The sequence below is a fragment of the Micromonospora sp. NPDC004704 genome, assembly GCF_053601675.1.
Genome location: NZ_JBSGCD010000004.1, coordinates 114087 through 228458, shown reverse-complemented (window position 1 = coordinate 228458; position 114372 = coordinate 114087). Strand labels below are relative to the sequence as shown.

The following is a 114372-nucleotide window of genomic DNA, read 5'->3' as shown; positions in this document are numbered from 1 at the left end:
ACAGTCGAGGGACTCGGTGTGGCTGGTGTTCACCTCCACGTCGTAGACGACACCCTGATGCACGGTCTCAGCCTGCGACGCCGCCATCCCGATCACCCGGTCACCTCGTGCGATCTCCCGGCCCGCCGCGATGTTCGGGGCACAGCGCACCCCGACCCACAGCACCTCAAGGCCCGCCAGGTGCGTCCGGGCACGCTCCTGGGAGGAGGCGCCGCCGAGGAACACGTCGTCGATGATGACGGGCGCCCCCGCTCTCGCCATCGCGGCGACGCCGACCATCCATGCCTGTTGCAGGTCGCCGAAGCCCCTGCCCAGGATGACCTCGCCCTGCTGCCCGAAGGTCACCATGGACGGTGGTAGCCGGTCGATCAGATCGTCGATGCCGAGGTCGATCCACGGGTACGGCAGGAGGTGCTTGAGGCAGCGGACGATCCCGGACTTGCCCGAGCTGGAACCGCCGTTCAGCACGATGACCTGCGTCGCCACTAGATCGGTTCACCTTCCCCAAGGATCCGCTCAACCCGCACAGACTGCCACATCTCCCGCTTCTCCCGGAGCCGCACGCGAAGTCTCGGCGTCGTGACAACAGCCGGGATGACCGCCGCGTGCCCGACGTCGGCGCGGTGCCGCACGCGCTACTTCGAGCGGGGCAGGCGCAGGCCGGACATGCCGCCGTCGACCGCTAGCGAGGTGCCGGTGGTGGCACGGGACAACGGGCTGGCCAGGTACGCGACCGCGCCGGCCACCTCCTCCGCGCGTACCAGCCGGCCGGTGGGCTGGCGGGCGGCGAGCCGTTCCTTCTCCCCCGCCGGATCGTCGGCCTTGGCCAGCAGCCGGCCGACCCACGGGGTGTCCACGGTGCCGGGCGCGACGCAGTTGACCCGGATGCCCTCGGTCACCAGGTCGGCGGCCATCGCCAGGGTGAGCGCGTGCACCGCACCCTTCGACGCGGAGTAGAGCGCCCGCTGGACCAGGCCGGCGGTGGCCGCGATCGAGGATGTGTTCACGATCGCCCCGTGCGAACTGCGACGCAGGTACGGCAGGGCCGCCCGGGTGGTCCGGACGATGCCGATCACGTTGACGTCGAGCACCCGCTGCCACTCGGCGTCGTCGTTCGCCTCGACGGTGCCGACCGCGCTGATCCCGGCGTTGTTGATCAGGATGTCGATCCCGCCGAACGCCTCGGCGACCCCGGCCATCGCCCGGTCCAACGAGTCGGAGTCGGCGACGTCGGCGACCTGCCCGAGGGTCGCCCCGCCCTGCTCCCCCGGGTTCAGGTCGAGTACCCCGACCCGCCCCCCGCCGGCCACGAACGCCTCCACGCACGCCTTGCCGATACCCGACCCGCCGCCGGTGACCACCGCGACCAGCCCGTCGAACTCGCCCACGTCAACTACCTTTCCTCGTACGTCTACCCGGGCCACTCAGGCGAGCCCGGTGAATCCCAGTTCGCGGTGCAGTTGCGCCACCGCCCCGGTGAAGGCGGCCCGGTCGAGGACCGCGCCGAGGTACCTGCCCTCGGCGACCGGCTCGGTGAAGAACCGGTCCGGCAGGGTGTCCGCGTCCAGCCCGAAACCGAGCCGTTGGTTGATCTCGCGTTGCAGGAGCAGCCGCCGCGCGCCGAGTGCCAGCACGTCTGGCCGTTCCCCGGTGACCGCCTCCACCAGGTCCTCGACCAGGTCCAGGGTGAGCGGTCGGGTGGGCGTCGCGGCGAACGTGCAGACACCGAGGGCGTCCAGCCCGCTCCACAACCGCAACAGCGCGGCGGTACGACCCACGTCCAGCTCGCCCCGGGGACGCGGCACGGTCGCACCGAGTCGGCGCAGCTCCGGATAGCTGTGCGGCAGCCCCTCCTCCGGGTCGAAGTCGAGGTCGTGTTCGACGATGTCGTAGCGAGGTCCGATCGGGGCGACCGCGTAACCGAGACCGAGGTTCGGTTGCACCCTCGGGTCGAACGGCGGCAGCTCCACGCCCTTGCTGGTCATCGCCGTCGCCGGATTGGCCCGCGCGGATCCCTCGCCGAGCGGGTGACCGCCGGCCGCGATCCGTTCGACCACCTCCGGCACCTCCCCCGCCGGTACGCCGGCCGCCGCGAGGGCGCCGCCGAGCGACACCGGGTCGAGCCCGAGTTGCAGGCAGCGGGCGTGCAGGGCCCACGGGTCGGTGGCGCCGAGGTTCGGCCCGAGCATCGCCAACGCCTCCTGGTGCAGCCCGGCTCCGGCGTACACCTTGATGCAGTCGGTCGGGCACCCCGGACAGGCGGCCACCCGGTCGGGTGCGGGCGCGGTGCCGACCCCGCCCCGGCTGACGGTGTCGGCGAAGTTGGCCACCGGGGCGTAACCGGGCTCGGCGTCCCAGACCCCGAAACCGGGCACGCCGTGCTGCCAGGCGGTCAGCGAGTTGCCGGGTTGTGCGGCGGCGTACCACTCGGAAAGGCGGCGCAGCGCCTGCGGGTCCGCGACCGGCACGGGATCCGGACCGGGTACGCAGACCACCGCCTTGACGTTCTTCGCCCCGAGGACCGCCCCCAGACCCAGCCGGGGCAGCGGGTGGTCCCGGCAGGTGACGATCGAGGCGTACCGGACGCCGTTCTCGCCGGCCGGTCCGATCACCGCCACCGCCGCTTTCTCGCCGTACCTGGCGAGCAGGGCGTCGGTGGCGGGACCGGTCTCCAGGCCCCACCACTCGCCGGCCGGTTCCAGCCGGGCCCGGCCCGCCTGCACCACCACGCAGACCGGCTCGGCGGCCCGCCCGTACAGCATCACCCCGGTGACCCCGGCGGCCCGCAGGCCGGCGGCGTACGGGCCCTCGGCCCGGGTCTCGGCGATCCCGCCCGACAGCGGGGACAACCCGATCGCGGCGCACCGGGCCAGCCCCGGCGCGGGCACCCCGGCCACGGTGCCGGCAACCAGGGCCAGCGGTGCGTGCGCCGGTTCGGTCGGGCCGGTGATCATGTGCCGGAGCAGCTCCAGCACGGCGACCGGCCCGCCGAAGCCGCCTGCCTCGCGGATCGGGAAGGTGTCGCCGGTGTCGAGTTCGACGTGGATCAGGACCACGCGGGCCCGTCCGGGTAGCGGTACTCGGCCAGCGTCTCCGGTCGCATCTGGGCCGAGAAACCCGGCAGGGTCGGTGCCCGGTACGCCCCGTCGACGATCACCACCGGATCGACGAAGTGCTCGTGCAGGTGGTCGACGTACTCGATCACCCGGTCGGTGAGGGAGCCGGAGACGGCGACGTAGTCGAACATGGACAGGTGCTGGACCAGCTCGCACAGCCCCACCCCACCGGCGTGCGGGCAGACCGGGCGGCCGAACTTCGCGGCCAGCAGCAGGATCGCGATGTTCTCGTTCACCCCGGCGACCCGACACGAGTCGATCTGTACGAAGTCGACCGCGTCGGCCTGGAGGAGTTGCTTGAACACGATCCGGTTCTGTACGTGCTCACCGGTCGCCACCCGGACCGGTCCCCCGTCCGGGGTGATGTGTGCCAGCCCGCGCCGGATCGCCGCGTGCCCGAGTACGTCGTCCGGGCTGGTCGGCTCCTCGATCCACCACGGGTCGTACGGGGCCAGGGCGGTCATCCAGTCGATCGCCTCGGCCACGTCCCACCGCTGGTTGGCGTCCACCGCGATCCTGATGTCCGGCCCGACGACCTCCCGGGCCAGGGCGAGCCGGCGCACGTCGTCCTCCCGGTTCCCGCCGACCTTCAACTTGATCTGCCGGTACCCGTCGGCGACCGCCTGCTTGGCCAGCCGGGTGAGCTTGCTGTCGTCGTACCCGAGCCAGCCCGGCGAGGTGGTGTACGCCGGATAGCCGCGCCGTTCCAGCTCGGCGATCCGCTCGGCCCGGCCGGGCAGGGCGGCCCGGAGGATCTCCAGCGCCTCGTCCGGGGTGAGCGCGTCGGTCAGGTAGCGCCAGTCGACCAGGTCGACGATCTGCTCCGGACTCAACTCGGCGAGCAGCCGCCAGACCGGCTTGCCGGCGACCTTGCCGGCCAGGTCCCAGGCGGCGTTGACCACGGCGGCGGTGGCCAGGTGGATGACGCCCTTCTCCGGGCCGAGCCAGCGCAGTTGCGAGTCGTGGGTGAGCCGCTTGGCGAACTCACCCAGGTCGTCGACGGACTGGCCGACGATGAACGGGACCAGCGCGTCGATCGCCGCCCGGCACACCTCGTTGCCGCGCCCGATGGTGAAGGTGAAGCCGTGGCCGTCGACACCCGCGTCGGTGTGCAGGACGACGTACGCGGCGGAGTAGTCGGGGTCGGGGTTCATCGCGTCCGAGCCGTCGAGTTCACGGGAGGTCGGGAAGCGGATGTCGTACGTGTCGACCCCCGTGATGATCACGCGGCGTCCTTCACGGCCGAACGCTGCCGCCCGAGCCTGTCGATCTCGACCTCGACCACGTCACCGTCGGCCAGGTACGGGAACCGCCCGGACAGCGCGACGCCCTCGGGGGTACCGGTGCTGATCAGGTCACCCGGGTCCAGCACGGTGTACTGGGACAGGTGCCAGACCAGGTACGCCACGTCGAAGATCATGTCGGCGGTGACGGAGTCCTGCCGGGGCTCGCCGTTGACCCAGGAGCGCAGCGAGAGCTTGCCCGGGTCGCCCACCTCGTCCGGCGTGACCAGGTACGGCCCGAGCGGGTTGAACGTCTCGCAGGACTTGCCCTTGGACCACTGCCCACCGGAGACGGCGAACTGGAAGTCCCGCTCGGAGATGTCGTTGGCGAGGGTGTACCCGGCGATGTGAGCCAGCGCCTCCTGCGGCGACTCCAGGTAGCGGGCGGTCCTGCCGATCACGACGGCCAGTTCCACCTCCCAGTCGGTCTTGGTCGACCCGCGCGGTACGAGCACGTCGTCGTACGGTCCGACGAGCGTGTTCGGCGCCTTGTAGAACACGACCGGGTGCTCCGGGCTCGCCGCCCCGGACTCGGCGGCGTGTGCCGCGTAGTTCAGCCCGACGCAGAGCACCACACCCGGCCGGGCGATCGGCGCGCCGATCCGCAGCCCGGTGATGTCGATCTCCGGCAGCCCGGTCACGTCGGTCACCCCGCCGGTGGCCAGGAACGCGCCGTCGATGTCCCCCGTGATGCCGGACAGCTCGAAGTAGCGACCGTCCGTATGGGCCACCGGGCGCTCCGCGCCGAACGGACCCACCCGCATGTACTTCATTCGATCTCCAACTTGTAGGTGCTGATCGCCGTGGTGGCGAAGATGGCGTCCGGAGTGCCGCCGAGGATCTGCTCCAGCGCGTCGCGTACCTGGGTGTAGGTGGCGGCCAGTTCGCAGACCGGCCAGTCCGAGCCGAACATGAGCCGGTCCGGCCCGAACAGCTCGACCGCGCTCGCCACGAACGGGCGCAGGTCCTCGACCGTCCAACCTGCCGGGTCTGCCTCGGTGACGAGGCCGGAGAGCTTCGCCACCACGTTGGGGCAGGCGGCGACGGGTGCGGCCAGGGTGCGCCACTGGTCCAGACCGGCGGCGCCGGCCGCGATCCGGGGCTTGCCGAGGTGGTCGAGGACAAAACGGGAGTCCGGCAGTGCGGCGGCGGCCCGCGCCACTGCCGGCAACTGCTCGACCCGTACCACCAGCTCGTTGACCAGGCCGGCGGCGGCGATCGTACGGAGTCCGGCCCGTACCTCCGGCCGGTCCAGGTAGTCGTCGTCGGGCTGGCCCTGCACCTGGTCGCGGATCCCGACGAGCAGGTCCCCGCCGTCACCGGCCCGGTGTCCGGCGAGGGTGCCGGCGAGCGCCGGATCGGTCAGTGACGCCCAGCCGACCACCCCGGCGATCTCCTCGGTGGCGGCGGCGGTGGCCAGGAACTGGGTCGTCTCGGCGGCGTCCCCGAGGCCCGCCTCGACGAGTACGGTCCGGTCCACTCCGGCCGCCCGCAGGTTGCGCCGGAGGTCCTCCACCCCGTAGTCGCGCCGGATCCGGGTCAGTGCCGGGTCGGCCAGCCAGGCGTAGTCGGCGGTCCAGAGGTGCTGGTGCGAGTCGACGATCACGGCGTCGGCACCTCCTCCGGGAGCAGCCCGGAGTCCTTCAGGTCACGCCAGAGCTGACCGGGGATCGGGTGGTCGAACATCTCCGCCGCGTCGGTCACCTCGTCCGCCGACCGGGCGCCGAGCACGACGCTGGCGACCGCCGGGTGGCCGAGCGGGAACTGGACCGCGGCGGCCCGCAGCGGCACCCCGTGCTTGGCGCAGACGTCTCCGATGGCCAGTGCCCGGTCCAGCAGTTCGGCCGGCGCGGGCAGGTAGTCGTAGGTGGCGCCGGGTTTCGGGTCGGCGAGCAGGCCCGAGTTGTAGACCCCGCCGGCGATCACCGAGACGCCCCGGTCGGCGCAGAGCGGAAGCAGTTCGGCCAGGCCGGACTGGTCGAGCAGGGTGTACCGGCCGGCGAGCAGGACCGTGTCGAGGTGACCGGTGCGGACGAAGTCGGCGAGCATGTCGGCCTGGTTCATGCCGACCGACACCGCACCGATCCGACCCTCTTCGCGCAACGCCACCAGCGCCGGCAGGGCGCCGGCCAGCGCGTCGGCGTAGTGGTCGTCGGGGTCGTGGATGTGCAGCACGTCGGCTCGGTCCAGGCCGAGCCGGTCCAGGCTCTCGGCGTACGACCGGCGGGTGCCGTCGGCGCTGAAGTCCCAGGTCGGGGTCAGGTCGACCGGCTCGGCCCAGATCTCGTCGTTGTGGTCGACGGCCGGCTCGCTGCGGTGCCGGCCACCGCCGCGCGGCTGCTCCGGACCCGGCACCAGGATCCGGCCGACCTTGGTGGAGAGGGCGAACTCGGCCCGGGGCTTGCCGGACAGGACCGCGCCGGCCCGCTGCTCGGAGAGCCCGGCGCCGTAGAGCGGTGCCGTGTCGAAGTACCGGAAGCCCAGCTCCCAGGCCCGTTCCAGGGTGTCGGACGCCTGCTGCGCACCGACCGCCCGGTACAGGCCGCCGAGTGGGGCGAGGCCGAGGCCGAGGCGGGTCACCTCGACTCCGGTGCTGCCCAGTCGGGTCCGTTCAAATGGGTTCACGCGGCTGACTCCCCTGCTGCATCGGGCCGGTCCGGGCCGGTTCCCGTCTGCTCCCGGGCCGGTCCAGCGTGGATCATCCGGATGATCGCCTGACTCATCCGGCCGTAGTCGTGGTCGTTGGCGAGTTCACCACGAACGGTGAAATCGTTCATCACCGCGACCCGGTCCGCCAGCGTCACGATCTCCGGCAGGTCGGAGGAGATGAGCAACAGGGCCATGCCGGCGCCGGCCAGTTCGGCGATCAGCTCGTGGAAGGCGGCCTTGGTGCGTACGTCGATGCCGACGGTGGGCTCGTCCACGACCAGGATCTCGCACTGGGCGGCGAGCCACTTGGCCAGGCTGACCTTCTGCTGGTTGCCGCCGGAGAGCTGGCCGGCGAACTGGCGCGGGGAGGCGGCCCTGATTCCGAGACGTTCGGTGTACTCGGCCACCACCTGCCGTTCGGCGGGCTCGGTGACCAGCCCGGCGCGGGCGATCCGACGCCAGATCGTCACCCCGATGTTGCGGGTGATGGGCTGGTCGAGGAAGACCCCCTCCTCCTTCCGGTTCTCCGTCACGTACCCGATCTTGTAGCGGTGCAGCGCCTCGCCGACCGTACGGATGCGTACCGGCTTGCCGTGCACCTCGACCGTGCCGGCGGTGATCCGGTCCAGGCCGAGCAGGGCCTTGGCCAGTTCGCTGCGGCCGGCGCCGACCAGCCCGTACAGTCCGAGGATCTCGCCGGGACGGACGGCGAGCGAGATGTCGCGGTGCCCACCGGCGGTGCTGACCCCGGTCAGCCGCAGTGCCGGCGGGGTCTGCGGGTCGACGTCGCGCCCGGCCAGCGTGACCGACGCGTACGCCCGACCCACCATCAGGTCCACCACCTGGTCCTGGCTGTACGACGACAGCGGCTCGGCCTCGGCCACGCTGTGCCCGTCGCGGAGCACGGTGACCGTGTCCGCGACGGCGAACACCTCCTCCAGCTTGTGGCTGACCAGCACCACCGCCTGCCCGCTGTCCCGGAGTTTGCGGACGATGGCGTAGAGCCGGTCGGCCTCGTCGCCGGTCAGCGAGGCGGTCGGCTCGTCGAGCAGCAGGACCTTGCTGTCGAGGCTGAGTGCCTTGGCGATCTCGACCAGTTGCCCGTGCGCCACGGAGAGGTCGGCGACCGGGGTGTCCGGGTCCAGGTCCAGGTCGAGCAGGTCGAGGCAGCGGCGCGCCTCGGCCCGCATCCGGGCCTTGTCCACCACACCGAAGCGACGCGGCAGGTGGTGCAGCACGATGTTCTCCGCGATGGAGAACGCCGGGATCAGGTTCCGTTCCTGGTGCACCACCCCGATCCCGGCCCGCTGGGCGTCCAGCGGTCCGGTGAGCTGGAGTTCCTTCCCGTCGAGTACGATCCTGCCCCCGTCGGGGCGGTACACCCCGGTCAGCAGCTTGACCATGGTGCTCTTGCCGGCGCCGTTCTCCCCCAGCAGCGCGTGTACGCTGCCCGCCGCCAGCCGCAGGGTCGCGCCGTCCAGCGCGCGTACCCCCGGGAACGTCTTGACCAGGCCCTCGGCCGTGAGCATCACGACGACCTCCGCAACAGCTTCTGCCGGACGGTGCCGAGCAGCACCGCTCCGAGGACAACCGCGCCGACGATCAGGTCGATCCAGCGACGGTTGATGTCGAACTGGGCCTGCAACACGTCCACCAGCCGGACCAGGAACGCGGCCAGGCAGGTCCCGGCGACGCTGACCGCCCCGCCGGTGAGCGCCACCCCGCCGATGATCGGCGCGGCGAAGCTGGGCAGCAGGAGGTCGTCGCCGATGCTCGAGTTGACCGAGCCGGACGAGGCGACCGTGATGACCGCGGCGACCCCGGCGAGCAGCCCGGACAGGGCGTGCGCGATCACGATCGACCGGTCGTTGGAGATCCCGGACAGCCGGGCGGCGAACGGGCTCCCGCCGCTGGCGAGCAACTGCCGCCCGGTGACCGTACGGGCGAAGAAGAAGGCGACCAGGGCGGCGACCCCGAGCGCGACCAGGAACACCACCGGCAGCCCGAGCACCGAGGCGCGGCCGAACTCGCGCAGCCCCTCCGAGTAGCCCTGGTAGGTGTCGGGGCCGTTCACCCCGTACCGGAGCCCCTCGATGATGGTCATGGTGGCCAGCGTGACGATGAAGCCGTTGATCCGGGTGAAGACCACCAGCGCCCCGTTGACCACACCGGCGATCAGGCCGACCGCGAGCGCGACCAGGACCGCGAGCGGCGCGGGCAGACCCGCCTCGACCATCGCCCAGGCGGCGACCATGGCACAGAAGCCGGTGAGCGCGCCGACGGACAGGTTCATCTGGCCGATCGCCAGGACCACCATCTGGGAGAGCCCGATGACGATCGGCACGGCCAGGAACCGGAAGAACGCGCCGAGGGTGCCGGCGGAGAGCAGGTTGCCGCCGGTGGCGATGGCCAGGGCGACGAACCCGACCAGGGCTATCACGGCGAGGGTGAACTCGGGCCGCCGGGCGACCGAGCCCCACCGTGAGGTCTTCTCCTCGTAGAGCACGCTCATGCCCGCACCCCCCTGCGTTCGGCGAGCACGTGGCGTACCCGGTCCAGTGAGAGCGCGACCAGCAGCACCAGCCCGATGTAGAGCTTGAGCTGGTCGAGCTGGAACTGAAGCAGGTTCAGTCCCTTGTAGATGACCTGGGTGAGGGTGGCGCCGAGGACCGTACCCAGGATGCTGACCGCACCGCCGGCGAGCAGCGTGCCGCCGAGGACCGGGCCGAGGAACGACGGGAGCAGGAACTGGTCGCCGATGCTGGCGGAGAAGGCGCCGTTGTTGGCCGCCAGCAGGAAGCCGGCGAGCCCGGCGAGCAGGCCGGACAGGGCGTGCGCCTGCACCACCCGGTTCTTCGTCGGGATGCCGGACAACTCGGCCGCCTTGGCGTTCGCGCCGGTCATCAGGATCTCCCGACCGAGCCGGGCGTACCGGAACAGCAGCCCGACCGCGAGGGCGGCGACCAGCGCGAACGGTACGACCAGCGGCACGTTCGGCCCGCACACGTTGCCCATGCAGTAGTCGGCGAAGGTGTCGTTGCGCAGCGAGGTCATGCCCGCCGGCTGACTGCCGAAGGCGACCCCGTCGGTGAACCGGGTGTAGAGGATCGTGATCAGGCCGATCATGGCGAAGTCGAGGGCCAGGGTGACCACGAACGAGTTCACCCCGGTACGCGAGATGATCAGCCCGGCGAGCGCCCCGAGCAGGGTGCCGACGGCCAGTCCGATCACCAGCCCGACCGGCAGCGGTACGCCCAGCCGGTCGTACGCGAGCCCCATCGCGAAAGCGCTCATCGCCGCCATCCGGCCGACGGCCATGTTCATGTGCCCGAGCGAGAGCACCATGAGCTGGGCCAGCCCGACGACGGCGTAGACGCTGATGTCGGCCTGTAGCGGCACCAGGGTCAGCGCGGTGTTGAGGAACGCCGGCCGCAGCACGCTGAAGAGCACGACCAGCGCGATCAGCAGGACGACCAGGCCGAGGCGCGGGTTGGCCCAGAGCGGGATTCCCGGCGGCTTGCGAGGCGCCGGAGGCTCGGCCGCCGACGGCGCCTCCGGTGCGACCGTGGTGGTCTGATCACTCACTGGACTCTCCGGTTGTCGATCGCGTCGCGGTCCCAGTCGATGCCGAGTCCGGCGGTGGTCGGGGGCAGGGCGTGCCCGTCGACGACGTCGATCTCGCGCCCGGTGATCGCGCGCAGTTGCGGGATGTGTTCCAGGTAGCCGCTGTTGGGCACCGCGCAGCAGAGGCTGACGTGCAGTTCCATCAGGAAGTGCGGGCAGACCGTGACGTTGTACGCCTCGGCCAGGTGGGCCACCTTCAGCCACGGGGTGATGCCGCCGATCCGGGCCACGTCGACCTGGACGATGCCGGCGGCTCCCCGGTGCAGGTAGTCGCGGAACTGGCCGATCGAGTACATCGACTCGCCGACCGCGACCGGGATCGAGGTGGCCTCGGCCAGCGCCCGGTGCCCGGACACGTCGTCGGCGGGCAGGGGTTCCTCGAACCAGTACGGGTCGGACGCCTCCAGCAGCCGGGCCCGCCGGATCGCCTCGGCGGCGGTGAGCGACTGGTTGGCGTCGAGCATCAGGTCGAAGTCGGGGCCGACCTCGGCGCGGACCGCGGCGAGCCGCTCGGCGTCCTGCACCGGGGACCGGCCGATCTTGAGCTTCGCACCGGGCCAGCCGGCCGCCTGGCTGGCCCGCGCCCCGGCGATCAGCTCGTCGGTGCTCAGGTGCAGCCACCCGCCCTCGGTGTCGTAGAGCGGGATGCGGTCCTTGGCACCGCCGGCCAGCACCCAGAGCGGTTCGTCCGCGTCGCGGCACCGCCAGTCCCAGAGGGCGGTGTCGACGGCGGCGAGGGCGAGCGAGGTGATCGCGCCGACCGTGGTGGCGCGGGTGGCGGCGAAGAGGTCCCGCCACACCGCCTCGACCCGCCGGGGGTCCGCGCCGACCAGTCGGGGCACCAGGTAGTCGCGCAGCAGCGCGAGGACCGCGGTGCCGCCGGTCCCGATCGTGTACGCGTAACCGGTGCCGGTCCCACCGTCGTCGGTGCGGATCTCGACGAAGATGGTCTCCTGTTTGAGGAACGACTGGACGGCGTCGGTGCGTACGGTCTCGACCTCGAGGTCGACGAGGTACGCCTCGGCGTGGGTGATCGCGGGCAACGAGGCTCCTTCGAGGGGTGGCGAACGCGCCGGTTTCCGGGGTGGGGCGCGTTCGACTACCGGGCCGGCCAGCGGTCACCGCTGACCGGCCGGGTCGACTACTGGCAGGTCAGGTACTGGCTGTCGAACGCCTTCTTCAGCTCGTCCGTCTTGGCCTGCCGGTCGGTCTCGTAGTTGTCCACGTTGGCCTTCGTGACCACGAAGGACCCGGAGTCGATGACCACGCCGGGCGTGCTGACCGTGCAGCCGCCGGAGAGCTTGGTCAGCGCGTACGACCCGACGGACGCCTGCCCGACCGGGTTCTGGAGCACGGTGCCGGCGACGGAGCCGTCCCGGATCCCGGCCAGGATGGTCTGGTCGTCGTCGATCGCGATCACCTTGATCGGCAGCTTGGCCTGCTTGACGCCCTCGGCGGAGGCGACCGCCGGGTTGTAGGCGGTGTTGACGATGCCCTGGATCTGGGTGCCCTTGGCGGCGAGCAGGTCGGCGACGGCCTTCTGCGCGCTCTGCAGGTCCTTGTCCACGTCGGTCACGGTCTGCACGAGCTTGACCTTGCCGCCGGTCTCGTCGACCGCCTTCTGCACGCCGGCCATCCGGCGCTGGGTGTTGGAGTCGACCTTGTTGCCGGTGAGGTGGACCAGGTTGCCCTGGCCGCCGATCGCCTCGACCGCGGCCTGTCCGGCCTTGTACGCGGCGAGTTCGACGTCGGTGGAGAGGCAGAAGTCGGCCTTGTTGACGTCTCCGGCGGGGCAGGAGGCGAGCGAGGCGACGGCGAAGCCCTGGCCCTTGAGGTCCTCGAAGGTGGCGTTGATGTTCTCCGGGGCCACCCCGAAGATGCCGAACGCGTTGTAGCCCTGGGCGGCCAGCGCCTTGAGCACGTCGTTCTGCTTGGTCTGGTCCCAGCCTGAGGTCTCGTTGAACGCGACGTCGGCGACCCCGAGGTCGGTCTTGACCTTCGCGGCCGTTTCCTTCCACGGCTGGAAGTACGGGTGGGCCCCGCCCGACACGAGGGCGATCTTCACCTGGTCGGCCGCCCGCGTGGTCGCGCCGGCCGCCTCGTTCTCACTTTTCTTGGTGCATCCGGCGGTGGCCAGGGTGCCGAGCACCAGGATGGCAGCCGCGGCGCCGAGCCGAGTCAACGGGCTCCGATTCATGACCGCACCTTTCGCGCATATCGTGGATCCTATAGGATGTATCATGGATGTTTAGTCGATCACACTCGCTCGCGTCAAGGCTTAACCTCGAAGAAACATGCCGTCGTTACAAAGGCGTGTCGGGCCGAGCGCGGCGGCACCGCAGGAGGAGACGGATGGTCAACCAGCAGCCGGTCCGTCCGCTACGCCGGTCGACCCTCGGCGAGGACGTGTACGAGACGCTCAAGGTTCTGGTGCTGGAGCACACGCTGACCCCCGGCGACCGGATCAACATCGACGCGCTCGCCCGTGACCTGGCCGTCTCCCCCACCCCGATCCGCGAGGCGCTGGCCCGACTCGAAGCCGACGGGCTGGTCCGCAAGCGTCCCCTGGTCGGTTACACGGTGAGCCCGTTGCTGACCCGGGCCGAGTTCACCCACATGTTCGAGATGCGCTCGCTGCTGGAAACCGCCGCCGCCCGGTACGCCGCCGAACGCGCGAGTGACCAGCTCCGGGCGGCGATCTGCGCCGAGGCCGCCACCACGGTCGGCACCGACGACGGCGACCCGGAGGGCTGGCACTGGCACGCCGCGTTCACCACCCTCGACGCCCGGTTCCACGAGCTGGTCGCCACCGCCGCCGGCAACCCGTTGCTCGCCGACGGGATCGCCCGGTTGCACGCCCACCTGCACCTGCACCGCCGCTACTTCCCGTACGCGGAGACCGGCACCACCGGTGCGGAGCACCAGCGGATCGCCGACGCGATCCGGGCGGGTACGCCCGACGCCGCCGAGGCGGCCATGCGGGACCACCTCGATCGGGCCCGGGACCGCCACCTGCCCGCCTTCGAGTAGCCCGTCCCTACTGGACTTTCGGCGGGTGTCCGAACGGGACCCGATCGATCACGCACGATAAGGCCATCGTCACTGGGCTATCCTCGTCATCTACGAGGTTCATCGCCCGGGCGGGAGACACCGATGGTCAATGCTCCGGTGCACCACGCGGACAGGCCGACCGGGCCGACCGCACTGGTCCCCCTGCCCGCCCGACAGACCCTGACCGAGGACGTCTACCAGGCGATCAAGCGGCTCATCATGGACCACGTGATCCCGCCCCGGGGCCGGCTCAGCATCGACCAGCTCGCCCGTGACCTGCGGGTCTCCTCGACCCCGATCCGGGAGGCACTGGTCCGGCTGGAATCCGAGGGGCTCGCCGCGAAGGAACCGCTGCGGGGATACTCGGTCACCCCGATCCTCACCCCGGCCCAGGTCGACGACCTGTTCGAGTTCCGCGGCCTGATCGAGCCCTGGGCCGCCGCCCGCGCGGCACAGCGGCGCGACGAGGCCGGGCTGTCCCGGCTACGCGCCGAAGTGGACTCGGTCAGCACGTTGCCGGCCGGCGAGAGCTACGCCGACTACCAGGACCTCGCCGGACACGACGACCGGTTCCACCGCCAGATCGCCGAACTCGCCGGCAACCACCAGCTCCTGCGGGCGTTCGCGCGTACGCACTGCCACCTGCACCTGTTCCGCCGCCGCTACACCGCCCCGCTGGGCAGCGCGACGGTGGCCGAACACCGGGACATCGCGGCGGCCGTCGCGCAGGGCGATCCGGATGGTGCGTACGCGGCGATGGAAGCGCACCTGGAGCGGGCCCGGCAGCGGCTGACCTGAACGCGCGGACGCCGGGCCGGGAGGCGGATCCTGCCGCGTCCCACCCGGTGTCCACGAACCCGTCCCTCCCGGTCCCACGTCCAGGAGGGACGGTGTCGGTCAGCTCGACATCACCCGCTGGTGCAGGGCGGTCACCACCGACCGGGCGGAGACGAACGCCCCGTGCTGCCACGCGGTCTCGTGGCTCAGCCAGTCACCGGCGAAGTAGACCCGCCCGGCCGGCTGGAGCAGCAGGTTGTATCCGGCGGTGCCGTGCGGCGGCGAGGTCCAGGCACCCTCCAGGTAGCGGGTCCGGTCCCAGGCGTGCGAGAAGGAGGTGGCCAGCTCGCTGCGGTACTTCTCCCCGTGGATCTTCACCCCCTGGGCCACCGCCCGTGCCTCACGCTCGGCCGGCGTCAGCGCGCTGTACGTCCGCGCGTTCGCGCCGGTGTTGTAGTAACCGACGATCAGGCCCCGCTTGCCGTGGAAGCCGTACGACGGGTACCAGATGTGCGACAGGTCGAGGTCGGTCTCGGTGATCCCGCCGTAGATCCGCTCGTCCGTCTCCCACCAGCGGCTGCGGTACTCCAGGCCGATCTTGCCGGAGGCGGTGACCGGGAAGCTGGCCAACGCCGCCGTCACGTTGGTGCCGAGGTTGTGCGGCACCCGCGCCATCAGGTTCGGCGGCAGCGTCCCCACGCAGTAGTCGGCCCGGATCGACTTCTCGTGCCGGCCCTGGCGGTAGGTCACCTCCACCTCGTGTCCCCGGTTGGTCACCCCGGTGACCTCGGCGCCGAGCCGGATCCGGTGGTTGCCGACCGCCCGGCTGAGCGCCTTCGGGATCGCGTCCATCCCGTCGACCGGCTGGAACATCAGCATCGCCTGGTCGTAACCGAGTTCGAAGGAGAAGTACCGTCCGACGTTGCTGGCGAACACGTCCGACAGCGGCGGCGGGGCACCGAGCAGGGTCCCGGCGTCGTTGCCGGCCCCCGGATAGGCCGCGTACCCGCGCCGGCTGGTCCCGGTGTACGCGAACCCGCTGGTACGCCCACCGATCGCACCGAAACTCTGCAGGAACGACAGCAGGCGGGTCTTGTCCTCGGCGGTGAGCCGGGCGTCCAGTGCCCCCTGGTCGGTCGCCTTGGCGAGCAGTTCGGAGACGTAGCCGTACACGTCGGCTTTGGCGGTGCGGTAGCGCTGGGCCGAGGTCATCCCGGTCGCCTCGTTGTAGATCCGGGCGTCGGCGTTGGCGTTGGTGAACACCTCGATCGGCACCCCGAGTTCGCGGCAGTAGTCCAGGGTGACCATCCACTGCGCCAACCGGCCCGGCCCGGCGTTGAAGTAGGTCCCGGCGGAGAACTTCGCCTTCTGGGTGTGCCCGTCCAGGTCGGTTTCGGAATCGCCGCCGCGGATGGTCCGGTTGCGCCCGCCGGCGACACCGCGCGCCTCCAGGATCGTGCAGTCGTACCCGGCCTTGCCCAGCTCGTACGCGGTGGCCAGGCCGGCGATGCCGCCGCCGAGGATGACCACGCGCGCGGCACCGCGGCCGGTCAGGTGGAAGTCGGATCGCTCGGGTGCGCGGAACGCGGGCGCGGCCGACGCGGCGGTCGGCGCGAGTCCCAGGGCGCCCATGGTCGCGAGCATCGCGCCCGCTCCGCCGCTGGCACCGACTGCCCGCAGAAAGCCGCGCCGGTTCAGGGCGGGTTGCGTGTGGTGGCTCATACGTCCCCCTTTATCAAGATCCGTGGGACGCCGAGTCTCTGTGCCGACTGTTACCGGCGAAGCGAAATGATGTTGCCGCCACATTTCGTTGATCTTCGATGTATGTATGCCGTCGCCGATCGATGGACGCGGGCCACCGGCTCGACGGACAGGGGCCGTCGTGGGATGCCGTGCTGGTGACGGAGGTGAGCCGGCTCGGGGTCAGCCGGTGACGCGTACGTGGTCGTCCGGGCCGCCCTGGGCCCGCATCGCGGCGACCAGGTCCGCCCGCGCCCGGGCCACCCGGGACCGGATGGTGCCGACCGGGCAGTCGCAGACCTCGGCCGCCTCGGCGTAGCTCAGCCCGGCGACCTGGGTGGCGACGAACGCCTCCCGCCGGTCGCGCGGCAGCGTACGGAGCAACTGGTCGAGCACGACTTCCTCTTCGAAGCCGGACCCGTGACCGGCCCTGGCTGCGTCGGCCGCCCCCTGCCAGTCGGCCAGCTCGGCGGTGCGCGGGCGGCGGACCAGTGCCCGGATGTGGTCGGCCGCCACCCGGCGGGCGATCGCCAGCAGCCAGGTACGCGCGGACGACCTCGCCGCGAACCGGGGCAGCGCCCGCATCGCCCGCAGGTACGTCTCCTGGGTGAGGTCCTCGGCGTCGGCGTGCCCGATCAGGTGCGTGACGAAACGATGCACGTCATGCTGGGTGGCCCGGATGAAGGCACCCGCCGCGGTCCGGTCGCCGGCCTTCGCGGCCAACGCCCAGCGCGTGATCTCGTCGTCGTCGGACCCGGTCGCAGGCATGTTGGAAGGTTAACCTGTGCCACCCCGGTTAGGGTTGCGGCAGCTCCATGGGAACTCGACGGATCCGGGGACCGACAATATGGGTGTGGGGTGTGAACAGTACCGGGAGACGCTCTCGGCGTGGCTGGACGGCGAGGATGATCCCGCCGAGCGGCCCGCCCTGGAGGCGCACCTCGGAGAATGTCAGGAATGCCAGTCTTGGGTTGATTCTGCCGCTTCGGTGACCCGACTGGCCCGAACCAGCCTGGTCGGCACGATGCCCGTACTCGACGAGCGGGTGCTCGCGGCGGCACCCGGTCCGGGCCGGCTCCGGGTGGCCATCACGCTGCGGATCCTGCTCGGCGTACTCGGTGGGGTGCAGTTCGTCCTCGGTGCGGCGCAGATCGCCGGCATCGCGGGCACCCAGCACCTGCACAACCTCGCCGGGACCACCGTCCCGCCGAACCACCTGTGGCACGAGTCCGCCGCCTGGAACGTGGCGATCGGCGCCGGCTTCGGCTGGATCGCGCTGCGCCGTACCCGGCCGGTGGGGATCCTGCCCACGCTGACCGCCTTCGTCGCCGTACTCACCCTGCTCTCCGCGAACGACATGATCGTCGGACGGGTGGACCTCAGCCGGATCCTCAGCCACGGCTTCATCCTGGCCGGCTACGTGATCATCCTCGTCCTGACCCGGCCGGCGCTCGATCCCGGCGAGCCACCGCAGCGGCGCCAGCCCGGCCCGTCGCGCTGGCGGGCCAGCTTCGACGCCGACGAGGTCGCCGCCCCCGTCCCACCGCTGCGCCTGGTCCGCAACCACCCCGGCCCGGCCCACGCCCGCCACGACGACCACCGCGCCGCCTGAGGAACTACCCCACCGCGCCCGCCACGACGACCCCGCGCCGCCTGACGGGTTACCCGCCGCGGCCCTCCCGGCGGGCGGCCTCGGCCAGGAAGTTGTTGTAGCGGGCCAACTCGTCCTCCTCACCGTTGGCCTGCGCCCGGTCGGCGGCCCGGTCGAGCCGGGCCTGCTCCCGCTCGTCCGCCCGGATCCACTGCCGTACCAGCAGGATCATCACGATCGCGGCCGGCACCTCACCGAACGACCAGGCGATGCCGGCACCGAGATGCTGGTCGGACAGGAGCGACCCGGCCCAGTCCGGATGGACAGCGTCGTACCAGTCGGGGGCGATGACCGTGGTCGACTGCATCAGGATCACGCCCAGGAACGCGTGGAAGATCATCGCCGCGAAGTGGATGATCACGAGCAGCGGCTGTGGCAGCGGCCGACGCCCGGGGTCGATGCCGATCAGCACCCAGAACAGCAGGTAGCCGACCAGTACGAAGTGGGTGAGCATTGCCAGGTGCCCGAGGTGGTAACGCATCAGGGTGCCGAGCAGCCCGCTGAAGTACAGGCCGTAGAGGCTGGCGACGTAGAGGCCGAGGGCGACCAGCGGATGGGTCAGCACCCGCAGGACCCGGCTGTGGATCAGGATCAGCAGCCACTCCCGGGCCCCGCGCACCTGCGGATCGGTCGGCCGACGCAGCGCCCGCAGGGCGAGCGTGAGCGGTGCCCCGCCCACCAGCAGGATCGGCACCGCCATGGAGAGCACCATGTGCTGGACCATGTGCACGCTGAACAGCAGGTACGCGTAGCGCGCGACGCCGAGGTTCGTGATCGCGGCGAGCAGCAGCATCCCGGCCACCCAGCTACCGGTACGCGACCAGGGCCAGTGGTGCCCGTCGCGGCGCAGCCGACGTACGCCGGCCAGGTAGGCGGCGATGCCGAACGCCGTCACCGCCAGGAAGAACATGTCCGGCAGCACCTCGCCGAGCATCCGGGCGGCGGTGGGTGCCGGCGGCATGCCGAAGCCGAGCAGTTCCACCAGCGGATCCGGGCCGACCGGGTTCACCGGTTCCGGGGTCGGGCTGCGGGACAGAGCCACCGCCAGGCCGAAGGTGGCCGCGAAGACGACCAGTTCCCCGGCGGCCAGCCGACCGAACGCCCACCCCGCCCCGGCTCTCAGGGCCGGCAGCGTACGGGCCCGGTGCACGGCGCCGATCCCGCCCAGCACCAGCAGCGCGGCGATCTTCGCGAGGACCAGCCCGCCGTAGCTGGAGTGCCAGAGCTGCCCCCAGTCGCCCAGCCGCACCCAAGCGTTGGTCAGCCCGCTGGCCGCCACCACCACGAAGCAGGCCAGGGCGAGCCGGCTGTAGCGGGCCGCCGCGTCGGGCAGCAGCCGGCTGCGCCGGAGCATGAGCAGCCCGACCAGTCCACCGACCCACACCGAGGCGGCGAGTACGTGCAGGGCGAGGCTGGTCACCGCGAGCTGGTGGTTGCCGGCACCGGCGGCGTGCCCGGTGAACGCCGGCGGCAGCACCGCGACCAGCGCCAGTACGGCCGTCGTCGCGGCCAGGGCCCGGGACACCCCAACCCGGGTCAGTACGGCCAGCAGCAGCGCCAGCCCGGCCTGCAACGCCAGTGCCCGGCCCTGGCTGATCGAGGTGGCGAAGCTGAACACGGTCGCCGAACGCAGCCGGTCGACCGGCTGGCCGAGCAGGTCGGAGACGGTCAGCACCAGCATGGTCGTCGCCGTCACCGCCCAGCCGACAGCCCACCCGGTCGCCCGGCGCAGCAGCAGGTAGCCGCGCGGCGAGACGCTGGACCCGTCGCCGGGCAGCAGGAACGCCGCGGTGACCAGCAGGCCGACGGTCACGGTGGCCAGCCCGTCCAGGGCAACCCGGACGATCGGCATCGCCCACCGGGTGACCGGTCCGGGATCGGGCAGGCCGGTGATGACGGTGCTGTGCAGCCCGCCGCCGTACCGCAGTGCCAGCAGCAGCACGGCCAGCGCCGCCGCACCGACCGACACCGGCAACCACCACAGCCGACCGCCACGGACCGGCGAGGAGATGACGGGGGGACCGGGCACGGACGCGCCGTTGCCGCTCATCGGGTGGTACCGGTCGGTCGGCGTCGGCGTACCCGGATCAAGCCGGCGGCGACGGCGGCCAGGGTGACCGCGCCGGCCACCCACCACCACAGCGGGGTCGAACCGCCGGTCGTTGCGACCGGCGCCGCCGCCCGCACCGGCTCGGCCGGCGGGGCCGGCTCCTGGCCGGGCGGGAGCGCGACGGTGAACCGGAACTCGCCCTCGATCGGATGCCCGTCCGCGGAGATGGCCCGCCACGCCACCCGGTAGTCACCCGATCGCAGGGGGTGCACCGGTTGGCTCATCCGGTGGTCCACCACCCGCGCCGGCCCGTCGCCGTAGCCGGTGTGGTCCGCACCCTCGACCAGGACCGTGCTCAGGTCGGCCCGGACGACCTCGTTGAAGGTCAGGGTCACCGCCGGCAGCTGACCGGTCACGGTCGTCCCGTCGGCCGGGTCGGTCCCGAGCAGTCGGGAGTGCGCCCAGGCCGGGGTGGTGAGGACCGGGAGACCGGCGAGCAGTACGGCCAGACCGGCCCCGGCCAGCATCGCCGCCCGGATCACGACCCGTCGGCCCACCGGCAACCCGGACCACGCCACCGCCAACCGACCGTGCACCACCACCGACCCCACTTCCACCGCCCGCGAATCCGGGTAGGTGGTCGTGCCGGCGTGCCGGGGAGTTCCCGGACACCGGTGCGGGCCGCGTCACACCAGGCGAAACGCCCTCAGGTGGGTCAGGGGAACTCGACGATGTGCATCGCGGCCTCCTCGGCCGACGCGCCGCCACCGTCGATCCCGACGTCGCTGCCGACGGACTCACCCTCGAGATCCGGTCCGAGTCCCTGGTCCGGCGCGACCAGCCGGCCTGCGCGCAGGTCGCCGACCTCGTTGGCGTCGAGGAACTCGTCGGCCTCGCGGGACAGCGCGTCCTCGTCGACGTCGGTCAGAAGGGCGGGGCGTTCCCACGGGGTCGCCTGCTCCGGAACCTCCTGGGCGATCCGCTGGTCGAGGGACTCGCCGATGCTGGCCTCCTCGGCGGTCACGCCGAAGGCGGTCGAGCCCCGGTAGTTCTCCGGCGGGGAGTAGCCCTCGTCGAGGGCGTCGTCGAGCCCGCGGTCCTCCAGCGTGTCGTCCGCCGACAGTTGGCCCTCGTCGTGGGGGAACCAGACGTCCGTCTCGGCCGATCCGTCAGGGGTGGTCATGTCGAATCTCCTCGCTGCCCGTGGCCGGCACCCATGCCCGCCGTGGGCGAGCCTAGCCACCGCCGGTACGGACCGCAGCCGGGCAGCCCGGGGGTACGGTCAGCGGGCGCCACCCGGTAGGTCGAGGATCACATGGAACGCCTCCCAAACCCGGGCCGCCAAACGCGTCGTCACGTAAGCGTTGTCGAGCGCCAGCTCAGCTGTTTCCACCCATGATCATCACCGTGGTGGTCGCGGCCAGCGCGATCTCCAGTTCGGCCAGCGCGTCGCGTACCGCCCGGTCCGCCCACTGCGGCTCGCCGAACGCGGCGAGCCGCCGCTTCACCTCCTCCGGCGGGTGGCCCGGGAAGGCCGAGGCGATCAGTCCGGTGCCGCAGACCAACGACCAGAGCGCATGGGTACGCGGGTCGGGCGGGGAGGTGGCGTCCAGGGCCAGTCCGAGCCGGCGACGGGCGTCGAGTTCGGGTGCGGGTTCATCCGTCGAGGTCGACGGGTACCGGGAGGTCGGGAAGACCCACAGCACCCGCTCCTCCGTACGCCGAAGCAGGCCGCGCTCGACCAACCGGTCCAGCACCGCCTCGCGCAGACCCGCCCGCAACCGGTCCACCCACTCCTGCGCGGAACCCTCCGTACGGGCCGAGGCGATCTCGGCCAGTCCCCGGTCGACAACCGGGTCACCGGTCGGCGTCGGGTCGACCACCCGCAACCGGCCCTCGACCGGGGTGACCCGACCGGCGACCGCCAACTCGACCAGCACCCCGCCGGCCAGCCCGTAGTCCAGCCAGGACGAGTCCGGGGCGGGCGACCCGTCCTCCCCGTAGGCCAGCAGGAGCAGTTCCTCGGCCAGATTGATGTCCATCCCGCCGATGGTAGGAACACCCCGCACGTCAGACGTCCGGCCAGCCGGCGGTTCCACGCCGACGCAGGTACAGGGCCACGGTGGCCACCTGGCTCCCGATGACCAGTGCGACCGCGAACGGTACGAAGGACCGCCACGGCTCCGGCAGCCACGTTCCGAGCAGCCAGACGCCGGGCACCACGCAGACGACGACGGTGATCGCGTACGCGAAGAAGGCGCGCAACCGGTGGCCACGCCGCACCTGGTCGAGACCGTTGGCGGCCGCGGCGGCGGCCAGACCGACGAATTCGTTGATCCCGAAGATGTCCGCCACCACCAGGATCAGCACTCCGAGCAGGACACCCACCAGCGAGGAGTGGGCGGCGGCCCGAAGTGCGTCCGGTAGTGGCCCGTCCGGTAGCCCCGGCTCGTGGTCGTAGACGAGCGCACCCCTGCTGTCGTACACCCAGCGGTGGGGCGACTCGGTCGCCCGACCCGGATCGGACGGCCCGGGGGCATCCACGCTCATGCGTCCAGTGTGGACAAGGATCGCCAGGTGCGACACGCCCGGTCGTACCACCGCTTCTCACGCGATCAACGACGGACCGGTACCCGGGTTACGGCGATCCCGGTGCCCGCGCCGACAGGACGGTTCCGGCTGGCCGTTCGGGTACCGCCCGCCCCCTATTGCGGAAAATGGGCGAGCATTCCGAGCAGCGAGTCCGGAGAACGACGAGTCGAGGAAGTCGAGCCTCCGGAGGGTGCAGACAATCGTCGGATCACGCTGATTCGGCTCGGACCGGCGGCCGAATCGGCGCCGGCCGTGGCATTGCGTATTGGAGCGTTTCCGCGCGGTGGTGGCCACCGCCGGTCCCGATCGAAGTGATCACGCTCACGTCACCAGAGCCCCTCGGTGTGCGCTCGGCGGTGCGCCGCAGGCGTGCACGGCGGTCGGGTGTACGAGTGGACCGAAGTCGGGGCGGGGCGCCTGGCAACGAAAAGAGGGTATGTCCATCAATGGACATACCCTCTTACCTGGTGGGCGATGCTGGTATCGAACCAGCGACCTCTTCGGTGTGAACGAAGCGCTCTCCCACTGAGCTAATCGCCCTCAGCGCGCATGACTGTACCTGATCCGGTCGGCACCGCGCATCTTCGGGGTCAGTGCGTCGCGAGGTAGTGCAGCGCCCCGGCGACGAGGTCGATACCGAGGCTGAGTTTCAGCGACAGCCAGACGACAACGCTGACGAAGACCAGGCCGAACGCGCCGAGCAGGAGACGTACGGGCCAGGACTGTCGGGTGGCCCAGCGGGTCCAGGCCTGGACGTTGCGCCGGGTGAAGGTGAGCAGGCGGCGGGCCCAGTGGTATTCGACCGCCCAGACGCCCAGGCCGGCGATCACCAGGAGCCAGCCCGGTCCGGGCAGCGGGATGAGTGCCAGGCCGACGAGCACCACGATCGCTCCGACCACCGCCACGATGACCTTGAGCGCGATCCGGCCGGTCGGGTTGGCCCGGATGATCTCCAGGGTGGTCTGGACCCGCTGGCGGAACCCCGTCGGCGGCTGTTCCCGCTCGGCCAACAGGGAGTCACCATCGGCCGGCCGAGGCTGGCTCTCGTAGGCGACGCGCTCGTCGTCGGGCACGTGGTTCCTCCGCTCCTCGACCACCAGTGTCCCCCATGCTCGACCGGGATCCTCGTGGTCGCCGTCACTGGTTTATTGCTCCATTGAGGAGCATTTCATGACCAATTCGCCCCCCAGTGTCGGCCCGGCCCGTCACTCAACAGGACGACTGGACGTTACCGGAGTGAGTCGACGTGTGAACCACCCGACGCCGGGTGGGATCAAAGACCTGGGTAGAACTGGACATCCTACCTAAATTTTCGATTTCGAGCGGCGTTTGGGGACCCTCTTCCCACTACTGGGTGAGATCAGCGTATGGCGGAGCGTAACCAGGTTCATCACCTGAGGATGGGAAAAGCGGGGCACGTACGCCCCGCAGCGGTGCCGGGGGGAGAACGTCCATGAGTGTCATCCGACCGACGACAGTCGAGGTCGAGACGTCGTTAAGGCTCGTCGCACCTGATGCCACCGCGCTGCCGGTGCGTGCCAGTCTGCGCTACGACCCAGCCGACCCGTACGCGGTTCATGTCCTGTTTCATGCCGAATCTGCCGGCGGCGAAGCGGTCAGTTGGTCCTTCGCCCGAGAGCTACTCGTCACCGGGCTCGACGAGCCCGCCGGAATTGGCGATGTCCGGGTCTGGCCGTGGGCCACACCTCGGGGGGACTTCGTCGCGCTCGCCCTTTCTTCACCAGATGGGAATGCCCTGTTTGAGGTGCCTCGCAGCGTTCTGGTCAGGTTCCTCCGGCGGACCTACGTGGTCGTGCCCCGGGGCCGGGAGAGCGAGCACCTCGACGTCGACGCCGCGGTCAACCGGCTCCTCGCCGGTCGCTGAGTCACGGCCCGGACAAACAGCGGCGCCGCGCGGACCTGCCGAGTCCGCGCGGCGTCGAACCGTCCCGATCGGGTACGCCCGGTGCGTGGCGACCCAGCCATGGGTGGTGAGCCCACGGGTCGACCGGTCAGCCGTGGGTGGTGATCCCACCGTCGACCGGGATGACCGCCCCGGTCAGGTACGCACCCGCCCGCGACGCCAGGTAGATCGCCGCACCGGCCATGTCGTCCGGTCGACCGATCCGGCCCAGCGGGACCTGGTGCTCGATCGCCGCCCGGGTATTCGGGTCATCCAACGCGAAAGCCATCATCTTGCTCTCGAACGGGCCGGGGGCGATGGCGTTCACCGTGATGTGCTCGGGGGCCAACTGGTGCGCCAGGCTCCGGGTCAGCATGTGCACCGCCGCCTTCGTCGCCGAGTAGGCGTACACCTCCATCGAGGGCACCCGGATGCCGTCGATCGACCCGATGTTGATGACGCGGGCCGGGTCCTCGACCGTCGCCGCTCCCCGTAGCGCCGGCAGCAGCGCGGTGGTGAGCGTGAACACCGCCTTGACGTTGACCGCCCAGAGCTTGTCGAACGCGCTCTCCGGGTACGCCTCCAGCGGCGCACCCCAGGTCGCCCCGGCGTTGTTCACCAGTACGTCGAGCGCGGGCACCCGCGCCGCCACCGCCTCGGCGAGCCGGAGCGCTCCGTCCGCGCTGGAGAGGTCCGCCGGGATCGACTCACAGGTGCCGAAGTCGGAGAGGCGCCGCGCCACCTCGTTGCAGACGTCGGCCCGACGGGAGGAGACGATCACGCGCGCCCCGGCCTCGACGAAGCCCTGGGCGATCATCAGCCCGATCCCCCGGGACCCGCCGGTGACCAGGACCGTCTTCCCCTCGACCGCGAACAACCCCGGCATGCGCACCTCTTCCAGGAATCGCCGTTTGTCACTCTTGTGACATCCCTAACCCATCCGATACTGTTCGGTAACTTAGTCGCGGTGCCGCCACCGGGGCAACCCCTCCGGACCCGTCCGTCCCTCGGGTCCGACCGTGCCCCGGTGGTGCCACCGCGCCCCTGACAACCTGCGACTCAGCCCAGACCCGTCAGGGCTCCGTGCCGGCGATCCGGACCCCGTCGAGATGGACGGTGACCCGGGGATTCGCGGCGTAACCGGGGGCCGCCGGCACCCAACTGTGGTCGTTCGTCTCGGTGAACGCCGCCCAGTCTGCCCGGCTCAGCCGGAGCTTGACCGGCCCGGTCCCGGCACCGACCGCCAGCGTGCCGGCCTCCGGCGGGAAACCCACCTCCAGGTAACCGTCCGCCCCGCTACGCGCCACCGCCAGCGGCACCACCCGACGGCTGACCTTCGCGCAGCCGATCTCGGCCCAGTCGCACCACACGTTGATCGGGGCGGTCCCGCCCTCCCGGGTGAACCAGTAGCGCAGCGTCAGCCGGGAGAGCGGCACCGGGACGGCGCCGACGTTGTCGAGCAGCAGGACCGGCTTGAGCTGGTTGTCGGTCGGCGCCCAGTCCACGTTACGGTGCCGTACGGACAGGGCGGGCAGGACGGCCGGCGGCGGCTTCTCGACCACGAACAGGGTCACCGAGTCGGCCGGGAAGGTGTGGTTGAGCACACCCGAGGGCGCGCCCGCGTACGGCGGCGGGACCAGGATCGGCTGGTCCGGCAGCCGCACGATCGAGGTCGGGTCGGTGGAGGCGTACCGGTGGACCTGGACGTGCGGGGCCGTCCGGCCGCGCAGCGAGACCGCGCTCGTCTGTTCGACCCCGCTCTTGTTGACCACCATCACGGTCAGCGCGCCGTCGGTGGAACGCTCGGCCGCGTACACCGAGAGGCGTTCCCGGTCGGCGCTGCCGGCCCGCACCGCGATGTCGCCGAACCGGCCGCCGGCACCGTCGTAGTTGCGGTACATCCGGAACGCGTACGCGCCGGGCTGGTTGGCGGACGGCGGTGCCCAGAGGGTGGCCAGGTCGAGCCCCTCCCGGCCGAAGATGCCGAGGATGTCGGCCTGGGTCAGGGCGCCGTTGATGTGGTCCAGGGCGCCCCAGTTGTACTCGGTGATCGCGGTCTTCGTGCCGGGATAGTTCGCCGCGACGAGTTCCCGCATCCGGGGCACCAGCCGTACCTGGGTGTTGATCCAGCTCTCATCCAGGTAGGACGGATCCCAGAGCGCGCGGGTGGAACGCAGCCGCAGCGCGTTGGTCGCCGGGTCGGAGCCGTTGCCGAACGCCACCCCGGACGCCTGCGGGTAGAAGTGCATGTCGAAGTAGTCCAGCACCCGCAGGTCCTGCTCGTCCTCGTACCGCTTCATCTGTTGCAGGTACCAGGTGGTGAACGGCAGTCCGTCGCGCGCCGCCCGGTCCGGTGGGTCGGCCCAGCACCCGGTACGCCCACAGGTCTCCTGGTCCAGGCCCGAGTAGTCCCACGAACTCCACCCCCAGCCGACCGGGCCGAGGGTGGCCGCACCGGGATCGGCCGCCTTCACCGCCGCCCCGATCTCGTACGCCCGGTCCCGCAGCTCGACCGAACCGGCCCCGAGCGGGTGAACGTCGCGATGGGTGGAATGCCAGATGTCCGGCTCGTTGTCGAGGTTGTAGAACCCGACCCCACCCTCGGCGGCGGTGCCGTATTTGCTGGTCAGATGCCCGATCCAGTCGCGTATGTAGGCACCACCGGCCGGGACGCTGGTGTCGAGCGGATCGTTGCCGGTGACCGGGGTCCCGTCCGGCCGCACCCCGTTGCCGCAGTCCGGCCGCCACTCGTCGGTACGCTGCTGCGCCCCGTACTTCGCCACGGAGAAACCGCAGGAGCCGTCGCGGGCCTTCGGCACCCAGCCGATCAGCGGCACGGTCAGGATGGTGTCGCTGCCGGTCCGCCGGTCCTGCTCGACGAACCGGTCGGTGGTGGACCCGTCGGGCAGCGCGTCGGGGTCCTCGTTCGCCTCGGCGATGTTCTCGAAGAACCAGTCCGACGCCCGGTTGCTGGTGTCGTGGCGGTAGTGGTAGCGGGTGGTCGCGTTGCCGCCCCACCGGCGTACCGGCAGGTCAAGCTCGTCGGCGAGGGCCTCGTCGGCGAAGTTCATGCCGTAGATGTGCGGGCTGATCGGCTGCCGGTCGGCGGCGAGGTCGATCTCAAGTGCCGGCCCGGCGGCGTTCGTCCCGGCCCTCGGTGTATCGGACCGGGCGGCGGCCGACGCGGATCCGGCGGGTAGCAGACCGGCGGTGGTGGTGAGCAGGGTGACAACCAGCAGGCCTGCGGTGCGGGCGCGCGGGGCGGGCCGACCGGGGACGGCGAGCGGGATGGATCGGTGGCGCATGGGCGGACTCCCGGAGACTCCGGCGCCCGTACGGGCGCGGGCGGACGGTGGAGGTGATGGGGTGCGGCGACAGCCATCGCCCCACGGGCGTGCTCCCGCCGCGCTCGTCCAGCCCGGACTGCGGTCACGTTACCGATCCGCGACCGGACCAGTCAACGATCAACGTCGATGGCTGCTGCCGTCGGCCGTTTGGTCCGGGCTGGGCGCGGGTACCCCGCGACTGCCCGGGCTCCAGGAGGATGAGAACCATGACCGACGCGGTAAGCCTGATCCAGTCCGACCACCGGGTCCTGGAGAAACTGCTCCACCAACTTCGGGACCCCGATGTCGACCGGGTGGCGGTGGTGGACGAGGTCGCGGCCCGGCTGACCGCCCACCGGAGCGCCACCGAGCAGGTGTATCCCCTGCTGGCCGGGGCGACGAAGCCGGCCGAGGCGGCAGCGGGACCGGCGCCCGCGATCCCGGACCTCGGCCCGGCGCAGGAGCGGCTGGACGCGCTGCGGTCCTGTGACCCGGACAGCGAGCGGTTCGAGGAGGCGTCGAAGGAGTTCGCCGATGCCGTCACCCACCACATCCAGGTGGAGGAGACGGACGTGTTGCCGGAGTTCGCGGTCGACGACGACCCGGCGCTGCTGGAGCGCGCGGGCGCCACCTTCGAGACCGAGCGGGTCCGCGAACTGAAGGTGTACGGCATCGACGACCCGACGCCCGGTCAGTAATCACCACCGCCGCCGGGGCCGGCACCGGCCCACCGTCCGGTGGGTCCCGCCAGCCGGCTCGGTGCCGGTCCCATCCGGTCACCCCGCGCAAATCGATCAGTCACGCCTCGGCGTGCGCAGATGCGCGGCGGTTGAGCTGCGGCTACCGTCAGGCGGATGGTCCGTTTCGGTCAGACTTCCCCCGACACGGCCGGGTCCGCTTTCGTACCGGGGGCGGGCATCGGCACCACGACGCTGCGCGAGTTGTCGGTCGATCCCGGGCGGAGACGGCCGGTGCTGCTCGATCACCACGTCCTGATCCTGGTGACCGTCGGGCACGGAACGTACGAGGTCGACTTCCGTACGTACCAGTGCCGGCCCGGCACGCTGATCCTGGTCCGGCCGGGGCAACTGATCCGCGCCGACGGCCCGACCGGGCTGGACGCGGTGGTGATCTGCTGGACGGGTGACGTGCTGGCCCGGATCGCCTCCGACGGGACCACCGGACATCCGTTCGGCACCACCCACTGGCAGCTCGCCGGGGAGGACCAGGACGCGGTGATCAACGAGGTGAGCCAGCTCGTGGTCGACTGTCAGCGGCACGGCGGTGGTCCCCTCGCCGCCGAACTGCTCCGCCACCAGCTCGCCGTGCTGCTGCTCCGGCTCGCCCTGCTCCCCGACCAGGAGGCCGGGGTCGACGCACCGGCGGCGAACGCGGAGACGACCGGCACCTACCGTCGGCTGCGCCGGGAGATCGAGGAGCACTACCGGACCAGCCGACGGGTGGAGGACTACGCCGCCAGGTTGGGCTGCTCGGTGCGTACGCTGACCCGCGCCTGCCTGGCGGCGACCGGGCGCAGCGCGAAGCAGCTCGTCGACGACCGGGTGGCGTTGCAGGCCCGGCGGCTGCTGGCGGCGACCGAGGAGCCGATCGCCGACGTCGGGCGGACACTCGGCTTTCCCGAGCCGACCAACTTCGGCCGGTTCTTCCAGCGCGAGGTCGGCCAGAGTCCCGGTACGTTCCGAGCCGGCCTCGACCGCGGCAGCCAAACCGGTGGCAGCCCGCTCGACGGCCCGTCGCACGGCAGCCCCCTCGGCGGCGGCCCAACCGACGGCGGTCCGATCGGCGGCAGCTCCATCGGTGAGCGGCAGCGGGCCGCCGGCACGGGCGGCGGAATCGGCCCCGGCCCCGGCGCCGATGGCGGTGGCGGTGGCGGGCCGGGCGACGGGATCGGCGCCGGGCAGCCGGGCCAGCAGCGGGTGCCGGGGCAGCGGCCGGTGACATCCGGACCCCTGGTCGGAACGCCGCCCCACGCGTCCGTGCGCACTTAGCGCGAGCCTGTTGCCTGTTCAACAGCGTCCGCAGGCATGATGGTGTCGTGCAAATCTCAGCGCGCGGCGACTACGCGGTCCGGGCGGCACTGAGTCTCGCCTCGGCGTACCCGTCGCTGATGTCGGCCCAGGCCATCGCCCAGCAGCAGGACATGCCGCGCAAGTTCCTCGAGGCGGTGCTGGCCGACCTGCGCCGGGCCGGCATCGTCCGGGCGCAGCGCGGCGCGGAGGGCGGGTACACCCTGGCCAGCCCGCCCCGCGAGGTCAGCGTCGGGACGATCCTGCGCGCCGTCGACGGTCCCCTCGCCGGCGTACGCGGGCTGCGCCCCGAGGAGACCCAGTACGACGGCGCCGCCGAGAACCTGCCCCGGCTCTGGGTCGCGGTGCGGGCGGCCGTACGCGACGTGGTCGACGAGGTGAGCCTGGCCGAGCTGGTCAGCGGACGGATGCCCGCCCACGTACGGAAGCTGACCACTCGCCCGGACGCCTGGCAGCCGCGCTAGTCCAACCGGCGGTTCTGCCCGGTCAGGCGGACAGGCGCACCGCGCGACGGGCCGGTACGGCGGGCCGGGTGCCGAACAGCCGGGCGGCGTACGCGAGTGCCACCGCCCTCGGCCGGGCGACGAGCGTGTCCGGGACCAGCAGCGGCGGGTCCACCACCGAGGCACCCAGGGCGGTCAGCCACTCGGCAAGCTGCCGGTGGGTCTCGTGGGTGCCCCGCGGCTCGGGTGCGGTCACCACCGGCACCGCGCCGATCCCGAGCAGGCCCTCCGCGGGCAGGGCCTCACCGAGCAGCTTGAGTACGCCCGCGTAGCCGCCCTGTCTGGTCGGGGTCGCGACGACCAGCAGGCTGGCCCGGCAGACCAGGTCGACGGCGCGGGTGACCTCGACGCTGTCCGGGGTGAGCAGGTGTGGGGCCAGCCAGGCGAGATCGACGGTGACCGGCGCCGGTTGGGCGAGATGGGCGGCGATCGCGGCGCTGACCCGTTCGGCCAGGTCCAGGGTGGATGAGTGGGGACGCGGATCGCCGGACACGGTGACGATCATGGTGTCACTCCTCGGCGCAACTGGGCCGGCTCACCCGACGGAACGGGCGGCGGCCGGAATCCACAACGGATCGGGGAACGGGTCGGTCGGACATCGGTGGCCGGCGACCCGGGGAGGGAGCGACCGTCACCGGTGGTTGTGCGGCGCGTGCTGCGAAGCAGCGCGACAACGGGCGGTGACTGCCGGATGGATAATCGGGACCCGGCAAGCGGACATGGCCGTGGGAAATGGGATTGACAGGCTCGGCCCACCCTTGCCTCCCCCCATGCTGCCGCTGCACCAGGAGCCGGTCAACCCCCATCCACCATTCGGGACTTTTGCCCGGCTACCTGATCGACCTGCGGCGTCATGGCCAGAACAACTCCTTAAATCCCATGTGGTAAGTAGGATTATTCATTGACGTTCTTCGTCCTCGGGCGGGTTCCTGGCCAGTATCGCCTCCGTCCGATGAGGACAACGGGAGGTTTGCCGGACCGTCGCCGGGGGAACCTTCGATCCGTCCCCCCGACACCGACTGTTTTCACGAAGGGAGCACGGCCATGGGTCTGATGTTCCGTAAGCGCAAGAAGTTCGGCCCACTGATCCTGAACTTCACCGAGAACGGCTTTTCCTCCTGGAGCATCAAGATCGGCCGCTGGTCGTGGAACTCCAAGGCCCGCGCACACCGCGTCGACCTGCCCGGACCACTGTCCTGGAAGCAGGACAAGCGCTGACCGAGGAATCGGGTGAGGGGCCGGCCGACCAGCCGGCCCCTCACCGTATCCGGGGTACGGATGCCCTGCGGTCGATCGCTGTGGCCGGGTCCGGCCCGGTCAACCGTCCACCGACGGCTGATCCGGCACGGGTACAACCGCCTCGACCAGCACGTCACCGCCGAGCCGCCCGGACGAGGGGTCGCGGCTGACCAGGCCGGTGGCGAGCAGTCCCACCAGAGCCCGGTTGGCGTCCTCCGCCCGGTAGATGCTCCGCGTCATCGTGAACAGGCGCAGCTCGCCGACCGTACCGGGGCCGATCGTGGTGAGCCGGTCCAACAGCCGCGAGGCGAGCGGGTCCGGGGACGGGTTCGGCGTGAGGTCCACCGCCTCACCAGGTCCATGCGGATCCCGGTAGCTCACCCCGATGCCGTGGCCCACCGTCCAGATCCCGTCCTTGAACGCCTCCAGCCGCTTGCCGGACGAGGTGCCGAACACCACCAGCCGGGGCTCCCGCTCCGGCGCAGCGACCAGCTCCACCTCTGTGACCAGGTCGAACCCGGCCTCCGGCACCGTCGCGCGATGGTCGGATCCGGCGCGGGCACCGTCACCGAGCACCAGAAGCAGCTCAGCCGGTCGCCCGGCGGCCAGGGCTGCGAGGGTGGCCGGAGACGGTGCCGGGCCGTGGCTCGCGTCCAGCACCGCCAGGACCGGGGCGCCGGCCGCGCCGGCCGCCTTGAGCACCACCGCCAGCCGGTCGAGCCCACCGGGTACGGCGTACACGCTCACCTCGGCGGGCAGTCCGCTCTGGTCGACGCCGAGCCCCGGGTCGCCCGGCGACGCGGCGAGGACCACCGCCGCCAGTCGACGCCCCCGCAACGAGTCGGTCAGGCCGGTGAAGACCCGCAGGACCGACTCGACCGTACCGGTGTCCGCGCCGGTGTAGGCGTACACGAGGGTGGCCCGGCGGCCCCGTTGCAGGGCGCCCGGGGCCCACTCGGCGACCTGACGAACGAGCAGGTCACGGATGACGGCGGCGATCGGATCGGGAACCATCCTGCGGTTCTACCGTGCCACCCGCGGCGGTGTCACATCCGCCCCGCCCCGGGCGACCGGCCGAACCCGTCAGACCGGTACGGAGATCCCGACGCCGCCGCGCGTCTGCCCGCCGTACCGCTGCTTCTCGCGGTCGAGGTCGAGCCGGCCGATGCGCTTGCGCGCCGCGATCGCCGCGTCGTCGAGCTGGTCGGCCGGGACCAGCCAGACCACCTCGAACTCGAGTCCGTCGGGGTCGTGGGCGTAGAGGCTCTTGGTGGTGCCGTGGTCGGAGCTGCCGGAGAGCGCGCCCGCCTCGCTCAGCCGCAGCGCGGTGGCCGAGAGTTCGTCCAGGGTGTCGACCTCCCAGGCGAGGTGGTAGAGCCCGACCGTGCTCCGACCGGCGGCGGACGGGCCGGCACCGGCGCCCAGCTCGAACAGCCCGAGGTCGTGGTCGTTGGTGGAGCCCGGCGCCTGGAGGAACGCGGCCCCGGCGAAGTTGTCCGGCGTCATCGCGACCTGCCGGAAGCCGAGCACGTCACGGTAGAAGGCGACGCTCCGGGCAAGATCGCTGACGAAGAGTACGGCGTGGTTGAGCCGGTGGATACCCATACGACCAACGGTACCGCGAGATAGTTGAGCGTTCAACCACCAGGGTTATGCTCTGCATCATGACCCGGTGGCTCGATCCCGAAGAACAGCGCACCTGGCGGACCTTCCTCGCCGCCACCCAGGCGCTGATGGAGACCCTCGACCGGGAGTTGCAACACGACGCCGGCATGCCGCACGCCTACTACGTGATCCTGGTGCACCTCTCCGAGGCACCCGACCGCCGGCTGCGGATGAGCGAACTCGCCGAGGCGGCCGGTTCGTCGCGCAGCCGGCTCTCGCACGCCGTCGGGCGACTCGAACAGTCCGGCTGGGTACGGCGCGAGGACTGCCCCACCGACCGGCGCGGCCAGCTCGCCGTCCTCACCGACCAGGGCTTCGCCGCGCTGGCGGCAGCCGCACCCGGCCACGTCGAGGGCGTACGCCGGCACCTGTTCGACCCGCTCAGCCCAGCACAGATCGACCAACTGCGGCGGATCAGCGAAGCATTGGTCGACCATCTCGACCCGAAACGTCCGGCATCATGACCAAACTGCCCCCCATCGGCCCCTTGTACTGAACGTTGCTGGACCAGCACGATGGGACGTGTCTCCCGGCTTCGGCGATCTCACCCCTCAGGCGCAACAGCTCGTGGCCTCCGGCGATCTGGCCGGGGCTCAGGAACTGCTCGGTGCCGCCCTCAACAGCGCCGATCCCAGCCCGGCGAACGCCTCACCGGAACTCACCGAGGCGGCCGGGCTCCAGGCAAGGGTGCTGGTCGCCCTCGGCGAACCGCACTCCGCACGGGGCTGGGCCTCGTTCGCGTACGCCGCCGCCGACCGGCTCTACGGCCCCTCCGACCAGCGTACGGTCGCCAGCGCGGCCACCCTGGCGGCGGTCCTGCACCGGGTCGGCAGCCACGAACGGGCGGCCCGGCTCTACCGTGACGTGATCATCGAGCTGACCGCGAACGACGGTCCGGAATCCCTGCGGGTGCTCGCCGCCCACGCCGACCTCGCCACAGTGGAGTACGCCCAGGGCGAGTGCCAGCTCGCGCGCAACCGGCTCGAGGACGCCTGGGAACTGCACCGCGAGGTGTACGGCGACGGTCACCTCAGCGGGATCAGGATGCTCGCCCGGCTCGGCGCGATGCAGCGCGACTGCGGGCACTTCACCGAGGCGCACGAGCACCTGGCCCTGGCCCGGGAACTGTGTCGCGAGCACCTGCCCGCCGACCATCCGCTCGCCGCCCAGGTGGCGGCACTCGCCCGAGCGGCGGCGAATCCCGACCACAGCTGCCACGACGGTCAGTCGGCCGAGTCCGCCGATCCGGACGAGCCGGGCAATCGCACGGCCGGACCGAACGCCGGCTACCCGACCCAGGCCCACAGCCCCGCGCCCCCGCCCGACAGTTACACCGCCCAGGACCGCTACACCGCGCACGACCGCTATGCCGCCCCGGACCGCAATCCGTCCCCGACCGGCGCGTACCCGGCCGCGACCGGCGGATATCCACCCGCGGCCGAGACCTACCCGGTTCCCCCCGACACCTACCCGGCCGACGCCGACACCTACGCCGCCCCGGCGGACGTTTCCGCCGTGGACGCATACGGGGCACCAACCGACAGCCCTCCGGCGCACGCCGAGCCGGCGCCCTCGCTCCCCCCGCCCCGGATGCCGCCACCGCGCGTGCCGCCGCCCCGGCAACCGGCCGACCACGGGCCGTTCGGTCCCGGCGCGTCCTCGGCCGACACCGTCTACCCAGCGGCCGACGACCGCGCGACGGACCGGGACAACCAGTGGTGGCCTCCCGACCGGGCCAAGTCCGACCCGGCGGACGAGCCCGTCGACGGACCGGACGACCAGCGGGCCGGCTGGACGTCCACCGGCCGGACGGGTTGGCGGACCGAACACCCCGCCGACCAGGACAACGACTCCTGGGCCCGCGAACCGACCGGCACCGACTGGGACCACGCACCGACCGGGTCCGGTTGGGACCACGCACCGACCGGCGCCGCCTGGAACCACGGCACCCCCGGTGGCGGATCGTCCCCGCTGCCGCCCGCCGTTCCCGGCATGACGGCCGACCCCGACAGCGGCCGGGACCCGTTCCGCGAGGCCGGTGGGGGCACCGGGACCAGGCACCTGCCGGAACGTCGGACGCAGGCAAAACTGCCGGTCCGGATCTACCAGCCACCGCGCCGGCCGCTGCGGCGAACCCTGCCGGTCATCCTCGCCGGCCTGGTGGTGGTCCTGCTCGGCACGGTCGCGGTGGTCGCCGGGTTCGCGTTGACCGGTGACTCCGATCCGGAACCGACCGGCCCCACCGGGCCGACGCCGAGCGGCCCGGCCGCGGGCACGACACCCGAGGCAACCGCCCCCGGCCCGGTCGCGGCACCACAGGTCTCCCCCGGTGCGCCGCCGACCGCTCTGGCCATCCGGGACAGCCGGGACAGTGTGAGCCTGACCTGGATCTATCCGCCGGGTGCCGAGGGTCCGGTGGTGGTGTCGGCCGGACGGACCGGCCAGGAACCGCGGGCCATCTACGAGTTGGCGCCGGGGACCACCAACTTCATCGTCTACTCGCTGAACCGGAACACCGACTACTGCTTCACCGTGGCCGTCGTCTACTCGGTGGACCTGGTGGGCCGGACCAAGCCGGTCTGCACCAACCGGTCGAGCTGATCCCGGTCGGCCGGGCCGCTGCCAGTCGGAGAATCGGGCTGCCGCTGCCAGTCGGAGAGTCGGGCTGCCGCTGTCAGTCGGGCGGTCGGGCTGCCGCCGGTAGCCGTACCTCGACCCGGAGACCGGGGCCCGAGCCGGGACGGGTGCCGGCGACCTCCGCGCCCGCGTCGGCCAGCCGGACCGTGCCACCCTGGCGGCGTACCAGCTCGCGGACGATGGCCAGGCCCAGGCCGGCTCCGCCGCCGTCGCGGGCCCGGGCGTCGTCCAGCCGGGTGAACCGGTCGAACACCCGATCCCGGTCAGCGGCGGGGATGCCCGGACCGTCGTCGCTGACGGTCACCAGGTGCCAGCCCCGATCGTCGCGCTGCTGCGGAACCACGGTCACCACCACCTCGCCCGCCGCGTGGCGTACCGCGTTGTCGAGGAGGTTGGCCAGGACCCGGTCCAACGCGTCCGGCTCACCCTCCGTCCATGCGTCCCCGGCCGTCGGTACGACCCGCACCGGCGGCGACGCATACCGCTGGACCACGCCGTCGACCAACTCCACCAGCTCGATCGGCCCACTCGACCGGCGCTGCCGGGGTATTCCGTCGTCGGCCCGCGCCAGCAGCAGCAGGTCGTCCACGAGCCGGCTCAGCCGTTTGGTGTCGGCAAGCAGGTCGTCGGCGACCGCCGGCCAGTCCGTACGGTCGCCGAGGTGCTGCGCCACCTCCAACTGCGTACGCATGTTCGCCAGTGGGCTGCGCAACTCGTGGGCGGCGTCGGCGACGAAGGCCCGCTGACGTACCCGGGCCGACTCCATCCGGTCGAGCATGCCGTTGAGGGTGACCGCCAACCGGTGGATCTCGTCCCGTGACGCCGGTACGGGCAACTGCCCCGGACGGGCACCTCCGGTGATCTCCTCCGCCCCGGCCCGGAGCGCCTCCACCGGACGGAGGGTGGCACCGATCACCCGCCAGGCGACCACCGCGAGCAGGACCAGCAGCAGCGGGAACCCGACCAGGAGGATGCTGCGCACCATCTTCACGCTCTGCGTGACATCGGTCATCGACTTCGCCACGAGTACGGTCTGCGGGTCCTCGGGCGGCCCAGCGGGCACCGCGACCACGCGCACCGGGCCGGTCAGGCCGATCTGCCGGCCGGGGATGTAGACCCCGGACCGGTCATGGGTACGGGCGAGCTGCTCCCGGTTGAGCATCGGCACCAGGCGATCGGCGTCGATGCTGGCGGCCCGAATCCGCAACCGCTCGTCGATCACCTGCACGCGTACCTCCCCTCCGGCGACCGGAAGCGGATCGGGCAGGGCGTTCTCGGCGGCCAGCATGGCGACCGCGTCGGCGGTCTTGAACGCCTCGGTGTCGACGGTGCGTTGCAGGGCCCAGCCCAGTGCCCCGACCAGCAGCGCCCCGCCGACGAACAGGCCGGCGGCGAGTCCCGCCACCCCGATCACCATCAGCCGGGTACGCAGTCTCAGCCGGAGAAAGGGTGCCTCCCCGTCCCGTTTCGTACCGGACGAGACCCTTGCCGACCGGGGGCGCAGGGCGACGCGGAGACTCATTGGTTCAGCCGGTAACCGGCACCACGGATGGTCTGCAGGCGGTCGCGGCCGATCTTGCGGCGCAGGTAGCCGACGTAGACCTCGACCGCGTTCGGCGCGGTCTCCAGGCTGGCGTCCCAGACGTGGTCCAGCAGCTCGGTCTTGGAGACCACCTGCCCGGCCCGGCGCAGCAGGTACTCCAGCAGCCCGTACTCGCGGGCGGTCAGGTCGACCTCCACGCCGTCGCGGGTCACCCGCCGCCTGGCCGGATCGAGGCTGAGGTCCCCGGCGGTCAGCACCGCCGGGCGCTGCGGCGCGCCCCGACGCAGCAGGGCCCGCAGCCGGGCCAGCAACACGACGTACGAGAAGGGTTTGGTGAGGTAGTCGTCCGCCCCGCAGTCCAGCCCGTCGGCCTGGTCGTACTCGCCGTCCTTGGCGGAGAGCATCAGCACCGGCAGCCACTGCTCCTCGGCCCGTAGCTGCCGTACCACCCGGTAGCCGGAGAGTCCGGGGAGCATCACGTCGAGGATCATCGCGTCGTAGCCACCGTGCCGGGCGAGGTCGAGACCGGTCCGTCCGTCGCCGGCCACGTCGACCGCGAACCCCTCGGCCTGCAGACCCCGCTGCAAAGCAGCGGCGAGCCTCGCCTCGTCCTCCACCACCAGCAACCGCACCCGCCAAGGGTGCCACCGTGACCGGGGCGGAGCACACCACTTCTCAGCCGGACCACAGCACCGACAGGGCACCATGGGAGCAGGAGGTGCTACAGATGTCAGTTTTCACGAACCGCCCGGCGCTGCGCTGGGTGGTACCGCTCGCCGCCGCGGCGGTGGTCGTCGGCGGCGGCGCCGCGATCGGCACACTGAGCGCGAACGCCGAGCCGGCCCTGCCGCCGCGCAGCGCCGCCCAGCTTCTGGTCGACCTGCAGACCGCCCAGGTGGAGGGCTTCTCCGGCACGGTGGTGCAGCGGGCCGACCTGGGCCTGCCCGCGCTGCCGGGCCTCGGTGGTTCCGGCAGCGCCGACCTGGCCGCGCTCGCCTCGGGTACGCACACCCTGCGGGTCTGGTACGCCGGCCCCGACAAGACCAGGGTGGCGTTGCTCGGCACCCTCGGTGAGAGCGACTTCATCCGCAACGGCGCCGACGTGTGGAACTGGCGCAGTCAGGGCAACGAGGCCACCCACTACCGGCTGCCCGCCTCGGTGGACACCGACGATTCCGCCCCGACCGGGCTGCCGTCGACTCCCCAGGAGGCGGCCGACCAGGCGTTGGCGGCGATCGATCCGAGCACCCGGGTGACGGTGGGCCGGTCCGCGACCATCGCCGGGCGGGACGCGTACGAGCTGGTGCTCCAGCCTCGGGACGAGGCGTCCCTGGTCGGTCAGGTACGGATCGCCATCGACGCCAAGGAACACCTGCCGCTGAGGTTCGAGCTGTTCGCCGAGGGCACCGAGGAGGCCGCCTTCGAGGTGGCCTTCACCCAGGTCGACTTCAACCGGCCGGGCGACAGCCAGTTCACCTTCAACCCGCCGCCGGGCGCCAAGGTGACCGAGGCCAACGGCGACAAGCGCGCCACGGACAAGCCGCACGGCGCCGGCACCGGCACCGACGCGGACAAGGCGAACGCACCGACCACGGTCGGCAAGGGTTGGACCACCGTGGTGGTCGGCCGGGTGCCGGCCGAGCTGGCCGCGGGGCAACTCCCGGCGGGCGCGCAGGGCGGTGGCCCGCAGTCCTTCGATTCGGCGGACCTGCTGGGCAACCTGCTCGACGCGTTCCCGAAGCAGAGCGGCGACTGGGGCAGCGGTCGGCTGTTCAGCACTCGGCTGGTCAACGTACTGCTTCTGGACGACGGCCGGGTACTGGCCGGTGCGGTCACCCCGCAACGGCTGTACGAGGTGGCCGGGGGCCTGCGCTGACCGGACCGCCAAACTGATCGGAGCATCCGCCGGTCGGTGTCGCCCACGGGCGATGCCGGCCGGCGGAACTCGTCAGTGGTCGAACCAACGGCGGGCCGGAGCGGGAGGGCTCCGGCGGCGGAGTCGATAATGGTTTCGGCGATCAGCCGGAACGCGGCACCGACCGATAGGACCATGGTCGGAGTACGTGTTACCGCGCTATGTTCGTCATTCGAACACGAAAAAAGAACGGCAAAAGAATGCCGTTCTCAATGCATCTTAGCTAATGGGGAGAAGGTTTGTCAAGGTACTCCGAAACCTCGGATGACCAGCACGCCGACGAGATCGGCCACGAGCAGGATTACGTCTCCATGCTCTACGGCCGCCTCGACCGGCTGCGCGACCGGGCCGCACAACGCCTGGCCGGACAGCTGCGCAGCGTCGGCGGCACGCAGCAGGCCCGCTCCCAACGGGACAGCACCATCGCCATGTACGCCGAACAGGTCGAGCAGTACGGCGCGGTGGAGGATGGTCTCTGCTTCGGGCGGCTCGACGTCGACGAGGGTCCGCCGCGCTACATCGGCCGGATCGGCGTCTTCGACGAGGACGGCGGGTACGAGCCACTCCTGATCGACTGGCGGGCACCGGTCGCCCGGTCGTTCTACCTCGCCACCGCCGCCTCACCGGACGGGGTACGGCGGCGCCGGCACATCCGTACCCGGTTCCGGAAGGTGACCGGGATCAACGACGAGGTGCTCGACCTCGCCGCAGCCCGGAAGACCGAGCACGAGGGGCTGACCGGTGAGGCCGCCCTGCTGGCCGCCGTCAACGCCAGCCGCACGGGCAGGATGGGCGACATCGTCCAGACCATCCAGGCCGAGCAGGACCGGGTGATCCGGGCCGACCTGGCCGGGGTGCTGGTCGTGCAGGGTGGACCGGGCACCGGCAAGACCGCCGTGGCGCTGCACCGGGCGGCGTACCTGCTCTACACGCACCGGCAGCAGCTCTCCACCCGTGGCGTGCTGGTGGTCGGCCCGAACGCCACCTTCCTGCGGTACATCTCGCAGGTCCTGCCGACGCTGGCCGAGACCGGCGTGCTCCTGCGTACGGTGGGCGAGCTCTTCCCCGGCGTCACCGCGACCCGGGCCGAGTCACCGGTCGTGGCCGAGATCAAGGGTCGGCCGGTGATGACCGAGCTGCTCGCCGCCGCGATCCGTGACCGGCAGGAGGCGCCCGAGGACGGCATGGACGTGGTGGTCGAGCGGGACACCCTGCGCCTGGACCGGCAGACCGTGCTCGCGGCACGGGAGCGGGCCCGGCGTTCCGGCCGCCCACACAACCTGGCCCAGCCGCTCTTCGACCTCGAGATCATCCACGCGCTGGCCCACCAGGTCGCCGAGCGGATCGGGGCCGACCCGCTCGGCGGGGACAACCTCCTCGAAGAGGCCGACCTCGCCGAGATCCGGCGCGAGCTGCGCGAGGAATCCGGGGTGCAGGACGCGCTGGCCCAACTCTGGCCGGTGCTCACCCCGCAGCAGCTCCTGTCCGACCTGCTCGGGTCCGCCGAACGGATCGCCACCGCCGGGGCGGACCTGATCGGGGCCGGGCTGACCGGTGCGGAGCTGGACCTGCTGCACCGGGACCCGACCGGCGGGTTCACCCCGGCCGACGTGCCGCTGCTGGACGAGTGCGCCGAGCTGCTCGGCGAGGACGACCGGTCCGCGCAGGCGCTGGTCGAGCGGGAACGCCAGCAACTGATCGAGTACGCCGAGGGTGCGCTCGAGATCGCCCTCGGCTCCCGGTCGATCGACACCGAGGACGAGGCGGAGGGCGGCGAGATCCTCGGCGTGACGGACCTGCTCGGCGCGGACCGGCTGGCCGAGCGACAGGAGACCGGTGACCGGCTCACCACCGCCCAGCGGGCCGCGGCCGACCGGAAGTGGGCCTTCGGGCACATCATCGTCGACGAAGCTCAGGAACTCTCCCCGATGGCCTGGCGGCTGCTCATGCGCCGCTGCCCGAGCCGTTCGATGACGGTGGTCGGGGACGTGGCCCAGACCGGCGCCCTGGGCGGCGCCGCCTCGTGGCGGCAGGCGCTGGGGCCGTACGTGGCGGACCGGTGGCGGATCCGGGAACTGAGCGTCAGCTACCGCACCCCGGCCGAGATCATGGCGGTCGCCGGCCGGGTCCTGGCCGAGATCGACCCGACCCTGGAGCCGCCCCGGGCGGTACGCAGCACCGGCGTACCGCCGTGGGACGTCCGGGTGGAGCCCACCGACCTGGCCGCTCGCCTGGTCGAGTGCACCCTCGCCGAGGCGGGTGCGGTCGACGACGGCCGGCTCGGCGTGATCGTGCCCGAGGGCCTGGCCGCCGAACTGGGCCGGGTCATCACGGACGCGGTGCCGGAGGCGGCCATCGGCGAGCACCCCGAGCTGGAGAGCCGGGTGGTGGTGCTGACCGTTCCCCAGGCCAAGGGCCTGGAGTTCGACTCCGTACTGGTGGTGGAGCCGGACCGGATCGTGGCCGAGTCACCGCGCGGGTTCAGCGACCTCTACGTCGCGCTCACCCGCGCCACCCAGCGGCTCGGTGTACTGCGCACCACCGGGGCAGGTCTCACCGGTCGGTGAAGTTCCCCACCTGACTGCCGTCGCTCGACTGGTCGCTGGTCGAACCGCCGGCCGGGGTACTCATCCCGCCGGTGGTCGCGTCACCGGTGGTGGTCGGTGCCACCTTGCCCTTGCCCCGTGGCGGGCCGGTCCGGCGAACACTCGCCGGGCCGGCGGTGCCGCCGGTGGTGGTCACCATGCCCCGTGGTGTCCGGGTCGGGCCACCATCGCGCCAGACGCCGGTATCCGCCTTCGCGTCCGCCGGGTCGTCGACGTCCCGTGACTGAGCCTCCCGCCGTTCGTCGCCCGGCAGGGTCACCTCGTCCGTAGCGGCTGGCCCGTACTCGCCCCGACCGACCCGATCCTCGGCCCGTCGGGTCGATTGTCGTTTCTCGTCGTCTCCGCGCACGTTCACACCACCTCAATGGGAAGCCATCCGTACCGGTTGCCTGCCCGTGCGGCGGCCCGCTAAACGGTTCCCGACCCGCCCCTGAGCTGGGACGAAGCCAATCGGAGTCGGCCGTTTGCCGGAAAGTGCGCCGGGTAGCCAGGTGGTGCCGCCCTCACCTCGGGCCGATCGGTTCGTGGCCGAGGGAGCGTTCGGAAAGCCTCATCGAATCCTGAGGAGGAAAAGATGAGTACGCAGACTCCGTCCAGGTCGCAACGACCGATGTCGGACCAGCCCACGATGAACCGGCCCATGTCGGACCAGCAGCACATGCAGGGGTACGACATGGACATGTCGGATCGGCACGCCGGTTACGACCAGCCTGTGGGGCGACGTGGTGGCAAGCCGGGTAGCGAGACCAAGCCCGCCTTCCTCACCACCGAGTTCTACGTCTTTCTGGCAGCCGTCGGTGGCGTGATCGCCGCCTCGGTAATCATCGGCAACGACAACGCGGGCCTCGATGTGTTCCGCGCTGACCGGGCCTGGTTCTTCATCGCCCTGCTGAGCATCGGTTACATGCTCAGCCGGGGTATCGCGAAGGCCGGCAGCTCGTGGCGTCGCGGTGGCAACCGCTAACCACGAGGGCGCCTTCGGGCGTGACCGGAAACGGTCCACTCCCTGAGCATCACGGTGCCGCGGTCGTCAGGTTCTCCCTGGCGACCGCGGCATCCGCACGTCTACTTCTCGAACCGGCTCCGGCTGCCCGAAGCGGCACCGACTACTCCTCGAAGTCGCCGCCACCGTCGTCGCCGCCGAACGCGTCCTCCAGCATCTCGCCCGCGAGCAGGCCGCCGCCGAAGCCGAGCGCGGCACCGGCGACAGCGCCGCCCATCCCGCCGTGACCACCGCGACCGCCGTGGTAGCCGTGGCCGCCCTGCTTGGCCCGACTGCCGTAACCGGAGATCGTCTCGTTCAGCCAGGCGTCGACCTGACGGGTCCAGTCGACCGCCTCGGCACCGGCATGCTGTACGGAGTAGCGGCCGAAGCTGTCGTGGCCACCGGTGAAGAACCCGCCCCGCTTGTCACACTCGATGATCACGTCGACGCTGTACTGGTTGGTCACGAAGGTGAGCTCGACCTCGCGTACGACGTGCGCGTACTGCGGGGCGGCGAAGAACTCGATCTCCTGGTAGAACGGGAGCGTCTGCTGGACCCCACGGATGTGACCGCGTTCCAGGTCGGCACCCTTGAACCGGAACCCGAGCTGGTTGAACGCCCCGAGGATCCGCTCGTGCACCGGCAGGGGGTGCACCGACACCTGGTCGAGGTCACCCTTGTCCACCGCGCGGGCGATCGCCAGCTCGGTCCGGAGTCCCATGGTCATGCCGTGCAGGCGCTGACCGTAGACGTCGGTGATCGGGGTCTCCCACGGCACCGGGAGCTGGAACGGGATGCTGAGCTGCTGACCGGCGGCGAGTTGGAGCGCCCCGGTGACCGGCAGCCGGTGGAACTCCATCGTGCCGGCGTACTCGTTGTCGCCGGACTCCATCTCGACCCGGGTGACCAGGGCGAGGCTGATGTGTTCGATATTGGCCGCGGCGTCCCCACCGCGGAGGTTGACCTGGCCGTCGAGCACCAGACCGGGCCGGGTGTTCGGGTTGGACAACACCGTGTCCACGCTCGGACCACCAACACCGAGGGCGCTTAACATCTTCTTGAAGACCATGGGCTTTGACACCATCCACCGTGGATCGACGTACGACGTACTACACGGTAGTTGTCGTCCCTGTGAGATCGCTGAGAGCAGCCGGATCGTCACCTGTACGTGTCCGGACGTGAAAATCCGTCATCGAAGGACCGGCCTGGCACCGGGCCGCACCGGCGTCGGACGCGCGTGGTCAGCCGAGCGTGAGGTCGACGGTGGCGGTCTGGCCGACGGTCACCGTGGCGGTCTGCGGCGCGGCGTGGCCGGAGACGGCCGCGCCGGCCGTGGGCTGGGCCCGGAACTCGTACCGGCCGGGTTCGAGGGTCCAGTGGAAGACGCCCTTGTCATCGCTGACCACCACCAGTTCGGGAATCGCCCTGGCCGGGTCGTCCAGCGACTTCGGGGCGACCGCGACACCGGCGACGGGTGAGCCGTCGGCGGCGAGGACGCGGCCAGTGACCGTACCCCGGTTGGTGGCGCGGCCGGAGTCGGCCGCCGGGTCGGACGCGGAGAGCGGTGAGTCGCCACCCGGCCCGCCAGCCGAGCCGGGCGCGTTGCCGGGTTGGGCGCAGGCCGAGAGTACGGCGACCGCGAAGACCGCCGAGACGAGTACGCGAGCATGAGTTGACCGCATTGGTAGCTCCTTATGATGATCTGAACCATATGACGTACGCGCGGCCACTCCGGTTCCGTCGCGATGACAGTCAGTGAGCGAACAGCCGGATGGGCCGGAGGATGGTTCCCCCGGCCCACCCATCTGATCGGTCAGGCAGCCTTCCAGGCCTGCAGGTTGTTGAACCGCGCCTCGGTGATGCGGGTTCCGTGGTTGTACGTGTTGTGCGGGTACCCGATGTGTGGGAACCCGTACGCGTGGATCCCCATCGAGCAGTAGCCGGTGCACCACGAGCTGCCCGCCGCCCGGAGCTGGTAGATCGGGCTGCCGCTCATGCCACCGGTGGTGTCGTTGCTGTAGAAGATCTGGTTCGCCTGGCTCACCGCGACCGTGCGGGCCACCGAGTCGCCCCGCCACTGCTGGCCGAAGGGCTTCTCACCCGGGTAGCCGTTGATCAGGGTGCTGGCACCGGCGAGACTCGCCGCCTGCCACCAGTACCCGAACCAGCCGGTGCTGTAGCCGATGGTGCAGTTGAGCTTGATCGCACCGTAGTCGTACGCCTCGTCGCCGCTGACCGTCCAGCCGGTGACCGAGTAGAGCTGACGCACCGAGCACGATCCGTACGGCGCCGAGGCACCGTTGCGGGCCGGCCAGATGGTGAGCTGTCCGGTGTACCACGAACCGCCGCTGCCGCCGGTGTGTACGCAGTGCCCGGCGGTGGCCACGATGTCGGGGCCGTACAACCAGCCGGTGCAGTGCGCGCCACCGCTCCGCGTGATCATGACGACGGCACGGGCCGGGAACGACGTGGTCGGGTTGATCCGGATCCGGTTGTCCGGACCGAAGATCGACTCCGTACCGAGGGCGGTGGTCGAGGAGCCACTCGGCGCGGTCAGGTTCGCGCCGACCATCTTGCCGGTGCCGGCGAAGCCGGAAACGCCGCCGATCGCGGCCCGGCTCGGCACCGACATACGCGAACCGTCGCTGGCCACCGGTGTGTCGGGACGGACCGAGGCCCGTTCCGCGCTCGCCGGGGCGGTGGCGACGGTCAGACCGGTGGCCATGATGGTCACGATGACCGTCATCCCGCGCACCCAGGTTCGACCGAGCCCTTTTCTTGTGTTCATTCGGGAACTCCCTTTCCCTCACGTACCCGGCTCTAATGAGCACGGCGATATTCGGCCCCGGACCACACGGGCCCGGCCGGATATTCGAACTGATAACGGCGATGATCCGCGGCAGACGCCTGCGGGCCATGCCGAATGCCGGTCGTCAACCGGTTGCCGGTTCAGGCTCCCCGGACAATCTCGACTCGGCACCCCCTTGCGGTGGGCCACTACTCCCACCTGCTGATATCGCTCACTGTAGAGCGACGATTACAGAGAAGGAAGGGAGCCGCGACGGCTTTACCGGGATATACCGTGTCAGATCCGCGACAAGGAGTTAAATCCCATCGGTACGGTAGAAGTCGCTCTGCCGCCCGGAATTCGACGAGAGGTGATCATTCACGTTCGCTCCCCCACTGAGCTGCGCGTACCACGCCGGGCGCAGATCCCGGCGGGACCCGCCGTACGGGTCACCGGGCCGAATGGGGAGAGCACCGAACCGGGTCGTGCCCATTCCGCCGCGCCCGTATCCGATGCAATGAACACGACAACACGCAACCCAATTATCGTCGCCTTTCGGGTGGGTCCGAGGAATGCGCCCACCCGTCCCCCAGTGCAGCGATTGCCGGTATGCGAAGGCGACGATCGCCCATACCCGCAAAGAGCCGGGAACCCGACGGAAAGGCCGGTGGCCGGACCCGGGAATGGGTCCGGCCACCGGTGACGGGACCCCGGTCCACCGATCGGTCCCGATGTCGCGCCACCCGAACGGGTCAGCGCTGGTGCAGGTGGGTCAACTCGCCGTACAGCGCAGGGTCGGCACGCTGTTGATGCCGTTCCACGTACCGATGAAGCCGAAGCTCGTCCCGGCACCCGCGCCGAGGCTGCCGTTGTAGCCCACGTTCCGCGCGGTCACCGCCGAACCGCTGCTGGTGACCGTGGCGTTCCAGGACTGGCTGACGGTCTGCCCGTTGCCGAAGGTCCAGTTCACCGTCCAGCCGCTGATCGCCGCACCGCCGGCGGTCACCCGTACGTCGCCCTGGAAACCGCCCTGCCACTGTCCCGTGACCGTGTACGTCGCGGTGCAGGTACGCGTACCCGCGGGCGGGGTGGTCACCGGCGGGGTGGTCGGCGGGGTGGTCGGCGGGCGGGTCGTGGGCGGAGTGGTCGGGGGCGTGGTCGGCGGGCGGGTGGTGGGCGTGGTCGGCGGGGTGGTCGGGTTGCCGCTGTAGACGCTCGCCTCGCGGGAGGTCTGCCGGATCCCGTTCGCGCCGTTGAAGATCCGCTGCCCCCATGAGGTCAGGCTGTTGGCGTCGAAGTTCGTGACCATGTCCAGGTATTCGACGCCGCCTCCGTTCCCGCTCCATGACCAGCCGATGTACCCGATCCCGTTGGCCTGGGTGTAGGACATGATCGTGTCCTCGTCCGGGTTGCCGTCGGAGTGGTTGTGGCCGAACTCGCCGACCACGATCGGCAGGTTGGCGCTGCGGAACCGGCCGAGATAGTCGGTGATCTCGGCGGCGGTGTCGAAGACGCCGTACATGTGGACGCTGAAGACCGTGTTGCGGTCCGGGTCGCTGTTGAACACCGACTGCGCGTTGTCGCGCATGATGAACTGCCAGTCCTGACCCCAGTGCGGGGCATCCACCATGATCGTGTGATCGAACCCGGCGTTGCGCAGCCGGGTGATCGCGTTGCGGGTCGCCGTCGGCCAGGTCGCGCTGACGCTGGCGTTGTTGCCGAACGGCTCGTTGCCGATGTTCAGGATGACGTAGCGCTCCTGGCCGGCGAGCGCACTCTGGATGCTGATCCAGTAGCTGACCGCCTGGTCGAGGGTGATCGCCGCACCCTCCTCGCCGTACCCGGTGGTGTCGTGCACCTCCAGTACGCAGATCAGCCGGTTCTGCTTGCAGGTGTTGATCACGCTGGAGACGTCGCTGGCGGTGTTCTGCGTCCAGCGGGCGCCGGAACTCAGCACCACCCGTACGGTGTTCGCGCCGAGCGCCTTGATGCTGGCGAATGAACCGGTTTGGCTGGGGTACCAGGTGTGCGCGTGGCTGACCCCGCGCATCACGAACGGATTGCCGTTGGCGTCGAGCAACTGTCCGCCGCTGACCGTGAAGCCGGCGGCGGCGTGCGCCGGCTGGATGAACGCGAGTACGGAGACGAGGACAGCGAGCAGCGCCGCAACGGCGACGGAGACACGTGTTTTCATGGCCTACCTCAGGAAGAGCCCCGAAACGGGGAGGGGACGTGAGGGTTCGGCAACTGCTGCCCGGCAGCTGCCACCCGGCTTCCTGCGGCGCACGGATCAGAGTAGGGCCATGTATCGATGAACGCAACCGGTTAAGTTGAGGGGGTCCCGTCGTCGCCTCGGCGACAACCGGACCCCCTCCACTGCCGACGTCACCAGGTGGTGGGCTTGCCCGGGGTGTAGATCCAGGTCTGGAAGAAGGCGTTCAGCCGTTGACCGGAGATCCGCTCGGCCAGCCGGACGAAGTCGGCGGTGCCGACCGTGCCGTCACGGTTCGCCGCGTACCAGGTGCGGAGGAGGGCGAAGAAGGCCCGGTCGCCGATCTTCTCCCGCAGCGCCTGGAGCGTCATCGCGCCCTTGGTGTAGACCGAACCGGCGAACAGGTTGTCCGCGCCCGGGTCGCCCGGCGGCGGGTTCCAGATCCCGGAGGTGTCCGGACGGGCGTAGTACGTGTCGAACCGGGCCGCCGCCGTGGTGCCGCCGGTGTGCTCGGTCCAGAGCCACTCCGCGTACGTGGCGAAGCCCTCGTTGAGCCAGATCTCCTGCCAGCGCTCGGGGCTCACGCTGTTGCCGAACCACTGGTGGGCCAGCTCGTGTGCGACCGTACCCTCGGACGGCGGGCCGGAGTAGATCGGCCGGGTCTGGGTCTCCAGGGCGTACCCGGCGTCCTCGTCGTCGTCGACGATCGCACCGAACGAGGTGAACGGGTAACGCCCGAACAGCTCGTTGAAGTACGCGATCATCTCCGGCGTACGCGCCAGGCCGGCCGCGGCGTCCGGTCCCAGGTCCCGGTCGATCGCGTCGATGATCGGCAGCCCCTTGGGGCCGGTGCTGCGCCGCAGCTCGTAGTCGCCGACCGCGGCGGTGGAGAGGTAACTCGCCATCTGGTCGGTGGCCCGCCAGGTGAAGGTGGTCCACCCGCCCCTGGTCCGCTGGCTGACCAACTCGCCGTTGGCCACCGCCGTCTTGCCCTCCGGCACGGTGATCCGGAAGTCGTAACTGGCCTTGTCGGTGGGGTGGTCGTTGACCGGGTACCAGGTCGACGCCCCCTCCGGCTCGTTGGCGACGAAGGCGCCGTCCGGGGTGGAGACCCAACCGTAGAGCGCGCCCTCGTTGTCGGTCGGCTGGCCGGTCGTACCGTCGTAACGGATCACGACCGTGAACCGCTCGCCGGAGGAGAGGCCGTGCCGGGGTGAGATCCGCAGTTCCTGACCGTCCCGGTCGAAGCGCGCCGACCTCCCGTCGACGGTGACCGAGCGGACGTCGAATCCGCGCAGGTCAAGGTTGAACCGGTCGAGCCGGTCGGTGGCCCGTGCCTCGATCGTCGCCACCCCGGAGAACGCCCGGGTGGCCGGCTGGTACCGGATCTCGAGTCCATAGTGTCGTACGTCGTAACCGCCGTTGCCGGCGAGCGGGAAGTAGCCGTCCCCGGCCCCGGGTGCGCCGACCCTGCTCCTGCCGGCACTGGCCGGCACGCCCGTGACGGTGAGGGTGAGGGTCGCCGCTGCGACGACCGCCGTGATCCGTCGAATCATGTGCATAGCGCGTCACGCTAGTGCCGGTGTTCCGGCCGGGGAAGACACCGGGCCGGACGGTACGGACGTAAGCCGTTGCGCGATCGGCGGACCCGGGCGTCCGGGCGGCCCGACGGTCGCCCGTCCAACCCGCCCGGACGCCGTCATCCCCACCACAGGATGTCGCGCCAGCCGGACTCTTAACCGGTTAAGCCAGGTACGCTACCCGCCACACCGAAAGATAGTCAAGCTCATCACTATCTCGTCGTTCCGTCGTCTCTTCGGTCGATCCGGTGCCGGCCTCCGCCCCGGCCCGGTCCCCGGTCAATCCGATTCCGGTCCCGGCCCCGATCCGGCGTCCAGTCGATCCGATCCCGGTGCCGGCCCCCGCCCCGGCCCGGCCCGGTAGAGGTCGCGCAGCAGTGCGATCTCCGCTCCGTGGTGGAGCATCTCGCGGTTGATGTGCAGCACGAGCGCGGCGAGCGGGTACTCGGCGAACGGTCCCTCGGCGGGACCGCACGGCCGGGCCAGACCCTCCTCGCCCAACCCCCGCACCCCGTCCACCCAGCGGCCGTACGCCTCGTCGAGTTGCTGGAGCGCCTCCTTTGCCGTGCCCGCGTACGCGAACGAGTCGTAGCCCACCTGAGGGCCCCCGAAATGCGAGGCGGTACGGGTGCCGAGCACGCTCGCGATCACGTGCCCCAGTCGCCAGGCGATCGTGGTGACCGGGGCCGGGTCGGGCTCGGGATAGGCGAAGTCGAGGAGATGCTCGCCCGTGCCGAACGCCTGCGCCGTACGGCTCTCGCCTCGTCGACGGACACTCCAGCAACCGGCCACCGGCTCCCAGAGATATTCGAGGTCGCTGAGGCCGTCGAGCCGGGGCCGGAGCTGGTTGCGCCAGTGCCAGTCGAGCTGGTCCAGCAGTTCGCGGTTCCAGTCGATGTTCATGGCCACAGATTACGGACTGAGCTGGACATTCACGTCCCGCCGGCCCCCGACACCGGGGCGATTCGGGCCCGACGACGACTCACGCCCGCTTGCGGAAACCCAGTGCGACGAAGACCTGTCGGGTGGTCACCTTCACCGGACCGAACACGTCCTCACGGACCCACCGGAGCGCCGGCAGGACCCCTCCCGACCACACCCGACCGACCGCTCGCCCGACCGGTACGGCGGTGTGCCGCCACAGCCAGCGCACCGCGAGCCCGATCGGACGCAGCAGGAACCGGTACAGGGCCCGCACCACCGCCCCGCACAGCCACCAGCCGAACCCCATCCCGGCCCGGAGCAGCCGTCCCAGGTAGAGCACGACCAGCCCGACCGGGCGCAGCATGCGGGCGAGTTGACCCGCCGACCAACGCAGCGCACGACCGACCGGGACCACACCGTGGCGCCACAACCAGCGCACCGCCAGCCCGAACGGACGCAGCAGGAACCGGTACAGGGCCCGCACCACCACCCCGCACAGCCACCAGCCGAACCGGGCACCGGATGCCACCACCCGGCCGATCCACACCACGGCCGCCCCGAGCAGGCGCAGCACGGCGGCGAGCCGGGCCAGCAACCAGCCGGCGGCCGCCGCGAGCATCCGTACGACCGCCCGGGTGGGCGGGGCGAGGAGTCGGTGCAACCAGGTCAGCGGCACCAGGACCAGGTAACGGACGAGCCAGGTCAGCGGCAACCACAGCAGGTAGCGCGCCACCCAGACCAGCGGCAGCCACACCAGGTGCCGGGCCGCCCAGGCGAGCCCCCGCGCGGCCCAGAGCAACGGCAGCCAGACCAGCTGGCGGGCGGCCCAGCCCAGGCCGCGAGCGGCCCAGACCAGGGGCAGCCAGACCAGGTGTCGGGCCGCCCAGACCAGTGGGCGCCAGAGCAGCCGGTCGACGGCCCGCCCCACGGGACGGATCAGGTAACGGTCCAGCAGCCGGCCGGTCAGCCGGACCGCCTCCCAGAGCAGGCCCAGCGGCACGATCACGAGCGCGGCGAGCACGCGTACCGGTAGTTGGATCCACCTGGGCACGTCCGGCTCGAGCGGCGGGGCCGCCGGCCGGATCCCGCCGTCCACCTCTGGCCCGATCACCTGGTCGACAGTAGTGTCCGGGGACCACCGGCCGGTCCCCGGACCGATGCGGTCAGGCCGGCGCCGGCGCCGGGTCCGGAATCTGGCCGGCTCGGGCGATCACGTGATCGATCATCCCGTACGACTTCGCCTGCTCGGCCGTGAACCAGCGGTCCCGGTCGGAGTCACGGGTGATCTCCTCGACCGTACGGCCGGTGTGTCGGGCCAGCAGCTCGTGCGTGGTCTTCTTGACGTGGAGCATGTTCTCCGCCTGGATGGCGATGTCGGCGGCGGTGCCACCGATGCCGCCGGAGAGCTGGTGCATCATCACCTGCGCGTGCGGCAGCGCGTAGCGTTTACCCGCCGTGCCGGCACAGAGCAGGAACTGCGCCATCGAACCGGCCAGCCCCAGGGCGATCGTGGCGACGTCGTTCGGGACGAACTGCATCGTGTCGTAGACCGCCATGCCGGCGCTGATCGAGCCGCCCGGCGAGTTGATGTAGAGCTTGATGTCCCGCCCCGGATCAGCGGCCGACAGCAGCAGTATCTGCGCGCTGATCCGGTTCGCGGAGTCGTCGTCGACCTCAGTACCGAGGAAGATGATCCGTTCCTGCAGCAACCGGTCGTAGACCTGATCGCCGAACGAGGCCTGCGCCTCGGCGCGCATCCACACCCTGTGCCCGTTCATAGATCCCGCCTCCTGCCCGGCCGGCGGGCGAGGTGCTCGCCCGGATAACCGACTCGTGCAGCCTCCCCCGGCGGCGCGGGCGCAGGGAACGGTTTCTGCTGTCGGGAGATCCGCTGACAGCGCAAGAGACGTCGCCTGCCCGGCCGGCACGCGGCGGACCGACCGGGCGGGCGGGCTCGATCCGGGACAGATCATCGCGTACCTGTTCGAGCAGGTCGGCGAGGTGCAGCCCGAGGGCGCGGCAGATCGCGGCCAGCACCTCGGAGGAGGGCTCCTTGCGGCCCCGCTCGACCTCGGAGAGGTACGGCACCGAGACGCCCGCCATCCGGGCGACGTCGCGCAGGGTCCGTCCCTGGCGCAGCCGTACCCGGCGCAGCACCGAGCCGATCAGGCGGCGCAGCAGCGGGGGCGGTGTGGGACCGGTGGCGGCCGGCGAGGGCCCGACCGTGGCCGCGACGCGGCTGGCCGGGACCCGCGCCACCCGGGGCGGGGCCGGGCCGGTGCTGGCGGACGGGACGGTCTGCTCCGGGCCGATCCTCATGCCGCCACTCTATCCAGCACGGCGGGTTCCGGCTTGCTCGCCGGGTCGTCCTGTTCGAGGTCCGCGTTCGGGCGTACCACCAGGTAGAGCAGGCCGACCCAGAGCACGGTGAGCAGGATGGCACCGGCGAAGTCGCTCGGGTGGTGCATGCCCCGGTAGATCCGGGAGAGCGCGACGCCGAGCGGCATCACCACCGCGGCGACCACGGTCAGCCAGCGCCACCACCGGTCCGTACGCGGCATCACGAGTATCGCGATCGCCGCGTAGAGACACATGGTGGCGGCGATGTGCCCGGACGGGAACGACGCGGTCGGCATCGGGCCGTCGAGGTTCTCCACCGCCGGACGGGGCCGGTCGACCGCCCGGGCGGTGGTCAGGAAGAGCGACAGTTCCCCGAACATGGTCAGCACGACGAACAGCACCGGTCGCCAGCGACGCCAGACGGCGAGGATCAGCGGACAGAAGATCAACGAGACGAGGAGGATGGCGTGCGTGTCCCCGGCCTTGCTCCAGCCGTAGCTGACCGAGTCGAGAGTGGCCGTACGGTGCTCCTCGAACCAGCGCGGCACCTCGGTGTCCAGCCACGCCACGAACGTGCCGTCGGCGTAGTAGCTGACCAGCATGCCGAAGCCGTACAGGGCGGCGAACACCAGCACCCACCCGGTCACCAGCTCGGCGGAGCCGGCCCAGGGGTGCGGCAGCATCCGTTCCTCGGCGGGCGCCGGCCGCAGGTCCTGCCGGGCCTCCGGCTCCAGCCCCTCGGTGAGCTCCGGGACCGGGCGGCCCCGCTCGCGCCGCCAGAGCCGGAAGGCGTACCCGGTGACGACCAGCCAGGCCAGCCCGAGCAGCCAACCACCGAGTACGTCGGTGACGAAGTGCACGCCGAGCGCGATCCGGGTCAGCCCGATGGCGAACACCAGTACGGCCACGAACGCGATCGCCGGGCGCCGCCACCGGGGCCGGATGGCCGGCAGGAACACCAGCAGCAGGGCCCCGTACGCGACCAGCGAACCGAGCGCGTGTCCGCTGGGGAAGCTGTTGCCCACTCCCGCCGCCACCGGTACGTCGACCACCGGCCGCAGGCGCCCGACCAGTGCCTTGAGCGACGGGTCCAGGGCCAGCGCACCGGCCCCGGTGACCAGGAGGTAGCCGGCCAACCGGCCCTGCCGGCGGATCAGCAGCCCGACCACCGCGACCGTGACCAGCCAGACCATGATCGGTCGACCGCCCAGGTCGGTGATCGCCCGGAGCACCGTGACCAGCGGGCCGTGCGCGGAGACCAGCTCGTTGAACCAGGCCGCCACCCCACCGTCGATCCGGCGCAACGGTCCCCACTCGACCCGGACCAGGGTCAGCAGCAGGGCGAATCCCGCCCCGGTGCCGACGATGAACACGAGGCCGGCCAGGCTCCGTTCGGTAAACTGGCCACCCGGTCGCCGCAGTATGTCCTTGACCGCGCTCACACCCGCACCTCCTCGATGCCTGGCGTGCCGATACCCGATGGGGTCGCGCGGTACACCCGGGACTCAGGGTGAATGCGGCGCCGGATCGGTGTGGTCGTCCACGGTGGCGTCGTGCTCGCCCGTACGCGCGACCGGCACGGTCGGGTCCGTACGGGGCTGCCAGCGGTCCGGCTCGGCCGGCTCCGGCACCCCGATCCGCAGTGCCTCCAGTTGGGCGCTGAAGGCCAGGCCGCCGAGGAGCGCGATCCCGGTGAGGTTGGCCCAGAGCAGCAGCGCCATCATCCCGGCGAGCGCGCCGTACGTCTCCCCGAACCCGTCGCTGAGACTCACGTACGTGGCCAGCAGGACGCTCGCCAGCCACCAGAGGGCGGTGGCGAGCGTGGCGCCGAACAGCAGCCAGGACACGCTCGGCTGGTGGCGGCGCGGGGCGTACCGGAACAGCACCGCCACGGCGAGCACGGTCAGGCCGAGGCTCAACGGCCAGCGGAGCACGTTCCAGGTCGTGTGCGCGACCTCGCCCCAGGCGTAGTAGCGCTGCACCGAGTCGCCGAGCGGTCCGCCGCCGACCAGGATGAGGAACCCGAACAGCGCCGGTACGCCGGCACCGAGCGCCAGCAGGACCGCACGGAAGTACTTGCGGAGCGCGGGCCGGTCCCGCTCCACCCCGTAGATCCGGTTCGCGCCCCGCTCGACCTGCGCCATCGTGGTGGTCAGGGCGAACAGGCCGGTGATCAGTCCGAGGGCCAGGGCGAGTTCGCCGGCGTCCTCGGTCCGCTCGGTGTCGACCAGCAACTCCTCGACCATGGCGTCGCTCTGGCCGGGCGTGAGGGCGACCACGGTGTCGGCGACCACCCGCCCGCCGTCCTCCACCCCGAGGTCGCTGATCAGGCCGGTGAGCGCGATCAGGAACGGGACCACCGCCAGGCAGAGTTGCAGGGCGGTGGCCCGGGAGTGGCTGAAGCCGTCGCCGTACCGGAACCGGATGAACGCGTCCCGGAGCAGGTGCCAGCCGCCGTACCGGCGCAGGGTGTGCCAGGCGTCGTCGGCGGAGAGCTGGTCGTCCGCCATCAGCCGGGTCTCCGGGACGATGCGGGTGCTACTCACCGTGGACTCGTTCCACCCGGCGCGCCCCCCGCTCGGTCACCGAATCGGCGTCCACCGCCAGGTCCGGCGCCTCGGCCGGTCGCGGTACGCACAACCAGAGCGCCTTGGGCCGGATGTGCGCCCGCAGCGCCTTGTCGGGTGTGATCAGGTCGCCGTCGAGCTGTCTCGGTTGCGGGCGGTTGCTGGTGATCTGCACCCGTTGGCAGCGGAAGACCTCCATCCGGGGTACCCGCTTGTGCCGGTTGATCACTCCCCAGAGCAGTTGGGCCCACTGCCCGATCGTGCGCGGGGTGAGGATGGCGACGTCGAGGTAGCCGTCGTCGGGTTCGGCGTCGGCCAGCAGGCGTACGCCGCCCTGGAGGCGCCCGACGTTGGCCACGAGCACGGTCCGTGCCCGGCGGCGCAGCGGTGGCTTGTTGTCGATCCGGATGGACACCCGCATCGGCCGGTCGCGCAGGTGGCGTACGGCCCCGACCAGGTACGCCGGCCAGCCGATCCGGGCCTTGGTCGTCTCGGAGGTGGCGGCGAGCATCTGCGCGTCGAAGCCCATTCCGGCCATCACGGTGAAGACCTGGTTGTCGACCACGCCGACGTCGAGCAGCCGGCGGCCCCGCTCGATCGCCACCTCGATGCCGGCGGCCACGTCGCCGGAGAGCCCGAGGTTCGCGGCGAGCAGGTTGCCGGTGCCCACCGGCAGCACCGCCATCGCGACTTCGGTGCCGACCAGCGCGTTCACGCAGGACAGGATGGTGCCGTCGCCACCGCAGACGAAGACCACCTCGACCCCGGCCTCGATCGCCCGCTGGGCCTGTCCCCGGCCGGGGTCCTCCACCGTGGTCTCGTACCAGAGCGGTTCGGGCCAGCCGGCGTCGGCGAGCGCGCCGGTGACGGTGGTGCGCAACTCTGCGGCGTCGACCTTGGTCGGGTTCACCACGACTGCGGAGCGTAGGCCGCCATCACTGCTGGTATCGCTTCGCTGGCTCACGGGCGTCAGTGTGCAGGAAGTCGCGAAGCCGAGCGACCCGGCGGGCCGTGACGTACCCCGCATCGATATGACGTTGGCGAACGGGCCGGCGTGGGTACGCCGGCCCGTTCGTGGTCTTGCCGCTGCTTAGCCGAGCACGAGGCTCAGCCCGTACGCGGAGAGGATCTCCCGGACCGGCTGGAAGTAGGTCGTGCCGCCGCTGGAGCAGTTGCCCGAGCCACCGGAGGTGACGCCCTGGGCCTGGTTGCCGCTGAGCCACGAGCCGCCCGAGTCACCCGGCTCGGCGCAGGCGTTGGTACGGGTCAGGCCGCCGACCGAACCCTGCGAGTAGCGCACGGTCTGGTTCTTCGCCTGGACGGTGCCGCAGCGCCACCCGGTGGTGGAGCCCGACCGGCAGATGGAGGCGCCGACGGCCGACTCGGTCGAGCCGCGTACGGCGACGGTGGTGCTGCCGCTGTACCGGTTCACCACACCGCGCGGGACCCAGTTGGAGTTGGTCCGGATGAACGAGTAGTCGTTGCCGGGGAACGAGGAGCCGGCGAAGCTGCCCGCGGCGACCCGGTTCGAACCCTGGACGGCCTGTCCGGTGGTGCCGCAGTGTCCGGCCGAGACGAAGCCGCCGTTCACCGAGAAGCCGATCGAGCAGCGCCCGCCGCCGATGTAGTACGCGTCCCCGCCCCGGATGTCGTAGAGCGTCTTCGGGGCCTCGGCCGCGACGGCGATCCGGACCGAGCCGGCCGGCGCACCGCTGGTGGCGGCGAAGCTGCTGGCGGCCGCGAGACCGTCCGCGGTGGCCTCGACGACCACGGTGTTGCTGGTGACGTCGACGTACCAGCCGGTGACGGCCTTCGGCGCGGCGTTGCCCTTCGCGTCGAGGGTGTCCTTGATCGCCGTCAGGGCCGACTCGCTGCGGGCGACGACCTTCGGCTGCGCACCGGCGGCGCGTACCCGCTCGGCGGACGCGGCGTCGGTGACCGCGACGACAACCTGGCTGCCCTCGGCGAGCCAGGCGCCGCCGAAGCTGCCGCCGAGGGTGCCGCGCAGCGACTCCTCGGCCTTGGCGGCCCGGTCGTCAGCGGCGAGCCGCGCCTGCACCTGCCCGGCGGTGAGGCCGAGGTCGCGCTGCATGGCGCTGAGGATCTCCGCGGAGACGGCCGGCGCCGCCTCGCTGGTGGGCTTGGCCGAGGCCGCTTGCGGCAGCGTGGCCAGCATGCCGGCCGCGAGCAGGATTGCCGCTGCGACAGACGAGGATCTGTGCTGCATTGACGGTCCCTTCGATTGGGGGTATCAGGAACGCTGCGCACGCTCCGGCCGGATCCCGGTCCGGTGCGGCAACGCGCCGTCAGTGCGCCTCACGCTAGCCCCAATCGATTGATGCAAATACATATCCTCTATGTCATACCTTGCAGTCGGTAGGCCGTCGACCGTCACATCCGGGCCGGTCCGCGCCGGGCCCGGCAGGGACCGGCGCCGGCACGTCGGGCGTACGTCAGGCAGCCGCGCCGAGGGAGTGGATCACGCGGCGGCGCAGCTCGGCGAGGTCCAGTCGGGCCCGGGTGAGGATCATCGCGGCCAGCCCCTCCCCCTCGCGCAGCAGGCCGAGCAGGATGTGTTCGGGGCCGATGGTGTCGTGCCGCAGGCGCAACGACTCGCGCAGCGCCAGCTCCATCACCTTGGCCGCCCGAGGGGAGAGCCGGGTCGCCGGCCGGCGCCCGCCGAACAGCCGCCTTCGCCCGGGCGGCAGCGGTGCTTCCAGCGCCCCCTCACCGAACGTCCCCTCGACACTGGCCCGGACCGCGTCCAGGTCGATGCCGATCGAGCGCAACGCCTCGGCGTCACTCTCACCGAGTTCCCGCCGCTGCATGCCGGCGACCTCCGCCCGTACCCGGTCGGGGTCGACCCCGGCGTCGCGCAGCAGCGCGGCCACCGGCCCGTTGTTGTCGTCCAGCAGGCCGAGCAGCAGGTGCTCGGTGCCGACGAAGTCGTGCCGCAGCCGGCGCCGCTCGGCCTGCGCGGCGACCACGACCTGCCGGGACTGTGCGGTTAACCGGTGCCACATCAGGACTCTCCCCGGGTCGGTGCCGGCGCTCGGCCGGCGTGCTTCTTGTGGACTCCCTGCCGACTGATCTCGAGGGCGTCGGCGATCTCCTGCCAGGACCAACCCTGGCGCCGGGCGTTGTCGACCTGGACGATCTCCAGTCGTTCCAGCAGCCGGCGGAGGGCGAGCACCGCCCGCAACCCGACCCGGGGGTCGGTACTGCCGGCCGCCGCCGCGAGATCCGTTGCCTGACTCATGGTGTCAACCTAGGTTGACACCATGACGTTGTCAACCCCGGTTGACGCAACCGGCCCCGGCACCGCTGTGGTCGTTTCCGGCGCGAGGGACCGGGAGCGGTCCCGTCGAGACAGCGGAAGACCCCGCTAGGCAAGGTCGTCAAGAACCGGGTGCATCTCGACGTCCGGGTCGGCACCGGGCTCGTGGGCGAGGAACGCCTGGCCGCACTCGAGGCCGAGTGCGCACGACTGATCCCGCTCGGCGCGGTACGCGTACGACTGCTGACCGCCGACGGCGACAACGAGTCGTGCCTCGTGATGCAGGACGTCGAGGGCAACGAGTGCTGCCTCGACTGAGCCGCCGCACCCTCGACCGAGTCGCCGCGCCCGACCTACCGAACCCGGTCCGCCGGCTCGGAGCCGCCACTACTGTCAGTACCGGAGACAGACGCTGCGAGCCAGCCCGCCACCCGGTGCCGGCGACCGGCCCGGAGGTGACGACGATGAGCCTGCCCGCGAACGCGCCGGTCGTGGTCGGGGTGGACGACTCCGTACAGGGGATGACGGCGGTGCGGCTGGCCGCCCACGAGGCTGCGGCACACCAACGGACGTTACGGATCGTGCACGCCTTCAACTGGGTGGCCGACCCGTCGACGCCGCTCGAGGGAGAGCTTCGCGGGCCCGCCGACCGGCTCCTCAACGAGGCCGCCCGCGCCGCGACGGAGGCCGAGCCCGAACTCCGGCTCTCCTGCGCGCTGATCGAGGGACCGGCGCTCACCACCCTGCTGCGGGAGTCGGGCAGCGCCGCGATGATGGTCCTGGGCGACGGGGGGCTCTCCGGCCAGACCGCCGTACCGATCGACGCACTGTCGGTGCAGGTCGCCGCCCGCGCCGGATGCAGTGTGCTGGTCGTACGCGAGAGTTCCCCACCACCGGGGCCGGTGCTGGTCGGCATCGACTGCGGCGCCGGTACGACAAACGCCCTCGGCTTCGCGTTCGACTCCGCCTCCTGGCGCGACACCGAACTGATCGCACTGCGGATCTGGGAGGCGGACGACCCGTCGGAGGAGCCGGACCCGTCGGTGGCCGAGGAACTCGACGGGGCGCTGGAACCCTGGCGGCAGAAGTACCCGGACGTACGGGTCGTCCCCCGGGTCCGCAGCGGGGACTCGAAGCAGATCCTGCTCGGCGAGTCGCACGCGGCCGAGGTCGTGGTGGTGAGCATGCGCGGGGAACAACCCTCGCGCAGCATGCTCGGGGCGCTCAGCCAGACCCTGCTCTACCACTCCCCCGCCCCGGTGGTCATCGTCCGGACCGCCCACGAGCTGTACGTGCAGGCCTGAGCGTCCCCGCTCGGGGGACATCCACCGATCCGGCTGCGCGAGGACCCGGCAGGCGGCAGGCTCAGACCGATGGACACCGCGCTGGATCCGCACGCCCCGCTCACCGACGACGAGCTGCGTCGGCTGAACGCGTACTGGCGGGCGGCGAACTACCTGACCGTTGGCCAGATCTACCTGATGACCAACCCGCTGCTGCGGGAGCCGCTGACCCCGGACCAGATCAAGCCCCGGCTGCTCGGCCACTGGGGCACCAGCCCCGGACTGAACCTGATCTACGCGCACCTGAACCGGACCATCGTCCGGCGCCGACTGCCGATGATCTTCGTGACCGGGCCGGGACACGGCGGCCCGGCGGTCGTGGCGAACACCTGGCTGGAGGGGACGTACAGCGAGCGGTACCCGTCGGTGGACCGGGACGAGGCCGGGATGGAACGGCTGTTCCGCCAGTTCTCCTTCCCCGGCGGCATCCCCAGCCACGTCTCCGCCGAGGTGCCGGGCTCGATCCACGAGGGCGGCGAACTCGGCTACTCCCTGATGCACAGCTACGGCGCCGCGTTCGACAATCCCGACCTGATAGTGGCCTGCGTGATCGGCGACGGCGAGGCGGAGACCGGGCCGCTCGCCGGGAGCTGGCTGTCGAACGTCTTCCTCAACCCGGCCAGGGACGGGGCCGTACTGCCGATCCTGCACCTCAACGGGTACAAGATCGGCAACCCGGCGATCCTCGACCGGATCCCCCAGCAGGACCTGCTCTCCGTGCTGCACGGTTACGGCTACCGCCCGTACGTGGTGGCCGGTGACGATCCGGACCGGGTGCACCGGGAACTCGCCGGGACCCTGGACCGGGCCCTGGACGAGATCGCCACCATCCAGGGCCGGGCCAGGAGCACCGGCGTGGTCGAACGTCCCCGCTGGCCGATGATCGTGCTCCGTACGCCCAAGGGTTGGACCGGGCCGCGCGAGGTCGACGGACGCCGGGTCGAGGGGACCTTCCGCGCCCACCAGGTCCCGCTGGCCGGGGTACGGGACAACCCGGAGCACCTGGCCCAATTGGAGCGGTGGCTGCGCGGCTACCGCCCCGAGGAGCTGTTCGACGCCACCGGTTCACCCGTACCCGAGGTGTGCGCCCTGGTGCCCGAGGGCGACCTGCGGATGAGCGCGAACCCGCGTACCAATGGCGGCGAGGTGCTGCGCGACCTGGTCCTGCCCGACTACCGCGAGTACGGCGTGGCCGTGCCGGAGCCCGGCGCCACCGCGGCCGGCGCGACCACCCCGACCGGGCGGTGGCTGCGCGACGTGATCGTGGCCAACCCGGACCGGTTCCGCCTCTTCGGCCCGGACGAGGTGGCCTCCAACAAGCTGGACGCGGTCTTCGAGGTCACCGACCGGGTTTTCGTCGCCGACCGGGAGCCCGGCGACGACCACCTCTCCCCCGACGGGCGGGTGATGGAGGTGCTCTCCGAACACCTCTGCGAGGGCTGGCTGGAGGGTTACCTGCTCACCGGCCGGCACGGCGTCTTCACCAGCTACGAGGCGTTCATCCACATCGTCGACTCGATGGTGAACCAGCACGCGAAGTGGCTCAAGACGACCAGTGACATCCCCTGGCGCCGGCCGCTGGCATCGCTGAACTACCTGCTCTCCAGCCATGTCTGGCGGCAGGACCACAACGGCTTCTCGCACCAGGATCCGGGGTTCATCGACCACGTGGTGAACAAGAAGGCCGAGGTGGTCCGGGTCTACCTGCCCCCGGACGCGAACACCCTGCTGTCCATCATGGACCACTGCCTGCGCAGCCGGCACTACATCAACGTGGTGGTCGCCGGGAAGCAGCCCAGCCCGAACTGGCTGTCGATGGACGAGGCGGTCCTGCACTGCCAACGCGGGCTGGGGATCTGGGGCTGGGCCAGCACCGACGAGGGGTCCGAGCCGGACGTGGTGCTGGCCTGCGCCGGTGACGTACCGACCCTGGAGACGCTGGCCGCCGCCGACCTGCTCCGGCGGCACCTGCCCGACCTGCGGGTACGGGTGGTGAACGTGGTCGACCTGATGCGCCTGCAGTCCGAGGTCGCCCATCCGCACGGCCTGCCCGACGCCCAGTTCGACACCATCTTCACCCGGAACAAGCCGGTGATCTTCGCGTACCACGGTTATCCGGCGCTGATCCACCGGCTGACCTACCGCCGGGCGAACCACGACAACCTGCACGTACGCGGCTATCAGGAGGAGGGGACCACCACCACGCCGTTCGACATGGTGATGCTCAACCAGCTCGACCGGTTCCACCTGGTGGTCGACGTGATCGACCGGGTACCCGGCCTCTCCGCCCGAGCGGCGCACCTGCGCCAGTCCATGATCGACGCCCGGCAGGAGTGCCGGGACTACACCCGCCGCTACGGCGAGGACGCCCCACGGGTGGCCGAGTGGCGCTGGATCGGCACCCGCGGTTGACCCCGGCACCGCGAACTGAGGCAGACATGACCGACAGACCGATCCTGGTGGGCTACGACGCCTCCGAGGGGGCCCGACTCGCGCTCGCCTGGGCGCTGGACGAGGCCGCCCGGACCGGCACGTCGGTCCTGCTGGCGTACGCCTTCGAGTGGATGACCGCCGCGACCTGGATCGGTCCCGGCCCCGGCCCCGGCACCTGGCCGGACGAGACGACCCGGCGGGCGGTCGGGGAGGTGGTCTCCGCCGCGGTCACCGAGGCCACCGACGCCCACCCGGGCCTGACCGTACGGGGCGAGGTGCTCGACACCCCGGCCGGGATCGGACTGGCGCAGTGGTCCGCCGACGCGGCGCTGGTGGTGCTGGGCAGCCGTGGGCACGGTGGCTTCAGCGGCCTGCTCGCCGGCTCGACCACCATCTCGGTCAGCGCCCACGCGCACTGCCCGGTCGTGGTGGTGCGCCCCTTGCCCGACGCCGGTCCGGGTGCCGAACCCGGACGGAGGCGGATCGTGGTCGGGGCGGACGGTTCGCCGTACGCCCGGCTCGCACTCGGCTGGGCGGTCGAGCGGGCGGTGAGCCGTGCCGCCCCGCTGCACGCGATCCGGGCCTGGGCCGAGCCGAGGGCACCCTGGCGTCCGGCCGACCTGGATCCGGCCGAGGTCACCCGGACCGAGCTGAACGCGCTGGACGAGGAGCTGGCCGGCTGGCGGGACCGGTACCCGGATCTGCCGATCACCGGCGAGGTGGTGACCGGTCACCCGACCGAAGTGCTGGTCGAGGCGAGCCGGCAGGCTCAACTGGTGGTGGTCGGCACCCGCGGTCACGGCGGTTTCCGGGGGCTGGTGCTCGGCTCGGTCAGCCAGCAACTGCTGCACCACGCGGAGTCCCCGGTCGCGGTGATCCGCGAGCTTCCGCCGGACACCGCCCGATAGCCCCTCGTCCGCGAATCAGTCGGCCGCGAATCAGTCGGCCGTTTCGAGCAGGGTGCCGGTGACCCGTGCCCGGGGTCCGAGGGCCCGCCCGCCGGGCGGGACGTCGTCCAGCACGGTGGCTCCCGCTCCGATCTTCGCGCCCCGCCCGATCACGATCGGTCCGAGTACGGTCGCACCCGCGCCCAGCGTCACCTCGTCACCGATGACCGGCTCACCGCTGTGGTCCCGGCGCCCGATCGTCACCTGGTGGTACGCGTTCACGTCCCGCCCGAGGCGGGCGTCACGGTGGAACACCAGCCCGTACGGGTGGAACAGGCGCAGTCCCGGGCCGCAGTTCAGCTCCCGGGGGAGGTCGCTGTTCGTACCGAGGCGGATGACCAGCAGGTTCAACACCTTGTACGGCACCGTCCAGCACCTGCGCGTGAGGGTACGGCGGGCGACCGTCCACTGCCCGAAGCGGAAGACCGCGAGCACGAGCCGTACCAACGGGTCCCGGTTCCGCCGAAAGTCCTGCCGGAGGGTATCGAACATGATGCAGAGCGTAAGACCCGTAGCCGGGAGGCCCCTAGCCGAACGGCCCAGGGCAATCGGTCAGAAATGCGACAAGCTAGGACCGGTACCGCCGTCTAGCCGAGCAGGCCCGGCCCACGGTAGAGCAGGGCGTGCAGGCGCGCGTACTCCTCGTGGGTGCCGATGGCGACCCGGCGCGCGGGGTGATCGAGGTAGTGCCGGATCGCGCCGGCCATGAACTCCGGGGAGACCCCGTACCGGTCGAACCAGACCGTTGCCCGCCGGCGCCGCAGAAGGCTCGTCGAGTCCCGCCGCTGCACCCGCAGGACGAGCCGGTTGTTGTGACGGCGTCCCTTCAGCCGGCCGGACGGCACCTCCGCCCACGGCAACTCCGTACCCCCGAACGGTCCGGGCAGGAACAGTCCGTCCCGTCGCAGTTCCAGGTCGGCGCCGCGACGGATCTCCAGCAGCACCATCGCGATGGCCACGACCATGCCCGTCACGGCGGTCAGCGTGACGATCCTGGCGAACCAGGTGACCCAACCGTTCCCGTCCAGATCGTCGTGCGAGATCCAGAGTTGGATCGTCGGCAGGCCGGCGAAGAGCAGCCAGGCCCGGTCGGTCCGCCACCACGCGCGGGCGGGCGCGGTCAGGACCGGCGGTCCCCCGGGGGTGGGCGGGGCGAAACCGGTGACCGCTCGGACGGACTCGTCCCGGCCGTTCAACCACAGCAGGAGTAACTGGGCAGCGAGGATGACCAGGACGCCGGCGAGGTAGACCGGCCCCCCGTGTCCGGTGTCCCGAAGCCGGCTGACACCGAGCAGCCAGGCGACGAGGAACGCGACGTATCCGAAAAGGACGGCGTACTGCACCGCACGGGACGGCCTCGGGGTCGGCGGCTGCACGGTCACGATGGGTGGGTTCTGCCGATGACATGCACGCCGGCAGGGTAGCCAGGGTCCGCCACGAAACCCTCGGCCGCGGCGGCTCCGGGACGAGTGGGACTCAGAGCGCGCGGCGCAGCCACTCCTCGACCCCGGCCACGTGCACGGTGGCCCAGGACCGGGCCAGCTCCGGCTGGCGGGAGGCGATCGCGTCGAGGATGGCGGCGTGCTGCTCGCGGGTACGGGCGACCGCGCTCTCCTGGGTGAGGCCCCTCCAGATCCGGGCCCGGGTGGTGGGGCCGGAGAGGCTGTCGATCAGCGAACAGAGCACGTCGTTGCCGGCACCGGCGGCGATCTGCCGGTGGAATTCGAGGTCGTTGGCGACCAGTGCGTCGATGGTCGGCTCACCGCCCAGTCCGTCGAGCAGCGTACGCAGCTTGGCGATGCCCTCCTCGGTCATCCGCTGGGCGGCCATCGCGGCGGCGGCGGGTTCCAGGATCCGGCGTACCTCCAGGAACTGGAGCACGGTGTCGTCGCGGTGGAAGTCGACCACGAAGCTCATCGCGTCGAGCAGCAGACCGGGGTCGAGGCTGGTCACATAGGTGCCGTCGCCCTGCCGTACGTCCAGGACGCGGATCACCGACAGCGCCTTGACGGCCTCGCGCAGCGAGTTGCGGGACAGCCCGAGCCGGTCGGCCAGATCGGCCTCCTTGGGCAGCCGGTCACCGGGGCGCAGTTCGCCGGAGACGATCATTTCCTTGATCTTGTGGATCGCTTCGTCGGTGAGCGCCATGCTCGTTCCCCTCCGGCCCGCGCGGTCAGTCAGCTCACAGGCTCGCAGTGCGGCGCCACCGGAGTCGGCGAGCCCGCACCGCCCGGCGTGGCGGCGACGCTGCACCCGGCGCGCCACGCCGACCGCCCGGTGCGGTGCGACTCATCCGGCTCTCGGGCACCCAACAGCCGTGATACATCCGATGTCTACCAGCCTCTTGAACGCTTTCACAACCACGGTGGGTAAGTGAGCCGACAAACCCCGTGTTCCCGGGCCGGTCACCGACCGGGTTCGAGGGGGCGACATCCGATGGATACGCAGGTGAGGCGGTCGCTGACCGAACCCCGGACCGGCTCACCCCGGCCGGAGGTACTGTGCAGCCATGCCCGGCTCCGCCTCCGCCGCCCTCGACTCCGCCGCGGTCCCCTACGAGGTGATCCGGCACGGACCGGTGGGCAGCGTGGCCGAGGCCGCCGCCGCGCTGGGCATGGAGGTCGGGGACATCGTGAAGACGATCGTGATCCGCCGGGGCGACAACGACTACGTTTTTGTCCTCGTACCGGGTGACCGGGTCATCTCCTGGCCCAGGCTGCGGGCGTTGCTGGGCGTCAACCGGCTCTCCCTGCCAGACGCGGACACGGCCAAGGACGCGACCGGGTACGAGCGCGGCACCATCACCCCGTTCGGTTCCACCACCGCGTGGCCGGTTGTCGCCGACGAGCGGGTACGCGGGCGCCGGATCACCCTCGGCGCCGGCGAGCGGGGCGTCGCGATCGCCCTGGCCGCCGACGAGGCACTGCGTACCCTGGCCGCCACCGTCGCCGACGTGACCGACCCCGAACCGCCCCGCTAGCCGGGAGGGTCGCACCCCGACCGGACGGTCCCGGGATCGGAAAGTCGCGTCCGGGCGGCACCTGGTCGGGGCTGGGCAGGCTGGCCGGGAACGGCCCGGTGCGGTTCCGGGGGCGGGCGTGTGCCCGGACCGCCCGGAACCGCCCTGGATCATGCCGTGCAGCTCACCCCGTAACACTGGCCGACCTGGCTGTTCCCGCTGGCCCGGTTGCCGCCGCCGTCGGTGTTGCCGGGAGCGGCGTAGATCCCCCAGCCGCTGTTGTTCCGGGCGATGTTGCGCCGGACCGTGTTGCCGGCATTGTCGACCACGATGCCGTTGCCGTTGTTGGCGTTGGCGGTGTTCCCGTCGAGTACGTTGCCCGCCGTCTCGGCACCACCGGTGACGAAGACACCGGCACCGTTGTTGGTGTTGGCGGTGTTGGTCAGCAACCGGTTGGCCGAGGAGTTCTGGAGTTCGACACCGCTGCCCAGTTGGGCGTTGGCGGTGTTGGACTGGAGCACGTTGCCGTTCGATCCGATCAGCTCGATCCCGCTGGCGTTGGGCGCGGTGACGTTCAGGTTGTTTCCCCGTACGGTGTTGCGCTGCGCCAGGTCGAGCAGGATCCCGGCGTCACCGCTACCGGAGACCCGGTTGTTGACCACCTGGTTGTCGTCCGAGGTGCCGAGCAGGATCCCGGCGTCACCGCTGCCGGTGACGGTGTTGCCGTCGACGGTGTTCAGATTGGAGCCGGTCAGGGCGATCACCGCGTCCCCGCTGCCGGTGAGGGTGTTGGACCGCAGCGTGACCCGTTGCGACCCGACCACCTCGATCCCCCGGTCGCTGCTGTCGATCACCTGGTTGGTCTCGACCGTGTTGCTGGCCGAGTTCTCGACGTAGATGCCGTCCCGGTTGTCCCGTACGGTGTTGCCGCGCACGATGTTGCCGGTCGAACCGCCGAGCACGGCAACCCCGCGCTGCGACTGGAACTCCAGCAGGTTCCCGATGACCCGGTTGTTGGTGTCGGCGTTGACCAGTTCCACCCCGGCGACCTCGTTGTGCCGGGCGGTGATCGCGGTGACCAGGTTCTGGGTGGTGCCAGGGTTGAGCTGGACCCCGTGGTCGAACCCGCTGATGGTGCCGTTGCGGATGGTCACCCCGTCGAAGCCGCCGTTGCGTACGCCCACACCGAGCCCGACGCCGTCGATGCTCCGGCCGTTGAGGTTGAGGACGATGTTGTGGGCCCCGATGACCAGTCCGTCTCCGGGGCAGTCGACAAGGTTCGCGGTGACCGTCGTACTGACGGTGACCACCGCGCCGCAGCTCGGCGCCGCCTGCGCCGGTCCTGCGGAAAGGACGAGCACGACCGGGGCCGCAACCAGCCCGCCGAGTACCACGCCCAGCGCCCGCCGTATTGCGCGAATTTCTGACATGATGTGCCGCCTCCAGGTATTCCTGCCGGAACACGTCGCCCGCAACACCCGCTGCCGGGGTGCGACGTGAATAGCTGGAAATCTAGGTAGCGGAACAATTCCAAGTCAATGCGACGCCGATGAGAGCTGTCTTATCCGGGCCGTACGAGTATTCATGGCGAATGACCCACAGAATAGTGCTCTTCGGCGGATTCGCGCATTATAAAAGCGCCTTCACAAACCGTGGGCGGGTCGCGACACCTGCCGCGGCCCGCCCGTCGGGTGCCGACCCACCCTCAGTGCTCCACCCAGCCGTGGCGCTGAGCGAGCACGGTCAGACCCTGTCGCACCTGCACAATCTGCGCCCCGGTCAACGTCGGTACGGCTTCGAGCAGCAACTCCGTCACCTCGTGCCGGAAGCCGGCCGACGTGAGTACGTCACACATGCCGTCGTCGTCAGAGCGCTCCGTCCCGCCCGCGATCACACCGGACAGCGTTCCGTTGCCGGCGGGGGTTCCACTACGTTCCGTTTTGAGAATGCGGACCGCGAGGGCCTTCATCCCCCGATCGCTCTCCACCGCGTCGAACTCCACTGGTACGCCCGGCACAAACGCGTATTTCCCGTCACCCAGGACATTCGCGTGTACGAAGACGTCCTCGCCGCCACCGTCCGGCGTGATGAATCCGTATCCACGCGCCTCGTCGAACCTGATGAACCTACCTCTGACCACCGTGCCCAACCTCGCCTCTACCGTCACCGACAACTCCGCGACAACACACACCGCCCAAACATCATAAGGTCACCACCCGATTCCGGAGCGGCGCAAGCGGCGTACGGATTGCGGGATGCGGGACCGCAACGATCGGGGACCGGAACGATGCGGGACCGGAACAGAGCCGGCCGCCCGGGTACCTCCTATGACCCGACGGCCGGGACTCCCGGCCGCCGAACCGCCCCCGACTCCCCCACGCCGACCCCGGACTCCTCCGACACCGGCGCCGTGGACGAGACCGGGGCGTCGGCCGGACCCGGAGCGTCGGACGGGGCGGCGGTGTCGGGCAGGGCAGCGATGTCGGGCGGGGCGGCGGTGTCGGGCGGGGCGGCGGTGTCGGGCGGGGCGGCGGTGTCGGGCGGGGCGGCGGCGAGCTGCCGGATGCCTCGGTGGGCAAAGAGCAGCGGAATGATGCCGAAGACCCCGAACGAGATGTCGATGAGCTGCCACCACCAGGGAATGCCCCGGACCGGGCCGGCGATCAGCGCCAGCGGGACGATCGCGACGCAGGAGATCATGCCGAAGTGGACCACCCAGACGTTGCGCACCGGGTCGCGGTACGGGCCCCAGAACGCGATCGCGATGACCAGGTGGGCGAAGGCCAGCCAGTCCGTTCCGTACGCGAGGAAGGGGAACTCGTCGTTGGTGGCGACGATGCCCCGGTGCACGTGGTCGATCCACTCGACCAGCACCGGCAGGTGTTCCGGTGCCGGCGACCAGTCGGCGTGCAGCAGTCGGACCAGCAGGCGACTCTCCGCTTCGAGGGGAAACGCGGTGACGCCACTGACAACCAGGCCGATGAGAAACACCACCAGCCAGACACGTACGCGGGTAAGGGTGCTCACGAACCGTCAGCGTAGTTAGTCGCGGGTGGACCGGGCGCCGTCCGGCGAGCACCCTCACACAAGATTCACACCATGCACCCAGTTTACTTCCCTCGGATCCGGGGCAGATGGTGGCGTACTGCCGCGTACCTCCGGGAGAGGCCGGGGCGGGGGACTTTTGTCGAGGCAGACAGGGGCTTCTGCTGGGATCGACGGAAGTTAGTTGGTCTTGGGTCTATCTTTCGTGTTGCCCACGGATTAAGGTTCTGTTTCAGCCAGAGCCACTCCAGAGCCCCTGCATGGGACCCACAAAAACGTTTCAGCGGCGCATCGGCGGCGCCACTGTCCCACCCCCGACTCCCGCATCGTCGCCGCGGCCCAGGTCGCGAGGAAGGTAGCGAGACATGGACAAGACAGCCTCCAGCCGCCCGCGAACGCTCCCCTGGCCCGCTGCGGCCAGTTGATCCGGTAGGACGGTGGCCAGGCGGCCCCGTCCACGTACCCGGAACCTCGGCCACACGAACGGGCCGAGCCCACGATCCTCCGCCGTACAGGCGGGTGGCGGGACCGGTGCACCACGACCGGCCCGGACAGCAGGAAACGTGGATCGTCGTGTCGGCGCGCGCGACCACCCGGTAGCGGACAGCACCCGGCGTCACCGGTCGGCAGCCGATGGCGGGTCCTGCGAGATCGCGCACCATCCAGACGGATGCGGCGCCACACCCCACCGTGACAACCAGACCACCACACCGGACCCGTGCGCGTCCGGTGTCGACGGGTGCCGCCGCATGCCCGCTCCACACCCCCGGAGGAACATATGACAAGACCCCTGCGCCGGTGGCTTGCCGCCATGGCCGGCGCCACCATCGTGCTTCCCGGCCTGGTGGCCGTACCGGCCTCGGCCGCGCCCGATCGGGGCGCCGCCGAGGAACGCCTGGTCACCGAGGAGAACGGACCGGCGGCGCTGCGCTCCGAGGCCCGCGCCCCGGAGGACTACCGGGTGCTCGTCTTCACCAAGACCGCCGGTACGCGCCGACCGTCCATCACCGACGGTGTCCGTACGATCCAGTCGTTGGCCGCGGCGAACGGGTTCACCGTCACGGTCACCCAGGACGGGGCCGCGTTCACCTCGGAGAACCTGGCCGACTACCGTGCCGTGGTCTTCCTCAACACCACCGGCAACGTGCTCAATCCCGGCCAGGAGGCCGCGTTCGAGTCGTACGTCAAGGCCGGCGGCGGTTACGTCGGCGTGCACGCGGCCGCCGAGACCGAGCCGGACTGGGCGTTCTACCAGAACCTGGTCGGCGCCAAGGCGTCCGGTGTGGCCAGCACCGAGCCGGGTGTCGTCGAGGTCGCCGACCGGGTGCACCCGGCCACCGAGGCGACGCCGCAGACGTTGACCCTCACCGAGGAGTGGTACAACTTCACCACCAACGTACGGGGCTCGTCGCACGTGCTCGCCACCGCGCAGGAGAAGAGCTTCGCGGGCGGCACGATGGGCTTCGACCACCCGGTGAGCTGGTGCAAGGACTACCAGGGCGGGCGTTCCTTCTACACCGGGCTCGGCCACTCGATCGAGACCTACCGGGTCGGTGGCTTCAAGAAGCACCTGCTCGGCGGCATCCAGTGGGCGGCCGGCGTGGTCGAGGGCGACTGCGGGGCGACCGTACTCGGCAACTACGAGAAGGTCACCCTCAACGACGAGCCGGGCGAGCCGATGTCCCTGTCGGTCCTCCCCGACGGCCGGGTGCTGCACAACACCCGTGGCGGCGAGATCCGGCTGTACGACCCGGCGACGGGTGCCAGCCCGGTCATCACCACCGTCCCGGTGTACCAGCACGACGAGGACGGGTTGCAGACGATCTCGATCGCACCCGACTTCGCCACCAGCAAGTGGGTCTACATCTACTACTCGCCGCCGCTGAACACCCCGCTGGACAACCCGGCGACCCCGGGTGTCAACGAGGGCGACGCCCCGGCGACGAGCACGGACCCGACGGTCTGGAACGCGTTCAAGGGGTACAACCAGCTCTCCCGGGTGAAGTTCGTCGACGGACCGACCCCTCGGCTGGACATGTCGACCGAGCAGCAGATCATCCGGGTCGACACCGACCGGGGCATCTGCTGCCACGTCGCCGGCAAGGTGAAGTTCGACGGCAAGGGTCTGGTCTACCTGATCACCGGTGACGACACCAACGCCAGCGGCTCGGACGGCTTCGTCCCGATCAACGAGTCCCCCACCCAGGGACCGGGCTACGACGCCCAGCGCTCGGCCGGTAACACCAACGACCTGCGCGGCAAGGTGCTGCGGCTCAAGGTCAAGGAGAACGGGACGTACAGCATCCCGACCGGGAACCTGTTCCCGGAGAACACCGACTACGACAACAAGACCCGTCCGGAGATCTTCCTGATGGGCCTGCGGAACCCGTTCCGGTTCGACGTGGACAGCAACGGCTTCGTGTACGTCGGTGACTACTCGCCGGACTCGCGTACCCCGAGTGCGACCCGTGGTCCGGAGGGCACCGGCCGGTGGTTCGCCACCAACAAGGCGGCCAACTACGGCTGGCCGTACTGCTACTCGCCGAGCCTGCCGTACATCGACTACGACTTCGTCACCCGTACGTCCGGTGAGCCGTTCAACTGCGGCGCCCCGGTGAACAACTCGCCCCGCAACACCGGCCGTACGGTCCTGCCGGCGGTGGCGCAGCCCCAGTTCTGGTACACCTACGAGGCCCGGACCACCTGCGCCGGTGCGTACCTGCAGACCCCGCCCGCGACCTGCGACTTCCAGTGGCCGGTCATCGGCACCGGTGGCGTCGGCCCGCACGGCGGACCGATCTACAAGTACAACTCGGAGAGCACCTCGGAGACCAAGTTCCCGGAGTACTACAACAACAGCGTGGTGTTCGGGGAGTTCACCCGGGACAAGCTGTTCATGATGCGCACCAACGGCAGCGGTCAGCTGACCGGGGTGGAGGCGTTCCTGCCCAACGTCATCTTCGACAACCCGATGGAGATGGAGTTCGGGCCGGACGGCAACCTCTACGTGCTGGAGTACGGCGACGGCTTCTTCCGGGCCAACCCGGACGCCCAGCTCTCCATGATCCGGTACGTGAAGGGCACCCGTTCCCCGGTCGCCGCGCTGTCGGCGAACCCGACGTCCGGCCAGGCCCCGCTGCCGGTGCAGTTCTCCAGCGCCGGTTCGTCCGACCCGGACCCGGGTGAGTCGATCTCCTTTGCCTGGGACTTCGACAGCAACGGCACGGTCGACTCGGCCGACCCGAACCCGACGTACACGTACACCGCCAACGGGGTGTACAACGCCAAGCTGACGGTTACCGACTCCAGCGGCAAGACGGCGGTGCTGACCAGGGAAATCGTGGTCGGCAACACCGCGCCGACGGTCACGGTGACGGTGCCGGCAGGCGGTACGTTCTTCAACTGGGGTGACACGGTGCCGTTCACGGTCGCCGTCACCGACTCCGAGGACGGGACGGTCGACTGCAGCCGGGTCACGGTCTCGTTCGTACTCGGTCACGACACCCACGGCCACGGCGAGACCGAGACCAGTGGGTGCACCGGCACCCTGCCCACCCCCGCCGACGGTGCCGACCACGCCGGTGGTTACCTCTACGGCGGGATCAGCGCCACGTACACCGACCTCGGCGCCAACGGCCAGCCGGCGCTGACCACGGTCGGTCAGGCGATCATCCAGGTACGGCGGCAGCAGGCCGAGCACGCCCAGGTCCAGCAGGGCGTGACGATCGCCGCCAGCACCGACACCGGTGGTGGTTCACAGGTCGGCGGGATCGATGCCGGCGACCACATCGCGTTCGAGCCGATCAACTTCGACGGCGTGAACACGGTGACCCTGCGCTACTCGGGTGGATCGGCCACCACGGTCGGCACCCCGCGTGCCAACGTGGAACTCCGGGTCGGTTCGCCGACCGGGGCGGTTGTCGCCACTGCCGTACTCAACGCCACCAGCGGCAACGGTGCCTACGCGAGTCAGGCCATTCCGGTGACCTACCCCGCCGGGCCCCAGCGCCTCTACCTGGTGTTCACCCCGGTTACCGGTGGCCCGACCACGGGTCTGGTCAACCTCAACTGGGTCGAGTTCGGAAGCACCACCCCGTAACCGAGTTCGCGCACCTGTAGAGAATGAGTGGCTTTCCGTACCCGGAGAGCCACTCATTCTCTGTTCGACGCGTCGGCGCGGTCAGGCGTACTGCGGGGTGTCGACCCGGGTGGGTGCGACGGCGTTGCCGGCGAAGTCGTTGTCCTGGAAGTCGGCCGAGCCTCGGGTGCCGTCACCGGTGACCCAGAGGCCGTGGGTCTGCGACTTGTACCGCTGGGTGTCCCAGACCCGGTTGTTGCGCAGGGTGAGGTCCGAGGTGGCGGCAGCCAGGGTGATCCCGGCCCGGTTCGGGGGTGTGTCGGGCAGCCGGTAGGTGGCGCCGGCTGGTGGCGTACCCCCGGCCCAGGCCGTGGTGGCACCGGGCCGGACCGGTGCGAGCACGAGTTCGGTGGCGGTGTTGGTGGCGACCATCGCGATCCAGTTACCTACCGTCACCATTTTGCCCCGGTGCCCGTCCGGGAACCAGTTCGCGCCGTCGTCCCGCACGGCCGTACGCGTGTAGCTGACCCGGTCCCCCGAGCCACCGGCGGCACCGGCCTCCCGCCGGCCGTTGTCCCGGATGCGGTTGTTCACGATCGCGCCGTCGAGCAGACCGGCGTCGACCCGTACGCCGTCCAGGCCGTTCTCCCAGATCTCGTTGCCGTCGATCACGACCTCGTGGGCCGGGATGGAGTCCTCGGCCAGGTTGTGCTCCCGGTAGCCGTAGCGGCCGTTGCGGCTGATCCGGTTGCCGCGCACGATGTAGCGGCCGGGGGTGTTGCCGATGCTCAGCCCGTCCAGGATGTTCGCGTCGATAATGCAGTCCGCGACGATCCCGCCCCGGCCGGCGATCCCGCAGGTGCCCTGGGCCGAGACGTCGAACCCGGCCTCGTGGTTACCGATCATGGTGCACCCGTTGACCACCAGACCGTCCGCGCCCCAGTCGGAGATGCCGAACCGGTTGTCCTCGGCATGGCAGGCGGTGATCCGGATGCCGCGCGGGGGCGGCCACATCTTCTGCTGAAGTTCGAGGAAGATGCCGTTGGTCCCGTTGCCGACGGCGGTGCAGGTGGAGACGGTGAGTCGTTCGCTCGCCCCCCACCCGCCGATCCCGATGCCGATGCCGGCGCCGCCCATCTGCTCCCCGGTGTCGAGCCGACCGCAGCGCAGTGCGACCACACCCTGCACCACCGTGTCCTGGAGGAAGTCGCAGCCGAGACCGGTGGCGGCGGTGTCGTGGATGAAGAGATCGCGGAACCGGCCGCGCATCACGTACTGGAGGCCGAGGCCCTTGGCCAGGTAGTCGTAGCGGGCCAACTGCACACCGGAACCGTCGATCTCGAAGCTCGCGAACGTGCAGTCGGCGATGTGGTTCTCCCGGCTCGCCCCGTGCTGTACGGCGGTGAAGTAGGCCAGCGGCACCGGGTCGACCCGGTTCCCCTCGTTGCTGAGTACGAATTTCGTGGCGCCGATCCCGTCCCCGACCAGGGAGATTCCGCTGCGCCACACGGTGCCGGTGTCCCGGATCGAGTAGACGCCCGGCGGGCAGTGGATCGTCCTGGCCAGCCCGTCGGCCGCGTACGCCGTACCGAGCCGGTCGACCAGCGCCTGTAACGCCGGCTGGTCGTTGGTGACCCCGTCCCCCACCAAGCCATGATCACGGGCGTTGCAGACCAGATCCTCAGGCACCGACACGCCCGTCCCCCCTCCGTCGCCCGGAGATCGGTCGATTCCCGTTCCCCGCCGAACCTAACGCTCCCCGCCCACCCCACTCCCCTCCCTCCCTCCCTCCCTCCCAAGATCCCCACTCTTGTAGAGAACGAGTGGTTACTGCGCCCCGGATAGGCACTCTTTCTCTACAAGAGTGGGCGCAGCCTCGGTGGGGGGTGGGGGGTCAGCGGAGGGCGGCGGGGGTTTGGGGGGTGGGGCGGAGGTGGCCGGGGTGGAAGGCGGGGGCAATGGTGCGGGTCGGCTCGGCGGGTAGCGGCGGCAGGCCGAGCAGGTTGGTGATCGCGGAGACCGCCAGGACGCTGGCCCGGCCGTCGCCGAACGGGAGCGAGCGCCCGGCGGTGCAGCGTACGGTCAGTTCCTGCGTGGCGGCGGCGACGAGCCGTTCCGGGTCGGTGCCGACCAGGGTGCCGTGGCCGGAGTCGATGATCTCGGGACGTTCCGTGGTGTCCCGGGCGACCAGGACCGGTACGCCGAGCGTGCCGGCCTCCTCCTGCAACCCGCCCGAGTCGGTGATCACCAGGTCGGCCACGCTCAGCAGGCCGATCATCTCGGGGTAGACCAGCGGCGGCGTCAGCCGGATGCCGGGGGTGTGCCCGAGTTGCGCGGTCATCGCCGCGCCGAGCGTCGGGTTCGGATGGGTCACCATGACCAGTTGGACGTCCGGGAAGCGGCGAGCAAGGAAACGCAGCCCGGAGCAGACGCCGAAGACGCCACCGCCCCAGTTCTCCCGCCGGTGCAGCGTCACGACGACCACCCGGCGGGTCGGGTCGATCCACTCGGGCGGCTGGGCGAGTTGGTGGTCGAGCAGGTGGTGCAGCGCGTCGACCACGGTGCTCCCGGTGACCACTATCCGGTCGTCCGGGACTCCCTCGTCGAGCAGGTGCTGGCGGGCGGTCGGGGTGGGTGCCAGGTTGAGGGCCGCGATCCGGGACAGCATCGAGCGGTTCGCCTCCTCCGGGAAGGGCCGGTCCGGGTCGTGCGTACGCAGACCGGCCTGGAGGTGCACCACGGGGATGCGCTGCCAGAAGGCGACCATCCCGGCGACCAGTGCGCTGAGGGTGTCCCCCTGGACCACGACCGCGGCGGGGCGGCGTATCGCGAGCACCCCGTCGGTCGCGGTGAGCAGCGCGGCGGCGAGTTCGGCGAGCGACCCGGTCCGGCGTACGGGTTCCAAGGTGACCTGGACGGCGAGGTCGAACGGCGCCAGCGCCTCCGCCACCCGTCCGGGGTGCTGCCCGGTGTCGACCACCGTGACCGTGACGCGGGTGTCCAGCCGCACCCGGCGTACCAGTGGGGCGGCCTTCACCGCCTCCGACCTGGTGCCGAGCAGCACGACGACCTCGTACGTGGCCGAGTCTTCAGCCCGCACGTCGTGGTCCGTACATCAGAGACACCCCTTGACAGTTAGTCGTGACGCCGATGTCACGTTAACCAGCCAAACGGACGTTTGCCGCGAAAACGACTAAACCAGGTACGGTCGCTAGGCGGGGCTATCCGGTGAGGCCGACGTCGCGGGCGAGCAGGGCCGCCTGGACGCGGTCGGCGACCCCGAGCTTGGCCAGCACCGCCGAGACCTGGTTGCGGATCGTCTTCTCGCTCAGCCCGAACCGGCGGGCGATCCGGGCGTTGCCCTCACCGGCCGCCAGGTACCGCAGGATGTCCCGCTCGCGCGGGGTGAGCTGGTCGAACGGCGCGGGCAGCTCGACCGGCTGGCGGCGCAGGGTGGTCAGCACCTGCGGCCCGATCCGGGGACCGAGCACCAGACCACCGCCGGCGACCGTACGCAGCGCGTGCAGGATGGTGTCCGGATCGGTGTCCTTCAGGACGTAACCACGGGCGCCGGCCCGCAACGCGCGGTTCACCACGTCCTCGTCGTCGGCCATGGTGAGCATCAGGACGTGCACATCGGGTCGACTCTGGATGATCCGGGCGGTGGCGTCCACCCCGTCACCGTCGGGCAGCGCGACGTCCATCGCGACCACCCCGACCCCTTCGGTCACCGCGGCGACCAGCGCCTCGGCGCACGAGGCCGCCTCCACCACACCCTCGACCCAGGGCTCGTCCTCGAGCATGGTGCGCAGCCCACGGCGTACCACCGGATGGTCGTCCACGATCAACACGCGTACCCGATCGGACATGACTCGCCGCCTCACTCACCCAGCGACCGGGCGGCCGGTTCCGGCCCGACGGCACCGCCGGGCTCGACCGGGTCACCGGGACCAACCTGTTGTACGGCAACCGTACCGGTCGCGTCGGGCGCGAACTCGGCACAGGGCAGCCGGACCCGGACCCGCGTCCCGTGCGGCGACACCTCGGAGATCTCGCAGTCCCCGCCCAGTTCGGCGGCGCGTTCCCGCATCGACTCCACACCAACTCCACCGGGCCGGGGACCGGCGAAGCCGATCCCGTCGTCGACCACCTCGACGACGAGCTGGTGGTCCCGGCGTACGGTCACCTCGCAGGCGCTCGCACCGGCGTGCCGGGCCACGTTCGCCAGCGCCTCCGACACCACCCGATACGCCGCCACCTCGACCGCTGCGGAGAGTCCGCGCAGGTCGTGTTCCACGCTCAGCCGCACCGACAACTGTGGACCGTCGAAACGCTCGCACTCGACCCGGAGCGCCGACTCCAGCCCCCGGTCGAGCGCCGCCGGCCGCAACTGGTCGACGAGTTGCCGTACCTCCTGGGTACAGGTGCGCAGATCGTCGGCGAGCCCGTCGAGGACCCGGCCGAGCCGGTCCTGCCCGTCGGCCATCTTCCGGGCCGCCCGTACCTGCATCGACATGCCGGCGAAGGTCGGGCCGAGCCCGTCGTGCAGGTCCCGGCGCAGTCGCCGCCGCTCCTCCTCGCGAGCCATCACCAGGCGTTCCCGGGAATCCTGGAGGTCACGGATGAGCCGGGCGGTGGCCGTGGCGACCGAGGCGTGCAGCGCCACGTCGCTGAGCAGCCGGCGCTCGACCGGGGTGAACCGGCTGCCGGAGCGGCGGTGGGCCACGATCAGGCTCCCCACCCGCTCGCCGTGGGTGAGCATGTCGAACCTCTCCACCGAGGTCGTCGCCCGGCCGTGTTCCGCGTGCAGTCTCGGCCCGTCCGCCCCGTCGACCTCGACCGCGACGTACGGCACCTGCAACGAGCGCGCGATGGTGCCGGTCAGCAGCGGCAGGACCGCATCCGGCTGGACGGTCCGCTCCAGCAGGTCACCCAGCCGCGCAAGCACCGCGTACGGGTCGTCCCGGTCGCCGTAGAGCAGCCGGTTAACCCCGCGCTGCACCCGGTGCCGCAACGGTTCGAAGGTCACCGCGATCAGGCCGGTCGCGACGAGCGAGGCGTTGGAGGTGCTGCCGCGCAGCAGGATGTCGCGCAGCAGGGTGACGATGGCCACGAAGCCCGCGATCACCAGCAGGCTCATCACCAGCCACACCAGGGTCCGGTTGATCACCTGCTCGAGCCCGTACAGGCGGTAGCGCAGCACGGCGAGGGTCATCGCGGCCGGGATGGCGATCACCATCAGGACCCAGGCCCCGGCCAGGTTGATCCCGTCGAGCAGCAGCCCGAGCAGGAAGAGGACTCCGGCAGCGAGCAGGCAGGCCAGTTGCTGGCGGACCTCCCCGACCGACCGGCGCCACCGTTGTACGAGCGACACCAGCACCGCCACCAGCCCGAGCAGGCCGACCCCGATCGACAGCAACGCGATCCGTACGAGCAGTTGGGCCCGTTCGGTCGCGGCCGGCTCACCGGAGAAGAGCAGGTTGCGGGGATCGTCGAGGGCGGCCACGGCGAGCGCCCCGGTGGTGAGCGCGGTCGACGCCACGATCGCCGCCGCGACCACCCGCCAACGCGGGCCGGGCAGCCTTCCGTCCGGGAAGTACAGCAGCGCCAGGAAGATCAGGCCGTACGGCGGCCACCACAGCCACTGGACCAGCCAGGCCAGCGGCAACCAGGAGAGCCAGCTCAGTGCCAGGACCGCGACGGCGGCGGTGAGTCCGGCCGCGAACATCAACCGCCCGACCGGGTGGCCGGGCACGCCGGCCAGCACCAGGCCGCCCAGCGCGGTGAACGACGCGGCGATCACCGCGGTCATCGCGGTCGGCCCACCCGGTGCCGGCTGGAACCACTGCCCCACCACCACGAGTACGGCGATCACCACCGCCGCGGCGGCGAGCACACGGCGGCGGTTGATCATTGGTGCTGCGGTCGACATCAAGTAGGGCCTCCCCGGGTGCCGGCGGTTGGTCAGGCCCAGCCGGCGGCGTGCATGGCGTTGTGCAGGAAATTGCCCTTGTTGCCGTGCATGTGCCACGGCAGCGCCTCGATCGCGTCCTGCAACGTGCCGCCGGTGGGCGCGGGCATCTCGTCGACCAGTTGCTCGACACTGATCCGGAACCGGTCGGTGAACTCGGGGTGGTCCTTCAGGTACCGCTCCACGTGCTCGAAGACCGCCTGGAGCCGCCGCTGGAGCTCGTCCGGATCGGCCGGCTCGGCGCTCGGTTGCAGGTCCGCCAGCCGCCAGTCGACCCCGAAGTACGGGGCCAGGCGCCGGCCGTCGGTGTGGAAGAACTCGACCGCGCCCCCGAACCGGTCACCCTGCTCCGGCTCGGCCAGCACCGCGGCGAGGTCGGCGTAGAGATGGGCGAAGGTGTTGTCGGCGGCGAGCAGCAGAATCTGCTGGTCGGTATCGGTGGGGACCTCTGGCATGGAGACTCCTCGATTCGATGGTCGAAGGTGGACCGGTGACCGCCCGTACGGACAGCGCGCCGGCTCGCCGGAGCGTAGGCGAGACAACGTCCACTCGGGATCGTCGTTGAGGTCCGAGCCTCGTTGCCGAACGCCCGGTCACCATCGTCGCGCGGATGATGTCCCGTGGACCCGGGCGATCCGCCCGATCGGCGGGACAAAGCGCCGCTCGTACGAGGACCTTCGAATCGCCCCGGCCCTGACCGTGGTCACCCTGCCGGGGGAAGCGGCTACTTCCCGCCGTCGGGGGCGGGGCCGAAGCCGGTGACGCCGCCGTCGACGGGTACGAGGTAGTCGTACACGGCTCGGGCGAGCTGGCGTACGGTCTGCGCGCCGGTGGCCTCCGGGCCGGAGGTGACGAAGGCGACCGCCACCTCGGAGTGCGGGATGAGCAGGTAACCGACGTCGTGCGAGGCGTCCGGCAGCTCGCCGGTCTTGTGCGCGACCGGTACGCCCGGCGGCAGTGCGGCCGGGATCTTCGTGTTGATGGTCTGCTCCAGCATGAACGAGATCATCAGCGCCCGGGACGCGGGCGAGAGGATGTTCCCGTCCCAGACCGCGCCGAGCAGGGACACGACGTCGTCGGCGGTGAGGTAGTTCTCCTCGCCGCGCGCGGCTGCCGCGGTGTCGAGCATCCGGCGGTTGAGGGCGGTCTGCTTCAGCAGCATCGTGTCGATCAGCGCGTTCACCCGGACGAACCCGTTGAGGTGATTGATCAGTACGTTCGCCGCCGTGTTATCGCTGTAGATGATCATGTACCGGGCGAGCCGGTACAGCGTCACCACCTGCGGGAACGTCTCGTGCTGCAACTCACCGGAGCCGCCGACCACGTCCTCGGGCCGGACCAGCACACCGTCGGACAACGACTCCCACCCGCAGTCGACCTCACGCAGCAGTTCCGCGAGGATCCACAGCTTGATGACACTCGCCGCCTTCGGGCGGAAGGTCCCGTTCACCTCGATCTGCTGGTCGCCGTACCGGCCGGAGAGGTCGCGTACGGCCACACCGGTCGGGTTGGGCGAGGCGGCGACGATCTCCCGCAGTTGCTCGGTGAGCGGCAACAGCTCCGCACCGCGTCGCCGGTCGACGGGCGGCTGCGGGTTGGTCACCACCTCCCCGGTCAGCACCACGGGTTCCAGGTCGGGGCGATGGATCTCGACGGCTCCCTCGGCCCGACCGCGCAACGGCACCCGGTAGACGTACGTGATGCCGTTGACCGTCACCCGTCCGGTGGCGACCCCGTCGGTCACCACCATCCCCTGGTCCAACACCCGGCCGGTGTCGCCGTCGCAGCCCCGGTACCGGACGATGCGTTCGGCCGCGTCGACCGCGAAGATGGCGTTCTCGGTGGCGAGCCAGGCCAGCTCGGCTCGCGGCGGCAACGGGTCGGCGTGGTCGGCGGACCAGGGGTCACGACCATCGGCGGGCCCGGTGTCGGGACGGCCGGAGTGCGCGGGTGCCGGCATCCCGACGATCACCATCAGGGTGGTCACCGCCACCACGGCCAGCCGACCGCAGAGCAGGGCGACGAGGGCGGCGATGGCGGTTCGCCGGTGCCGGGCGACCCGCGGTCGGTTCTGGTTCACCCCGGCAACGTAGCCAGCCGTACGGGCCGGCCGAGGCGGCTCGGCGGGGACATCACCCGACCGTGCGCGGGCCCCCGGCGGGTCGCGGATGACCCGCACGAACCCGCTTGACCTGCCCCCGGGTGGAGCACCGCCACCCGCCCCCGGACCGGGTGTTCGGCAATTCGGCACAGTCCGAAAGGTCCAGGTCGCAATGGCTGCGGAATGACCGGGCGGGTCAGACTCGTCTGTGTCAACGGGGGGTGCAGGAGCGGTCCGTTGGGAGACTGGACCCGGCGGGTTCGCCCGACCCGCGTTACCGGAGGAGGCTGGAGTGTCCGTCCCGACCCCTGGCGTCATCGTCATCACCGGCGTGATGGCAGCCGGCAAGTCGACCGTGGCGCAACTCCTCGCGGAACGGCTTCCCCTCGCGGCCCACGTCCGGGGTGACGTGTTCCGAAGAATGGTGGTCACGAACCGGGAGGAGCTGACTCCGGAGCAGACCACCGAGGCAACCGCCCAGCTCTGGTTGCGCTACCGCCTCGCCGCCAGCGTCGCGGACGGGTACGCCGAGGCGGGCTTCGCCGCCGTGGTGCAGGACGTCGTCCTCGGTCCCGAACTGGCCGAGTACGTCGACCTGCTGACCGCCCGACCCCGGCACCTGGTTGTCCTCGCGCCGAGGCCGGAGGTGGTGCAGACCCGCGAGAACACCCGTGGCAAGCGCGGGTACGGCGACTGGACGGTCGAAGTGTTGGACCGGTCGCTGCGTCGGGACACCCCGAGGATCGGGCTGTGGCTGGACAACTCCGACCAGACACCGGACGAGACCGTGGACGAGATCCTCGCCAAGCTCTCCGACGCCCGCCTGCCGGACTAGCCGGTCGGGCCGCCGCTACTCCGATGGCTGGCGCAGTCCGTCCGCACGCCGCCGGAACAGGGTCCGCTCGCCATCGTTGCGGGTGAGCGCGGCGGCTCGGGTGAACTCCGCGCGTGCCTCGTCCGCCCGTCCGAGCCGGGCCAGCAGTTCTCCGCGTACGGCCGGGAGTTGGGGGTAGTCACGCAGCGCCCGCTCGTGGGCGAGGTCGTCGGCGAGGGCGAGTCCGCGTACCGGGTCGTCGGCGAGGCCGACCGCGACGGCCCGGTTCAGCAGGATCACCGGGGACGGCTGGAGGTGGGCGAGCACCTCGTAGAGTGCCGCGATCCGGGGCCAGTCGGTCAGGTCCGCGCGGGCGGCGCGGGCATGGCAGGCGGCGATCGCGGCCTGGAGGGTGTAGACGCCGCCGCCGAGTGTCTCGGCACGGTCGAGGGCGGCGAGCCCTCGACGGACGAGCAGGCGGTCCCAGCGGCGGCGGTCCTGGTCCGGCAGGAGCACCGGCTGCCCGTCCGGGTCGGTCCGGGCGCCCAGCCTGGAGGCTTGCAACTCCATCAGGGCCGCCAGGCCGTGCACCTCGGGTTCGTCCGGCAGCAGGCCGGCGAGGAGTCGACCCAGCCGCAGCGCCTCCTGGCACAGCTCGGGCCGGGACCAGTCCGGGCCACCGGTCGCGGCGTACCCCTCGTTGAAGATCAGGTAGACGATCTCCAGTACCGAGCCGAGCCGGTCGACGAGTTCGGCCGGGGTGGGCAGCTCGAACCGGACCCGCGCGGCGGCGAGCGCGCGTTTGGCCCGGACGATGCGCTGGGCCGCGGTGGCCTCCGGCACGAGGAACGCGCGGGCGATCTCGCCGGTGGTGAGGCCGCCGACCATCCGCAGGGTCAGCGCCACCCGCGCCTGCACCGGCAGCACCGGGTGCGCGGCCGTGAAGATCAGCCGCAGCAGATCGTCGCCGATGTGGTCGTCGAGGATGTCGTCGAGGGCCGCCTCGGCGTACTCCTGCTGGATCTCGACGTCGCGGCCGAGCAGGTCGAGCTTGGTCGCGTACCGCTGCTGCCGACGCAGCAGGTCGACTGCGCGATGTTTCGCGGTCGCCGTCAGCCACGGCCCGGGATCATCGGGTACGCCGGTCGCCGGCCACTGCACGAGCGCGGCGACCAGGGTGTCCTGGGCGATCTCCTCGGCCAGCCCGACGTCGCGGACCAGCCGGGCGATCCGGGCGATCAACCGGGCGGACTCGATCCGCCAGACCGCCTCCACGGCACGCCTGGCGGCCTGCCCCGGATCGTCCGGTGCCGGATCGGTAGCCGTCACGACCACCGATCCAACCACCGGTCGGGTCATTCCGGGAACGGGAAGTCCTCCGGCCCGAACACCTTCAGGATGTCGGCGTCGCCCTCCCAGCCCGGCCAGAGGTCCCGGTGCGCCTTCATGAACCGGGAGGTCCACTCGACCACCTCCTCCTTGGCGCGTACCTCGTAGAGGGCGTAGCTGATGACCTCCTTCGCCTCGGCGAACGGGCCGTCGGTCACGGTCAGGTCCCCGCCGGCGACGGTGACCCGCGCGCCGGCCGCGCTCGGCGCCAGGCCACCGGTGTCGAGCAGGCTGCCGGAGGTGGTCGCCTCCTCACCGAGCTTGGCGATCGCCGCCATCAACTCGGGTGGTACGGGCGTGGTCGGCTGTTTGGCCCGGAGCAGTGCCAGGTACCGCATGGTCGAACTCCCTCGGATGGTGGTGGAGCGGAAGGATCATCGGTGGAGCCGGCGGGACCGGCCATGGTGGTACGCCGACACCAGCGAGAGCCAGGTCCAGGCCAGGACGATCGCCACGGTGAACGACAGCGTCGCCCAGGAACTGCCGCCACCACCGGCCACGGCGACGAACCCGGCGAGGAACAGTGCCCCGGTCAGGCGCGAGAACACCGCCCATCCTCGCCGGTCGTCGGCGACGAACCGGCGGGCGAGCACGAAACACGCCGCGACCAGTGCGACGAAGCCGACGCCGCCCAGGCCGAAGTGGAGCAGACCGTGCCAGGAGGTGCCGGTGCCCTGCTCCGGCGTACCGGGTGGGAAGCCCTGCGCCGGGTCGGCCCGGAACATCCCGCCGGACACCAGACCCAGGCCGTAGCTCCCGAGTAGCCGGGGCGCCCAGGTGCTGGCCCGTCCGGGGTCGAGGGTGCGTCGCAGCCCTACCGCCCCGGCGACCACCAGGAGGCCGGTCACGATCAGGTTGGTGCTCTGGACCCATCCCGCCGTGCCGTTGGCGAGCAGGCTCCAGGCGTGCCGGGTCGGGTCGAAGCCGTCCCGTACCAGCATCTGGGCCACCGACACCAGGACGTACAACGGACCGGCGACGACACCGGCGGCCAGGAGCCGCCCGGTGAGCCTGAGCCCGGCGGCGGCCGGTCGGCCTGCCGCCGCCTCGGCCGTGACGGGCGGATTCGTCTGGGACATCGCCGTCCCCTTCGGGTTCGGGGGCCGCTTCGCCGGCCCGCTACCTGTAGCTCGAACGGGACGACCCGATTTCGACACCGGCGCCGAACTTTTTCCGCCGGGATTTCCGGGCGCCCGCCCGTGGCCGCCCGGTCCCCGGTCCGCTCCCGCCGGCGAGGCCGGCCAGCAGGCTCCGAGAATTCAGGGCGATGGATTCAAGGTGAACCCGCCGCGGCCCACTCCCCACGGCACCGCTTTCCGGACGAGAGCACGCTCGAAGTTGTGGCCGCAGAATGTGAAAGCCAAGGATGTTCACAAACGATGACGAGACGGTGACGAACGGAAGAAGGTTTCGGTGAAGACGCGCAAGACCGTTCTGCGCGAGAAGCACCCTTCGGGGCAGAACGGGTACCGCTTCGACCTCCTCCGGAGAAGGGCGACGGAGATCCCGTCCCCCCTTTTCAGCTGTCCGGTCGCCCGGATTCCGGGGTCGTGGCTGGTCGCACCGCCGTCCCCGTCGAGACCGGGGCCGGTGGTCCGGCTCCGGAGACGTCCAACCGTGATGTCGACACCGGACGAATCACGCTCACCCGGTCGCTCCCGCCGTTTGGCCGTGCCGGTCCGGCGTATGGACGGACAACCGATCGCCGACGCCCCGGACGGGCTGGGTCGCCGTACCGCGCAGAGACCAGCCGCATAGGCACCGGCGACCACGGTGCCCCACCTCCCATCGAGGAGAGCACCGTGCAGACCGAGCCCGGACCCCCGGATCCAGCCACCGGAAACGACTACCCAGCGCTCCGCCGCGTCCAGCGCCGCGTCGTCGTGTCGATCCTGGTGGTGCAGGCGGTGTTCTTCCTGGTCTTCGCGATGACCGGTCCGCTCGTCTCGCTCATCGCCGAGCGGATGACCGGATCGGCCCGTGGCGCCGGCTTCGCACAGGCCCTCATCTTCTGCGGCGGGGTGCTGGTCAGCATCCCGCTGGCCGCGCTCTCGGCGAAACGGGGTCGCCGCGCCGGGATCGCCACCGGCTACCTGGCCGGTGCCGCCGGCTCCGCGCTGGTGGTGGTCAGCGCGACCGTGTCGAGCTATCCGCTGCTGCTCCTCGGCGCGCTGGGCGTCGGCGCGGCGCTCGCGGCCGGGCTCCAGGCCAGATTCGCCGTGACCGACCTCGCCGACGCCGACCGGATCGGCCGGTCGATGGGCATCCTGTCCTGGAGCGCCATCACCGGATCCGTGCTCGGCCCACCGCTGGCCGGTGGGGTGGAACAGCTCGGTGCGGGAAGCCTCGCGGAGTTCACCGCACCGTTCGCCGCGGTGGCCGCGGGTCTCGCCGTGGCCGGTCTGCTGGTGCTGGTGGCCCTGCGGCCGGATCCCCTGCTGCTGGCCCGATCGATGGGACGCGAGCCGGTACGCAAGCGACGCAACACCCGTGCCGCGCTGAGGGCGAGCCTGCGCAATCCGGTGATCCGACGGGGGATCGCGGTGGTGGTCACCGTCCACACCGCGATGGTCTCGCTGATGAACATGGCACCGATCCACCTGAGCCACGGCGCCGTGACGCTCACCTCCATCGGCCTGGTGATCGGCGCGCACTCCGCGGCGATGTACCTGCCCGGTCCCGTGGTGGGCTACCTGTCCGACCGGCTCGGGCCGTACCCGCTGCTGGTGACGGGTCTCGGCGTGATGGCGACGGCCGCGTTCGTGCTCGCGATGTCACCGGCGGGTGACACGGTCATGGTCGGCCTCGGGCTGACGCTGCTCGGCGTCGGCTGGGCCGCCGGTTATCTCGCCGGCTCGGTGTTGATCACCTCTGCCACCGAGGGCCAGCTCCGGACGATGGCGCAGGGCGCGTCGGACTTCTTCGTCCAGCTCGCCGCCGCGCTGGGTGCCCTGCTGGCCGGTGTGATGGCCGCCGCGCTGGGTTACGACGGTCTGTCGATCTTCTGGCTCGCGGTGATCGTCGCGCTGCTGTTCCGGATCCTGGCGGTTCGTCCGGCGGCGACGGTCGGCCCGACGATGGCCGCCGCGCCTTCCGGGCCGGAGTCACCGGGGCCGGCGCCCGACAGGGTCGACGCGACGAACTGTCGATGACCGTCGTGGGCGCCCGGAGCGAGCGGGACACCGGCGCTGCCGTCAGGGTAGGGACCTGGCGCGTACGTGGGCGCGTTCGCCCTGGCGTCCGAACAGGCTGAGCACCTCGACGGGTGTGGCGTCGGCGCTGGCGAACCAGTGCGGTACGCGGGTGTCGAACTCGGCCGCCTCACCCGGTACGAGCACGAGATCCTGGTCGCCGAGGACCAGCCGGAGCCGCCCGCTGAGGACGTAGAGCCACTCGTAGCCCTCGTGGGTCTTCGGCTCCGGCACGGTTGTCGGCCGGGCCGCCGGAATGAGCATCTTGTACGCCTGGAGCCCGCCTGCGCGACGGGTCAGCGGCACCAGGGTCATCCCATTGAGGTTGACCGGGCGCAGGTGGACCCGGGGGTCCCCGGTCGGCGGGGCGCCGACCAGCTCGTCGATCTGGACCCCGTACGCGCGGGCCAGGGGCAGGAGCAGTTCCAGGGTGGGACGACGTTGGCCGGACTCCAGCCGGGACAGGGTGGAGACGGAGATGCCGGTCGCCTCGGAGAGGCTGGTCAGCGTGATCTCGCGTTGCCGGCGCAGCGTACGCAGCCGGGGCCCGACCGCGGTGAGCACGCTCTCCAGGTTGTCGTCCATCGCCCCAGTTTGCCACAACGGCAAGAATGTTTGCCGATCTGTGCGGGCCGCCGGACAGTGGTCGCGGAGGTGGTCACCATGACCAGTGAACTGGCAGAACAGCCGACCCGGACGTTCGACGTCGCGGTCATCGGCGGGGGTGCCGCCGGGCTGAGCGCGGCGGTGGTGCTGGGCCGGGCCCGGCGTTCGGTGCTCGTGATCGACGCGGGATCGCCCCGCAACGCCCCCGCCGCCGGGGTGCACGGGTTCCTGTCCCACGACGGGATATCCCCGCACGAACTGCTCGAAACCGGCCGCAAGGAGGTCGACCACTACGGCGGCCTCCTGCTTTGGGGCGAGGCTGTCCGCGCCCGCCGTACCGGCGATGGCTTCGAGGTGACTCTCGGCGACGGTCGGCTGGTCACCGCCCGACGGCTGCTGGTGACCACGGGACTGGTCGACGAACTCCCCGACGTCCCCGGCGTACGGGAGCGGTGGGGTCGGGATGTGCTGCACTGCCCGTACTGCCACGGGTGGGAGGTGCGGGACCGGGCGATCGGGATCCTCGGGACCGGATCGTGGTCCGTACACCAGGCCCTGATGTTCCGGCAGTGGACACCCGACCTCGTCCTGTTCACCCACACCGCCCCGGAGCTGACCGACGAGCAGGCCGAGCAGCTCGCCGCGCGGGGCATCCGGGTGGTTCCGGGCACCGTCGAATCCCTCGACGTGGACGACGACCACCTCTCCGGCGTACGCCTGACCGACGGGACCGTGGTCGCCCGGCAGGCGGTGGTGGTCGCCCCCAGGTTCGTGGCCGCCTCGCAGGTGCTGGCCACCCTCGGACTGCAACCCGTCGAGGACCCGCGCGGGGTCGGCGAGTCCATCCCCGCCGGCCCCACCGGGTTGACCGAGGTCCCGGGCGTGTGGGTCGCCGGCAACGTCACCGACCTCAGCGCGCAGGTTGTCATGGCTGCCGCCGGTGGGGTCGCCGCCGCCGCCGCGATCAACGCGGACCTGATCGGCGAGGAGACCGAGCAGGCTGTCACGGCGTACCGCGAGGCGCGTACGGCGGGAGCCGGGCACGGCCACCACGACTCGACGGAGACCATCCTGTTCACCCGCGAGTTCTGGGACGAGCGGTACGGTTCCGCGGAGCGGATCTGGAGCGGGAACCCGAACCCGCACCTCGTCGACACCGTCACCGACGTGGTCCCGGCGACCGCGTTGGACGTCGGCAGCGGTGAGGGCACCGACGCGATCTGGCTCGCCGCCCGGGGCTGGCAGGTCACCGGTGTCGACATCTCGGGAGTGGCACTGGAACGCGCCGCCGAGCGGGCCGCCGAGCAGGGCGCCGACACCGCCGACCGGCTCACCTGGCAACAGGTCGACGTGATGTCCTGGGATCCCGCACCGGCACGGTACGACCTGGTGTCGGCCCAGTTCATGCACCTGCCCCGGCCTGCGCTCCGGGCGCTGCACCGCCGGCTGGCGGCGGCCGTACGGCCGGGTGGGACCCTGCTCATCGTCGGCCACCACCCGTCGGACCTGGACACCTCGATGGGGCGTCCCGACCGGGCCGACCTCATGTTCACCGCCGAACAGGTCGCGGCGACCCTGGACCCGAACGAATGGGACATCACCGCCGCGACACCGAGTCGGCAGGCCACCGATCCGGAGGGCCGGACCATCACCATCCACGACGCCGTCCTGCGGGCCACCCGCCGCCACTGACCGCGCCGCCGACGGGCCAGGAGGCGGGCCGCGACGGTCCGCCTCCCCTGTCGGCCGGACGGACGCGGCGGGTGCCAGACTTGCGCGATGTTGCGCGTCGGGATCCTCGTGGCGGCACTGGTCGGTATCACGGCCGCGCCCCCGCTCGTCGGACTCACCGCGGCACCGGCGCATGCGATGGCGGTGGCGGCCCCGGCGAGGGGCACCGAGGTCTGCGTCGTCACCGACGAGCGGCTGATCGAGATCTCCGGCATGGTCGCCACCGACGACGGATATGTGGTGGTCAACGACAGTGCCGACCTGGAGAGCCGCCGGAAGATCTTCTTCCTCGACAGATCGTGCAAGGTGACCAGGACGGTGTCGTACCCGAGCCGCCCGCGTGACACCGAGGACGTGGCGATGGCTCGCGACGGCACCATCTGGATCGCCGACATCGGCGACAACGACCGGGCCCGGACGAACATCGCACTCTGGCGACTGGCCAGGGGCGCCAAGGCGCCGGCGCTGCACCGACTGTCCTATCCGGACGGAGCGCACGACGCCGAGGCGCTGCTGCTCGCCGGCGACGGCACACCGATCGTCGTCACCAAGGACCCCGGCACACCCCGGCTGTACGTACCCGACGGGCCGCTCAAGGCCGGTGCGACCGTACGGATGCGCAAGGCCGGGGAGTTCGTCCTGCCCCGTACCGGCACCGACAACCCGTGGTCCGCCTTCGGTCGGCTGATGGTCACCGGGGGCGCCACCGCACCGGACGGCAGTCGGGTGGTGCTGCGTACCTACGCCGACGCGATCGAGTTCGACGTCACCGACGGCAACGTGGTCGAGGCGGTCACCCGGGGCGTGCCCCGGATCACCCCACTGCCCGACGAACCCCAGGGAGAGTCGATCACGTACAGCCGGGACGGCCGGTTGTTGCTGACCGTCTCCGAGACCTCGGATCAACCGGCCACCACCCGACCGACCGTGCTCAGCTACACCCCGGAGGGCAGGCCCGCACCGGCACCCGCCGTCAGCACGACCGGGCCGGGATCACCGAGCACGCCGGAGTCGGGCACACCGGAGTCGGGCACACCGGAGTCGAGTTCCTCCCCGGCGAGCAGCCGGGCGCAACCGTCGGAGGGGCCGGACGGCGCGTTTGTCGCCCGCCTGCTCGGCGGGCTCGGTCTGGCCATGGTCGCCCTCGCTGTCGTCGGCGTGCTCGGAGTGCTCGCCTTCCGCCGATGATCACCGGGACAACAGCGCCGGTCGGGGCGTCGGCGGGCGCCGTGGTGGGTAGTAGCGGCGTACAGATCGGCAACGAGGAGGCGACGAAGTGACCCGTACGTTGGTCCGGGGTCGACGGGCGGCCGGCGGTCTGCTCGCCGCCGCCATGCTGCTCTCCGCCTGCACCTGGCACGACGGCCGCTGGTCGGACGACAACCCGGACCGGACGGCCGCCGCCGAATCCGACCGTGCGGCCGACCACGCGGTCGCCGGGGCGCGCAACGACCGGCGGGAGGCGACGCTCGACCTGCTCAACGGCTCCGACGTGGTACGGGTGACCACCGCCGGTATCGGCGACGACCTGTACCGCATCTCCACCCCGAAGGACGCCAAGGTACGGCCGTCGGTGCACGTCGACGGGGACACCGTGCTGGCCGGGCTCGCCGGCACCGGTCGGGCCGGACCGGCGATCGTCAGCATCGTGCTCAGCGACGCGGTCCGCTGGCGGATCCGGCTCGGTGGCGGCGCCGGAGAGGAGATCGTCGACCTGACCGGTGGCCGGGTCGCGGAGGTCGACTTCAGCGCCGGCACCAACCGTGCCGAGGTGACCCTGCCACCCGCGAGCGGCACGGTACGGGTGGTGATGGGCGGCGGGGCCAGCCAGTTCCTGGTCCACCTGACCGGCAACGCACCGGCACGGGTACGCGCGGGCGGTGGCGCCGGAACCGTCACCGTGGACGGCAGCAGCCGGTCCGGCGTGGCCGGCGGCACGGTGATCACACCGCCGGCCTGGGAGACCGCCACCGACCGGTACGACATCGACGCCACCGCCGGCGTCTCCACCCTCACCGTCGACCGCCGCTGACCGACCCGCCCGAACCGTGCCGGCGGGCGCCGGGGAGATCGCGCCCGTCGGGGTCACCCCGCGAGGTGACCCCAACGGTCGGCCAGTTCCCGCCACGTACCCCGGGCCACCACCGCGCCGTCGACCAGCACGACCACCAGGTCGGCCTGTGCCAACGCGGCCCGCTTCGAGGTCGACCCGACCACGGTCACCCCGTGCCCGCGCAACGCCCGCCACAGTTCCAACTCGGTGGTGACGTCGAGGGCCGAGGAGACGTCGTCCGCGATCAGCAACTCCGTACGCGGTGCCAGGGCGCGGGCCAGGGCGAGCCGCTGCAACTGCCCACCGGACAGCCGTGTCCCCTTGTGCCCGATCAGCAGCCCGAGCCCGCCCCCGGCCGCCGCCAGGTCGTGCTCCAACTGCGCGGTCGAGATCGCACCGACCGCGTCCACCTCGTGCCCGAGCCGGATGTTGTCGGCCACCGTCCCGGAGAGCACCCGCGGGAGCTGTGCGACGTAACCGACCTGGTTGGGGCGGAGGAACAGCTCGGGTTCGGTGACCGGCTGCCCGTTCCAGCGCATGTCCCCGGTGTGGTGGACGATCCCGGCCAGGGCTCGCAGCAGCGACGACTTGCCCGCGCCGACCGGCCCGACCACCAGCACCAGTTGCCCGGTCTCGACGGTCAGGTCGACCTCGTGTACGCCGACCGTCCCGTCCTCGTGGACGGCGCTGAAGCCGACCAGGTCCAGCCGGCGCAGGGGATGCCGGGGTGCCGCCTCCGGTGCGGGTGCGGTTCCCTCGGAGAGGTCCACCCCCGGCACCGCCGCCGAGTACGCCCCGACCCCGCTCATCGCGACCGTACGCCGGGTCCAGACCCGGGCCGAGGGCAGTTGCGAGACCAGGGAGGCCGTGGTCCAGGCGAACCACCGCACCGCTCCCAGGGTCGAGACCGCCACCAGGGTCGCGCCCGACGACAGCGAGCCGTTGAGGTAGAGCGCCCAGGCGGCGATCGGCAGGAGTCCACCGATCATCGAGGGGGTGGAGCGGGCCCACACCTGGGTCGAGATCTCCCGCCGCTGCCGGTCGCTGCGGATGACGTCGAGTCGGGCGAGGTGTGCCAGGACCGACCGGGTCGCACCGGCCAGTTTCACCGTACGGGCGGCCGACAGTGACGACACCAGGGCGGTCGCGAACGCGGCCCGGGCGGCGACCGTCTTGCGCGCGGAGCGCTCCAGGATCGGCCCGAACAGGGCGGCGGCCAGTCCGGAGAACAGGATCGTGCCGCCGAAGAAGAGGGCCGGGACCGGCGTCCCCGACACCAGCGTCATCGAGATCAGCAGCACGAAACAGGCCGCCTGGTCGAGCAGGTTGTCGGCGAGCATCACCACCCGTTCGGTGTCGCCGCCCTGGGCGACGACCTCGGCCGGGGTGTGTCCGCTGACCCGGCGGGCCCCGGTCTGTCCGTGCACCAGCCGCAGGCTGATCCGGAGCATCTGCCGGACCCACCACTCCGGGAACCACCGCCCGGTGTAGTACGACATCGGCACCACGGCCACCAGCCCGGCCATGATCCCTACGGCCGGCCAGAACGGGTCCCCCAGTCCGTCGACCAGGTCGGCCCAGAGCCACGGCAGGATCGCCCCGTCGAGTCCGAGCAGCACCATGAACAGGAACATCCCGAGCGCGCCGAGCCCGAACCGGGGGTCGTTACCGGCCAGCCGGAAGATCTCCCGAACGGTACGCGCACGTGCCGGTTCGGGCAGCGGCGGCGGATCGGCCTTCGCCCGTACGGCGGTCCGTTCCGGTGCGCGCACCGGAACGTCCACCACCGCCGTGGCTGTGCCGTTCGCCGTCGCCTCGCCGCTCCCCGCGCCCCGGACCGGGTCCACCCGCAGCAGGGTGTCGCCGTCCGGCGGGGCCAGCGCGAGCCCGCCGCCGGCACCGGCGCCCACCCCGATCCCGATCCGGCGGACCGGTTCCGGCTCGGCGTCGAAGGTGGCCTGGGTGCTGGCGAGCAGCCGGGCGAAGCGCTCCGACTCGCGCAGCGGTCCGGCCTCGACCACCTCGCCGTCGGAGAGCACCACCACCTCGTCGCAGCGCCGCACCGACGACAGCCGGTGCGCGATGACGATCCCGATCCTGTCCCGCAGCAGCCGTTCGGTGGCCAACTGCACCCGTGACTCGGTGACCGGGTCCATCCGGGCGGTGGCCTCGTCGAGGATCACCACGTGCGGGTCCCGGACCAGGATCCGGGCGAACGCGACCAGTTGCTCCTGCCCGGCCGAGAGCACGTGCCCGCCCTCGCCGAGCTTGGTCTCCATCCCGTCGGGCAGGTCCGCGACCCAGGAGGTCAGGCCCAGCTCGTCCAGCGCCCCGGCGGCCGAGGCGTGCAGTTGCGGGTCGAACAGGGCGACGTTCTCGGCGAGCGTTCCGGCGAGGATCTCGGTCCGCTGCGGGACCACGCCGATCCACCGGCGCAGGCCCTCCAGGTCCAGGTCGCCCAGGTCGGTCCCGCCGAGGAACACCGCACCGCGCGGTACGTCGACGGCCCGGGTGAGCACCTTGGCCAGGGTCGACTTGCCGGAGCCGGTACGCCCGATCAGGGCGTACGAGTGGCCACGGGTGAAGGTCAACCGGACGTCCCGCAGGGCCAGCCGGCGTCCGCCGTCCGACGCGGTCGTGCCGTAGCCGAAGGTGAGGCCGCGTATCTCCAGGTCGCCGTCGGCCGGCTCGGCGCCACCGGCCGGCTCCTGCGGGGAGTCGCGCAGCAACTGCACCCGCCCCCAGGCCCCGAGGGCGTACTGCAACTCGGGCACCATCCGGCTGACGTGTTCGACGGTCGCGCCGAAGGCCAGGGCGAGCAGCCAGACGGCGGTGAGCCGGGCCCCGTCGATCCGGCCGGTGGTCAGCGCCCAGACCCCGCCGAGGACCACTGCGGCGATGCCGGCGCGGGTGACACCGACGGCGACGGTGGTGACCCGTGCGGAGAGCACCCACACCACCCGTCCCCGGGCCAGTACCCGGCTGGCGCGTTGGGCGTACATCCGCAGCACGTACGGCCGGGCCAGGCTGGTACGGATGTCGTCCTGTCCGTGGATCGACTCCTCCATCACCGCGGCCAGGTCCGACCAGGCTTCCTCCTCGCCCATCCGGGCCGGACCGATCTTCCGGGTAGGTCCGGCCAGGCCGATCGCCAGCAGTACGCCGAGCAGCAGCATGACCACCCCGGCGGGCCACCAGACGCCGACCGCGAGCGCGATCGACAGCACCCCGGCGGTCAGCATCTGCACGATCCGTACGCCGCTGCCGCGCAGTTCGGCGGCGACCTGGTAGACGTCGCCGTCGATCCGGTCGAGCAGTTCCCCGACCGGTGTGGTCTCCAGTCTCGGCAGGTCCTGACCGAGGGCGACCCGGCAGAGCCGGCGGCGGACGTCGGCGGCCCAGTCGGCGGTCAGCCCGGCCGTGACGAGGCCGACCACCAGGTCGCTGAGCACGGCGACGACCAGGGACAGGGCCAGCACGGCGAACAGGGTGGTCGAGCGGTCCACCAGCACCGGCCCGGCCAGCGCCAACGCGGCGGACTGCCCGGCGGCACCGAGCACGATGAGACAGGCCACGGCCGCGACACGGCGCGGTGAGGTGGCCCACAGATCGCGGAGCAGGCGCATCGGAAGCTCCAGGGCGTAGTGGGCGGAGCTTCCAGCCTGGCGGTAAATCCGGGATCACTCAACGCAATTACGGCGGACTGTGATCATGGATACGGGAGCCGTCCCGGTCTGCGCGGCGGCCACGCGGCTACTGCACGATGTTCACCGCTCGGGCGATGATCAGTGCCACGACCAGCAGCGACACGGCCGACTGGAGCATCATCGCCGTCTTCGCCCAGCGGCTGAGCGGCAGCGTGTCGGTCGGGCTGAACGCGGTCGAGTTGGTGAACGCCACGTACAGGTAGTCGAGGAAGACCGGCCGCCAGTCGTGCGGCGCCAGGTCCGCGGCGGTCATCTGCGGAAAGAGCAGATCCGGGTACGGGCGCCGCACGTTCGCCCGCGCCGCCGGTCCGCCCCGGTCGAGTTCCCAGTACCAGAGCGCGAAGACGATCACGTTGGTCAGCCAGATGGCCGCCCCGCTGAGCAGGATCGTCGCCGGGTCCTCCGGTGCGGCGTCGGCCACCAGCAGGACGATCAGCCGCCCGGCGGACCAGATCACCGCCATCGTCGCCACCGCGACCAGGGCCAGTTCGAGCACGCGTACGGCGGCCGACTCGCGGTTCATCCTGAACGGGTTCACCACCAGCAGTACGAGCAGCAGCGTCCCCTCGACGGCCGGGAGCAGCCACCTCGGGCTGAACGCGAGCTGTGGCGGGGTGACCAGTTGCAGCACGATCGCGGCGGCGATCACCAGGGTCACCGGCCACCGGTGCTCCCCCGGATGCCGCCGTCGCCAGGCCGGCACCGGGTGCGGCGGCGGGCCGGAGTAACCCTCCGTTCCCCCCTGCTCCGCCTGCCCGCTCATCATGGCATTGTCCCCGACCCACCGACGATCTTGCACTTGTGGCGCCCGAATAGAGTTATGAGTCCGGGATTGTGTACCGCCACAAGTGCAAGATCGCCGGGGTTGTCAGGGGGTGAGGGGGAGGCGGCGGAGGAGTTGGGCGTTGAGGGCCACGACGATGGTGGAGGCGGACATGAGGACGGCTCCGAGAGCTGGGCTGAGGGTCAGGCCGGCCGGGGAGAGGACTCCGGCGGCCAGCGGGATCGCGACGACGTTGTAGCCGGCGGCCCAGCCGAGGTTCTGCACCATCTTGCGGTAGGACGCCTTCGACAGCCGGATCACGCCGGTCACGCCGCGCGGGTCCGACGAGGCGAGGACAACCCCGGCGGACTCGATCGCCACGTCGGTGCCGGCCCCGATCGCGATCCCGACGTCGGCGCGGGCCAGCGCCGGGGCGTCGTTGACCCCGTCACCGACCATCGCCACCCGGAGCCCACGGGCCTGCAGTTCGGCCACCGCCCGGTCCTTGTCGGCGGGCAGCACCTCGGCGAACACCTCGTCGACACCGGGTCGGAAGCCCAGGTCGGCGGCGACCGCCTCGGCGACCGGCCGGGCGTCACCGGTGATCATGACGATCTTCCGTACGCCCTGCCGGCGCAACTGGGCGATCGCCTCCCGCGCCTCGGGGCGGATCTCGTCGGCCAGCCCGAGCGCGCCCAGCGCCTCGGCCGACCCGTCCCCGATCCGGACCAGGTGCAGTACGGCCGCACCCCGCCCCGACCAGACGTCGGTGGTCGCCGCAAACTCGGCCGGCACCCGTACGTCGAGTTCGCGGAGCAGGGCGGGACCGCCGACGGCGTACTCCCGGCCGTCGATGGTGGCCCGTACCCCGCGCCCGGTCAGTGACCGGAAGTCGGTCGCGGTGGCCGTCACACCCCGTTCGGCGGCCGCCGCGACGATCGCCCTGGCGAGCGGGTGCTCGCTGTCGGCCTCGACCGCACCGGCGAGCCGGAGCACCTCGTCCTCGGTATGGCCGGGTGCGACGGCGAGGCCGGTGACCGTGTGCACGCCCCTGGTCAGGGTGCCGGTCTTGTCGAACAGAACCGCCTGGACGGTGCGCATCCGCTCCAGGGCCAGCCGGTCCTTGACCAGGATCCCGGCCTTCGCCGCCACCGCCGTGGAGAGCGCGATCACCAGCGGGATCGCCAGTCCCAGGGCGTGCGGGCAGGCGATGACGAGCACCGTGACGGTGCGTACCACGGCCGCGTCGACGTCGCCGAAGGCCGCCCAGGCCCCGAAGGTCAGTACGGCGGCGGACAGGGCGACGTAGAACAGGAGCGCGGCGAACCGGTCGGCGAGCACCTGCGCACGTCCGCTCGACGCCTGCGCCTGGGCGACGAGTCGTTGGATGCCGGCGAGGGCGGTGTCGTCGCCGACGGCCGCGATCCTGACCCGGATCGCCGAGTCGGTGGCGACCGTGCCGGCCACTACCCGGTCGCCGGGCTCCCGGCGTACCGGACGGGACTCTCCGGTGATCATCGATTCGTCCAGCTCCGCCCGGCCGTCGGTGATCTGCCCGTCGGCCGGTACGCGGGCGCCGGGGCGTACCAGCACCAGGTCCCCCACCCGCAGCTCCGGCACCGGTACGCGACCGACCCGACCGTTGGTCTCGATCCGCTCGGCGTCGTCGGGCAGCAGCGCGGCCAGGGCGCTCAGGGCTCCCTGGGCCTGCCCGATGGCCTTCATCTCCTGCCAGTGGCCGAGCAGCATGATGGTGACCAGGGCGGCGAGTTCCCACCAGAAGTCGAGGTCGAAGGCGCCGGCGCTGGTGGCCAGCGAGGCGACGTACGCGACGGTGATCGCCATCGAGATCAGCAGCATCATGCCCGGCGCCCGGTCCCGGACCTCGGCGAGGCCGCCGACCAGGAACGGCCAGCCGCCGTAGAAGAACACCACCGACCCGAGCACCGGGCCGACCCAGGACATGCCGGGGAAGTCGAGCGAGTAGCCGAACCAGTCCATCACCATGTGGCTGGTGACGACGATCGGCACGGTGAGGGCGAGGCTCAGCCAGAACTTCCGCCGGAACACCTCCGGGTCGTGGCCGGCGTGCTTGTCCTGTCCCTGGTGGCCGCCGCCCGTCCCGTGGTGTCCCTGGTGGTGGTCATGTGGCTCGATGTCCGATTGATCCGCCCCGGTCGCCATGTCGGCTCGCATTCCCCAGACCCCCTCGCCATCACCTCCGGAGATATACCCCCCGGAGGTATCCACAGCGAGACCGTAACATACCCCCGGGGGGTTAGCTATAGTTGACGGATGACCACACCTGCCCCTCCCCCGACCCGCGGTTACACCGCCAGCAAGGACCAGCTCCTCTCCCGGCTGCGACGCATCGAGGGACAGGTCCGGGGCGTCGAGAAGATGGTCGAGGACGACCGCTACTGCATCGACGTACTCACCCAGATCTCGGCCGTCCAGGCGGCCCTCGACAAGGTCGCCCTCGGCCTGCTCGACGGCCACGCCCGGCACTGCATGCACGAGGGCGCCGCCGAGGGACGCGCCGACGAGATGGCGGACGAGATGATGGCCGCCGTCGGCCGGCTGATGAAGCGAGGGTGACCTGGCGCACCGGTGTTAACGTGCGCTGATGCGTCAGTCGCTGCGGCACCTCGCCGGACGGGTGTGGTGGTACCCCCACGACGAGGACCCGGACAATGTCCAGGGCGGCGTCGCGGTCATCGCCGACGATGCGGGCAGCGTGCTGGTCGACGCCGGGAACAGTCCGGGCCACGCGCGCCGGATCCGGGCCGCGATCGAGGCCGCCGGGCTGCCGGCCGTACGGCAGTTGGTCTACACCCACCACCACTGGGACCACGTCTGGGGTGCCTGTGCCTGGCCGGAGGTCGAGGTCATCGGTCACCGGGCCGGTGCGCGGATTCTGGCCGAGGAGGCCCTGCGCCCGTGGAGTCACCCCTACCTGCGCACGGAGGTCGAGGCGAACCCGCTGCTCGGCCCCAGCTTCCGGGGCCGGGCGTGGGCGATGCCCGACTGGACGGGTTTCGCCGTGATCCCGCCGCACACCGAGTTCGACGACACCCTCACGCTGCCGTCCGGCGTGGAGCTACGCCACGTCGGTGGCCGGCACGCCGAGGACTCGACCGTGGTGGGGGTGCCGGACTCGGGTGTGCTCCTGCTCGGCGACTGCTTCTACCCGCCACCGTGGCACCTGCGACAACCCGGCGACGGCCACGACGTGGGCCTGGTCCGACGGCTGCTCGACGAGCGCGTCACCGGCCGCTTCGACTGGTACGTCGACAGCCACGACCACCCGCACACCGCCGAACAGACGCGGGAGCTGCTGGCCGCCGCCGGGGGCTGACGGCGACCTCGCTACGCCGGTATGAAACTGACTAGGGCTTGCGCGCGACCGCCCCGTACATGGCGATGTCCTTGTCCGCGATCTCTGAAGTCTCGGACCCGTCGGGGCGCCACCTGTGCACCTGGACCAGCCCCGGCTCGACCAACTCCAGGCCGTCGAAGAACCCCAGCGCCGTGGCACGGTCGCGGAAGATCAGGGTTTCACCGAGCCTGTTGTACTCCCGTTGGACCTCGGCCAGCGGGATCGGGTCGAACTCGTCGGTCGCGATGGACATCGCCAGGTAGCTGCCGGACGGCAACACGTCCAGGACCTGCCGTACGACCCGCAGTGCCTCGGCGTCGTCCTCGATGAAGTGCACGATCGCGATCAGCAGCAACCCGACCGGCTGGTTCAGGTCGAGGGTCTGCTGGAACTCCGGGGCGGAGATGATCGACTGGGGGTCGCGCATGTCCGCCGCCACGTAGGCCGTGCGTCCCTGCGCCGACCCGACCATCAGCGCACGCGCGTGCGTGAGGACGAGCGGATCGTTGTCGGTGTAGACCACCTGTGCGGTCGGGTCGACCGACTGCACGATCTCGTGGAGGTTCGGCGACGTCGGCAGTCCGGTGCCGATGTCGAGGAACTGCCGGATCCCGCACTCGGCGGCCAGGAAACGCGCCACCCGGTGCATGAAGGACCGGTTGGCCTGCATGTGGACCCGCAACGAGGGCCAGATCCGCAACGAGCCCTCGCCGGCCTCGCGGTCGGCGGCGAAGTTGTCCTTGCCGCCCAGGATGTAGTCGTAGATCCGTGCGCCGTGCGCCCGGTCGGTACGCAGATCCACCCCGCGAGCAGCCTCGCCACGACGTTCCACCAAGGCCTCCGTAGACGATGCCGACACTCGTGCAGGCGACCCTACACGGGTCGCGCCCCGTATCCGACTCCTCTATGGACGGTGAGGGCGGATGGGGCAGGATGGGCCGATGCATCCGGGGATCGACACCGTCGACTGGTCGAAGCTGCGGCACGCGTACGGCACCGCCGAGGACGTACCGGCGAACCTGCGGGAGTTGGCCGACGAGGACGAGTCGGTACGCCACGGAGCGTTCGGCGAGCTGTGGAGCAGCCTCGTCCACCAGGGCAGCCGGTACGAGGCGAGCGCGTACGCGGTCCCCTTCCTGCTCGACCTGGTCGCCGACCCGGCGACTCCGGACCGTTTCCTGGTCGCCCGGTTCCTGGCGCTGGTCGCGATCGGGTCCGACGAGGCATGGCTCCCCGACGGGATCGACGTGGACCACCTCCGTACCCGCGCCGACGGTGGCGAGCAGGCGTTGCGGCGCTACCGGGAGGGTGCTGACCTGGCCCCGGAGGACCACGGCCGGATCGACGCGCACGCCGACCTGACCGCCTGGGAGGCCGTCCGCGACGGACTTCCGGTGCTCCGCGCCCTGCTCCGCGAGGACGACTCCGACCTGCGCACCGTCGTCGCGTACACGTTGGGGTGGTTTCCCGCGACGGCGGCGCCGGAGCATGCGGCGGCGAGTCTCGCGGCGCTGGCCGAGATCGCGGCCGGGACGGACGAGGGACCGGCGGCGGTCGCGGTCGTCGCCGCCGGACTGCTCGGCGCGGACGGCGCCGACCGGATCGCGTCCGCCGCGCTGGACAGCGGTTCCCCGCTGGTCCGCTGGGCGGGTGGGGTCGCACTCGCCCGGCTGCACGGCCCGGCGGCCGGCGCGGCGGTGGCGGCCGAACTGCTCCGCTGGGCCGGTGGCGGCAGCCGGCCCGACCACCGAATTCCGTACCTCGATGGTGACCTCGCCGGGTACGCGACCCTGGCGCTCGGTCGACTCGGTGCCGCGCACGCCGACGCGGCGTTCGCCGCCAACCTGGCCCGGCTGCCGCTGGTGCACGCCGTGGAGGCGCTGACCGTGCTCGGCGAGGCGCTGCGGTACGCCTTCCCGTCCGGTCCGGTGCCGGCGGGTACCCCGTTCGAAAGCCTGGACCCCGACCAGAAACACCTGGTACGGGTGCTCGCCGACGCACCCGACACCTGGCGCTACGACCAGTTGGAGTTCGGCAACTTCAGCATGCTGATCGGTGAGTACGGCCTGCCGAACCCGCACGCCCGGTTGCGCGCGTACGTCTACGACAGCCCCGCTTCCGCCGTCCCGGACGGTCGATAGCCGCGTCGGCGCGGTGGCCGCCCCGTGCCGGCCGTCGATGCCGGTGGACCGTTCGGCGCAGTGGCGGCGGCGTTCGTCGGGTCCGCGCCGCCAATGGTCTCGCGTGGGATCGATCCCATCGCGAAGTCTCGATACAGCCGACCGTACCGGCGCTTCCGCTCTCGCCCAGCGGTGCAACCGCGCCACCGTCCCCGGCCGGCACCGACGAGAGGACCACCATGCGATGGAACGGACGCCGGCTCGCCGCAGCCGGCCTCGGACTCGCCCTGACCACCGGGATCGCCCTGGCCCAGGCAGTCCCGGCGCAGGCAACCACCGCCCAGGCGCCGCCCGCGACGCTGGCCGAGTCCAACGGCGGGGTACGGATCATGCCGCTCGGTGACTCGATCACCGACGGTTTCAACGTGCCCGGCGGGTACCGGATCAACCTGTGGCAGCGGTTTGTCGCCAGCGGGTACACCGTCGACTTCGTCGGCTCCGGCTTCAACGGGCCGGCGAGCCTCGGCGACCACGATCACGAGGGCCACTCCGGGTGGCGGATCGACCAGCTCGACGCGAACATCGTCGCCTGGCTCCAGGCGACGAACCCGCGTACGGTCCTGCTGCACATCGGCACCAACGACATGAACCAGAACTACGACGTGGCGAACGCGCCGGCCCGGCTCTCCGCGCTGATCGACAAGATCCGGTTGAACGCGCCCTCGGTGGAACTCTTCGTCGCCACCATCACCCCCGAAACCAACCCCACCCTCCAGGCGCGGGTCCAGGCGTACAACGCCACCATTCCGGGGATCGTGGCGCAGAAGGGTCCGCAGACCCACCTGGTCGACATGTTCTCGGCCCTGACCACGGCCGACCTCGCCGACGGGGTGCACCCGAACGCCGCCGGGTACGACAAGATGGCGGCCCGGTGGTTCACCGCACTGCAGTCCGTACCGGCCAGCCTGACCCCGCCGGGTGTGCCGCCGGTCGGCAGCGCGGTGTCGCTGGTCAACCCGCAGTCCGGCCGATGCCTCGACGTCTCCGGCGTGAGCACCGTCGCCGGCGCCCAGGTGCACATCTGGGACTGTCACGGCGGGACGAACCAGCGGTGGACCCGGACCGCGAGCGGTGAGCTGCGGGTGTACGGCAACCGGTGCCTGGACATCTCCGGCAGCGGCACCGCCAACGGGACCAAGGTGCAGATCTGGACCTGCAACGGCACCGGCGCGCAGCGCTTCACCTTCGGCACCGACGGTTCGATGGTGGTGCCCGCCTCGGGCAAGTGCGTCGAGGCGGCCGGCGGCGGCACCGCCAACGGCACCGTCGCCCAGCTCTACACCTGCAACGGCACCGCCGCCCAGCGCTGGTCCGTCCGCTAGGAAGGGGTGCCCCTTGCTGTCGCGTTTGCGGGCAGGAAGGGGCACCTCCGGGCGGTCAGGTGCGCTGGCGGGACTGGCCCTTGAGGTGCCGGCTGAGCGCGCGGGCGATCTCGCGGTTTGCGTCCCGCTCGGCCAGGGTCTGCCGCTTGTCGTAGGACCGCTTGCCCCGGGCGAGGCCGAGTTCGACCTTCGCCCACCCGTTGGAGAAGTAGATCGACAGGGGTACGAGCGTCAGGCCGGGGTCGCGTACCCGGTCCAGGATCTTGTTGATCTCCGTACGCCGGAGCAGGAGCTTCCGGGTCCGGCGCGGCTGGTGGTTCGTCCAGGTGCCGTACGCGTACTCGGCGATGTGCAGGCCGTACAGCATGATCTCGCCGTCGAGTTCCTGGGCGAAGGAGTCCACCAGTGACGCCCGCCCGGACCGCAGCGATTTGACCTCGGTGCCGAGCAGGGCGATGCCCGCCTCGTACGTCTTGAGGATCGCGTAGTCGTGCCGCGCCTTCTTGTTCGAGGCGATGAGCTTGCGCTCCGGTTCCCTGGACGCGGCTGCCTCCCGATGACTGTCCGACCCGCGCGATGCGGAGCTACCAAGATACTTCGAGCGCCGTGCGGCCGAGCTGCCACGGCGTTAGCGGGACAGGGACTCGACGAGCCAGGGGCGCAGGACGGGCAGGACGTTGCCCGGTTGCATCGCCTGGGTGTGGTCGAGCCCGTCGAGCACCCGTACCTGCCAGCCGAGGGCTGCCAACTCGCCCCGCCCCTTCCCGACCGGGCCGGCGATGTCGACGGTCACGCCGCCCCAGCGTTCGTCGTACGGGATCGTGTCCGCGGAGCCCACGAAACAGAGCCGGGGGCAGGTGATCCGGTCCTGGGCCGCCCGGTCGTCGAATCCGCGCAGGGCCAGGTACAGGGTCATGAACTGCCGGGTCTGCGGCTCGGGGAGCGTCACCTGCACGGACGACCAGTCGAAGTCGGCCGGGTCCGTCCAGGCGTCCGCCCCGGCCGGGGCGTCCGGCGGGTCGGTGACCGGGGTGGTCGGGGCCGGGAGCGACATCGCGTGGGTCGCCGTGGTGACCGCGAGCATTTCCGCGTACGGTCCGTCGATCGGCGGGAAGCCGCCCATGACCAGCGCGGACAGGCGATCGGTACGGATCGCGAGCTGCAACCCGCTCAGCGCCAGCCACGAGTACCCGTAGTACGCGAACCGCTGCGCACCCACCGAGTCGGCCACCGTGAGCAGGTCCTCGACGATGGTGTCCGGGGTCAGGGTGTCCGGTTTCGGGAAGGCCCTCAGGTGCCCCTCGTAGTCGAACGCGACCACCCGGAACGCGTCGGCGAGCCCGTCGACCAGGGTCCTGCCCAGCGCCGGATCCATTCCCCAGCGGCGCATTTCGTCGGCCGCCGCTCCCTCGGTCGGGCGGGGGTCGACCGGGAGCAGGACGGTCGGTCCCGTCCCGTGCACCTCCACCTCGATCGTGCTTCCGTCGTGCAGGGTCACCTCGGGCATGAGTGGTCTCCTGGTTCGGCTCGTCGAGCACGGAAACAATTCCGTACGGGATAAGGTAATACCGCGAGGCACAATACCTTACGAGATAAAGAGTCTTGGGGGATCGACCTCGACACCCCGACCACGCGGAGTCGCGGACGTCACACCGGGAAAACCGGCTAGACAGACCGTTATGTTCAATCCCGGCGTCGGGCCGGAAGGCCGGTCCAGTAATCTCGGAGGATGTCCGTGACAACCACCGGTAGGGCGTCGGCCAGGGAACGGCTGCTGGCAGCGGCCGACGAACTGTTCTACGCGGAGGGCGTGCACTCCGTCGGCATCGACCGGGTGATCGAGCACGCGGGCGTCGCCAAGGCGACCCTCTACAACGCGTTCGGCAGCAAGGACGAGCTGATCCGGGCGTACCTGCTGGGGCGGCTCGCCCGCCGGCAGGAGCGGGTGGCCCGCAGGCTCGTCGGGGTGGATTCACCCCGCGACCGGATCCTCGCGGTGTTCGACGCACTGACCGACGCGTTCAACCAGCCCGGCTTCCGGGGTTGCGCGTTCGTCAACGCCAGCGCCGAGGTCACGCCGGGCGGCAGGGTCAGCGAGGTCTGCGCCACCTCCCGGGGCTGGACCCGGTCGACGTTCCGGGAGTTCGCCACCGAGGCCGGGGTCGCCGATCCGGACCGGCTCGCGGAGCAGCTCGTACTGCTCTACGACGGGGCGTCGGTCGCCGCCCAACTCGACCGGAACGCCGGAGCGGGTGCCGCCGCCCGTACCGTCGCCGAGACACTGGTCGACGCCGCGATCCGCCACTGACCGCGGCGCACGGCCTCCCGTGCGAGGTAAGCCGGCGGACGGGCGGTCGTACGCCCGACGGCGCGGCACCTCACCGTCGGGCGTACGAGCGTTTTCAGTCAGCCAGGGTCACGATGGACTCGGCCCACCGGAAGTACTTGTTGGTGCCGAAGTCACGTACCGTCTTGATGCCGAACGCCTTGAGCAGCAGCTCCGCGTCGCCGGCCGAGACACCCTCGATGGCGGTGACCGGTGCGTCGGCGATCTCCTGGGCGCTCTTGCCTTCCCACGCCTTGGAGAGCTTCTTCTCGAGTCCCAGCATCCCTTTGTCCTCCTTAGACAGTCCGGCACCGCGCCGATCCGCGGGAAGACTACGACGATCCGGGCTTACCCGCCAGTCGGCCATCAAAGCGACACCGGGTGCCACCGGTCGGCCTCGGCGCTCAGTCCGTCGGGCTCACCGTCTGCTCCGAGGTACGGTGCTCGACCTCCGATCCGCGACCGGCCGGAAGCCCGGCGGTACGCCGGTCGGACTCGGTCAGGATCGCCTCCGCCTGTGCCAGCGGGTCCTCGCTGCCGGCCGCCCGCTCCTCCGGCAGCAGATACTCGGCGCGCCGCTCGACCTGACTGCGGTCACTGCTCTCTGTGCTCATACCGCACACCCATACCCCCGCACGGCAACCGCGACACTCCGACAGCCGCCGGAGTGTCGCGGCATCCGGTCAGCCGGACTGGGTGGGGAACCACTCGACGACGCGGAAATCGCCACTCTCCAGCGTCTCGTACGGGGCACCGCTCAGGCAGAGGGGAACCGACTCGGTGCTGCCGGAGTCGAGGGCCCAGCTGTACCCCACCCGGTCACGGCGTCCGTTGTCGTACACCGTGAAGCCCTTCCGGACGCCGAGGAATTCGGGAAAGCTGCTTTCCGTCACCACACCGGTGGCCACCGCCACCGGTCCCGCGACGATCAGGCAGTCGATCCGCCCGGAGAACCATCCACCTTCGTCACCCTCGTAGTGGCTGACCCGGAAGGTGCCACGGGCGGCGGTGGCGAAGCCGCTCGCGTCGAAGGCGAAGCGAACATCCTGCCCGTCCGCCCGGTACGTCTTGGCCGCGCCCACCAGGATCGGCTCGGTCGGCTTCGGTCCGGGCCGGAGGCCGTCCGAGCGCGGATCCCGTTCCTGTTGTCCGACGGCCATCAGCGCCGGACCCGGAGTCGCCGCCGAGGCCGGCACCGATCCCCAGAGCCCGGCCGACAGTGCGAGCGCCGACATGCCGGCCACTACGCTCCGCCACCGCGATGTTCGAGTCATGATGGTTTCCCCCTGTGGATTCGGTTCCCGGGCGCTGGTTCGCCCATGTCCACGGTCGTGCAACCGCCCGTATGTCGACTCCCTCCGGCGGGGGAACCGCCTCCCCCGCCGGAGGAAGCGGTGAAGACGGAGCGCGGGCCCCGACCCCGGTGAACTCCCGGCCGGCAGATCCGCCGCCGCCCGGTGACCCGCCCCGCTCAGGTCGGCGCACCTACCGGTGCCGGCACGGGGATCGTCCCGGCAGTCCCCGTGGACCTGCCGGAGCGGAGCCCGAAGGCGGTGATCGCGGCGCCGAGGACCACGAGGGCGAGCGGGACGAGCAGCGCGGACCGGAGGGCGTCGAGCGCCGCGCCGGATGAGCCGTCGTCGGCGAGCGCGCCGACGTTGACGGCGGTCACCGCCGACAGGCCGAGCGCGGTGCCGAACTGGATCGCGGTGTAGAGCAGGCCACCGGCGAGACCGTGCTCGGACTCCCGCACACCGTCCGTGCCGGCCATCGTCAACGGCCCGTACGCCAGGGAGAAGGCCAGGCCGAGCAGGAGCATCGTCGGCACCATGGCGGCGTACGTCCAGTCCGGCCCGACCGGCAGGAACAGCGCGTACGACAGCGCCGCCAGCACCAGCCCGCCGAACAGCACCCGTACGTTGCCGAACCGGTCGACCAGGCGCGGGGTGAGCAGGGGCGACAGCACCACGTCCAGGCCGATCAGCAACATCGCCAGACCCGTCTGGAGGGCGCTCCAACCGCGCAGTTCCTGGAGGTAGAGCGTGACCAGGAACTGGAACCCGGCGAAGGATCCGACGAAGAGCAGGGCGGCCAGGTTGGTGCGTACCAGGGCGGGGTTGCGCAGGATGCCCAGGCGTACCAGGGGGTTGGCCGACCGCCGCTCGATCGTCACGAACAGGGCCAGCAGCAGCAGGCCACCGAGGAACGCGCCGGCCGTGGCGACCGGACCGTCACCCGGACGCTCCAGCCGGACCACCCCGTACGCCAGCAGCAGCATGGCTCCGGTGATGCTGAACGCGCCCGCCAGGTCGAACCCACCGGTCGGACGCTGCCTCGGTCCCGAGTCCCGGACCAGCGGGATGGCCGCGGCGAGGATCAGCGCGGACATGATGACCGGGGCGAAGAACACCCACCGCCATCCGATCGAGGTGAGCAGGCCACCGGTGACCAGGCCGAGGGTGAAGCCGCCGGCCGCCATGCCGGCGTAGATCCCCAGTGCCCTGGTCCGCTGCGGGCCCTCGGGAAAGTTGGTGGTCACCAGCGACAGCCCGGCGGGTGCCAGGAACGCGGCGGCGACCCCGGTGACGAACCGCGCCACCAGCAGCATCCAGCCCTCGGTGGCGAATCCGCCGAGGCCGGAGAAGACGAGGAAGACGACCAGCCAGAGCAGGAACATCCGGCGGCGGCCGAGCAGGTCGGCGGCCCGGCCCCCGAGCAGCATGAAGCCGCCGTAGCCGAGCACGTAGGCGCTGACCACCCCGCTGAGCATCCCGGTGCTCAGATTCAGGTCGGCCCGGATCGACGGCAGTGCGACGTTGAGCATCGCAACGTCGATCCCCTCCAGGAAGATCGCGCCGCAGAGCACAAAGAGGACGGCTCGGGCGCGACCGTCCATCCGGCCATTCGATATGGACACCAGTCAACTCCTCACGAGTGTGGCGGGACCGGCGTCGGTTCTTCCGACGACCGCCGGTTCCCTCTTGTAACCAACAGCATCGTCAGGCACCATCGGTAGGCATGGAAGGCGGCACTTCAATGTCCCCCGGTTACTGCGCGGATACCGACGACCACGAGGTCCTCCAGTGGGACACGCGGGCCGACTGCGAGGTCCGACAGATCCTCGACCGGATCGCCGACAAGTGGTCGCTGCTGGTCATCACCCTGCTCGACCGGCGCAGCCTGCGCTTCACCGAGCTACGCCGGTCGATCGACGGGGTCAGCCAGCGGATGCTCACCCGTACGCTGCGGCACCTGGAACGCGACGGCCTGGTGAGCCGGACGGTGCACGCCACCGTGCCGCCCCGGGTCGACTACGAGCTCACGCCGCTGGGCTCGACCCTGCACGAGACCATCCGCGCGTTGGTCACCTGGACCGAGGGGCACCAGAACGAGATCGCCGCCGCCCGCTCGGCGTACGACGTCCGGGAGGCCGCCCAGCAGGAGGCGGCGGAAGCGGAGGCGACCCGGCGCGACGTCATCGCCCGGGAGGTCCTCGCCGGGCAGCGCTGAGCGGTTGTCAGCCGCCGTCGTCCCCTCGGGGACGCACGGAGGGTGGACCGCCCGGCTCGCACTCGACCGCCGCGGTCGGTCCGGGCGTACGGCCGGGCTGCGGGAGCCCGCCCGGGCAGGGGCTCTCGGCCTCCGGCCGGAACACCAGGATGGCGAGGACGGTGAGGATTGCGACGGCGACGATGGCAGCGCCCAACCAGAGCAGCCGGCGCGGGCGGGGCCGCGGCCGGTCCGGTGGCGTCGGGACCGCGCCAACGGGCGCCGCGGCGGTACGGGAGTGCAGCGGGGTCGTCCGGGAGCGCAGCGGGAACGACTCGGAGGCAAGCACGGTGAAGCCCTCCTCGTCGTCGAGGAAGCGCCGGTACGCCCGCAGCGCGTACGTGCGGGCCGTCCCCAGGTCGACCTCGGCCGGCTCGTCGATCAGCGCGTCCGAGCAGGCGATTCCGTACATCAGGCGCAGTGGGCGACTGTGCTCGTCCCGGAACGGGCGCGGCGGTTCACCCGGCGTGGGAGCCGTTCCGCCCAGGTCGGCGGTGGTCAGCGGGTACGTCACGTACACGATCGCCAGCCGGCGTCCACCGGCGAGCGGCGCCACGACGGTCCTCGGCGGGGCGTCGTCGGGGAACGGACTGAGCGCCTGCGCGAGTACGCCGTACTCCTGCCCCGCCACGAGGAAGTCCGGGGCCAGCAGGGTGCTGTAGTCGCGGCGGCGGCCCGGCCCAACGAGGACCGGCCAGCCCTGGGCGGGCGTGCTCACCGCTCGTCCGACAGGCGGGAACTGGGCAGCCGGCCCTCCAGCACGTCCACCCGGCTCTGGAACTCGCGGATCACCTTGCGCTGGGCAAGCATGAACTCCTCCACCCGCTGTTCGGCCTCGCTGAGCCGGCGCTGGACCAGCGCCTCGCGTTCGGCCTCCGATTCCGACCGCTGCCGCAGCAACTCCGAGGCGGCCATCCCGACGAACGACGCGTAGAGCGGGCTCAGGGCGCCGGCCGCCCGGCCCGCGGATCTGATGACGAAGGTGCCCAGTTCCGCCAGGGCGGCCGCCGGGCCGGCGGCGTTCTGCCGGCGGAAGGTCTCGAACTCGGCGCGCAGCAGGGCCTGGTCGAGGGAGCGCGCGATCTGCTCGAAAACGTCCGGGACGACGGCCGCGAGCGGGATCTCGACGTTGGTCGGCTCCAGGTAACCGTCCGGGAGCTTGGCGACCAACCCCTCCGCGTCGATCTCGGCGAAGCCCGGTCCGACCGCGCTGACCGGGATCAGCCGGAGCACCCGGCGGGCGCTGTGTTCCTGGACCAGGTCCCGGAAGCCCTGGTTGGACATCAGCAGCTTGCGTACGGTCCGGAGACGGGCATCCTCGTCCACGTCGATGTCACGCAGCAGGTCCCACTTCGTGATCACGAACGTCACCGGCTTCTCCACCAGCAACATCCGGCTGATCATCGCGGTGAGGGCGTGTTGCAGGCCCATCCGCCCCTCGCGCCGACCGTCGAGCCACTGGCGGACCCGGTGGCCGTCGATCACGCTGATCAACGCGTCCGCCGACTCGATCCGCCGGTCGAGGTCCTTCCACAGGGTCGATCCGGGCTCCGGAGGCTGGGTCAGCAGGGTGCCGGCGTACTCCAGGTAGACCAGTTTCATGACCGAGTGCAGCCGACCGGAGGGGGCTCGAGTCCGTACGGTGAAGGTGAACTCCCTGGTGTCGGCCGGTGATGTCCCGGAGGGCCAGTCCCGGCCGGAATCCTCGACCTCGGTGAACCACTTGTTCAGCAGCGACACCTCCTCCCGGGGAGCGGTGAGGAAATAACCGCGCCCGGCCCACGTCTGCAACTGGTGGTACATGCTCGCCAGCAACAGCGTCTTGCCCGAGCCCCGGGGGCCCAGCGCGACCACCCGGAAGGTGGGAATGCCCTGGTCGGTGCTGGTTACCGGGGTCGGCGCGGCCCGGTCGGACCTCCTGCGCAGGACGAGCGCGACCGCGACGACCACCGCAATGATCAGCACGACGACAATGAGACTGTTCACGGCACGCACTCCGCCCAGGAGTCGACGAGGGTCTATCCTCGGCGGACATTGGAACACGGGACAGAGCAGCGCAGATCCGTTGAGTAATGGATGCGACGCAACGAATTTGCGCCCGCCGTTCGATAACTCCTAATTCGACAATCTTCCGAGGGGCCGACCGCCGGTGCGCCGGGACCGCCGCCTCAGCAACAACGGGATCAGCACCCCGGCCGCGAGCAGGATCCCGGCCAGGCCGAGCCAGAGCGCTCCGCCACCACCACCGGTGGTCGTCGCGGCGGTGGCCGTACCCGCACCGGCGCCGGGCGGGTCGGCCGGGGATCCGATGCCGGTCACGGTCGCCGGGCCGGTCTGCGTACCGGAGGGTCGGGCAGTCGTGGCGGGGTGGGCGCTCGCCGACGCGGCACCGGCGGGGCGGGCAGCGGCGCTCGCCGGTCCGGCAACGGACTCGAAGGTCACGTCCGAGCAGGAGTAGTAGGTGTCCGGAGTGGACGAGTTCTGCCAGATCGCAAAGATCACGTGCCGGCCGGAGAGCCCGGCGGGCAGCCGGCCCCGCATCCGGTAGGCGCCGTCGGTCTGCGGCGGGTCGGTGGCGGTCAGGAAGGGGCGTTCACCAAGATCGGACCATGCCAGCGGTCGGGTCGGGTCGTACCCGTCACCGGTCACGTACCACCGGAAGGTGCCCTCGTGCGGGATCGTGGTCCGGTAGGTGAAGGTGAGTTCGGTACCCGCCTTGAGCTTCGTCGCCGGCCAGTCCGCCCGCGCCAGGTCCAGGCCCCGGAACTTGGCGACGCCGCCGCTGCACAACCTGCCGTCGGGGATCTTCTCCCGGTCCCGCCCGTTCACCCCGGCAACCCGTACGTTGTCCCACTGGTCCACGACGGTGCCGGCGGCGACCGCGGCCCGGCACGCGGCCGAGCCGTTGGTCCGGGGTGCCTCCGGGCCGCAGGCCGCCGACCGGCTGACCGGGTTGCCGGGCGCGCCGTGCGCCAGGGCCGGCCCGGCGGGCAGCAGCGCCGCGACCACCGTCGCGGCGGCGAGGACGAAGAGCTTTCGACGTACGGTCATCCTGGTCGACCTCCCGCACCCAGGTACGGAAACCGACGGCGAAAGGTTCGACGCCCGCCCCAACCGTCGCCGGAATCCCCCGGGCGACGGACCCTCAGTCGCTCGGCGCCACCAGCCCCAGCTCGTACGCGGTGATGACGAGCTGCACCCGGTCGCGGGCGCCAAGCTTGCTGAGCAGCCGGGCGACGTGCGACTTGGCGGTGGCCACACTGATGTACAGCTCGTCGGCGATCTCCCCGTTCGACCGGCCCCTGCCGATCAGGGTCAGCACCTCCCGTTCCCGGTCGGTGATGCCGACCGCCGGTCGCCCCGGTCGGCGGGCGGGCCGGCGGCTGTCCACGAAGTCGGCGATCAGTCGCCGGGTGACGCTCGGCGCGATCAGCGCATCCCCGGCGGCGACCACCCGGATCCCGGTGAGGATGTCGTCCAGGGCCATGTCCTTGACCATGAACCCGCTCGCCCCGGCCCGGAGGGCGCCGTAGACGTGGTCGTCCTCGTCGAAGGTGGTCAGTACGAGCACCCGTGTCGTCCCCGGTCCGCCGGTGATCCTGCGGGTGGCCTCGATCCCGTCCATGTCCGGCATCCGGATGTCCATCACCACCACGTCCGGGCGCACCTCCCCGACGACCCGGACGGCTTCGGTGCCCGTACCGGCCTCGCCGACGACGTCCAGGTCGGGGGTGTCGGCGATGAGCACCCGCAGGCCGGAACGGACCAGCGGTTGGTCGTCGACGAGCACGACGCGTACGGTCACGGCAGCCGCACCGGCTCGGGCAGCGGCAGCGTCGCGACCACCCGGAACCCGCCCTCGGGGCGCGGCCCGACGGTGAACTCGCCGTGCAGCAGGCCGACCCTCTCCCGCATGCCGGTGATGCCGTAGCCGGTGCCGGGCAACGGGCACCCCCGACCGCTGTCGGTGATCTCGATCCCGAGTTCCTCGTCCCGGTAGTCGACGGTGACCCGGCACTGCGGCGTCCCCGCGTGGCGTACGACGTTGGTTACCGCCTCCTGCACGATCCGGTACGCGGACAGCTCGATGTCGGCCGGCAGTGGGCGCCGCTCCCCCTGCCACCGCACCTCGACCCGGACACCGGCCTGGGAGGTGGTGTCCGCCAACCGGTCCAGGTCACCCAGCCCCGGTGCCGGGGGCGCCGGTGCGTCCGAACCGGTGTGCCCGGTGGTGCGGCGCAGGCCACCGAGGACCCGTCGCAGTCCGGCGAGGGTCTCCCGGCTGGTGGCCTCGATCGCACCGAGCGCCTTGCGGGCCTCGGCCGGCTGCGTGTCGATGACCCGGCTGCCCACCCCGGCCTGGATCGCGATCACCCCGATGCTGTGGGCGACCATGTCGTGCAGCTCGCGGGCGATCCGCAGGCGCTCGGCGGTGACCGCCTGTTCGGCGTACTGGGCGCGTACCACCTCGGCGTAGCGGCGGCGGGTGCGTACCGAGTTGCCGATCATCCAGGCGGTGAGCAGGGCCAGGGCGGGGACCTCGGGCCGCAGGGTCGGACCGGCGCCGCCGTTGACCAGGCCGCTGCCGACCTGGACCACGAGTGCCAGGGCGGCGGCGGTCACCGACACCCGACGTGTCCGGGTCGCGGCGACACAGCCCACCGCGATCGCGATCGCGAGCAGGTGCATGTTGCGCAGGTCGGTCACGTACCCCCGCTCCGATGTCTGGAGGGTGGTCGTCACGACCAGGAGGCTGGTGAGCGTCAACGCCAGGGTGGCCAGGGGGCGGCGGCGCAGCAGCGTGGCGGGCAGGGCCACGGTGATCGCCGGCAGCAGGTAGCGCTGGGGAACACCGAGCACGTCGAGACCCAGGACACCGTCGTTCGCGCCGTTGGTCACGGTGACGGCCAGGACGAGCGGGAACAGCACCACCCCGCCCCAGGCCAGGGCCGTCCACACCGGGGGCGGGATGCGGTCGCGCAACGGTGACCTGAAGGACTGCGAGATGGCGTCCACGCAGCGAGAATAGCCAGCTCCGTCCGGTGGGACATCAGGCCACGGGCGTACGCCCCCGGGCTGAGCCGGGACCGTGATTGCCGCCGACGGCCCGATGTCCGGGCCGGTTCCGCTCGGCAGGATCGGTGTGGTGATCGAAGTCAACGCACTCACCAAGCGCTACGGCGGCACCACCGCCGTCGACAACCTCTCCTTCACCGTACGGCCCGGACAGGTCACCGGGTTCCTCGGTCCGAACGGGGCCGGCAAGTCCACCACCCTGCGGATGATCCTCGGGCTGGACACCCCGAGCGGCGGCACCGCCACGGTCGGCGGGGTCCCGTTCCGCAGTCACCCGCGCGGGCTGCGCCACGTGGGCGCGCTGCTCGACGCGCACCAGGTCCACGGCGGTCGCAGCGCCGTGGCGCACCTGTCGGCGCTGGCCCGCAGCAACGGCATCGCCCGCCGACGGGTGGACGAGGTACTGCGGGAGGTGGGCCTGTCCGAGGTCGCCCGGCGCCGCATCGGCGGGTTCTCCCTCGGCATGAAACAACGGCTCGGCATCGCCACCGCACTGCTCGGCGACCCACCCGTGCTGATGTTCGACGAGCCGATCAACGGCATGGACCCGGAGGGAGTGCTCTGGGTACGGAACCTGTTCCGCCGCCTCGCCGCCGAGGGCCGCACCGTGTTCCTCTCCAGCCACCTGATGACGGAGATGGAGAACACCGCCGACCAGCTCGTTGTCATCGGGCGGGGGCGGCTGATCGCCGCCGAGTCGCTGGGATCCTTCGCCGCCCGGAGCACCCGGCTCAGCGTGGTGGTCCGTACCCCGCAGCCCGCCGAACTCGCGGCGGTGCTGGCGGCGGCCGGTGCGACGGTCGAGCCGGAGGGTTCGG

Annotated in this window: 103 protein-coding genes, 1 tRNA gene and 3 pseudogenes (2 of these 107 running past the window's edge); 32 read left to right on the top strand and 75 right to left on the bottom strand. The window is 71.3% G+C overall.

Annotated features, from left to right (window positions below):
* From cpt to ACWEFB_RS07300, 12 genes are all read right to left on the bottom strand, one after another.
* Nucleotides 1–486, bottom strand: the 5' portion of a protein-coding gene (gene cpt, locus ACWEFB_RS07355; protein WP_452283147.1) for a chloramphenicol phosphotransferase CPT. The gene continues 30 nt to the left of window position 1, outside the view; 486 of the gene's 516 nt are visible here — the first part of the coding sequence; its start codon is at nt 484–486; its stop codon lies beyond the left edge, outside the window.
* Nucleotides 487–635: 149 nt separating this feature from the next.
* On the bottom strand, nt 636–1388 hold the full coding sequence (locus ACWEFB_RS07350) for an SDR family NAD(P)-dependent oxidoreductase (protein WP_326559834.1): 753 nt from the start codon (nt 1386–1388) through the stop codon (nt 636–638).
* A gap of 36 nt (nt 1389–1424) precedes the next feature.
* Entirely contained in the window at nt 1425–3056 is a 1632-nt protein-coding gene (locus ACWEFB_RS07345) for an aldehyde ferredoxin oxidoreductase N-terminal domain-containing protein (RefSeq protein ID WP_452283145.1), read from the bottom strand.
* Complete coding sequence (locus ACWEFB_RS07340) at nt 3047–4342, bottom strand: L-fuconate dehydratase (RefSeq protein ID WP_452283142.1); 1296 nt, start codon at nt 4340–4342, stop codon at nt 3047–3049. Before ACWEFB_RS07340 ends, ACWEFB_RS07345 begins: the two co-directional genes overlap by 10 nt.
* On the bottom strand, nt 4339–5172 hold the full coding sequence (locus ACWEFB_RS07335; protein WP_452283140.1) for a fumarylacetoacetate hydrolase family protein: 834 nt from the start codon (nt 5170–5172) through the stop codon (nt 4339–4341). The genes ACWEFB_RS07340 and ACWEFB_RS07335 overlap by 4 nt, the downstream gene beginning before the upstream one ends.
* The gene (locus ACWEFB_RS07330; protein ID WP_452283138.1) at nt 5169–6005 is read right to left on the bottom strand and encodes an amidohydrolase family protein; all 837 of its coding nucleotides are present in this window, start codon (nt 6003–6005) and stop codon (nt 5169–5171) included. The genes ACWEFB_RS07335 and ACWEFB_RS07330 overlap by 4 nt, the downstream gene beginning before the upstream one ends.
* Nucleotides 6002–7024, bottom strand: a complete 1023-nt coding sequence (locus ACWEFB_RS07325; RefSeq protein ID WP_452283136.1) for an aldo/keto reductase — start codon at nt 7022–7024, stop codon at nt 6002–6004. Before ACWEFB_RS07325 ends, ACWEFB_RS07330 begins: the two co-directional genes overlap by 4 nt.
* Nucleotides 7021–8577 carry a sugar ABC transporter ATP-binding protein gene (locus ACWEFB_RS07320; protein ID WP_452283133.1) on the bottom strand — a complete coding sequence of 519 codons (1557 nt, stop codon included), beginning with the start codon at nt 8575–8577 and terminating at the stop codon, nt 7021–7023. The genes ACWEFB_RS07325 and ACWEFB_RS07320 overlap by 4 nt, the downstream gene beginning before the upstream one ends.
* On the bottom strand, nt 8577–9560 hold the full coding sequence (locus ACWEFB_RS07315) for an ABC transporter permease (RefSeq protein WP_326559841.1): 984 nt from the start codon (nt 9558–9560) through the stop codon (nt 8577–8579). The genes ACWEFB_RS07320 and ACWEFB_RS07315 overlap by 1 nt, the downstream gene beginning before the upstream one ends.
* A complete protein-coding gene (locus ACWEFB_RS07310; RefSeq protein WP_452283131.1) occupies nt 9557–10633 on the bottom strand; it encodes an ABC transporter permease in 1077 nt (358 codons plus the stop codon). The genes ACWEFB_RS07315 and ACWEFB_RS07310 overlap by 4 nt, the downstream gene beginning before the upstream one ends.
* Nucleotides 10630–11715 carry a mandelate racemase/muconate lactonizing enzyme family protein gene (locus ACWEFB_RS07305; RefSeq protein WP_452283129.1) on the bottom strand — a complete coding sequence of 362 codons (1086 nt, stop codon included), beginning with the start codon at nt 11713–11715 and terminating at the stop codon, nt 10630–10632. Before ACWEFB_RS07305 ends, ACWEFB_RS07310 begins: the two co-directional genes overlap by 4 nt.
* A 98-nt stretch (nt 11716–11813) precedes the next feature.
* The gene (locus tag ACWEFB_RS07300; protein ID WP_326559844.1) at nt 11814–12869 is read right to left on the bottom strand and encodes a sugar ABC transporter substrate-binding protein; all 1056 of its coding nucleotides are present in this window, start codon (nt 12867–12869) and stop codon (nt 11814–11816) included.
* 155 nt (nt 12870–13024) lie between these two features.
* Between ACWEFB_RS07300 and ACWEFB_RS07295 the strand changes: the two genes are divergently transcribed.
* On the top strand, nt 13025–13702 hold the full coding sequence (locus ACWEFB_RS07295) for a GntR family transcriptional regulator (protein WP_452283125.1): 678 nt from the start codon (nt 13025–13027) through the stop codon (nt 13700–13702).
* Nucleotides 13703–13825: 123 nt separating this feature from the next.
* Nucleotides 13826–14521 carry a GntR family transcriptional regulator gene (locus tag ACWEFB_RS07290; RefSeq protein ID WP_452283123.1) on the top strand — a complete coding sequence of 232 codons (696 nt, stop codon included), beginning with the start codon at nt 13826–13828 and terminating at the stop codon, nt 14519–14521.
* A 99-nt stretch (nt 14522–14620) separates the two neighbouring features.
* Here ACWEFB_RS07290 and ACWEFB_RS07285 read toward each other — a convergent pair whose 3' ends face one another.
* Together ACWEFB_RS07285 and ACWEFB_RS07280 are read right to left on the bottom strand one after the other, a co-directional pair.
* Nucleotides 14621–16222: a flavin monoamine oxidase family protein gene (locus ACWEFB_RS07285; RefSeq protein ID WP_452283121.1), complete on the bottom strand. Its 1602-nt coding sequence runs from the start codon at nt 16220–16222 to the stop codon at nt 14621–14623.
* 201 nt (nt 16223–16423) lie between these two features.
* Entirely contained in the window at nt 16424–17008 is a 585-nt protein-coding gene (locus ACWEFB_RS07280; RefSeq protein ID WP_326559848.1) for a sigma-70 family RNA polymerase sigma factor, read from the bottom strand.
* A gap of 79 nt (nt 17009–17087) precedes the next feature.
* Here ACWEFB_RS07280 and ACWEFB_RS07275 point away from each other — a divergent pair, with 79 nt between their 5' ends.
* The gene (locus tag ACWEFB_RS07275; RefSeq protein WP_452283119.1) at nt 17088–17852 is read left to right on the top strand and encodes a zf-HC2 domain-containing protein; all 765 of its coding nucleotides are present in this window, start codon (nt 17088–17090) and stop codon (nt 17850–17852) included.
* A 49-nt stretch (nt 17853–17901) separates the two neighbouring features.
* Here the strand turns inward: ACWEFB_RS07275 and ACWEFB_RS07270 are convergent, their stop codons facing one another.
* From ACWEFB_RS07270 to ACWEFB_RS07240, 7 genes are all read right to left on the bottom strand, one after another.
* Nucleotides 17902–19941, bottom strand: a complete 2040-nt coding sequence (locus tag ACWEFB_RS07270) for a cytochrome c oxidase assembly protein (RefSeq protein ID WP_452283117.1) — start codon at nt 19939–19941, stop codon at nt 17902–17904.
* Nucleotides 19938–20543 carry a copper resistance CopC family protein gene (locus ACWEFB_RS07265; RefSeq protein WP_452283115.1) on the bottom strand — a complete coding sequence of 202 codons (606 nt, stop codon included), beginning with the start codon at nt 20541–20543 and terminating at the stop codon, nt 19938–19940. Before ACWEFB_RS07265 ends, ACWEFB_RS07270 begins: the two co-directional genes overlap by 4 nt.
* A gap of 113 nt (nt 20544–20656) precedes the next feature.
* On the bottom strand, nt 20657–21124 hold the full coding sequence (locus tag ACWEFB_RS07260; RefSeq protein WP_326559852.1) for a DUF5709 domain-containing protein: 468 nt from the start codon (nt 21122–21124) through the stop codon (nt 20657–20659).
* 196 nt (nt 21125–21320) lie between these two features.
* Entirely contained in the window at nt 21321–21983 is a 663-nt protein-coding gene (locus ACWEFB_RS07255; RefSeq protein ID WP_452283112.1) for a GOLPH3/VPS74 family protein, read from the bottom strand.
* Between the two features lie 28 nt (nt 21984–22011).
* The gene (locus ACWEFB_RS07250; RefSeq protein WP_452283110.1) at nt 22012–22491 is read right to left on the bottom strand and encodes a hypothetical protein; all 480 of its coding nucleotides are present in this window, start codon (nt 22489–22491) and stop codon (nt 22012–22014) included.
* Between the two features lie 507 nt (nt 22492–22998).
* Nucleotides 22999–23073: transfer RNA gene (locus tag ACWEFB_RS07245), tRNA-Val, on the bottom strand.
* 50 nt (nt 23074–23123) lie between these two features.
* Nucleotides 23124–23606, bottom strand: coding sequence for a TIGR02611 family protein (locus ACWEFB_RS07240; protein WP_452283108.1), 483 nt, complete (start codon nt 23604–23606; stop codon nt 23124–23126).
* Nucleotides 23607–23986: 380 nt separating this feature from the next.
* Here ACWEFB_RS07240 and ACWEFB_RS07235 point away from each other — a divergent pair, with 380 nt between their 5' ends.
* The gene (locus ACWEFB_RS07235) at nt 23987–24418 is read left to right on the top strand and encodes an SsgA family sporulation/cell division regulator (RefSeq protein ID WP_121159322.1); all 432 of its coding nucleotides are present in this window, start codon (nt 23987–23989) and stop codon (nt 24416–24418) included.
* A gap of 127 nt (nt 24419–24545) precedes the next feature.
* Here the strand turns inward: ACWEFB_RS07235 and ACWEFB_RS07230 are convergent, their stop codons facing one another.
* Both ACWEFB_RS07230 and ACWEFB_RS07225 read right to left on the bottom strand, forming a co-directional pair.
* The gene (locus ACWEFB_RS07230; RefSeq protein ID WP_452283105.1) at nt 24546–25322 is read right to left on the bottom strand and encodes an SDR family oxidoreductase; all 777 of its coding nucleotides are present in this window, start codon (nt 25320–25322) and stop codon (nt 24546–24548) included.
* A gap of 187 nt (nt 25323–25509) precedes the next feature.
* A complete protein-coding gene (locus ACWEFB_RS07225; RefSeq protein ID WP_452283103.1) occupies nt 25510–27741 on the bottom strand; it encodes a glycoside hydrolase family 44 protein in 2232 nt (743 codons plus the stop codon).
* Between the two features lie 248 nt (nt 27742–27989).
* On the opposite strand from ACWEFB_RS07225, the gene ACWEFB_RS07220 reads away from it, so the two are divergent.
* The 3 genes from ACWEFB_RS07220 (at nt 27990) to ACWEFB_RS07210 (ending at nt 30274) form a co-directional block, all read left to right on the top strand.
* Complete coding sequence (locus ACWEFB_RS07220; protein WP_452283101.1) at nt 27990–28460, top strand: hemerythrin domain-containing protein; 471 nt, start codon at nt 27990–27992, stop codon at nt 28458–28460.
* Between the two features lie 156 nt (nt 28461–28616).
* Nucleotides 28617–29771 (top strand): AraC family transcriptional regulator, encoded by a 1155-nt coding sequence (locus ACWEFB_RS07215; protein ID WP_452283098.1) that lies wholly within the window; start codon nt 28617–28619, stop codon nt 29769–29771.
* Between the two features lie 47 nt (nt 29772–29818).
* On the top strand, nt 29819–30274 hold the full coding sequence (locus ACWEFB_RS07210) for an RrF2 family transcriptional regulator (protein ID WP_326559861.1): 456 nt from the start codon (nt 29819–29821) through the stop codon (nt 30272–30274).
* 22 nt (nt 30275–30296) lie between these two features.
* On the opposite strand, the gene ACWEFB_RS07205 is transcribed toward ACWEFB_RS07210, so the two are convergent.
* On the bottom strand, nt 30297–30818 hold the full coding sequence (locus ACWEFB_RS07205) for an NADPH-dependent FMN reductase (protein ID WP_326559865.1): 522 nt from the start codon (nt 30816–30818) through the stop codon (nt 30297–30299).
* A 539-nt stretch (nt 30819–31357) separates the two neighbouring features.
* Between ACWEFB_RS07205 and ACWEFB_RS07200 the strand changes: the two genes are divergently transcribed.
* Nucleotides 31358–31531 (top strand): DUF4236 domain-containing protein, encoded by a 174-nt coding sequence (locus tag ACWEFB_RS07200; RefSeq protein WP_326559866.1) that lies wholly within the window; start codon nt 31358–31360, stop codon nt 31529–31531.
* A gap of 99 nt (nt 31532–31630) precedes the next feature.
* On the opposite strand, the gene ACWEFB_RS07195 is transcribed toward ACWEFB_RS07200, so the two are convergent.
* Both ACWEFB_RS07195 and ACWEFB_RS07190 read right to left on the bottom strand, forming a co-directional pair.
* Complete coding sequence (locus tag ACWEFB_RS07195; protein WP_452283095.1) at nt 31631–32566, bottom strand: hypothetical protein; 936 nt, start codon at nt 32564–32566, stop codon at nt 31631–31633.
* A 69-nt stretch (nt 32567–32635) separates the two neighbouring features.
* The gene (locus tag ACWEFB_RS07190) at nt 32636–33157 is read right to left on the bottom strand and encodes a VOC family protein (RefSeq protein ID WP_452283093.1); all 522 of its coding nucleotides are present in this window, start codon (nt 33155–33157) and stop codon (nt 32636–32638) included.
* Between the two features lie 47 nt (nt 33158–33204).
* Between ACWEFB_RS07190 and ACWEFB_RS07185 the strand changes: the two genes are divergently transcribed.
* Nucleotides 33205–33681 (top strand): MarR family winged helix-turn-helix transcriptional regulator, encoded by a 477-nt coding sequence (locus tag ACWEFB_RS07185; protein WP_452283091.1) that lies wholly within the window; start codon nt 33205–33207, stop codon nt 33679–33681.
* A gap of 58 nt (nt 33682–33739) precedes the next feature.
* Nucleotides 33740–35818 (top strand): tetratricopeptide repeat protein, encoded by a 2079-nt coding sequence (locus ACWEFB_RS07180; protein WP_452283089.1) that lies wholly within the window; start codon nt 33740–33742, stop codon nt 35816–35818.
* Nucleotides 35819–35891: 73 nt separating this feature from the next.
* On the opposite strand, the gene ACWEFB_RS07175 is transcribed toward ACWEFB_RS07180, so the two are convergent.
* Both ACWEFB_RS07175 and ACWEFB_RS07170 read right to left on the bottom strand, forming a co-directional pair.
* The gene (locus ACWEFB_RS07175; protein ID WP_452283456.1) at nt 35892–37271 is read right to left on the bottom strand and encodes a sensor histidine kinase; all 1380 of its coding nucleotides are present in this window, start codon (nt 37269–37271) and stop codon (nt 35892–35894) included.
* Between the two features lie 101 nt (nt 37272–37372).
* The gene (locus ACWEFB_RS07170; RefSeq protein WP_326559871.1) at nt 37373–38029 is read right to left on the bottom strand and encodes a response regulator transcription factor; all 657 of its coding nucleotides are present in this window, start codon (nt 38027–38029) and stop codon (nt 37373–37375) included.
* A 95-nt stretch (nt 38030–38124) separates the two neighbouring features.
* Between ACWEFB_RS07170 and ACWEFB_RS07165 the strand changes: the two genes are divergently transcribed.
* Together ACWEFB_RS07165 and ACWEFB_RS07160 are read left to right on the top strand one after the other, a co-directional pair.
* Nucleotides 38125–39273 carry a LolA family protein gene (locus ACWEFB_RS07165; protein WP_452283087.1) on the top strand — a complete coding sequence of 383 codons (1149 nt, stop codon included), beginning with the start codon at nt 38125–38127 and terminating at the stop codon, nt 39271–39273.
* 350 nt (nt 39274–39623) lie between these two features.
* Nucleotides 39624–41879, top strand: a complete 2256-nt coding sequence (locus tag ACWEFB_RS07160) for a HelD family protein (protein ID WP_452283454.1) — start codon at nt 39624–39626, stop codon at nt 41877–41879.
* Here the strand turns inward: ACWEFB_RS07160 and ACWEFB_RS07155 are convergent.
* Entirely contained in the window at nt 41866–42267 is a 402-nt protein-coding gene (locus ACWEFB_RS07155; protein WP_452283085.1) for a hypothetical protein, read from the bottom strand. The two genes, ACWEFB_RS07160 and ACWEFB_RS07155, sit on opposite strands and share 14 nt — an antisense overlap.
* Before the next feature lie 225 nt (nt 42268–42492).
* Here ACWEFB_RS07155 and ACWEFB_RS07150 point away from each other — a divergent pair, with 225 nt between their 5' ends.
* Complete coding sequence (locus ACWEFB_RS07150) at nt 42493–42882, top strand: hypothetical protein (RefSeq protein ID WP_452283083.1); 390 nt, start codon at nt 42493–42495, stop codon at nt 42880–42882.
* A 142-nt stretch (nt 42883–43024) separates the two neighbouring features.
* On the opposite strand, the gene ACWEFB_RS07145 is transcribed toward ACWEFB_RS07150, so the two are convergent.
* From ACWEFB_RS07145 to ACWEFB_RS07075, 15 genes are all read right to left on the bottom strand, one after another.
* On the bottom strand, nt 43025–43972 hold the full coding sequence (locus ACWEFB_RS07145) for a sporulation protein (protein WP_452283081.1): 948 nt from the start codon (nt 43970–43972) through the stop codon (nt 43025–43027).
* 172 nt (nt 43973–44144) lie between these two features.
* On the bottom strand, nt 44145–44585 hold the full coding sequence (locus tag ACWEFB_RS07140) for a carboxypeptidase-like regulatory domain-containing protein (protein ID WP_452283079.1): 441 nt from the start codon (nt 44583–44585) through the stop codon (nt 44145–44147).
* A gap of 131 nt (nt 44586–44716) precedes the next feature.
* Nucleotides 44717–45691 (bottom strand): trypsin-like serine peptidase, encoded by a 975-nt coding sequence (locus ACWEFB_RS07135; protein ID WP_452283077.1) that lies wholly within the window; start codon nt 45689–45691, stop codon nt 44717–44719.
* Nucleotides 45692–46463: 772 nt separating this feature from the next.
* Complete coding sequence (locus ACWEFB_RS07130; RefSeq protein WP_452283075.1) at nt 46464–47885, bottom strand: cellulase family glycosylhydrolase; 1422 nt, start codon at nt 47883–47885, stop codon at nt 46464–46466.
* Nucleotides 47886–48076: 191 nt separating this feature from the next.
* Nucleotides 48077–49465 (bottom strand): M1 family metallopeptidase, encoded by a 1389-nt coding sequence (locus tag ACWEFB_RS07125; RefSeq protein WP_452283073.1) that lies wholly within the window; start codon nt 49463–49465, stop codon nt 48077–48079.
* A 297-nt stretch (nt 49466–49762) separates the two neighbouring features.
* Nucleotides 49763–50386, bottom strand: a complete 624-nt coding sequence (locus ACWEFB_RS07120; RefSeq protein ID WP_452283071.1) for a DinB family protein — start codon at nt 50384–50386, stop codon at nt 49763–49765.
* Between the two features lie 79 nt (nt 50387–50465).
* The gene (locus tag ACWEFB_RS07115; RefSeq protein ID WP_452283069.1) at nt 50466–51518 is read right to left on the bottom strand and encodes a hypothetical protein; all 1053 of its coding nucleotides are present in this window, start codon (nt 51516–51518) and stop codon (nt 50466–50468) included.
* Between the two features lie 52 nt (nt 51519–51570).
* Nucleotides 51571–52164 (bottom strand): ATP-dependent Clp protease proteolytic subunit, encoded by a 594-nt coding sequence (locus ACWEFB_RS07110; protein ID WP_452283067.1) that lies wholly within the window; start codon nt 52162–52164, stop codon nt 51571–51573.
* Nucleotides 52082–52726 carry a helix-turn-helix domain-containing protein gene (locus ACWEFB_RS07105; protein WP_452283065.1) on the bottom strand — a complete coding sequence of 215 codons (645 nt, stop codon included), beginning with the start codon at nt 52724–52726 and terminating at the stop codon, nt 52082–52084. Before ACWEFB_RS07105 ends, ACWEFB_RS07110 begins: the two co-directional genes overlap by 83 nt.
* Nucleotides 52723–54189, bottom strand: coding sequence for a phosphatase PAP2 family protein (locus ACWEFB_RS07100; RefSeq protein ID WP_452283063.1), 1467 nt, complete (start codon nt 54187–54189; stop codon nt 52723–52725). The genes ACWEFB_RS07105 and ACWEFB_RS07100 overlap by 4 nt, the downstream gene beginning before the upstream one ends.
* 63 nt (nt 54190–54252) lie before the next feature.
* Complete coding sequence (locus ACWEFB_RS07095) at nt 54253–55293, bottom strand: YihY/virulence factor BrkB family protein (protein ID WP_452283061.1); 1041 nt, start codon at nt 55291–55293, stop codon at nt 54253–54255.
* Entirely contained in the window at nt 55286–56227 is a 942-nt protein-coding gene (locus ACWEFB_RS07090; RefSeq protein WP_452283059.1) for a diacylglycerol/lipid kinase family protein, read from the bottom strand. The genes ACWEFB_RS07095 and ACWEFB_RS07090 overlap by 8 nt, the downstream gene beginning before the upstream one ends.
* 177 nt (nt 56228–56404) lie before the next feature.
* A complete protein-coding gene (locus ACWEFB_RS07085) occupies nt 56405–57541 on the bottom strand; it encodes a S1 family peptidase (RefSeq protein ID WP_452283057.1) in 1137 nt (378 codons plus the stop codon).
* 226 nt (nt 57542–57767) lie between these two features.
* Nucleotides 57768–58337, bottom strand: a complete 570-nt coding sequence (locus ACWEFB_RS07080) for a Clp protease N-terminal domain-containing protein (RefSeq protein WP_452283055.1) — start codon at nt 58335–58337, stop codon at nt 57768–57770.
* The gene (locus tag ACWEFB_RS07075; protein WP_452283053.1) at nt 58337–58573 is read right to left on the bottom strand and encodes a helix-turn-helix domain-containing protein; all 237 of its coding nucleotides are present in this window, start codon (nt 58571–58573) and stop codon (nt 58337–58339) included. The genes ACWEFB_RS07080 and ACWEFB_RS07075 overlap by 1 nt, the downstream gene beginning before the upstream one ends.
* Nucleotides 58574–58687: 114 nt before the next feature.
* Between ACWEFB_RS07075 and ACWEFB_RS07070 the strand changes: the two are divergent.
* The 4 genes and pseudogenes from ACWEFB_RS07070 to ACWEFB_RS07055 form a co-directional block, all read left to right on the top strand.
* Nucleotides 58688–58909, top strand: a pseudogene (locus tag ACWEFB_RS07070) (VOC family protein); the annotation flags it as partial.
* Between the two features lie 146 nt (nt 58910–59055).
* Complete coding sequence (locus ACWEFB_RS07065; RefSeq protein ID WP_452283051.1) at nt 59056–59895, top strand: universal stress protein; 840 nt, start codon at nt 59056–59058, stop codon at nt 59893–59895.
* 69 nt (nt 59896–59964) lie between these two features.
* Nucleotides 59965–62346 carry a phosphoketolase family protein gene (locus tag ACWEFB_RS07060; protein WP_452283049.1) on the top strand — a complete coding sequence of 794 codons (2382 nt, stop codon included), beginning with the start codon at nt 59965–59967 and terminating at the stop codon, nt 62344–62346.
* 26 nt (nt 62347–62372) lie between these two features.
* The gene (locus ACWEFB_RS07055; protein WP_452283047.1) at nt 62373–63275 is read left to right on the top strand and encodes a universal stress protein; all 903 of its coding nucleotides are present in this window, start codon (nt 62373–62375) and stop codon (nt 63273–63275) included.
* Between the two features lie 30 nt (nt 63276–63305).
* On the opposite strand, the gene ACWEFB_RS07050 is transcribed toward ACWEFB_RS07055, so the two are convergent.
* The 3 genes from ACWEFB_RS07050 to ACWEFB_RS07040 form a co-directional block, all read right to left on the bottom strand.
* Nucleotides 63306–63806 carry a serine acetyltransferase gene (locus tag ACWEFB_RS07050; protein WP_452283045.1) on the bottom strand — a complete coding sequence of 167 codons (501 nt, stop codon included), beginning with the start codon at nt 63804–63806 and terminating at the stop codon, nt 63306–63308.
* A gap of 95 nt (nt 63807–63901) precedes the next feature.
* Nucleotides 63902–64696 carry a hypothetical protein gene (locus tag ACWEFB_RS07045; RefSeq protein ID WP_452283043.1) on the bottom strand — a complete coding sequence of 265 codons (795 nt, stop codon included), beginning with the start codon at nt 64694–64696 and terminating at the stop codon, nt 63902–63904.
* 94 nt (nt 64697–64790) lie between these two features.
* Nucleotides 64791–65462 carry a FadR/GntR family transcriptional regulator gene (locus ACWEFB_RS07040; protein WP_326559895.1) on the bottom strand — a complete coding sequence of 224 codons (672 nt, stop codon included), beginning with the start codon at nt 65460–65462 and terminating at the stop codon, nt 64791–64793.
* Between the two features lie 361 nt (nt 65463–65823).
* Between ACWEFB_RS07040 and ACWEFB_RS07035 the strand changes: the two genes are divergently transcribed.
* Nucleotides 65824–66294 carry an aminoacyl-tRNA deacylase gene (locus tag ACWEFB_RS07035; protein ID WP_452283041.1) on the top strand — a complete coding sequence of 157 codons (471 nt, stop codon included), beginning with the start codon at nt 65824–65826 and terminating at the stop codon, nt 66292–66294.
* 149 nt (nt 66295–66443) lie between these two features.
* Here the strand turns inward: ACWEFB_RS07035 and ACWEFB_RS07030 are convergent, their stop codons facing one another.
* The 3 genes from ACWEFB_RS07030 to ACWEFB_RS07020 form a co-directional block, all read right to left on the bottom strand.
* Nucleotides 66444–67703, bottom strand: a complete 1260-nt coding sequence (locus ACWEFB_RS07030) for a NosD domain-containing protein (RefSeq protein WP_452283039.1) — start codon at nt 67701–67703, stop codon at nt 66444–66446.
* Between the two features lie 275 nt (nt 67704–67978).
* Entirely contained in the window at nt 67979–68413 is a 435-nt protein-coding gene (locus tag ACWEFB_RS07025) for a cold-shock protein (protein ID WP_326559898.1), read from the bottom strand.
* 185 nt (nt 68414–68598) lie between these two features.
* Nucleotides 68599–69300, bottom strand: a complete 702-nt coding sequence (locus ACWEFB_RS07020; RefSeq protein WP_452283036.1) for a hypothetical protein — start codon at nt 69298–69300, stop codon at nt 68599–68601.
* A gap of 796 nt (nt 69301–70096) precedes the next feature.
* Between ACWEFB_RS07020 and ACWEFB_RS07015 the strand changes: the two genes are divergently transcribed.
* On the top strand, nt 70097–73417 hold the full coding sequence (locus ACWEFB_RS07015) for a ThuA domain-containing protein (RefSeq protein WP_452283034.1): 3321 nt from the start codon (nt 70097–70099) through the stop codon (nt 73415–73417).
* A gap of 81 nt (nt 73418–73498) precedes the next feature.
* On the opposite strand, the gene ACWEFB_RS07010 is transcribed toward ACWEFB_RS07015, so the two are convergent.
* The 6 genes from ACWEFB_RS07010 to ACWEFB_RS06985 form a co-directional block, all read right to left on the bottom strand.
* The gene (locus tag ACWEFB_RS07010) at nt 73499–75127 is read right to left on the bottom strand and encodes a right-handed parallel beta-helix repeat-containing protein (RefSeq protein ID WP_452283452.1); all 1629 of its coding nucleotides are present in this window, start codon (nt 75125–75127) and stop codon (nt 73499–73501) included.
* 163 nt (nt 75128–75290) lie between these two features.
* Nucleotides 75291–76496, bottom strand: coding sequence for a non-hydrolyzing UDP-N-acetylglucosamine 2-epimerase (gene wecB / locus ACWEFB_RS07005; protein ID WP_452283032.1), 1206 nt, complete (start codon nt 76494–76496; stop codon nt 75291–75293).
* Between the two features lie 121 nt (nt 76497–76617).
* Nucleotides 76618–77265: a response regulator transcription factor gene (locus ACWEFB_RS07000; RefSeq protein WP_326559902.1), complete on the bottom strand. Its 648-nt coding sequence runs from the start codon at nt 77263–77265 to the stop codon at nt 76618–76620.
* 11 nt (nt 77266–77276) lie between these two features.
* Nucleotides 77277–79328, bottom strand: coding sequence for a histidine kinase (locus tag ACWEFB_RS06995; protein WP_452283029.1), 2052 nt, complete (start codon nt 79326–79328; stop codon nt 77277–77279).
* Between the two features lie 32 nt (nt 79329–79360).
* Nucleotides 79361–79822 carry a hypothetical protein gene (locus ACWEFB_RS06990; RefSeq protein WP_452283027.1) on the bottom strand — a complete coding sequence of 154 codons (462 nt, stop codon included), beginning with the start codon at nt 79820–79822 and terminating at the stop codon, nt 79361–79363.
* A gap of 269 nt (nt 79823–80091) precedes the next feature.
* Complete coding sequence (locus ACWEFB_RS06985; RefSeq protein WP_452283025.1) at nt 80092–81447, bottom strand: serine hydrolase; 1356 nt, start codon at nt 81445–81447, stop codon at nt 80092–80094.
* Between the two features lie 313 nt (nt 81448–81760).
* Between ACWEFB_RS06985 and ACWEFB_RS06980 the strand changes: the two genes are divergently transcribed.
* The gene (locus ACWEFB_RS06980) at nt 81761–82303 is read left to right on the top strand and encodes an AAA family ATPase (RefSeq protein WP_452283023.1); all 543 of its coding nucleotides are present in this window, start codon (nt 81761–81763) and stop codon (nt 82301–82303) included.
* A gap of 15 nt (nt 82304–82318) precedes the next feature.
* On the opposite strand, the gene ACWEFB_RS06975 is transcribed toward ACWEFB_RS06980, so the two are convergent.
* The 3 genes from ACWEFB_RS06975 to ACWEFB_RS06965 are packed head-to-tail and all read right to left on the bottom strand — an operon-like array spanning nt 82319 to nt 84750.
* Nucleotides 82319–83611 carry an RNA polymerase sigma factor gene (locus tag ACWEFB_RS06975; RefSeq protein ID WP_452283021.1) on the bottom strand — a complete coding sequence of 431 codons (1293 nt, stop codon included), beginning with the start codon at nt 83609–83611 and terminating at the stop codon, nt 82319–82321.
* A gap of 26 nt (nt 83612–83637) precedes the next feature.
* Nucleotides 83638–84009, bottom strand: a complete 372-nt coding sequence (locus ACWEFB_RS06970) for a YciI family protein (protein WP_326559909.1) — start codon at nt 84007–84009, stop codon at nt 83638–83640.
* Between the two features lie 36 nt (nt 84010–84045).
* The gene (locus tag ACWEFB_RS06965; RefSeq protein WP_452283019.1) at nt 84046–84750 is read right to left on the bottom strand and encodes a DUF998 domain-containing protein; all 705 of its coding nucleotides are present in this window, start codon (nt 84748–84750) and stop codon (nt 84046–84048) included.
* A 723-nt stretch (nt 84751–85473) separates the two neighbouring features.
* Between ACWEFB_RS06965 and ACWEFB_RS06960 the strand changes: the two genes are divergently transcribed.
* Entirely contained in the window at nt 85474–86823 is a 1350-nt protein-coding gene (locus ACWEFB_RS06960) for an MFS transporter (RefSeq protein ID WP_452283017.1), read from the top strand.
* Between the two features lie 42 nt (nt 86824–86865).
* On the opposite strand, the gene ACWEFB_RS06955 is transcribed toward ACWEFB_RS06960, so the two are convergent.
* Complete coding sequence (locus tag ACWEFB_RS06955) at nt 86866–87447, bottom strand: helix-turn-helix domain-containing protein (RefSeq protein WP_452283015.1); 582 nt, start codon at nt 87445–87447, stop codon at nt 86866–86868.
* A gap of 90 nt (nt 87448–87537) precedes the next feature.
* Between ACWEFB_RS06955 and ACWEFB_RS06950 the strand changes: the two are divergent.
* The 4 genes and pseudogenes from ACWEFB_RS06950 to ACWEFB_RS06935 all read left to right on the top strand — a co-directional run.
* Nucleotides 87538–88497: pseudogene (locus ACWEFB_RS06950) on the top strand (NAD(P)/FAD-dependent oxidoreductase); the annotation flags it as partial.
* A gap of 39 nt (nt 88498–88536) precedes the next feature.
* Nucleotides 88537–89160 (top strand): class I SAM-dependent methyltransferase, encoded by a 624-nt coding sequence (locus ACWEFB_RS06945; RefSeq protein WP_452283450.1) that lies wholly within the window; start codon nt 88537–88539, stop codon nt 89158–89160.
* A gap of 87 nt (nt 89161–89247) precedes the next feature.
* The gene (locus ACWEFB_RS06940; RefSeq protein WP_452283013.1) at nt 89248–90387 is read left to right on the top strand and encodes a hypothetical protein; all 1140 of its coding nucleotides are present in this window, start codon (nt 89248–89250) and stop codon (nt 90385–90387) included.
* A gap of 88 nt (nt 90388–90475) precedes the next feature.
* Nucleotides 90476–91231 carry a hypothetical protein gene (locus tag ACWEFB_RS06935; RefSeq protein WP_452283012.1) on the top strand — a complete coding sequence of 252 codons (756 nt, stop codon included), beginning with the start codon at nt 90476–90478 and terminating at the stop codon, nt 91229–91231.
* Nucleotides 91232–91284: 53 nt separating this feature from the next.
* Here ACWEFB_RS06935 and ACWEFB_RS06930 read toward each other — a convergent pair whose 3' ends face one another.
* From ACWEFB_RS06930 to ACWEFB_RS06920, 3 genes are all read right to left on the bottom strand, one after another.
* Nucleotides 91285–94878, bottom strand: a complete 3594-nt coding sequence (locus ACWEFB_RS06930) for an ATP-binding cassette domain-containing protein (protein ID WP_452283010.1) — start codon at nt 94876–94878, stop codon at nt 91285–91287.
* A 127-nt stretch (nt 94879–95005) separates the two neighbouring features.
* Nucleotides 95006–95722 (bottom strand): hypothetical protein, encoded by a 717-nt coding sequence (locus tag ACWEFB_RS06925; protein WP_452283008.1) that lies wholly within the window; start codon nt 95720–95722, stop codon nt 95006–95008.
* A 105-nt stretch (nt 95723–95827) separates the two neighbouring features.
* A complete protein-coding gene (locus ACWEFB_RS06920) occupies nt 95828–97918 on the bottom strand; it encodes a heavy metal translocating P-type ATPase (protein WP_452283006.1) in 2091 nt (696 codons plus the stop codon).
* Between the two features lie 99 nt (nt 97919–98017).
* On the opposite strand from ACWEFB_RS06920, the gene ACWEFB_RS06915 reads away from it, so the two are divergent.
* A complete protein-coding gene (locus ACWEFB_RS06915; protein WP_326559919.1) occupies nt 98018–98320 on the top strand; it encodes a metal-sensitive transcriptional regulator in 303 nt (100 codons plus the stop codon).
* Between the two features lie 28 nt (nt 98321–98348).
* The gene (locus ACWEFB_RS06910; protein ID WP_452283003.1) at nt 98349–99080 is read left to right on the top strand and encodes an MBL fold metallo-hydrolase; all 732 of its coding nucleotides are present in this window, start codon (nt 98349–98351) and stop codon (nt 99078–99080) included.
* Nucleotides 99081–99111: 31 nt separating this feature from the next.
* On the opposite strand, the gene ACWEFB_RS06905 is transcribed toward ACWEFB_RS06910, so the two are convergent.
* Complete coding sequence (locus ACWEFB_RS06905) at nt 99112–99933, bottom strand: SAM-dependent methyltransferase (protein ID WP_452283001.1); 822 nt, start codon at nt 99931–99933, stop codon at nt 99112–99114.
* A gap of 109 nt (nt 99934–100042) precedes the next feature.
* Here ACWEFB_RS06905 and ACWEFB_RS06900 point away from each other — a divergent pair, with 109 nt between their 5' ends.
* Both ACWEFB_RS06900 and ACWEFB_RS06895 read left to right on the top strand, forming a co-directional pair.
* Complete coding sequence (locus ACWEFB_RS06900) at nt 100043–101242, top strand: hypothetical protein (protein WP_452282999.1); 1200 nt, start codon at nt 100043–100045, stop codon at nt 101240–101242.
* 218 nt (nt 101243–101460) lie between these two features.
* Nucleotides 101461–102603: a ricin-type beta-trefoil lectin domain protein gene (locus tag ACWEFB_RS06895; protein WP_452282997.1), complete on the top strand. Its 1143-nt coding sequence runs from the start codon at nt 101461–101463 to the stop codon at nt 102601–102603.
* 55 nt (nt 102604–102658) lie between these two features.
* Here ACWEFB_RS06895 and smpB read toward each other — a convergent pair.
* Nucleotides 102659–103141: pseudogene (smpB, locus tag ACWEFB_RS06890) on the bottom strand (SsrA-binding protein SmpB); the annotation flags it as partial.
* A 90-nt stretch (nt 103142–103231) separates the two neighbouring features.
* Nucleotides 103232–104110, bottom strand: a complete 879-nt coding sequence (locus ACWEFB_RS06885; protein WP_452282995.1) for an alpha/beta fold hydrolase — start codon at nt 104108–104110, stop codon at nt 103232–103234.
* A gap of 222 nt (nt 104111–104332) precedes the next feature.
* On the opposite strand from ACWEFB_RS06885, the gene ACWEFB_RS06880 reads away from it, so the two are divergent.
* Nucleotides 104333–104911: a TetR/AcrR family transcriptional regulator gene (locus tag ACWEFB_RS06880; protein ID WP_452282993.1), complete on the top strand. Its 579-nt coding sequence runs from the start codon at nt 104333–104335 to the stop codon at nt 104909–104911.
* A gap of 94 nt (nt 104912–105005) precedes the next feature.
* On the opposite strand, the gene ACWEFB_RS06875 is transcribed toward ACWEFB_RS06880, so the two are convergent.
* The 4 genes from ACWEFB_RS06875 to ACWEFB_RS06860 all read right to left on the bottom strand — a co-directional run bounded on the left by ACWEFB_RS06875 (nt 105006) and on the right by ACWEFB_RS06860 (nt 107846).
* Nucleotides 105006–105212, bottom strand: coding sequence for a hypothetical protein (locus ACWEFB_RS06875; RefSeq protein WP_326559927.1), 207 nt, complete (start codon nt 105210–105212; stop codon nt 105006–105008).
* A 121-nt stretch (nt 105213–105333) separates the two neighbouring features.
* The gene (locus ACWEFB_RS06870) at nt 105334–105543 is read right to left on the bottom strand and encodes a hypothetical protein (RefSeq protein WP_452282991.1); all 210 of its coding nucleotides are present in this window, start codon (nt 105541–105543) and stop codon (nt 105334–105336) included.
* Between the two features lie 69 nt (nt 105544–105612).
* Nucleotides 105613–106203 carry a hypothetical protein gene (locus tag ACWEFB_RS06865; RefSeq protein WP_452282989.1) on the bottom strand — a complete coding sequence of 197 codons (591 nt, stop codon included), beginning with the start codon at nt 106201–106203 and terminating at the stop codon, nt 105613–105615.
* Between the two features lie 197 nt (nt 106204–106400).
* Nucleotides 106401–107846: an MFS transporter gene (locus tag ACWEFB_RS06860; protein ID WP_452282987.1), complete on the bottom strand. Its 1446-nt coding sequence runs from the start codon at nt 107844–107846 to the stop codon at nt 106401–106403.
* A gap of 119 nt (nt 107847–107965) precedes the next feature.
* Here ACWEFB_RS06860 and ACWEFB_RS06855 point away from each other — a divergent pair, with 119 nt between their 5' ends.
* On the top strand, nt 107966–108439 hold the full coding sequence (locus tag ACWEFB_RS06855) for a winged helix-turn-helix transcriptional regulator (RefSeq protein WP_442792127.1): 474 nt from the start codon (nt 107966–107968) through the stop codon (nt 108437–108439).
* Between the two features lie 7 nt (nt 108440–108446).
* On the opposite strand, the gene ACWEFB_RS06850 is transcribed toward ACWEFB_RS06855, so the two are convergent.
* From ACWEFB_RS06850 to ACWEFB_RS06830, 5 genes are all read right to left on the bottom strand, one after another.
* The gene (locus ACWEFB_RS06850) at nt 108447–109196 is read right to left on the bottom strand and encodes a hypothetical protein (RefSeq protein ID WP_452282985.1); all 750 of its coding nucleotides are present in this window, start codon (nt 109194–109196) and stop codon (nt 108447–108449) included.
* Nucleotides 109193–110464, bottom strand: coding sequence for a GTPase domain-containing protein (locus ACWEFB_RS06845; RefSeq protein WP_452282983.1), 1272 nt, complete (start codon nt 110462–110464; stop codon nt 109193–109195). Before ACWEFB_RS06845 ends, ACWEFB_RS06850 begins: the two co-directional genes overlap by 4 nt.
* A 129-nt stretch (nt 110465–110593) precedes the next feature.
* Nucleotides 110594–111529 (bottom strand): lytic polysaccharide monooxygenase auxiliary activity family 9 protein, encoded by a 936-nt coding sequence (locus ACWEFB_RS06840; RefSeq protein ID WP_452282981.1) that lies wholly within the window; start codon nt 111527–111529, stop codon nt 110594–110596.
* Nucleotides 111530–111623: 94 nt separating this feature from the next.
* Nucleotides 111624–112283, bottom strand: a complete 660-nt coding sequence (locus ACWEFB_RS06835) for a response regulator (RefSeq protein ID WP_452282979.1) — start codon at nt 112281–112283, stop codon at nt 111624–111626.
* The gene (locus ACWEFB_RS06830) at nt 112280–113494 is read right to left on the bottom strand and encodes a sensor histidine kinase (RefSeq protein ID WP_452282977.1); all 1215 of its coding nucleotides are present in this window, start codon (nt 113492–113494) and stop codon (nt 112280–112282) included. The genes ACWEFB_RS06835 and ACWEFB_RS06830 overlap by 4 nt, the downstream gene beginning before the upstream one ends.
* 121 nt (nt 113495–113615) lie before the next feature.
* Between ACWEFB_RS06830 and ACWEFB_RS06825 the strand changes: the two genes are divergently transcribed.
* A protein-coding gene (locus ACWEFB_RS06825; protein ID WP_452283448.1) for an ABC transporter ATP-binding protein crosses the window boundary here: on the top strand, nt 113616–114372 show its 5' portion. 173 nt of this gene lie beyond the right edge of the window; 757 of the gene's 930 nt are visible here — the first part of the coding sequence; its start codon is at nt 113616–113618; its stop codon lies off the right edge, out of view.

Coding starts and splice junctions, on each gene's coding strand:
- ACWEFB_RS06880 (WP_452282993.1), top strand. CDS start 104,333: ATGTCCGTGACAACCACCGGTAGGGCGTCGGCCAGGGAACGGCTGCTG.
- ACWEFB_RS07225 (WP_452283103.1), bottom strand. CDS start 27,741: ATGCGCCACCGATCCATCCCGCTCGCCGTCCCCGGTCGGCCCGCCCCG.
- ACWEFB_RS06875 (WP_326559927.1), bottom strand. CDS start 105,212: ATGCTGGGACTCGAGAAGAAGCTCTCCAAGGCGTGGGAAGGCAAGAGC.
- ACWEFB_RS06990 (WP_452283027.1), bottom strand. CDS start 79,822: ATGCCAGAGGTCCCCACCGATACCGACCAGCAGATTCTGCTGCTCGCC.
- ACWEFB_RS07130 (WP_452283075.1), bottom strand. CDS start 47,885: ATGAAAACACGTGTCTCCGTCGCCGTTGCGGCGCTGCTCGCTGTCCTC.
- ACWEFB_RS07165 (WP_452283087.1), top strand. CDS start 38,125: ATGTCAGTTTTCACGAACCGCCCGGCGCTGCGCTGGGTGGTACCGCTC.
- ACWEFB_RS07220 (WP_452283101.1), top strand. CDS start 27,990: ATGACCGACGCGGTAAGCCTGATCCAGTCCGACCACCGGGTCCTGGAG.
- ACWEFB_RS06940 (WP_452283013.1), top strand. CDS start 89,248: ATGTTGCGCGTCGGGATCCTCGTGGCGGCACTGGTCGGTATCACGGCC.
- ACWEFB_RS07105 (WP_452283065.1), bottom strand. CDS start 52,726: ATGAGGATCGGCCCGGAGCAGACCGTCCCGTCCGCCAGCACCGGCCCG.
- ACWEFB_RS07185 (WP_452283091.1), top strand. CDS start 33,205: ATGCTCTGCATCATGACCCGGTGGCTCGATCCCGAAGAACAGCGCACC.
- ACWEFB_RS07285 (WP_452283121.1), bottom strand. CDS start 16,222: ATGAGCCACCACACGCAACCCGCCCTGAACCGGCGCGGCTTTCTGCGG.
- ACWEFB_RS06995 (WP_452283029.1), bottom strand. CDS start 79,328: ATGTCGACCGCAGCACCAATGATCAACCGCCGCCGTGTGCTCGCCGCC.
- ACWEFB_RS07145 (WP_452283081.1), bottom strand. CDS start 43,972: ATGGTCTTCAAGAAGATGTTAAGCGCCCTCGGTGTTGGTGGTCCGAGC.
- ACWEFB_RS07315 (WP_326559841.1), bottom strand. CDS start 9,560: ATGAGCGTGCTCTACGAGGAGAAGACCTCACGGTGGGGCTCGGTCGCC.
- ACWEFB_RS06920 (WP_452283006.1), bottom strand. CDS start 97,918: ATGCGAGCCGACATGGCGACCGGGGCGGATCAATCGGACATCGAGCCA.
- ACWEFB_RS06910 (WP_452283003.1), top strand. CDS start 98,349: ATGCGTCAGTCGCTGCGGCACCTCGCCGGACGGGTGTGGTGGTACCCC.
- ACWEFB_RS06930 (WP_452283010.1), bottom strand. CDS start 94,878: ATGCGCCTGCTCCGCGATCTGTGGGCCACCTCACCGCGCCGTGTCGCG.
- ACWEFB_RS07215 (WP_452283098.1), top strand. CDS start 28,617: ATGGTCCGTTTCGGTCAGACTTCCCCCGACACGGCCGGGTCCGCTTTC.
- ACWEFB_RS07080 (WP_452283055.1), bottom strand. CDS start 58,337: ATGTGGCACCGGTTAACCGCACAGTCCCGGCAGGTCGTGGTCGCCGCG.
- ACWEFB_RS07270 (WP_452283117.1), bottom strand. CDS start 19,941: ATGAGCGGCAACGGCGCGTCCGTGCCCGGTCCCCCCGTCATCTCCTCG.
- ACWEFB_RS07250 (WP_452283110.1), bottom strand. CDS start 22,491: ATGAGCGTGGATGCCCCCGGGCCGTCCGATCCGGGTCGGGCGACCGAG.
- ACWEFB_RS07260 (WP_326559852.1), bottom strand. CDS start 21,124: ATGACCACCCCTGACGGATCGGCCGAGACGGACGTCTGGTTCCCCCAC.
- ACWEFB_RS07135 (WP_452283077.1), bottom strand. CDS start 45,691: ATGAACACAAGAAAAGGGCTCGGTCGAACCTGGGTGCGCGGGATGACG.
- ACWEFB_RS07205 (WP_326559865.1), bottom strand. CDS start 30,818: ATGATCGTCACCGTGTCCGGCGATCCGCGTCCCCACTCATCCACCCTG.
- ACWEFB_RS07085 (WP_452283057.1), bottom strand. CDS start 57,541: ATGCAGCACAGATCCTCGTCTGTCGCAGCGGCAATCCTGCTCGCGGCC.
- ACWEFB_RS06885 (WP_452282995.1), bottom strand. CDS start 104,110: ATGCCCGAGGTGACCCTGCACGACGGAAGCACGATCGAGGTGGAGGTG.
- ACWEFB_RS07175 (WP_452283456.1), bottom strand. CDS start 37,271: ATGGTGATCGGGGTGGCGGGACTCGCCGCCGGCCTGTTCGTCGGCGGG.
- ACWEFB_RS06970 (WP_326559909.1), bottom strand. CDS start 84,009: ATGCGGTACCTGGCACTGCTCCGGGCCAAACAGCCGACCACGCCCGTA.
- ACWEFB_RS07280 (WP_326559848.1), bottom strand. CDS start 17,008: ATGCCTGCGACCGGGTCCGACGACGACGAGATCACGCGCTGGGCGTTG.
- ACWEFB_RS07295 (WP_452283125.1), top strand. CDS start 13,025: ATGGTCAACCAGCAGCCGGTCCGTCCGCTACGCCGGTCGACCCTCGGC.
- ACWEFB_RS06915 (WP_326559919.1), top strand. CDS start 98,018: ATGACCACACCTGCCCCTCCCCCGACCCGCGGTTACACCGCCAGCAAG.
- ACWEFB_RS07000 (WP_326559902.1), bottom strand. CDS start 77,265: ATGTCCGATCGGGTACGCGTGTTGATCGTGGACGACCATCCGGTGGTA.
- ACWEFB_RS06840 (WP_452282981.1), bottom strand. CDS start 111,529: ATGACCGTACGTCGAAAGCTCTTCGTCCTCGCCGCCGCGACGGTGGTC.
- ACWEFB_RS07235 (WP_121159322.1), top strand. CDS start 23,987: ATGAGTGTCATCCGACCGACGACAGTCGAGGTCGAGACGTCGTTAAGG.
- ACWEFB_RS07120 (WP_452283071.1), bottom strand. CDS start 50,386: ATGAACATCGACTGGAACCGCGAACTGCTGGACCAGCTCGACTGGCAC.
- ACWEFB_RS06965 (WP_452283019.1), bottom strand. CDS start 84,750: ATGTCCCAGACGAATCCGCCCGTCACGGCCGAGGCGGCGGCAGGCCGA.
- ACWEFB_RS07190 (WP_452283093.1), bottom strand. CDS start 33,157: ATGGGTATCCACCGGCTCAACCACGCCGTACTCTTCGTCAGCGATCTT.
- ACWEFB_RS06865 (WP_452282989.1), bottom strand. CDS start 106,203: ATGACTCGAACATCGCGGTGGCGGAGCGTAGTGGCCGGCATGTCGGCG.
- ACWEFB_RS07300 (WP_326559844.1), bottom strand. CDS start 12,869: ATGAATCGGAGCCCGTTGACTCGGCTCGGCGCCGCGGCTGCCATCCTG.
- ACWEFB_RS06955 (WP_452283015.1), bottom strand. CDS start 87,447: ATGGACGACAACCTGGAGAGCGTGCTCACCGCGGTCGGGCCCCGGCTG.
- ACWEFB_RS07125 (WP_452283073.1), bottom strand. CDS start 49,465: ATGCACATGATTCGACGGATCACGGCGGTCGTCGCAGCGGCGACCCTC.
- ACWEFB_RS07195 (WP_452283095.1), bottom strand. CDS start 32,566: ATGGTTCCCGATCCGATCGCCGCCGTCATCCGTGACCTGCTCGTTCGT.
- ACWEFB_RS07140 (WP_452283079.1), bottom strand. CDS start 44,585: ATGCGGTCAACTCATGCTCGCGTACTCGTCTCGGCGGTCTTCGCGGTC.
- ACWEFB_RS07040 (WP_326559895.1), bottom strand. CDS start 65,462: ATGGCGCTCACCGACGAAGCGATCCACAAGATCAAGGAAATGATCGTC.
- ACWEFB_RS07030 (WP_452283039.1), bottom strand. CDS start 67,703: ATGTCAGAAATTCGCGCAATACGGCGGGCGCTGGGCGTGGTACTCGGC.
- ACWEFB_RS07290 (WP_452283123.1), top strand. CDS start 13,826: ATGGTCAATGCTCCGGTGCACCACGCGGACAGGCCGACCGGGCCGACC.
- ACWEFB_RS06925 (WP_452283008.1), bottom strand. CDS start 95,722: ATGAGCGGGCAGGCGGAGCAGGGGGGAACGGAGGGTTACTCCGGCCCG.
- ACWEFB_RS07110 (WP_452283067.1), bottom strand. CDS start 52,164: ATGCGCGCCGAGGCGCAGGCCTCGTTCGGCGATCAGGTCTACGACCGG.
- ACWEFB_RS07060 (WP_452283049.1), top strand. CDS start 59,965: ATGGACACCGCGCTGGATCCGCACGCCCCGCTCACCGACGACGAGCTG.
- ACWEFB_RS06855 (WP_442792127.1), top strand. CDS start 107,966: ATGTCCCCCGGTTACTGCGCGGATACCGACGACCACGAGGTCCTCCAG.
- ACWEFB_RS07065 (WP_452283051.1), top strand. CDS start 59,056: ATGAGCCTGCCCGCGAACGCGCCGGTCGTGGTCGGGGTGGACGACTCC.
- ACWEFB_RS07075 (WP_452283053.1), bottom strand. CDS start 58,573: ATGAGTCAGGCAACGGATCTCGCGGCGGCGGCCGGCAGTACCGACCCC.
- ACWEFB_RS07200 (WP_326559866.1), top strand. CDS start 31,358: ATGGGTCTGATGTTCCGTAAGCGCAAGAAGTTCGGCCCACTGATCCTG.
- ACWEFB_RS07255 (WP_452283112.1), bottom strand. CDS start 21,983: ATGGACATCAATCTGGCCGAGGAACTGCTCCTGCTGGCCTACGGGGAG.
- ACWEFB_RS07035 (WP_452283041.1), top strand. CDS start 65,824: ATGCCCGGCTCCGCCTCCGCCGCCCTCGACTCCGCCGCGGTCCCCTAC.
- ACWEFB_RS07275 (WP_452283119.1), top strand. CDS start 17,088: ATGGGTGTGGGGTGTGAACAGTACCGGGAGACGCTCTCGGCGTGGCTG.
- ACWEFB_RS07160 (WP_452283454.1), top strand. CDS start 39,624: ATGCTCTACGGCCGCCTCGACCGGCTGCGCGACCGGGCCGCACAACGC.
- ACWEFB_RS07335 (WP_452283140.1), bottom strand. CDS start 5,172: ATGAAGTACATGCGGGTGGGTCCGTTCGGCGCGGAGCGCCCGGTGGCC.
- ACWEFB_RS06895 (WP_452282997.1), top strand. CDS start 101,461: ATGCGATGGAACGGACGCCGGCTCGCCGCAGCCGGCCTCGGACTCGCC.
- ACWEFB_RS07150 (WP_452283083.1), top strand. CDS start 42,493: ATGAGTACGCAGACTCCGTCCAGGTCGCAACGACCGATGTCGGACCAG.
- ACWEFB_RS07320 (WP_452283133.1), bottom strand. CDS start 8,577: ATGCTCACGGCCGAGGGCCTGGTCAAGACGTTCCCGGGGGTACGCGCG.
- ACWEFB_RS06900 (WP_452282999.1), top strand. CDS start 100,043: ATGCATCCGGGGATCGACACCGTCGACTGGTCGAAGCTGCGGCACGCG.
- ACWEFB_RS07015 (WP_452283034.1), top strand. CDS start 70,097: ATGACAAGACCCCTGCGCCGGTGGCTTGCCGCCATGGCCGGCGCCACC.
- ACWEFB_RS06870 (WP_452282991.1), bottom strand. CDS start 105,543: ATGAGCACAGAGAGCAGTGACCGCAGTCAGGTCGAGCGGCGCGCCGAG.
- ACWEFB_RS07050 (WP_452283045.1), bottom strand. CDS start 63,806: ATGTTCGATACCCTCCGGCAGGACTTTCGGCGGAACCGGGACCCGTTG.
- ACWEFB_RS07230 (WP_452283105.1), bottom strand. CDS start 25,322: ATGCCGGGGTTGTTCGCGGTCGAGGGGAAGACGGTCCTGGTCACCGGC.
- ACWEFB_RS07055 (WP_452283047.1), top strand. CDS start 62,373: ATGACCGACAGACCGATCCTGGTGGGCTACGACGCCTCCGAGGGGGCC.